Below are 115,343 nucleotides of genomic sequence, written 5' to 3'. Positions count from 1 at the left end.
TGAAAATGCCGGTGTTAGTTTTGACGAATTTATCCTGGAAGCGGGCAAGCAGTCCGCAGCGATGTTACTTGCATTATTTGCGGCACAAAATTAGTCAGATGTATCGCAGCGATGCTAATAACTAAGAATTATTTAGAAGGAAGTATGATGTAATGAAGCAAGTGTACCTAGACAATGCGGCAACGACCCCAATGGCAGCGTCCGTTATTCAGACGATGACTGATCAAATGACGAATACGTTTGGCAATGCCTCAAGCACCCACGCATTCGGTCGGGCCGCCCGTGAAGTTTTAGACGATAGTCGGCACGTGATTGCCCAAAGCATTAACGCAGCTGACGATGACATTATCTTTACCAGTGGTGGTACGGAAAGTGATAATACGGCGGTGATGCAGACCGCGTGGACGCGCCAACAGTTAGGCAAGCATATTATTACGACGGCAATCGAACACCAAGCGATTCTTAAATCGACTGCTTTTTTGGCAGAACACGGGTTTGAGATTACTTATTTACCCGTGAATGAACAGGGGCAAATTAGTCTGGATGATTTGAAGGCGGCACTACGTCCTGATACGATTCTCGTCTCAATCATGACCGGGAATAATGAAGTTGGTTCACAGATGCCAATCCATGAAATTGGTGAATTGTTGAAGGATCACCAGGCATGGTTCCATACCGATGCAGTGCAGGCCTACGGGTTGTTGGATATTGATGTGCAACGGGATCATATTGATATGTTGTCCACCTCAGCACATAAAATCAATGGGCCTAAATTCTTGGGCTTCTTGTACAAACGCAATGGCATTAACTTTCCCAGCTTCGTTAAGGGTGGCGAGCAGGAAGATAAGCGCCGTGCCGGTACTGAAAATATTCCGGCAATCGCGGGCTTCGCCACGGCTGTGCAAGAACTGACTACCGCTGAGAAGGCCCACCGGCAGGCTAAGTATCGTGAGTTCAAGCAATACATCGTTGACCAGTTAACGGCTAACGGCGTTGATTTTGAAGTCAACGGCTCCCTCGGTGAGCATAACTTGCAACACGTTTTGAACTTATGGATCAAAGGGGTATCGACCTATACAATGCAAACTAACCTGGACTTAGGTGGTGTCGCAGTTTCTGGGGGCTCCGCATGTACGGCGGGGAGCCTGGAACCATCACACGTTTTAATTGCAATGTATGGTGAAGACTCACCCCGGATCAGCGAGTCGATTCGGTTGAGCTTTGGTCGCTATACCACTAAGACTGATCTGGATCAGTTTGTAACGGTGCTGACGAAGACGACGCAGCGCTTATTAAAAAAGCAGGGGGGCGTGACGATGGCATACACAACAACGGTTAAACTAGATGGGGATACTAAGACGTATACGCTGAGTCCAACGGTCAAGAAATACACGTTGATGGATTTGGGTTTTGTGAAGGGTCGCTCGGGCGCGTTTAGTTTTGAACGTTCCTTGGATCCCACTTCACCCTATCAGGCGGCTTTCAAGCTGAAGATGACAGTCAATGCGGATTTGACTGGGTTTAAGATGACGACGGTAACGGGCAATGGTGTCCAACGGGCAAATATTTTCAAAAATGACGCCCATCCGGAAGCTGTTGAACAATTACGGTATATTTTAGCTAACTTTATTGAACGGGATGTCCTCACGACGGACTAATCAGGGAACGCCTGGCTTGCAGCCGGCGTTTTCTTTGTTATAATGGAACTTACTGGACTTGTACGACCTTCAAATCGTGGATTCTCCAGAATCTTTTGGAAATGATGGTGAAAAGTATGACTGATCACAGTAACACGCGTGTCGTTGTCGGCATGAGTGGTGGTGTTGATTCATCCGTCGTGGCTTTACTCTTGAAGCAGCAAGGTTATGACGTGGTGGGCGTGTTTATGAAGAATTGGGACGATACGGACGAAAATGGCGTCTGTACCGCGACCGAAGATTATAAAGACGTTGCCAAAGTGGCAGATAAAATTGGGATTCCTTATTACTCGATTAACTTCGAGAAGGAATATTGGGACCGGGTCTTCACGTACTTCTTAGACGAATACAAGAAGGGCCGCACACCGAACCCCGATGTTATCTGCAACAAAGAAATTAAGTTTAAGGCGTTTTTAGATTACGCGATGGATTTAGGGGCGGATTACATTGCCACTGGTCACTACGCACGGTTACAACATGATGAAGATGGCACGATGCACCTTTTACGGGGCGTTGATAGTAACAAGGACCAAACTTATTTCTTAAGTCAATTAGATTCAAAAACCTTACAAAAGGTCATGTTTCCACTTGGTGAGATGGTTAAGCCGGATGTGCGCAAGTTAGCTTTAAATGCCGGTTTAGCAACGGCCAAGAAGAAGGATTCCGTTGGGATTTGTTTCATCGGCGAAAAGAACTTCAAGGAATTCTTGGGCCATTACTTACCTGCAACACCTGGTAAGATGATGACGTTTGACGGCGAAGTTAAGGGCGAGCATGCTGGCTTGATGTATTATACGATTGGTCAGCGCCGTGGTCTTGGCATTGGTGGCGATGGTGAGGATAACGAGCCATGGTTCGTGATTGGTAAGGACCTCAAGAAAAATATTCTGTATGTCGGCAAGGGGTACCATAACCCACACTTATATGCCACGTACTTAAAGGCTTCTGATCTTCACTTTGTAACTAACGAGGATTTAGGTAATGATTTCCATGTAACAGCGAAGTTCCGTTACCGTCAGAAGGATTCCGGCGTGACTGTTCATTTTAATGATGACCACACTGAAGTCACGGTAACCTTTGATGATCCGGTTCGGGCGATTACGCCAGGACAAGCGGTGGTTTTTTACAATGGTGAGGAGTGTTTAGGCTCTGGTATGATTGATGCTGCTTATAATGATGAGCGTGTCTTGCAGTATGTTTAATAGTTAATCGATGGTCCGCTAATCAAGTTTATCTTGATTGGCGGTTTTTTAATGTTGAAATAGCAAACAAATAGCTAATCGTTGATTATTCAGCTATTTGCTTAAATGTAGTTAGACTATCGATTGTTAGCTCATTGGTCATCAGTTATATATTGAAATATGTTAATTAGTTAGATTGATGGGTGGCGGCACATACATGTCTTATTCCAACTAAGCATCATTTGGCGTAGCAAGCACAGTTTTCAGCGGCACCGAACACATTTCGGTGAACCACTTGAATTAAATAGTTGGCATGCTACCGTCCTGAGTGGAATGAAGTCCGTATAAGTGCTTAAATCTGACTTGCTTTTCTTGATAGGGTTGATTAAGCTAAATGGAGTATGATCAACGCGAATCGGAGGTTAACATTGATTGTGACGGTTAAGTTGTTGTAGGATGGAAGGATTATGAAAAAATTAGCACATTTTAAACTTTTTGATACGCTATCTAAGAAAATGGTAGCTGGTTTTATTATTTTAATTTTAATTGGTACTGGGTTGCTGAGCTTGCCATGGGCGACCCCTGCGAATGTCCAGACCTCGTTGATTGATATTTTATTTACGGCAGCGTCAGCCACCTGTATTACTGGGCTGACAGTGGTCAATACCGCTGCTCATTGGACGACATTTGGGCAACTAGTTATTTTGGGCCTTTCCGAAGTGGGGGCTTTAGGGTATATGACGTTTGCGGTGCTACTATTTAATATTATGCGGCGTCAGATTGGGCTTTCAACACAGTTAATGGTCAAAGCTTCATTGAACTTAGAACGGTTGAGTGATACTAAGAGTGTGATGAAGTACGTGGTCGGACTCTCATTGCTCTTCCAATTAGGGGGCTTAGGCTTATTGGCGCTTGATTTCGTGCCACGCTTTGGATGGCAACATGGACTGTATGTCTCTTTATATCATGCGGTCATGTCATTTTGTAATGCCGGTTTTGACGTCTTTGGCGATAGTCTCCAAGGCTTCCGTAATGATCCTTACGTGTTGATCGTAACGATGATTTTGATTATTGCCGGGGGACTCGGATTTTTGGTCTGGCGCGACTTATTGTTGTACCACACGCGCAAACGGTTGACCTTAAATTCAAAATTAACATTACTGACGACCCTTAGCCTATTTGTAATTGGCTTTATCTTGCTGCTTGTTACTGAACGAGATTTGAAGTTACTGCCAATGGGGATGTCGTGGGTTAATCGTACGATCAATACGCTGTTTTTAAGTGTTACACCGAGAACCGCGGGATTGATTACCATGCCGACACAGGGGCTACAAGCGGGGAGTTTATTTGTAATCATGATTTTGATGTTTGTCGGCGGTACGCCAGGTTCAACGGCCGGCGGGATCAAAACAACAACATTTGGCGTGCTAATGTTTCAAAGTATTGCACAATTACGCGGTCGGCAAGATGTTGAATTCAGTCATCGACGCTTTAGTCAAGAAAATATTAGTCGTGCACTGATGTTGATTTTTCTGGCTAGTATTGTGTTAACGGTGGCAACTTTGATCTTGACACAAACGGAAAAAATTCCCAAGGGTTTCGGTTTGGAATACGTCTTATTTGAGGTGCTATCGGCTTTTGGGACGGTCGGACTTAGTTTGGGATTAACGCCGCATCTGAGTTTGATTGGCAAGATTATCATCATGATGCTGATGTTTATTGGTCGGGTCGGTATCTTCACCTCGCTATACGCGTTATCTAAACGTCAGGCGAAGGTCAACTTGATTCGTTATCCGGCAGAAAATATTTTGATTGGCTAGGAGGCAACTTATGAAGAAGAGTTTTGCGGTATTTGGCCTTGGACGATTTGGCGAAAGTGTTGTTCGGACATTGGCAGCTGCACATCAAGATGTCTTGGCTGTTGATATCAAAGAGGAACCGGTCAATGAATTGATGGAAGTTGCGACGCAAACGATGATTGCAGATACCCGGGATGAAGAGGTTTTGCATGATTTAAACGTTGATACATTTGATTACGTGATTATTGGCATTGGCAATAATATGGAAGCTAGCATCCTTACAACTATGTTAAGCAAGGAGCAGGGGGCTAAAAAAGTTATTGCTAAGGCTGAAACCAGTGATCAGGGCCGGGTGCTTGAGCGAGTGGGTGCGGATCAAGTTATTTTTCCGGAACGTGATATGGGGCAAGGAATCGTACGTAAATTACTTTCAAATCATATTTTGAGTTTCATTGATCTGAGCGATGAGTATACCTTAGCAGCCATTGAAATTACTGACCCGAATTTTGTTAATCAAAATTTGATTGATTTGAATATTCGCCAGCGTTTCGGGTTGACGGTAATTGCAATCAAACATGGAAAAGACATCAATGTTTCACCCAAGCCAACCGATATGATGGCCTTGCACGATGTTGTAACGGTCGTCGGGCCGATTAAGAGCGTCAATGCGCTCGATGAGGCGTTAAAAAAATAAGTGAATTAATTCAAGTAAGCGTCAGGCTAAAATAGCCCTGACGCTTTTTATTAGCATGTAAGTCTTGTTAAGTGGTATTAAGCCACTCGCTGTCAGGATCAGCAATTAATACGGAAAGTTAATGAATCAAAATAAAACACACGGTTTCGACATATGTACATGCTAAACTAATGTTGGCGTCAGGGGAAGAGGACGGTGAAAGCGGAATCATAAAGTAATTAGTAAACTAATATGACAACTGAGGTTTGAGAAGGAGGAAGTAACATGCGAGTTTTTAAATTAATGACGGGATTGAGTGGTGGTGTTACGGTACTATCACTTATGTTAATGCCAATTGCAGCTTTAGCGGCCGGGCCTGGGACAGCGGAAGGTAACTTAACGACAGTTTCATCTGGCTATGTGGCCGATAGTACAGGCAATGCAGAAGCTTTATCTAATGCGCAATTTACAGTTATGCCCGGCGAGTTAACGTTAGATGCTGTGCCAAACATTGCACTGGGTTCAACTAATGTTAAAGATATTACTTCGGCAGGTGCATCTTTAAATGCAACGAGTGCCAACACATCTGGTGGCAATGGTTATGATGGCAATGGTAGTGGCAATCTGAGTGTGAGTGATTATCGTGGTAACCATGCTGGTTGGACATTAACGGTTGGCATGGGCCCGTTTAGTTCGGGGCCAGCGACAATCGACTCGGCGACGTTGAATTTAAATATGAGTAAGGGAACGGTTGATAACAGTAGTACAGCAGCGCCTACAGCACTATCCCTAAATCAGAGTGAGGTCACAAACGGCTGGGTTGCAAGTCCCCAAACGTTATGGAATGCAGCTGCAAATACTGGTGAAGGTTCGAATACGGCGACGACCGCGACGAGTAGTTCGTTGCAAGTTGGTAAACAGGCCAACATCTCTGCTGGAACCTATACGGCGACGCTTTACTGGACGTTACAAAATACACCAGCCGCACCTAAAGCGGCATCATAGGATTTGATTAAATATGATTTGTGAGTCGTTAATTAGATATTAAGTGGCGTGGGGGTGTTTAGAATGCGATGGAAACAAATCGGTCAGTGGTGGGTATTAGTGCTGGCATTGCTGTTAGGAGGACTTTTAGGTGCACTTCCTAGTCAAGCAGCAGCGAGTACACCGGCATCGGGTTTTATTTTGACACCCCTGCTGCCCAAGGATCAATTAGATAAGCAGGCGGGGTACTTTAATCTAAAGGTGACTCCTGGAGCGACCCAAGTGTTTAGAGTATCGGTCAGCAATCCTGGCAAATCGGCCATTACGCTTCAAGTGACGCCGGTTAACGCAACGACTTCGGACGCGGGCAATGTGGCCTATGTACCTTCTGATCGGCATGATCCGTCGGCAACGACGACATTTACTGATATGACGACGGGCGGCGTAACCGTCAAGCTAGCTGCTCATCAGGCTAAGACCGTTACGTTTAAAACAACGATTCCTAAGGCCGGTTTTAAAGGAGAAGTCTTGGGTGGGCTTTTTGCCACCAATCCAACGGCGAATACGGTGCGGCCAACGACTAGTCAAGGTTTCATGCTGAAGAATCGTTATGCGGAAGTAACAGCAGTTGCGTTGTGGTGTCAACCGCAAGTGACGATTCCAGTAAAATTAGCGCTTGATCAAGTTAGAGTGACACCAACTAATGGGCAACCAATGCTTTTTGCCAAACTCCGTAATCTGACGCCAACACTTTTTGGTCAACTTAATATTCAGGCTCGGGTTATTCAACGCGCAACCGGAAAAATCATTACAACTCAGCAGCTGAAATCAGGCTCAATGGCGCCGAACAGTTGGTTTAATTATCAGGTGGCGCTGGGGACTCAAAACTTAGCCGCGGGAAAGTATCAGCTGAAATTACAGTTGACAAGTGGTCGCCGAGTGTGGAATTTTACTCGTGACTTTACCTTAACTGCACAGCGGGCCGAACAACATAATCGCCATTTGGTTGGTCCGCGGAAAATCAATTGGTGGTTGTGGGGCACAGTTGCTTTGACGATCCTCTTGGTGCTTTTAATAGCAGCTTACTGGGTCGGGCAGCGACGTTCGCGTAAGGAGTGAGAGATGATGAAAAAGTTAATCAAGACTTGCTTCTTAGTGTTAATGAGTATGTTTATCAGTATGGACGTTGTTACGCTTGCGTTTGCTGCTAAGACACCACCGCAATCACCGAGTACACCACCAAGTTCGATCATCGGCTTAAATTTGTCAGGTGGTTTTTCACAACAACCCATCGATACGAATGTGATTGGGGGAAGTTCGGTAACGCTGTCGGTACGCGCGCAACGGAGTGCACTTGAAGCAACTACCAGTCTGCTGAGCAGCCGTAAATATGTTTGGTGGCAGTCGACGGATGGTGGTCAAACCTACCAAAATGTTGGCACGAATAGTCGAACCTATACGTACAATGCCCCACAAGTCACAGCAACAACGTCGGTGTATTTTCAGGTTCAATATGATTTCTCGGGAGTTGGCGCCTTTCCAGATTACTGGTCAAAAATTGCTAAAGTCACTGTAACGCCGGAGCGGGTCGTGACGACTGGAATTAAGGTCACCAGTGATGACGAGTGGTTGAATAACGCACAGTCAACGATGGTGCACGCGGCCTTGACACCAGAAGATGCAACGGATCCGGTGACCTGGACAAGTAGTGATCCAGCCCTAGCGGATGTGGATGAATATGGTAATGTAACCGCGGCTGATGCGGCTACTGACAATTCAGGGAAAGCTGATGATCACGGAACGGTGACGATTACTGGAACATCCAACGGTCTAAGTGATAGTGTCAAACTGTTGATTGGTGCGCTTCAGGACGTGACGGTCATGGAAGGGACACCCGCAACCTTTACTTTACCGACATTGCCAGATGGTGTTACCGTAAATAACTGGTATCGTGTCAAGGACGGTAAAGCAACCGCATTGAACGTGACCGATACTAGTTATACGGTAACCGTGCCTACTAATGCAGATGACGATGGGACCGCCTACTATGTTAGTCTAAGTTATCCGGTAAACGGCAAACCGCAGACTGTAACAACAAATGCGGCGTTATTAACGGTTAAAAGTGGCGGGCGGCTATCACTGACTGCCGTTCCTAATTTTAACTTTGGGACAGTCACACTTGGAACACTTGCACAAGGAGCCACCTTGGCAACCAGTACGATACCAGCGGCGGCCGGAACGGGATATGATGGTAACAATGATTACCGGTTGTCAGTCGCTGATGAACGAACAGTTGGGGCTGATTGGCAGTTACTTGCTAGTTTAAGCCCGTTCACGTCCGGAACAGCGACACTCAAAACAGCCCAGTTAGTGCTGAAGGATACGACTGGGATGGTGGAGCGAACGTTACCTGCAGATGGTGCGACCCAAACAGTATATACGCAGACTGGACATCAAGGACAGACGTTTGATGTAACGCCAAGCTCCTTATACTTACCAGCAATGCCATTGGCAGCTGCTGGTGAGTATCAAAGTACGATAACGTGGACTTTGGCAATTGTCCCGGTTCCTTGATGAAGGTGGTGGTAAGTAGTGTTCAAGCGCTACTGGCCACCATTTTTTTGGTTGCGCCTAAAATTGAAGGTCGCAGGACAACTGTTGGTATCGACATGGGAAGTACCGATTAAGGATGGCTAAATGGCAGTCAATATCATTAGTTTACATAACTATATTTTTGCTAAGCAATTGCAATTTTATGCGCTGAGATTAATAACCAGCAAGCGGCATTGCGGTAAAACAGTTAAGGATCATTTAGATTATTAATGTTTTCGGTTAAAACATTTTAAAATTGATTGATAAAATTCGTGAACAGATTTTGAAAATCAACCTGAAAACTGTCATAATATATAGCGTAATACGCGTTGGACTAGTCATGGCTTGACATTAATCATGATTAAAACATGTTAATCCATAAGGTCAAAAACAACGAGCTTAGCTCTGTGTGATAGTGTGCTTCTAGCCCTGTTTACCAATCGATGGAGTGCGATGGATACAGACTTGAGTCTTAAATACTGTTCTTTCAATAACCAAGCATAACCCCGTTGCTAGGATTTCATCGCTAAACATTGTCAGAAATATCTTCCAGTTGGGCTAGCTGTTGAATGGCAAATAGTGGTGTGTTCAACTGTAGGTAGGTAAGTCGTTGTTTTCAGACAGTCGTGATTTTAAGAGTCACCTGTCAGACTGACAATAATTATAATAGCTCAGTTGCCGTTCAATCACGAGGACAGTGCTACTGAGCTAGTTAAGATTATTGTTAATCAGCATCGCTATCAGTTTGACACTAAATTTAGTATTTAGAATGATAAATAAGGAAGTAAGCAATTGACAAAATTATTATTTATTCGTCATGGAAAAACGGAATGGAACCTGGAGGGGCGTTATCAAGGCTCTCAAGGGGATTCACCATTGTTACCGACAAGTTATCAAGAAATCCATGAATTAGCAGCAGCTTTACAAGACATTCATTTTAGTCACATCTACGTCAGTCCGCTAAAGCGGGCACGTGACACGGCAATGACCTTACGCCATGATTTAACGCAAACTGACTTACCACTGACCGTACTAAGTCGATTGCGGGAATTTAACTTAGGAAAAATGGAAGGAATGGCCTTTACCGATGTTCAGGCTAAATACCCAACTGAATTTGACGCCTTTCGAAATCATCCTGATCAATATGATCCCACGGCGATTCAGGGAGAAAGCTTTCAACAATTATTGAAGCGAATGACTCCGGCCATCAAACAAATTGTTCAGGCTAATCCACGGCGTGATGATAATGTCCTAATTGTTAGTCATGGTGCCGCCCTAAATGCACTGGTCAATTCGTTATTAGGGGCAACGTTAGCAACTTTGCGCCAACGTGGGGGACTATCAAATACGTCCACCACAATTTTGGAGACTCGGGATCGTGGGCAGCAGTTCAAATTATTAGATTGGAACGATACATCGTATTTGTCGCGTCGTCCTGATGCAACTGATACGATTTAATATAAAAGAAAGAAGTGGCATGAATGGCAAAAGCATCACGTCCTGACAAGGCTGAACAGCAAGCATTAGTTCACCAACTTATCGGTGAAATTGACGCACAACCGGAAGATTATCATGCTTATTATGAGTTAGTTGTTTTGTTAACGGTCGGTCAAGATTTTGAACAAGCAGAAGCATTAGCGATGAAGGCGTTAGGTAAGTTTGACCAACAGCAGCCAGCCACGGACTTATTACGCTATGCCTTAGGGAATGTGTATTATCAAGCGCAAACTTATGATAAGGCACTTCCGTATTATCAGCAAATTACGGATCATAAATTGAAGAATGATGCCTATATGATGATGGCACAGTCTTTAATGGCAAAGCACGATTACCAACATGCCTTAGTCTGGGCAATCACAGTACAAGAAGCCCGTCCAGATCAGGTTGACGCTAATTTGCTAGTTGCAGATATATTACTTGCATTAGGCAATAATCAACAAGCATCGGATTATTATCAACGTGCATATGCCTTAGATTCACACTCTGGCCGAGCCGCGTTTAACATTGGGCTGACGGCGATGGTTTTGGGTCAACCGTATGCAACTTGGTTTGAACGGGCTAAAAAATTAGATCGCACATATTTTAAAGCCCATCAGCAACAGTTAACGGATATTGAAAAAATGTTAGCTGCCCAAGCAGATGATCAACACAATTAATTGAGGAGGATTTCCGTGGCGGACGAACAAGCAAATTTATTTTCCAACGATGTTGGTCGGGGACCGGTCACACATTTTATTGTCGGTAAAGTCGCTGCCGTCTTTTTTAGTAGTGCTGATAGTTTTTATAAGGTCTTATTAGTTAAAGTGACCGAACAGAATATTGATTGGTCGGAAGATGAAATCGTTGTTACCGGAAATTTTGCTGATATCCAAGAAGAAACGACCTATCGTTTTACGGGCAAACCGGTCACACATCCTAAATATGGGATGCAGTTTCAAGCCGATAATTATCAAAATGAGACACCGACAACGCGTACCGGTTTGATTGCGTACTTATCAGGTAGTGACTTTCCTGGGTTAGGTAAGCGGACAGCTGAACGGATTGTAGATACCTTAGGTGAAGATGCCATTGATCAAATATTAGCAGATCCGAAGGTTTTGAAGCCCATTGGTCTGCGCGCCAGTGTTCAAGCGACATTGATCGATACGTTAACGGTCAATAATGGTCTAGAACAGACGATAATTGGCCTCAATGCGTATGGATTTGGGAGCCGGTTAGCTGCAGCTATTTATGCCCGTTATCAGGGGGAGACTTTAGCTAAAATTCAAGAGAATCCTTACTGTTTAGTGGAGGATATCAAGGGCGTTGGGTTCAAGAAGGCCGATCAAATTGCAGCCCAACTAAAGATTGATCCCCAAGCGGACAATCGGCTAAAAGCGGCACTCTTAACTGAAATTAACGAACTATGTGTAGAAAATGGTGACACCTATACGACGGCGCAACCTTTATTGAATCAAACAATGCAGTTGCTTGAGAATGCACGTAATGTTCAAATCGATCCGTCAAAGCTTGCTGACCAATTGGTTGTACTTGCCAAAGAAAACAAAATTGTGGGCGATGAAAATCGAATTTATTTGCGCGGATTATATGAAGCTGAGTGGCGGGTCGCTGAGCACTTACAGCGATTACTGGCAGCTGATCATGATGAACAATTAACGGCTCACTCAGTTGAACGCGCAATCGAGCATGTCGGTCGGGCTAGCAATATTACTTATGATGATTCGCAGACAGAAGCTTTAAAAGCGGCAATTACGGCACCGGTTTTTCTACTAACGGGGGGACCTGGGACTGGTAAGACAACAATTATTCGTGGACTAGTGGCACTCTACGCGGAATTACACGATGTATCATTAGATATTAATCAATATAAAGATAAGCCTTTTCCAATCTTGCTAGCCGCGCCAACTGGTCGAGCTGCCAAACGGATGGCTGAGACAACGGGATTGCCAGCTAGCACGATTCACCGATTATTAGGGCTAACTGGTCGTGAAGATGGCCCCGAAGAGCCTAGTAAAGAACTCGACGGAGGTCTGTTGATCATTGACGAAATGTCAATGGTCGATACGGTACTTTTTCAGCAGCTATTGACGGCAATTCCGAGCCACATGCAAGTTATTTTGGTTGGTGATAAAGATCAACTGCCGTCAGTTGGGGCTGGGCAAGTCTTTCACGACTTGTTACAATTTGGTGAACTACCACAAATCGAGTTAACAACAATTTATCGTCAAGGCAATGATTCCAGTATTATTCCCTTAGCCCATGCGATCAAGGATGGCCGCTTGCCCAATGATTTCGTGATTAATCAGCCAGATCGTTCGTTTATTGCTTGTAATGCTTATCAAGTCAATCACATTGTCGAACAAGTGGTGGCGCGGGCACAAGCTAAGGGGTTTAGTGCGGAAGATGTCCAGATTTTAGCACCAATGTATCGTGGTATGGCCGGTATTGATCAGCTTAACACCACGGTTCAAAAAATATTCAATCCGCTGAAATCGGCACGTCAAAAACATCTCACTTATAATGGTCAGGATTTTCGAGTTGGTGATAAGGTCTTACATCTTGTTAACTCACCAGAAGACAATGTCTTTAATGGCGATATTGGAAAAATTGTAGGAATTGATCTGGCTAATGATTCCCATAATGAGTCCAAAAAAGATCAAATCACAATTGCGTTTGACCAGAATGAAGTGATTTATCAGCGCAACGATTGGAACCGACTAACCTTAGCATATAGTATGTCGATTCATAAGTCGCAAGGGAGTCAGTTCAAGATGGTGATTCTGCCGTTAGTGCCGCAATTTTCGCGCATGTTACAGCGCAATCTATTATATACAGCTGTTACTCGGGCCGAAAAGATGCTAATCTTACTAGGTGATGTTCAATCGTTTGAGCGAAGTGTTACCAATGAATCAGTTAATCGGCAAACAACGTTGACCAAACGGTTGCAGCAAGTCTTTGGCGGTGACTCAGCGTTGGCAGCGGCTGAACCGGTAGCGATTGGTGAACAGTCAGTTGGATCGATTGACGTCGACGAGAAGGGGTCAGTTGCGAAGAGTGAAACGGGTTCAGATGAAACAACTGACACGTTGGCGACGAATGCTGAGTCGCCAGGACCAACTATTTTGACGCCCGCGTTAGTCAGTGGTGGTCAAATCGATCCAATGATTGGCATGAATGGAATTACTCCTGCAAATTTCATGCCGCAAGTAACTAATTAATCACTAATTGTTAATACCAACTAGGATTGATGCAAGCGGGTCACTGTCAGCTGAGGTCATTTGTAATAAAATTCAGTTGCAGGCGGTTTTTTGACCGCGGTAACTGCTATAATCAAGGTAGCAAATCATCAAACAACTTTTATGGAGGACGTTATGTCAACAGATCAATCTTATGCCAAACTGAAACTGTTTGCCCTGAATTCGAACCTGCCGTTAGCCGAGAAAATCGCACAGCGGGTTGGAATTCCGCTCGGTAAAAGTTCTGTAAAGCGGTTTAGTGATGGTGAAATTCAGATCAACATCGAAGAAAGTATTCGCGGGGCAGAAGTTTTTGTCATTCAATCAATCTCAGAACCTGTCAATGATACGATTTTAGAATTATTGATTATGATCGATGCATTGAGACGGGCCAGTGCTAGTCAAATTAATGTGGTCATTCCATATTATGGGTATTCAAGACAAGATCGCAAAGCCCGCTCACGCGAACCAATCACAGCTAAGCTAATTGCAACTTTATTGGAGAAGGATCGGGCTAGTCGAGTCTTAACGGTTGATTTGCACGCCGCTCAGATTCAAGGGTTCTTCGACATTCCGGTGGATCATTTGTTTGCTGCTCCACTGCTTGCTAGTTATTTTAAGGATCGCGGCATTACTGACAATCTTGTGGTGGTCTCACCGGACCATGCAGGTGTTTCGCGAGCACGTAAGATGGCGGAACTATTAGGTGCACCGATTGCAATCATTGATAATCGTCATCCAGATGATGATAATATTGTTCCTAGCAGTATTATTGGCGATGTGAAGGGCCGCGTCGCTATCGTCATTGATGATATGATTGATACTGGCACGCGATTTGACGTTTCCGCAGATGCTTTAGCGCAGGCCGGCGCAGCGACCGTCTATGGTTGTGCAACCCACGCGATTTTTTCACAGGATGCGGTTGCCAAATTACAGGCTTCTAAATTGGAAAAGGTTATTGTGACTGATACGATTCAAATTCCAGCTGATAAAGAATTTGATAAGTTAGTTCAATTATCGGTTGGCCCATTGTTGGGTGATGCAATTAAACTAGTACATGAACAGCAACCGGTTGATCGATTATTCGATTCACGCATTTAAATGCCTATTTTTTAGCACATTAACTAAGCGGTTAGTTAATGTGCTTTTTAGTTGGTTCGTTGACTGACATAACCGACTATAAATGTGCAATTGGTTATTTGAAGTAATCAAATGATAACGTTATGTTTATGTTGATAAATGTTGATATGTCGGCAAATAGCGTTGCTTTGGTATTGGCAAGCGTTTTTCAAAATAACCGCACAGTTTTGTAAAAAAACGAGCGATTCTAGTTTGTATTTTGATAAATTGTGCTACAATAAAATTATGATTTGTAAAAGCAAATTAAGAATTTCTTAATCTTACGTCAAAAGACGGATTTGTTACTATCGATTTTAATAACTAAGGAGTGAATTAAATGTCACAAGCACATACAACGGGCAAGGTCCTAGCCAGTACGGTTGGTGCCGTTGGGTTATTGCTTGCTACAGGTCAAGCTGCCAATGCTGCCTCAATCACTGTAAAAGCAAATGATACAGTTTGGGGCCTCGCTCAACAACACGGAGTTTCCGTAAAGAGTATTGAAAAACTTAACCAGATTAAAGCATCTGATAAAAATGTCGATTTGATCTATGTTGGTCAAAACTTACAAATTAGTGAGTCAACGACTAAGACGACCACGACTAAGTCAGCAACTAAGAAAGCCGCTGTTAAGGGTACATATACCGTTAAAGCGGGTGATACACTTTGGGCGCTTGCTGATCAGTACAACACTTCTGTGCATGCTCTCCAAACATTAAATGGCCTGTCTGGCGATTTGATTGTGGTGGGTCAAAACATTCAAGTGCCGGGAGCAACAACCAAAGCTACCGCTAAGACGAGTCAAGCAGCAACTACGCCAACAAACGCTGTGTCAGCAACGAGTGCTACTGCGAAGACAGCTACGGTGGCCAGTGCTAGCTCAGTTTCAAGCGCTAGTGATACTAGTCGTACCAGTGCAGCAAGTCAGGATGCTGTCAGTGCCGATACAGCCAGTACTACTAGTTCAACCACGTCAACGGCTTCAGCAGCTTCATCTACAGCGACTGCAACTGTAAAAGTCTCGGCAACAAGTGCGAGTGTCTCGATGCCAACGAGTACGACAACAAGTGCGGCCTCATCAACACGTACGACTAGTTCATCGACTGCTAATAGTCAAGCTACTAGTGCGGCAACAAGTTCTTCCGTAACGAGTAGTGTAACATCAGCTGCCAGCTCAACAGCAACTAGTCAAAGTGACACGACGACTACTAGTGCAAGTAATACAGCTACCACAAGTAGTGCAAGTCAGAGCAGCACCACTCCTACTAGCAGCGCTAGTCAGAGTAGTTCAGCGGCGACTAGTTCTTCCAGTACGACGAGTCAGAGTAATGCTTCTGCAGCCACTAGTAGTGCTAGCAGCTCCGCAAGCAATGCGGCCACGACTAACAATAGCAGTACGACGACTAGTTCGACCAGTGATTTAGCTACTGGTTCAGTAACTGGATTAGCCTTAAAGCTAGCCAGTGCTAACATCCCTTACGTTTGGGGTGGCGCTAGTCTTTCAGGAATGGATTGTTCAGGTTTAGTTTCCTATGTTTACCAACATGCTGCTGGTATTACGTTGCCACATAGCACGGTTGCGCAGGAAGCTTACGTGACGACGCATTCGGTTGCGGACGCTCAGCCTGGGGACATTCTGTTCTGGGGTAACCGTGGGGGGACTTATCACGATGCCATTTATATTGGTAATAATCAATATGTAGCAGCCCCAACTGAAGGTGAAAACGTTCAAGTACAAACAATCAGTTCATACTTTATGCCAAGTTTTGCTGGTACGATTAAGTAAGTTAATATGCTAGTGAAAATCTCAACACTGAATTATTCAGTGTTGAGGTTTTTTATTTGTTTTTTGAATTTTATGATTTAAATTTACTAATATTTGTGGTATATTATGTTTGTCGTTTTTCGATGTGAAAAATTGGACCTATCTATTGTGATAAGGAAGTGCTATCAATGAGTAATCGTTTTGAGATCCTGGAAGAGTATCAAGAGGCTAATACAGAGCTTGACCATTTAAGAGCGCTGGCCGTTCGACAACAGGATCACTCACGGGTTGTGACTATTTATCCACATTTGAAGGAGCGGGTTGGTCATCTATCCCGTAAATGTGAACAACTTGATATGCTTCTGGAAGCAATCAACGCTTCTGAAGACTAAAATTAGTGAGGACTGGTCAACCATTGGAGATGGTTGCCAGTCTTTTTATATTAGTGAATACTCCTTACGCATTGTTCTAGTTATTGTGTAGTATGAATGATGATTAAAACGGGTCAATTAGTTGGATTATGACTTATCAGTGTATGTACATCTTATTCCGACCTCTGGGGCTAGGTGACCATTGTAGGGCACTTCAATATCGATTTGAATTCACATAGTAGGCTTCTGCGTGAATTCAAATATGAGTCTTTTTTTCTAGCCTGAGAACCACCCGGACAAGTTGCCCAACCCCTCCAGTCTCGCCCGTGTGGGGTCATCAGTTGAAGCTGAGCATTGCCACACCATCGATGAATGTGGTCTTGATATTACCATGGGCGTAGCAAGCACAGGTTTGAGTGGCACCGAACGTGTTTCGGAAAGCCGCTCAAATAGTTGGTGAACACTCATGCTACTTGGTGAAAGCAGTCATTTAAAATTTGAATGATGAGTCCTGTAGCAGAAGCAATCACAACTGAATGAGACCGTTTTAACGATTCAGTATAGTATAGATTAGAGTAAAAATTATCGGCGTTTCAAAGAAAATGAGGTTTGACACTGTTAATGATAGAAATTAAATAGTCGTTGTAAGAATTTAACTGTGAATTCTTACAACGACTATTGATTTTTAGATTCATTTTATCGTTTAGGTCAACATGTAGGCTAATTCAGCAAGCAATAAAGCATTTTAATGATGGTTATGAATGCTAGTATCAATCCAAAACGGGTAGGGCCGAGTTGAAAAGTATAGGTCGTAGTTACGATTACCGATACTTTGACCATCCATTTGCCCGATTTCAACTGAATTAACCAGTAAATGCAAGTTAGCATTGCGGTAATGGTGAACGAAGCGGGAGTTAAGGTGGTGACCCCCGAGTAGTAGTAGGATGAACAACCAGACTATAATCCACCAATGAGGCTCCTCGACCACGATCAATTCAAGTTGGTCGTCATGTAGATTCGCCTGTGGCAAAATTTTAACACCACCGCCAAAATAAGGGATGTTTGAAACCGTACATAGAAACGCATGCTTATAGTAATCGCGTTTACGATCAACATGCACAGTCAGTGGAAAGCCTTCCTGTTGCGAATATGCAGCTAACATATTGCTTAGATAGGACCAACGCCCTAATCGCCCTTTTTGTTTACTGCGATTTGTGTCATCGACAATTTGAGCATCAAATCCAAGGCCAACATTGTTGATGAAGTAACGGTGCTCGTTCTTTAAAGTCTCGTGGAAATAACCAACGTTTAACGTGCGGGGACGCATGTTATTAAGTACTTGTGCTAATGCGATTGCTGGATCAGTTGCCATGCCTAATCCACGTGCGAAGTCGTTACCAGAACCACCAGGAATATAGGCAAGGGGAATGGGCTCAGTTTGAGGCACCTGCATGATGCCATTTAAAGCTTCGTTGAGGGTGCCATCACCCCCAACGACTAAAATAACCGAGGTCACATTTGGTCGATGCTGAATAGTTTTGACATACTCAGCCGCGAGCCGAATGGTGTGACCAGCGTATTCAGAAACTCGGTATTCAAAATGAATCTGACGTTGCTCCAGTATTGGCTTGATGGTTTCCCAAACAAGCTTACCGTGACCAGAACCAGCAAGTTCATTAATAATAATGTAGTATTCAGCAATCAAAATTACACCTCATATCAGTCTTACACCATAAAAAGCCGGAACGGGATCGTTCCGGCAAGTAGTTAGTTCATAATCAACATTGGCAAGATCATTGGGTGCCGCTCAGTTTTATCAAACAAGAAACTTTGCAGGTCATCAATAATTGCGTTGCGGATGGTTGCTTCGGTCGCTTTATCTGACTTCATCTTACGGCGAATCGTACGGAAGACATGGCGCCGAGCTTCGTTGATTAAATCACCAGATTCGCGCATATAAACGAAGCCACGTGATAGAATATCTGGACCAGCTTGGATCTCTTTCTTCTTTAAGTTGATTGTAGCCACGACAACTACGAGGCCTTCTTCAGAAAGGACTTGGCGGTCACGTAGTACAACGTTACCAATATCGCCGATACCAGAACCATCAACGTAAACATCACCGGCACCAAAATGTCCAGCGACCCGTGCAGAGTCCTTGGTAAAGGCCAAGACATCACCATTTTCAAGGATAAAGCTATGGTCCAGGGGAACACCACACTGTTCAGCCAGTTCCGTATGAATCTTTAGCATTCGATATTCGCCATGAATGGGCATAAAGAACTTCGGCTTCATCAGGCGGAGCATCAATTTTTGTTCTTCTTGACCACCATGCCCAGAGGTATGAATGTTATTAACTTTACCATGAATAACGTTTGCACCGGCTTCTTCCAGTTCATTAATGACATGGTTGACACTTAACGTATTACCGGGAATTGGTGAACTGGAGAAGATAACTGTATCACCAGGTTCAATTGAAATCTGACGATGGGTCCCGTTCGCAATTCGTGATAGGGCAGCCATGGGTTCACCTTGAGAACCAGTACATAAAATCATCACTTTATTCGCTGGCAATGATCGTAAATCATTGGCATCCACAATGGCTTCGTCGGGAATGTTCAAGTAGCCTAATTCGCGACCGTTTACGATTGCGGCTTCCATACTACGACCAAATACGGCAATTTTACGATGGTGCTCAAGTGCCACTTGGGCGGCTTCTTGAATTCGTGAAATATTGGATGCGAAGGTGGCAAAAATGATTCGACCTTCAACCTGTTCGAAAATATGGCGAATGGATTGTGCAACCCAGCGTTCGGACTTGGTCCAGATAGGCCGTTCGGCATTAGTACTGTCTGACATTAATGCCAAGACGCCACGTTCACCGAGGTGGGCCATTTTTTGAAGGTTCGGTGGCTGGTTAGTAATTGGTGTCAGGTCGAACTTATAGTCCCCAGTCTCCACGATCGTGCCAGGTGGTGTTTGGACCGCAATGCCCAGTGTATCAGGGATTGAGTGCGTTGTTCTAAAGAACGAGACCCGGGTTTTACGGAACTTGAGCACCGTATCTTCGTTGATTTCATGTAATTCAGTTGTTTTTAATAACCCGTGTTCCTCTAACTTACCCTTAATTAAGGCTAAGGCTAGGGGGCCGGCATAGATTGGCACGTTGATCTGTTTTAATAGGAAAGGAATCCCACCGATATGATCTTCATGACCGTGCGTAATCACTAAAGCTTTTATTTTTTGCTGATTTGCAACTAGATAAGAATAATCTGGAATAACGTAATCAATTCCGAGAAGTTCGTCTTCAGGGAACTTGATTCCGGCATCAATCAGAATAATCTCATCTTGAAATTGGATACCATAAGTATTTTTCCCAATTTCTCCTAAACCGCCGACTGCAAAAACAGCGGTTTCGTTATTTTTGACGTTTAACCGTTTCATTTATTGAACTCCGTTAGGTGATACTCTGGATTTTTTTGTTCGTAATCCAAGAAGCTACCTTCTAACGGTTCGATAAATTCGATATTGTGATCTGTATTATCTTCCACTAAGGTTCGAGCCTGTACTTCAGTATCTGCTTCGAGATACAAAGATTGGGTCGTTTCCCGTTGTGGGTTCCGTTCTTTGGTTTCTTGGTAATATACTTTGTAAATCATGCGTAAAACTCCTTAATATAAACAAGATTTATTTAGATTCGAAGTGATCTAAATAGATAGCAAAAATAAAAGTTTGATCCGTACACCAGGTTGTGTAAACACAACAATTATCTTACATTTTAGCATAATTTGAGATGGGTGTATACAATGTTAACTTTCTTCAAAAACGAAGCGGTTAAAAGATTTTTTTTTGATGAAACATGCTATGCTAAATATAAGTAAAGAACAAAAAATTCCTAAAATTGTGAACCATTATACAAAAAAAGAATTGGAGGGTTGACGATGCAAACTTGGGTAACGATTATTGGGGGTGTCTTAATTGCGCTGATCGTTTATGAACTGTTACGACGACAAGTCTTAAAACGAGCTGCGTTGAAGATTCGTCGGGCAGGTCAGCGTACTGTTGATAATGCCATGACAGCATCATTTAAAGTGCTTGCCAATGCGATGACAATCCAAGAAGTTGCGGGCGCGATCCATTCGGTACCGGTTGCTGATGTGTGGGGGCGTGGTGTGATGGCCTTTGAGTATGTACTGGATGCACCTGGCATGATTGCAGCTGATTTGCCGGAGGTTCGGCGATTGTTTAATAACCAGTTGCAAGAATATACGATGCACAATCAAATTGTGGCTTTTCATGATGCTGGTCCAGCATTGCGGGTGACGGACACGTGGTTACGTGGTGGTCAGCTACATTTAGATGTTGCCTACTTAATGAATGAAGCCACTCTAGAATATTTAAAAGATCTTCGCCGGTTGAATCCGAGTGTCTCAAAAAAGCAGCCCTGAATAATCCAGAACTGCTTTTTTTGAACGATTTAAGAAATCAGAACTAAATCATCATCAGCGGCAAATGGATTATCGCCATTGATATGATCGTAGAACAAAATTCCATGTAGGTGGTCGATTTCATGCTGACAAACGATTGCTGGATAGTTTTTTAGACGAATTTTTTTCTGCTCACCAGCCACATTATAGTAGCGCAAAGTAATGCGATCGTGACGAATCACGTAGCCGGCAATATCACGGTCGACTGATAGACAGCCTTCGCCTTCAGTCAACGCACCGGGCTGCACGGAATGACTGACGATGACGGGGTTAATGATGACGTCCTTAAAAACCGGTTCATCATCTTCATTTTCACTTGGAACAAGGACCGCGGCCATTTGTTCAGAAACGTCAACTTGCGGTGCGGCTAAACCAACACCGGCACGTAGACCATATTTTTTAGCCAATTCAGGATCTTGGCTATTTTCTAAGTATTCCATCATATCGTTAGCCAGTTTTTGATCAGCTTCGCTTAACGGAAATTTAACTTGTTTTGCCTCCGCACGTAATGTGTGATTACCTTCGCGGATGATGTCGCGCATTTTAATCAATTCCAATTACCTCCAAAATTAAGATCGCGCAATTTACACTTATTATTAGTGTAGCATAAGCCTGAATTAAAAAGTAGCGCTCGGTATGAAAAAGATGAAAACAAAAAATATTGGCAAATTAAATAGTTCACAATCAGTTTAATGAAAAATGCTGACTCTACGGTATTTGGAAGGGCTTGCAAAAGATGAAATGCAATGGTAAATTAGACTTGTAATTATGAAAACGATTATGAACGTGGTGGTAAGCCACAACGTTTGTACGTTCATGAAAGGGATGTGTCATTTATGGACAACGAAAAACCAATTGTTGATTTTGGTGCGATCCGGGATGCACTTGGGAAAGATTTTGAACCCGTGCAAGTATTGGATGGTCAAGCTAAAGTAATCAAACCAGAAATTGTCTCTAAATATTCAAACGAACAACTAGTTGAATTCTTTAAACTAATGTTATGGGAGCGAACGTTACATCAACGTTCCAACGCATTAACACGACAAGGTCGGCTAGGATTCTACGCGCCAACTGAGGGTCAGGAAGCCAGTGAAATGGGTAGTAACGCGGCGATGAAGAAAACTGACGTTTTAATGCCTGCTTATCGTGATATTCCACAGTTAATCCAACATGGATTACCGGTTTACAAAGCCTTCTTATGGTCACGTGGCCACGTGTTAGGCAATGAATATCCAGAGGACTTCCACGCAATGCCACCGCAAATTATTATCGGCGCGCAATACGTACAAGCCGCTGGCGTGGCACTTGGAATCAAGAAGAATGGAACCGAGGATAAGGTTGCTTACACTTATACTGGTGATGGCGGGACTTCGCAAGGTGACTTCTATGAGGGGATGAACTTTGCCGGGGCCTTTGAAGCGCCCGCAGTATTTATTGTTCAAAACAATGGTTATGCTATCTCGGTGCCACGGCGCAAGCAAACGGCCGCTAAGACATTAGCTCAAAAAGCCGTTGCAGCTGGAATTCCAAGTGTACAAGTAGACGGGATGGACTTCCTAGCGGTTTATGAGGTGACTAAGGCTGCTCGTGAGTACGCTGCTGCTGGTAATGGCCCAGTCATGATTGAAACGTTGACTTATCGGTTCGGACCACATACGAATGCTGGGGATGATCCTAAGCGTTACCGGACTAAGGACGAAGAACAACCATGGTTCGATAATGACCCATTAATTCGTTATCGTAAATATTTGACTGATCAAGGTGTCTGGTCAGAAGACCAAGAAAATGAATATGTTGAACAAGTTAAAGAAGACATCAAGGTCGCTGTTAAACAAGCGGATGATGCACCAAAGCAGAAAATGACCGAATTCTTGGGGAATGTCTTTGAAGAACAACCACAAAACATTCAACAACAGATTACGGAATTCCAAGCAAAGGAGTCGAAGTAACATGTCAAAGAAAACGTATATTCAAGCGATTACCGATGCACTTCGATTAGAACTCGGGTCGGATGAAAAGACCTTAGTTTTTGGTGAAGATGTTGGTAAAAACGGTGGGGTTTTCCGGGCCACCGATGGTCTGCAAGCCGAATTTGGCGAAGACCGGGTTTTCGATACTCCTTTAGCAGAATCTGGTATCGGTGGTTTGTCAATTGGTTTGGCTTTGGAAGGCTTCCGGCCAATTCCTGAAATTCAATTTTTAGGGTTCATTTTTGAAACTTTGGATTCGATTGCGGGACAGATGTCACGTGAACGCTTCCGGACAGGTGGCACACGTCACATGCCAATCACGATTCGGTCACCATATGGTGGTGGGACGCACACGCCAGAAATGCATGCGGATTCATTAGAAGGCTATCTGGCTCAGATTCCTGGACTGCGGGTTGTAACACCGTCTAATCCATATGATGCTAAGGGCTTGTTAATTTCCTCAATTCGGAATAATGATCCCGTTTTCTTCCTTGAAAACTTGAAGCTATATCGGTCAATGAAGGCAGATATTCCAGATGAAGCCTATACCGTTCCGTTAGATAAAGCAAACGTGATTCGTGAGGGAACCGACATTACTTTAATTGCTTACAGTGCTCAAGTCAATCAGTCACTTAAGGTGGCAGAAAAACTTGAAAAGGAAGGCATTTCAGTCGAAGTGGTTGACTTACGGACATTATCGCCTTTAGATGAAGAAACAATTCTTAAATCTGTTCAGAAGACTGGTCGCGCGGTTGCGATTCAAGAAGCACAACGTCAAGCTGGTATTGCAGCGAACGTGGCCTCGTTGATTGCTGAAAAAGGTGCACTCTACTTAAGTGCACCAGTTGGTCGGGTTTATGCACCGGATACGGTTTATCCATTCGGGTTAGCAGAAGATGACTGGTTACCAGCAGAAGATGAAATTGAAGCAAAGACCCGCGAAATCTTGAACTATTAAGTTGGTCGTGGCATCGAAAAACAGTCACCTGAGACTGTCATGAAAGGAAGTTATCCAATGGCTTACGAGTTTAAATTACCAGAGCTTGGTGAAGGTCTTGAAGAAGGCGAAATTGCATCATGGCTCGTAAAACCTGGTGATGAAGTCAAAGAAGACGATTCTCTAGTTGAAATTCAAAATGATAAATCGGTTGAAGAATTACCATCGCCAGTGAGTGGTAAAATTATTGATATTTTAGTTCCTGAAGGCGAAACTGCCAAAATTGGCGATGTTATCGTTACAATTGATGATGGCTCGAATGATGCGGCACCAGCTACTAAGGCTGAAATGCCGGGGACCACAGCAACCGAAGCGCCAGCTACTGAAACGAAGTCAGACCCGTCAGCAGCACCAGCACAACCAACTGGAACACCGGCAGCTGATAATCCCAACAAACGGGTCTTAGCAATGCCATCTGTTCGGCAGTATGCGCGTGATAAGGATGTTGATATTACTTTAGTCACACCAACTGGAACGCATGGTCAGATTACGAAGCAAGATATTGATAATTATACTGGTGCCCCAACTGCTACGGGTGTTAAGCCAGTGGCAGCTACAGTCGAGGCGGCTCCCGCTGCAGCAACAACGCCGGCGCCTGCTCCAGTTAAACTATATGTTTCTGACACGCCAGAATTAGAGTCACGCGAAAAGATGACGCCAATTCGAAAAGCAATCTCTAAAGCAATGGTTAATAGTAAGCATACGGCTCCACACGTTACGCTGTTTGATGAAGTTGAAGTGAGCGCTTTAATGGCGCACCGGAAGAAGTATAAGCAAGTCGCGTTAGATCGTGACATTCATTTGACCTTCCTACCATACATTGTCAAGGCATTAGTTGCGGTATTACAACAGTTCCCAGAACTAAATGCGTCTATTGACGATGCCAATAAAGAGATTGTTTACAAACACTACTTTAATATAGGCATTGCGACGGATACTGATCGTGGATTGTTAGTACCAAATATTAAACATGCCGAGGGTAAGGGTTTGTTTGCGATTGCCAAAGAAATTACTGATAATACGCAAAAAGCATACGATGGCAAACTAAAGGCTAATGAGATGAGTGGTGGCTCGATTACGATTAGTAACATTGGCTCAATTGGTGGCGGTTGGTTTACGCCAGTTATTAATCAGCCTGAAGTTGCAATTTTAGGAGTTGGCCGCATCGGTAAAGAACCATATGTCAATGACGATGACGAAATTGTGGTTGGTAAGATGCAAAAATTATCCCTAAGTTTTGACCACCGTTTGATTGATGGTGCGACGGCCCAGCGGGCAATGAATTTATTGAAACAGTTATTACATGATCCAGAATTACTTTTGATGGAAGGATGAGGTCGGAATGGTTGTAGGAGATTTTGCTGAAGAACGCGATACAATGATTATCGGCGCGGGTCCTGGGGGCTACGTCGCTGCGATTCGAGCCGCGGAACTCGGCCAAAAAGTCACCGTGGTAGAGAAGGAATATATCGGTGGTGTCTGCCTTAACGTTGGCTGTATTCCATCAAAGGCACTGATCAGTGCTGGTCATCGACTTCAAGAAGCTAAGAATAGTAAGATTTTTGGTATTAAGAATATTCAAGATCCAGTATTAGACTTCAAAGTAACTCAAGACTGGAAAGATCATCAGGTTGTTGACCGCTTAACTGGTGGGGTTGAGATGTTGCTCAAGAAGCACAAGGTGGAAGTCGTTCGTGGTGAAGCTTACATGCATGACAATCATACCTTACGCGTGATGAACGGCGACCATACTGGTCAAACTTATAAATTTAAACATTTGATCATTGCCACGGGGTCCCGGCCGGTTGAAATTCCTGGCTTCAAGTTTACGGGCCGTGTCGTTGATTCCACGGGTGGATTAAACTTACCTGAAGTGCCAAAAGAATTAGTCGTTATCGGTGGCGGTTATATCGGCTCTGAACTAGCTGGTGCCTATGCTAATCTTGGTGCTCACGTTACGATCCTTGAAGGAACACCACAGATTTTGCCTAACTTTGAGAAAGACATGGTGAAGCTTGTACTAAATGACTTCAAGAAGAAAGGGGTCAACGTCATTACAAATGCGATGGCGAAAAACTCTGAACAAAATGATAGTGGCGTTACGGTGACTTATGCTGTTGATGGCAAAGAAACCGAAATTCATGCTGATTATGTCATGGTAACTGTCGGTCGCCGGCCCAATACGGATGACATGGGCTTGGAATACACTGATGTTAAGTTGACTAAACGCGGTCTGATTGAAGTTGATGAGCAGGGACGGACGGCTGCTGAGGATATCTTTGCGATTGGTGATATTGTTGCTGGTGCGGCATTAGCCCACAAGGCGTTTGCGGAAGCTAAAGTTGCAGCTGGTGCTATTAGCGGTAAGAAGACCGCTAATGATTACGTCTCAATACCAGCGGTTTGCTTTACTGATCCGGAATTAGCAACGGTTGGTATGACTAAAGCCGATGCTGAAAAGGCTGGTCTGAAAGTTCAGGCCTCTAAGTTCCCGTTTGCGGGTAATGGCCGAGCTATTTCATTGAACTCAATGGACGGATTTTTCCGGTTAATCAGTACTAAAGATGAAGGCACAATCGTTGGGGCACAGATTGCTGGTCCCGGTGCAAGTGACCTTATTTCCGAATTAAGCGTTGCGGTTAATGGTGGCATGAATGTCGAAGACCTCGCGTTAACGATTCATCCTCATCCGACCTTAGGCGAAGTGGTTCAAGAAGCAGCGGATGAAGCGATGGGTTATCCAACACACATCTAATGTGGATAATGAATTAATAAAAGTTTGAGGTGTAGGCCTCAAACTTTTGTTTTACATAGAATTGGGCTGGGCGGTTGTGACAATTGTGTTTGTAGCTTTTTGGGAGCTTTAGTTCAGGATGAATGACCGCTAACTTGGCTCCTTAAGTTGTAAAGTCGAAGGTAGTCAGATTTAAACGCCTAAAAAAACGCCTTATTTGGCTGGGAAATGCTACAGGCTTTTTAAGCCTTTTTGATGCTCGATAAATACGAATACTTATGGAAAATGACCAATCGCGTGTGTAGCACCAAAAATGTGTTGAACTAATGAGCATGACATGAAGTGCTAACAACAGTTGATTTTATGATAAATTATGGCGAGATGTTAATTCATCTGGTCTAGGGACAGCTAATAAATTAGCCGGGCCTAAATGTTACAAAAAGGTAAGCTTTTTGTTAACATTTACTTGAATTCGTTGACAGCTCAGGTACAATTATTAGCGAAGGTTGGAGGGATTGAAATGATTAATACAGTAATTATTCGGGGATTATTCGAGTTCGTACAACAATTAATATTAGTCGCAATTGCCAAAGATTTGCCAGTGAAATTAGTGGTCGCAACGGGGACTGATGAGGCACCGCGCTACCAAGCATTGGTAACGGCGAGCTTAACGTGTCGGCAATTTACATTAGCAGCGCAAGTTAAGCCAGATTATTCGCAAGCGGATAGCTTGGTTATTGGGAATTTAGTGCCATTGGCGATAGATCGAGATGCCAACGGTGATTTAAAGGCGACCTTACCATTATTTCGTGCGTTTGTTAACGATGCGATGGGGGCTGGCTTTAATGGCAAAATCATCTTAGCTGGTAGTAACGATGCAGTTTTGAGTGTATTAGCAGCACGCTTTAGTGGGATCGACCATTCCAAAGTGGTAGGATTGGGAACTTTGCCGCAAAGTCGCTTACTAGAGCAATTATTACGTCAGCAGTTAAGTGTTGGCCCCACTGATGTTCGCGCGTTCGTGGTAGGAACTGCTGCGGCTCACTTGATTTCTTGGAGCCGGTCATATATTGGTCCTGCACCTGTCATGACGTATTTGGCCAATCAGGACATCAGCTTCGGTATGGATGAAATGAGTGCGGCCACTGAGCAAATTGATGATCCGACAATTGTTACTAATCAGACCCTGAGTGTGTTAGCATTAGTACAAGTGCTTAACGCATTTTATGCGCAATCACCGTTCATTGGTACGGTGACAAATATTCAGACGTCGGTCGATGAAAATCAGCTAGTTGGGTTATCGTCACCGGTGTTAATTAGTGCTAATGGTATTAAACGGATGGCTGATATGGTGCTGTCCGATGAAGAACAAAAAGAATATGCTGAGATTGCCGGCCAGGTTCGCGAAGAACTTGATCGGGTCGCAGCAGGGGAGCTGGACGAAGATGCCTAAGCATAATGATAGTTATCAGTACCCACTGGATGAGACTTGGACAACAGCCGAGATTATTAAGGTTACGACTTTTTACCAAGCTGTGGAAGCTGCCAATGAAAGCTCAATTATGACGGCTGAGCTATTGGGGGCTTATCGTGAGTTTAAGACGGTCGTTCCGGCTAAGTCAGAAGAAAAACGATTATCTCGTGAATATGAAGCTGTATCGGGCTATCGGATCTATCAAACGATGCAAGCAGCACGGGCGACAAACAAGCAACGATTTCAATACCGAGACTAGGTGAATAATGTGCAAACGAATGTTGTGAAACAGTTAAATCAAGCGATGCAGACGGTGATGAAGACAGCCCGAGTACAGGTGCTTGCCAAGATGGGAACGCATCTAACCGTGGCCGAAAAGACAAGTCGCCGTGATCTAGTTACGAATGTGGATCATAGTAATGAGGACTTTTTGGTGCATCAGATTCGTGAATTAGATCCGGCTGCGCATATTTTAGCCGAAGAGGGAACTGGCGATCAGGTTGATACGATGACTGGACATGTTTGGATTGTTGACCCAATCGATGGCACCATGAACTTTGTTCACCAACGGAACCATTTTGCGATGATGGTGGGGTTGTATGTCGATGGTAAACCAACGCTGGGGTATATCTATAATGTGATGGCGAATAAGCTGTATGCTGGTGGCCCTCAGATTGGGGTCACGCTTAACAATGAGCCATTAGCTGCACCGGCTAATCTTGCTTTAAGTGCGGGCCTATTCGGTGCGAGTGCACCGTTGTTGATTCAAAATCGATTTAACATGCAGACGGTCGTGGCGCAATCACTTGGACCTAGGATCATGGGAAGCGCTGGCATTCAAATTAGTCAGGTGTTGGCTGGGGAGCTGGTAGGCTACTTATCATATTTGCGGCCGTGGGATTTTGCAGCTGGTCGAGTTCTTGCTGAAAGCCTTGGCTTGGTGGTGACTAGAGTTGACGGCACCCCCGTTGATATGTTATCATCGGGTGCTGTACTGATAGCGACAAAGCGCGCACAACGCTCGATTTTGGCAATCGTCTAGTAAAGTAGTGGGACTGTGACCCATATGTCACAGTTTTTTTATGTCAATGGATGAAAACTGCTGAAAACGTCGTTATGAAGGTTTCAAGTTGAAGCTGAGACTTGATAGTAACGGCGGATTGTATTAATATATGTAAGATTTCTGCTGTCGAAGGATAGTAAGAATTTTGAAGGATGAAAGGAAGATCAATTTTGAAATTTAGAGATGATATCCGCAACATTGCCATTATTGCCCACGTTGACCACGGTAAAACGACGTTGGTTAACGAAATGCTTAAACAATCGGATACCCTTGACGAACACGTCCAGATTGACGATCGGGCGATGGACACTAATGCCATTGAAAAGGAACGCGGTATCACGATCCTTTCGAAAAACACGGCCGTTCGTTACGGCGACAAACAAATCAATATTCTGGATACTCCAGGACATGCTGACTTTGGTGGAGAAGTTGAACGGATTATGCGGATGGTTGACGGGGTGTTACTCGTTGTCGATGCCTTTGAAGGAACGATGCCGCAAACTCGTTTCGTTTTGAAGAAGGCCTTAGAACAACATTTAACACCAATCGTGGTTATCAACAAGATTGACCGTCCTGGTGCTCGTCCTGAAGAAGTGGTTGATGAAGTGTTAGACCTCTTCATTGAATTAGGTGCTGACGAATCACAATTAGATTTCCCAGTCGTTTACGTCTCAGCTTTGAATGGGACTTCTAGTTATGAATCAGACCCTGCTAAGCAAGAACATACGATGCAACCAATCTTTGATACCATTATTAAGACGATTCCATCACCAATTGATAACTCTGACGAACCATTACAATTCCAAGTCGCCTTATTAGACTACAACGACTATGTTGGCCGAGTTGGTATTGGGCGGGTCTTCCGTGGGACAATCAAGGTCGGTGACAGTGTTTCGGTCATGAAGCTTGATGGTAGTAAGAAGAACTTCCGGGTGACTAAGTTATTCGGGTTCTTCGGTTTACAACGTTTGGAAATCAACGAAGCCCACGCTGGTGACTTAGTTGCTGTTTCTGGGATGGAAGATATCAACGTTGGGGAAACAGTTGCTGATTCGTCTAACCCTGAAGCCTTACCGATTTTACGAATCGACGAACCAACTTTACAAATGACTTTTGGTACGAACTCCTCACCATTTGCTGGTAAAGAAGGGAAGTTTGTGACGGCGCGTCAACTTGAAATGCGCTTGAAGTCTGAACTTGAAACCGATGTTTCGTTGCGGGTTGAAGATACTGACGAACCAGGTTCATGGGTTGTTTCTGGTCGTGGTGAATTGCATTTGTCAATCTTAATTGAAACGTTACGGCGTGAAGGCTATGAATTACAAGCATCTCGTCCAGAAGTTATCTATCGCGAAATTGATGGCAAGCGTTGCGAACCATTCGAATCTGTTCAGATTGATACTCCTGACGAATATACTGGTTCAATTATTGATACCTTATCTAAACGTAAGGCTGAAATGAAGAACATGGAAAGCACAGGTAACAACCAAACCCGGTTAACTTTCTTGGCACCTTCACGAGGTTTGATTGGTTATTCAACGGAATTTCTTTCATTAACTCGCGGATATGGGATTATGAATCATACCTTCTCTGAATACCTACCAGTTATTCCTAACTGGAACCCAGGTCGTCGGAATGGCGCCTTAGTTTCGATTAACCAAGGTAAGACAACGACTTACGCTACGATGGGGATTGAAGACCGGGGAACGATTTTTGTTGACCCAGGTACCGAAGTCTATGAAGGTATGATTGTTGGCCAAAACAGCCGTGAAAACGACATTTCGGTTAATATTACTAAGGGTAAGAACATGACCAACGTGCGTTCTTCTAATAAGGATTTGACTGCGACAATCAAGACACCAACTCATTTGACGTTGGAAGAATCTCTTGAATTCTTGAACAGTGATGAATTTTGTGAAATTACACCAGATCACGTTCGTTTACGGAAACGTATCTTGAACACTAATTCACGTGAAAAAGAAGCTAAAAAGCGTAAAATGAACAAATAACACACGTTAATTCGTGCCGGCACGTCCTAATTGAGGGACGTGCTTTTTTTTTTACAAACCATGGACTAAAAACGGCTAAAATTAGTCAGACTGGTCCGTGGCGATAATCATTAGTGCTGTTAATGGTCATTGAGTTCATTTAAATGGAAATATTGATTGATTAATTGATGCGAGGAGTATACTATTGATTTATAGGGTAAAAAAGGTCCATTGGTCTTAATGACCCATGAAAACGATGTTGAGTTTTGGAGGTGTGTCCATCGTGAAAAAAATTAATAAGTTGACGATCTTAGGCATGCTTGCCTTTAGTATGACCGGTGCCATGGTAATGACGAATTCAGTGACTGCTGATGCCAGCACCAACGTCACAATTGATGGTAAAATGAATGATTGGAAAAGTGCGACGTTAACAGAAGGCTATAATGGTTATACGGCGCTAGCGGGTGATGGTCAGTACGTCAATGTTTACGTCAAGATGAAGAACGGCCAAGTTCCAGGCTATGGGGACTATAATTTTACTATTGATGGTAAAACTTATTATGTCTGGTCGAATAACATTTCGAGCAGTGTTAGTTCGGGAAGTGTCAAATCATTTACGCTAACTGGTGGTAAATGGAACGAAGGCACCCAGTACGGGACGGTCGGAACTGGTTATGTGACGAATGATGGTTCGCATAACTATGCTGAATTCAAAGTTGATCTGACTAAACTAGGATTGACGGCAAGTGCAAGTGGAAAGCAAATCTCAATGGCTAATCCGAACATTGGGAGTGATAGTGCAACGACCACTGCCGGTACGATTACTACAACTGCGACCAGTTCGGCTAGCTCAAGTAGTGCAACAAATTCAAGCAGTAGTACTGATTCAAGTAGTGCCACAAACTCGACGAGCAGTAGTACGAGCAGTTCGGCAGGGGTAATCACAGATAAGGATGACACGGCTTCTAAGGCGTCATCAACGACAGATAATAATGCTAGTAATGATAATGACAATCTAAATATTAAGATTGACGGTAACTTTAATGATTGGAAGAACGTGACTTTGACGGACGGTTATAACGGATATACCGCCATGGTCAGTGATGGTAAGTACGTTTATATTTATGTCAAAATGAAGTATGGCCAAGTTCCAAGTTATGGTGACTATAATTTTGATATTGGTGGTCAAAAATATTATGTCTGGTCTGGTGATATGCCAAGTTCGCAAAGTGACGGGGCCGTCAAAGCCGTGTCTTTTACTGGTGGTGATTGGAACGAAGGCCATCAGTATGGGACTGTTGGCAATGGATATGTTTCACAATCCGGTTCACACTCGATTGCAGAATTTAGAGTTGATCTGAGTAAATTTAAGATTTCAACCATGACTGGTCAAACCATTACGATGTACAATCCAAATATTGGCAATGATAAGGTGACGGTCGCTGGTGGTTCAACGGGGCCGTACTTGATTTCAGGTGTGGGTGTCGTTATTGTGGCGTGGGGCTATTTTAAATTCCGCAAGCGGCGACAATTAGAATCAGTTGTCTTACCAAAAGTTAAAAAGTAACTATTGGAATTTATGGAATTAGTTTTGACTGACAATCATTTTATAACCACCGACTTAGTCCGTATTGGGGACGGTCGGTCAGCTAATTAATAGGACTGGTGGACGATGAATGTAAAAATCCTACTAGGGATCGTAATATGGTTATACGGACTGTCAGTGCTCAAACGAGCTCGGCTATCAGCTTTCTACTTTATTGTGGGAAGTGCCGGGCTCTTTTTTATCTTAACAGCAATTAGTCGTCCGTATTGGGTGTGGTTTTTTACCCACGCTGTCATTCACGGAGTCGCGCTATTTAGTGATATAACTAATTGGTGTACCATTATGTTCAAAATGGGACTAGTTTATATTACTAATAGTGGTAATCCGGTGATTATGTCAATTGATTATGAATGTTCAGGGATTATTGAAACTTGTGCGTTTATTTCATTAGTGGCATTCTACCCGGCTTATCAGCGCCGTGAAAAAGTATTCTATGGTGTTTTTGGCTTAGTCTTTATTTATCTGATCAATGTGTTACGGTTAGTTACCGTGATTGTGATTGTTCACTTTGGCGGTGGTCAGACCTTCTTTTTGGCTCATTCAGTCATTGGACGCTTATTATTTTACGTCCTTGTTATTGTTTTATATTACAATGTTTTCACATATTCACAGTTGGCCCGAGGAATTTATCAGCAGTTTATGGATTGGAGGGAGCGAATTCTGTGATGTACTGGATAAACTTAGCGCTGACCAGAATGGGATTTTGGATTACGTGGGCTTTAGTGCCAATTGTGGTTGAAATTATTCCGGCGATTGTGTCGACCATTAAGTTAATACGACTCCATCGCAAGATGACTAAGCTTAAAGCACCTGCTAAATGGCCGTGGGTAACCATCATCGTACCGGTTTATAATTCCGAGGATACGTTATTTGACTGTATCCGTTCAATCGATAATCAAACCTATGATAAAAAGGCGATGCAGATCATTCTTGCTAATAATCAGAGTACTGATGATAGCTTTGGGGCGTACGCTCGCGCCCAAAATGCCTTTCCAAATTTATTTTTACGGTATGTTAATACTGATAAAGGTAAAGCGCGAGCACTTAATGCGGCAATTTATGAGAGTATTGGCAGTTATGTCATTAATATCGATAGTGATGGGTTATTGGAATCCAACGCGGTCAAAAATATGGTGCTACGATTCGAAAGTGATGAACACATTGCGGCTATGACTGGGGCAGTGCTACCACAACGGGATTTAGTTAAACAAGTTCATGGCTGGTGGCATCGTTTGTTAGCCAAAAATGAATACTACGAATATGCCCAAGCCTTTCTATCTGGCCGAACGATCGAATCGTTTCGTGACCAATTATTTACTATGTCAGGGGCCTTCTCAGCGTTTCGGCGGGAAGTGCTTATGGAAACCTTTTTGTACGACACTGACACCATTGGTGAGGATACGGACATGACTTTTCAGATTCGGACGCGACTTGGCAAAAAGGTTGTGATTTGTGCGGATGCGATTTTTTACGTAGCACCAATTTCGGGTTTTTCAGAGTTGTATACGCAACGGCAGCGGTGGCAGCGTGGTGAACTAGAAGTGGCGCAACATTACATGGCACAAACAGCTAGTATCAAAGGCTTTTTCAAAGATTTCTTGGTGCGCCGGATCATGATCGACCATACGTTTACATTTCCACGAATGATTTGGACTTTTGCAACGATCGTTCTAATTGCTTTTGGTTATTCAACCGTGGTGGTCGGGCTATCCTATCTCTTGATCTATGCGCTGTATGCCATGGTTGGTGTGATCAATTTTATCAGTGTCGGTATTTTATTGAAGCCGTATCCAGAAGAACGGCGTTTTTACGTCCATTTGTGGTGGCTAACATTGACTTTGCCACTTTATATGTTTTTGACGTCATGGATCCGATTAGTGGGTGTCATTAATGCGATGACTAGCCAGGCGACTTGGAAAATGCAAGGATTTACTGAAGAATGGCAACGATTATTAGTCGTCTTGCGTGATGATGTCCAGACGGTTCGTAATCACTATCGCCGGCGCCGGAAAGGAAAATAAGTTGAGATTAACATCAAAGTGGTGAAGAACTGCGTTGACGTGTTTTCAACGAAAGTAATATTAATGATGAGACATTATTTCTATCAGTTTAGTCAATCAATAATTACCGTTATTTGGTGGTTATTGTTTGGATTGATGTTTTTTTTTGCAATCACATCGCCAAATATTATTTTAGGCGATAACAAGACGTTTGGAACAAGTACAACCTTGCTATCGACCAGCATAGTCATTGTTATGACCGCTATTTTAATTATGATCTATGCGCATCCTCAATTTCGGCATGGCTTGTATCATGTTTTGATTACCAATCAACTTAGGACAGCGGGATTCCTGTTGGGCCTAGTTGTGATTGGTCAAATCGTGTTTGTGGCATTCGTTCACCCGCCCGCTGGTTTTGATGCGGGAATGTTGCACTATGCGGCAACGAATGCCCATCATGTTCAAGAAGTAGAAGTGACGGCGTATTATAGTCTGAACCAAAATAATCTGCCGGTAATGCTGTTTATGCATTGGTTAGTAAAATTAACTGGGCAGACTTCGTGGCTGTTTTTCGATTACGTGACGCTATTTTTTGTGGATCTATCCGCATGTTTTAATTTATTAAGTGTCTTTGTTGTTCGTCGCCAGTCACTTGGGATTGCGTTATATATTCATGCGGCCTGGTTAGCGGTGTTCCCCAGTATTATTATGCCCTATACTGATTCTTGGGGACTACCATTAGTTTCGTTATTTTTACTCTGTTATTTTGTGATGCGGCGTATTGATCTACCGCCATTATTGCGAATTAGTGCCGCAGTTGTTTTTGGGATTAGTGTCATGATCACATACTTTGTTAAGCCTTCGTCAATTATTCCGGTCATTGCAATCGTTATTATTGAGAGTTTAATCAGAATGAGTAGTCGACGGTCATTACATTCTAAAACAATTTTTATTACCGTTGCTATGCTGATTCTAATGGTTGGGAGTGCGGGTTTTACTTATCGTTATGTCAATAATGTAGTACAAAACCAGGACTATATTCAGATTGATAAGACGCGTTCGATTCCAGCCGTTCATTTTATGGCAATGGGTGTTTATGGCGATGGTGGTTATAACGCTAAGCAAGCATTACGGATGGCAGCGTTACCGACTAAACAACAGAAGACGGCTTATTCTATAAAAATGCTTAAACGACGATTGCATCAATTAAGGCCAGTGGGCTATTTGAAGTTCCTGGTGAAGAAGCAGCGTAATAATACAGCTGATGGGACGTTTGGTTGGTTAAAAGAGGGTGGCTTTTTCCATGATAATCAGCAGCCAAATAATCATGGCTTTAGTAACAAACTCAAAAATTTTGTTTATTTATATGGTCGGCACATTGCTGACTTTCGTTTCATCGCACAACTGTGGTGGATTACGTTACTGACGATTATTATGCTAGGATTTGGAACTAAGTCGTGGGTGATCCAAGTATTACGTTTGTCAATGGTTGGTGGCTTTATCTTTCTATTATTATTTGAAGGTGGTCGGAGCCGTTATTTAATTCAATATTTGCCATGTATACTACTATTAGGGGCGTTCTCTTTTGATGGTGCCATTGCGAATGTGCAACGAGTAGTTAAATGGTATCAGGATAAATTAAAATTGGCTACTGCAGCGGATAAAGACGGGTGATTACCGTTAGACTGGATCAATAGATACCATAGTTATGCGCTGTACCGGCTAAGTTGCTTTTGGCAACAATCACTATATCGTGTGTTGATCTATAAGATTAAAGGCGGTTAGCTTTGAATGTTTGGCAGTCGAAAAGGTCTTCGAAGCGTATTTGTTAGTAATGTGTTTAATTAAAACTGTTTTCAGCGGATTAGCTGAAAACAGTTTTTGATAACAAAGAATTAATTTATAGGTGTTAAAGCATGTGATTGGTATAAGTTGGTATTTGAGCCGCTTGCAAGGAATGTGAACATTATTGAGGGGATATAATTCTACTGGTTTACGATCGCTTAAAAGCGACTATAGATTAAAAATAAGGACCGTACCGAGTAGAACCGTTATCAAATCAGTCGTCATAACATGATTAAAAATCAACAAATAAATATGTGAAAATGCTGTGTTAAATTCGACTTATGCTATAATTGTTGCAAGCAAGTGGTTCGGGTTGTTGTGGGGAATAACACTGAACTGAGATACTAATTAGGGTGGGATTTAAGCTCATGTGGAAAAAGTTACACTATATGGACTATGTGCTGTTTATCCCGTATTTAATTCTTAGCGGGATCGGCGTTGTCATGGTCTATTCATCGAGTTCATACGTAGCCGCACAAAATGGCTTGACACCCACCGGTTATTTAATTAAACAGCTGATTTGGGTCGTTGTAGGGCTAGTCATCGCCTTGGTTTGTATGAACTTGAAAATTGACTACTTTAAGCAGACTAAGTTACTCGGTATCTTAGGGTTTGTAATGTTGTTTGTATTGGTGATTCTTCGGCTAGTTGGTAAATCAATTAATGGGGCGGCAGGCTGGATTATTTTGGGACCTGTCTCGATTCAACCGGCTGAATTTTGTAAGTTTTATTTAATCATTTACTTGGCATCGATTATTGCCCAACGTGAGTCGCACTTTGGGGTTGCTCGGATGCGTGAATTGGGTGCTCAGTTTGTGATGTTGTTTGCAATGATTTTATTGATTTTCGTCCAGCCTGATCTTGGTGGTGCGACGATTAATTTAGCGATTGCGGCAGTTATTTTATTTGCAAGTGGGATCTCATATTTTGTGGGTGTTGGGGTCTTCGCAGGGGCAGTAGGGGCATTTGAATGGATCATGGTACCGCTAGTAAGTCGCTTACCCCAAAGTGCTTTTGCAAACTCCTATCAGTTACGGCGTTTTCTTGGCTTCCTTAATCCGTTTAAAACGGCTTCAGGGGCAGGAACCCAGCTCGTCAATTCTTATTATGCGATTTCAAATGGTGGTTTAACGGGTGTTGGCATCGGAAACAGTTTGCAAAAACGGGGGTACTTACCTGAACCGAACACTGATTTCATTATGTCAATCACGGCGGAAGAACTGGGCTTGATCGGAATTATGTTAGTGATGGGCTTACTATTAGTGATGGTGGTGCGTATCATATACATTGGTGTTCGCGCGACTAATACGTTCAACGCATTGGTATGCTATGGTGTTGCAGCCTACTTGACTATTCAAGCATTTGTCAATGTTGGTGGGATTATCGGCCTGATTCCGATTACGGGGGTCACCTTTCCGTTCATGAGTTACGGCGGTTCCAGTATGATGGTACTGACGCTCTCATTAGGACTGGTCTTAAACATTAGTGCGTTGGAAAAGATGGCCCGACTCAATAGTGTTCGACAGGCAGGCTAAAACGATTTTATTTGGAAATGAGGGATTTTGGTGAAGAAAGTATTAATTGCTAACCGTGGTGAAATTGCAACGCGGGTTATCCGTGCTTGTCATGAATTAGGCTTGCAGACTGTTGCGATTTACGCCAAAGAAGATGAGTTTTCAGTTCACCGTTTCAAAGCTGATGAAGCGTATCTAGTTGGGGAAGGTAAGGCGCCAATTGCGGCTTACCTTGATATTGAGGATATTATTCGCATTGCTAAAGAAAATCAAGTTGATGCGATTCACCCTGGTTATGGCTTTTTATCTGAAAACGCGACTTTTGCACGCCGGATTGCTGAAGAAGGGATGACGTTTGTTGGCCCTAAGCCGGAACATCTCGAGATGTTTGGGGATAAAATCACGGCCAAGCGAGTGGCACGTGATGCTGGCGTTCAGACGATTCCAAGTACTTTGCATCCGGTGACTAGCCTGAATGAGGCCTTGCAGTTTACCCAAAAGTACGGTTATCCAATTATGATCAAAGCTGCTATGGGTGGTGGTGGTCGTGGGATGCGGATCGTGCATGAAGCTTCAGAATTACAAGAAGCTTTTGACCGAGCCCGTTCGGAAGCCATGCAGTCCTTCGGCGACGATGAAATCTACTTAGAAAAGTTCATTGCGAACCCCAAGCACATTGAAGTTCAAATTTTAGCGGATGCGCACGGTAACGTGATGCATCTGTTTGAGCGGGATTGTTCTGTTCAGCGTCGTAATCAAAAAGTGATTGAATTTGCGCCGGCCGTAGCACTTCCGGTTGAATTACGGACTAAGATTTGCAATGCAGCGGTTGATTTGATGAAGAGTGTCCACTATCTAAACGCGGCAACGGTTGAATTCTTGGTTGAAGGGGATCAATTTTATTTCATGGAGGTCAACCCACGAGTTCAAGTGGAGCATACGGTTACGGAAATGATTACTGAAATTGACATCGTGCACGCTCAACTGAAAATTGCGATGGGTGGCGATCTGTTCGAAGACTTGCATTTGCCACACCAAGACGCCTTGACATATAAGGGTGCGGCAATTCAGTGCCGAATCACGACTGAAGATCCGGCTAATGATTTTATGCCGGATACTGGACGGATTGAGACGTACCGGTCACCAGGTGGGAATGGTGTTCGTTTGGATGCCGGTAATACTTATTCGGGGGCCATTGTAACTCCATATTTTGACTCATTGTTAGTCAAGGCCTGTGTGGCGGCCCGTAATTTCAAGGCGGCTGTTCATAAGATGCGACGGGTCTTAGTTGAATTCGACATTCGTGGTGTCAAGACGAACATCCCATTCATGTTGAATGTGATCGACAACCCAACTTTTCGAGCTGGTGAAGCTGGGACACGCTTTATCGATCAAACGCCCACGCTCTTCAAATTCCCTGATGACACGCAACGTGAAGATAAAATGTTGAAGTATATTGGGAACGTGACTGTCAACGGCTTTGCCGATGTTGTTCAGCACGCCAAAAAATACTACCCTGACGTTGAATTCAAAGATGATTTCCAGCCGATCGCACCTGAAATTGTGACGGCCAAAGACATCTTGGACAACCAGGGTGTTCAGGGCTTGCGGCAGTGGTTACTAGCACAAAAGCAAGTGTTATTAACGGATACGACGATGCGTGATGCACATCAAAGCTTGTTTGCAACCCGAATGCGGACGAAGGATATGCTGGCCGTTGCTGCTGCGTCACAAAAGGCATTGCCACAACTGTTTTCATATGAGATGTGGGGCGGAGCAACATTTGATGTAGCCTATCGGTTCTTGAATGAAAATCCGTGGAACCGGTTAAAAGAACTTCGGCAGGCGATGCCCCGGACACTCTTCCAAATGTTATTCCGTGGGTCGAATGCGGTTGGTTATCAAAACTATCCCGATAATGTGATTCGGGAATTCATCTTAGAAGCTGCTAAGAGTGGGATTGATGTCTTCCGTATTTTTGACAGCTTGAATTGGATTCCACAGATGGAAAAGAGTATTCAAGCCGTCAAGGAGACGGGCAAGATTGCTGAAGCGACGATTTGTTATACTGGGGATATTATGGATCCTGATCGACAGAAGTATAATCTCGATTATTACCGGCAGCTGGCTTTAGATTTGCAATCAACTGGTGCTGATATTATTGCTATTAAAGATATGGCGGGGGTATTGAAACCAGAAGCCGCATACGAATTAGTGGCAACGTTGAAAGCAGCGTTGACGGTTCCAGTCCATCTGCATACGCATGATACGACTGGTAATGGTATTTTTACCTATGCGCGGGCCGTGGAAGCTGGTGTTGACGTGGTCGACGTTGCAGCCAGTTCACTGTCAGGAACAACGAGCCAGCCCTCAATGAGTTCGTTATACTACGCGTTAGCGCACAATGATCGTCAACCAGACGTTAATATTAATAATGTCGAAGCTATTAATCGTTACTGGCAAGGTGTCCGACCATATTATCAAGACTTTTCAAATGGGATGACTGGGCCGCAAACGGATATCTATCAGACGCAAATGCCTGGTGGTCAATATTCTAACTTGCAACAACAAGCCAAAGCGGTTGGTCTTGGTGACCGTTGGGAAGAGGTCAAGGCGATGTATGCGACGGTCAATGATATGTTCGGTGATATCATCAAAGTGACCCCGAGTTCGAAGGTTGTGGGTGATATGGCCTTGTTCATGATGGAAAATCAATTGACGCCAGCGGATGTTTATGATCATGGTACTAAGCTTGATTTTCCAGCTTCAGTGATCAACTTCTTTGCTGGTAATATTGGACAACCAGTTGGTGGTTTTCCAAAGAAATTGCAAAAAATTATTTTGAAGGATCATCCAGCGCTGACTGTTCGACCAGGTAGTTTAGCTAAACCGGCTGACTTTGCCGCCGTGAAAGCAGAATTGTCAGCTAAGCTTGGCCATGAAGCCAATCATCAGGAGGTTTTGAGCTACATCCTGTATCCAAAAGTCTTCATGGATTACAATGCCAGTCACAAACGGTATGGCCATGTCTCCTTATTAGACACACCAACCTTCTTCCAAGGAATGCGGCTGGGTGAAACCGTCAATATTGAATTGGCGAAGGGCAAGACCATGATTGTTAAGCTCAACCAAATTAGCGATCCCGATGTTGATGGGGTTCGGACACTTTACTTTAGTATCAATGGTCAGAACCAAGAAATTATGGTCAAGGATAATGCGATTCATCAGTCGGCAACGAGCACACGCAAAGCGGAGCCAACTAACGAGAATGAAATTGGTGCAACGATGAGCGGGTCCGTTCTGAAGTTATTGGTTAAGAAAGGCCAGACCGTTAAGAAGGGCGAACCATTACTCGTGACTGAAGCGATGAAGATGGAGACGACGATTCAAGCACCAGAAGCCGGCGTCATTGAACACATCTATGTCAATGCGGGTGATGTGATTCAGACAGACGATTTATTATTAGAAATTGCACCACAATAACCGTGCTTTAAGTGGATCACTAGTGGCTCCGGCTACTAGTGATTTTTTGATTTAGGTCGTCTAACAGGCTAGCGAAATGCTGAAATTCAACATGGAACTAAAGAACTTAGTTGACGAAATACGGAATCTAGCCTAACATTTAAACAACAACGCTAGTAGAAGGGGGGAGGTTCGATGGATTTTACAGTTAAACCGCGCCGGTCGCTCATCGTCTATATGCATTCGATGAAGCAGGTGCGCCAATTAAAGCGGTTTGGGTTAATTCAATACCAATCACGCAAGGAACATTATGTGGTCTTGTACATGGATGAAAATCAGATTCCAGCGGCAACCACTAAAATCAAAAAATTAAATTTTGTTCGTAAGGTTGAACCGTCATACCGACCGGACGTTGCTATGAACTTTGGTGAACGCGTGGATCAAGGGTTCTTTAAACCGACCACGACCGGAGCACCGGATGACGATGATGAGGATTAAGTTGGTGAAGATGAGATGCGAATTGTAGCAGGAGACTTTGGTGGCCGGCGGTTAAAAGCCGTACCAGGAATGCAAACCCGGCCAACGACAGATAAAGTAAAAGAAGCTGTTTTTAATATTATTGGGCCCTACTTTGATGGCGGACAGTCCCTAGATTTGTTTGCGGGTAGTGGCGGTTTGAGTATTGAAGCCGTTTCACGGGGAGTGGCCCGGGCAGTCTTGATTGATCGGCAGTACCAAGCTATCAAGACAATTAAGGATAATATTGCTGTCACGAAAGCACCCGACCGTTTTGAAGTCATTAAGGGGGATGCTGCACGAGTTTTAGACCGGTTAGCAACTCAACATGAACGCTTTGATTGGGTATTCTTAGATCCGCCGTATGCTAAACAGCAAATTGTTAAGGATATTCAACGTTGTAATACATTGGGATTACTGAATTCGGGTTGTCGAATTGTCTGTGAAACTGATGCCAATGCGAACTTGCCGGTGACATTGTCAGGTTTTGAATTGGTTCGGCAACAAGATTATGGTATTACAGTTATTACCATTTACCAAAAAGTAACGGAGGTTGGGTAAGTTATGGTGACAGCAGTTTTTCCAGGAAGTTTTGATCCGATTACGCGTGGACATTTAGATATGATCCAGCGTGCTAGTCGGTTTGTTGACCACCTGATTGTCGCTGTGATGGTCAATACGAGTAAGCAACCCTTGTTTACGATGGCTGAAAAGGTAGCGATGATCAGTGATGAAGTCGCGGAGCTACCCAATGTTGAAGTGCAAGCAGCGACGGGATTGACCGTTGATTTTATGGTGAGCGTCCACGCCACCGTGTTAGTGCGTGGGTTGCGTAATGAGCAAGATTTTGGTTATGAACGTGACATCGCGTGGATGAATAAGTCGCTAGATGAGACGATCGAAACGATTTGTTTGATTGCTCGACCGCCGTATGCTTACTTTTCGTCTAGTTTAATTAAGGAAGTCGCTAAGATGGGGGCGGATGTTTCGAAGTATGTCCCAACCGCGGTGGCACAAAAACTACATCAACGTTTAGGAAATGATCAAAATGACTAAAGTACGACAGCTGTTAAGCCGGTATTGGGGTTTACTAGTCGTCGTACTGGTGGTTCTGGCCCTTTTTTTGGTACCGTTACCGTACTATATTGAAGGCCCGGGAAGTGCGGATAACTTAAAATCGTTTGTCACCGTTAAACGTCATCCAGATCGTCACCGTGGCAGATTTATGTTGACTTCGGTGGCAGAAGCGCCGGCGACACCTATACTGTGGTTATATGCACAATTGAATCCTCATTATGATGTGGTTAGTGCGCAGGAGATGACGGGCGGTCAGGATGACGCGACCTATAATCGCGTTCAAAAGTTTTATATGCGTAGTGCGATCAATGAGGCGATTGCGACGGCGTATTCGGCCGCCCATAAAGCTTATCATAAGACTTATCAAGGAATTTATGTTTTAACCGTCCAGCCTAATTCGAAGTTTAAGCACCAATTAAAAGTTGGTGATACCATTACAAAAGTTGATGGACACCATTTCAATACGGCGAGTGCTTATCAACACTATATTGGTCGGCAGGGTGTGGGCCACCGGGTAACGATTACGTATCGGCGTAATGGCGATACTAAGCAGGCCACCGCGCCCTTGGTCAAGTTGAGCACCGACCGTGCTGGCATCGGGATTGGGTTGACCGATAATATCAAAGTTACAACGACTATCCCGGTTAAGGTTGATCCCGGCCAAATTGGCGGGCCTTCAGCCGGATTGATGTTTAGCTTGCAAATTTACCAACAATTAACCAATCAGAACTTACGGCATGGACGTAAGATTGCTGGTACCGGAACCATTGATCAAAATGGTCAAGTTGGTGAAATTGGCGGGATTGATAAGAAAGTGATTGCCGCAAAACGCGCGGGCGCAACGATTTTCTTTGCACCGTATGTCAAGCCAACCAAAGCGTTGTTAGCCGTTGAAGAAAAAGGGCAAACTAATTATCAGTTAGCCAAAGCGACCGCTAAAAAGTACGCACCGAACATGAAAGTCATTCCGGTGACGTCTTTTAAACAGGCGGTTCATTATTTGCAGACCCATCCGAATTAAAATTGGGTTCAAGTTAGAAAAAAGTTTGGGATAAAACCCAAACTTTTTTCATGGTCTGAGACGCCTTCTTCGTAACTATGAGTCGAAGGGGTGAAAATAAATGATGACTTGGATCAAATTACTTAAAGCACATTGGCGTATCGTTGGAATTGGTAGTGCGCTTATCATTATTTTGATAACGGGGTGGGCCCTTAGTCAGCTTAGACAACCGCAATCAGCTGTTCCCAATGAGTTCCTGGCTAGTTCAGAATCAGTAGGCGATAGGACAAGTGCGCGTTCAACAACGGCCACTAGTACGTCGGCAACGGGAACAGTACCAGTGAATCCGGCTGGCAGTCAGGCAGGCAATGATTTACCAGGGTATGTGGATGTTAAGGGGGCAGTTAATAAGCCGGGGTTGTATCAAATTACAGCAAGTATGCGGGTGGCAGATGTCATTCAGTTGGCGCAAGGCATGCAGCCACAAGCCGATGCTCAGCAAGTTAACTTGGCTGCTAAAGTCACTGACCAACAAGTTATTTACGTACCAGTTAAGGGTGAACAGCCTTTAACTGTGGTCAAACCACCGGTGACGCCATCATCTAGTTCTAATTTGGAAGTGTCTGGGGGTGCTCATTCGTCGACGGATAAGGTTAATCTTAATACTGCGGATGTGGCTGCTTTACAAAAATTAAGTGGGATTGGGCAAAAGAAAGCGGAAAAAATTATTGATTATCGCCAGCAACATGGTAATTTTAAGACGATCGATGATTTGAAAAATGTTAGTGGCTTTGGTGAAAAAACAGTGGCGAAGTATAAAGACCAACTGACCGTCTAGTTTCAAAGCAAACAATTTGGTATACTACTGTCATTGAAAGTGAGGCATAAAGTAATGAGAGATCAACGAATTCCATGGGATCAATATTTTATGATGCAGGCGGTCTTACTGGCTAGTCGGAGCACGTGTGAACGACTTTCGGTCGGCGCGACGATCGTCCGCGACAAACGAATTATTGCGGGCGGCTACAATGGCTCAGTATCTGGTGACGTGCATTGCATTGATGAAGGCTGCTATTTGGTTGATGGGCACTGTGTGCGGACGATTCATGCGGAAATGAATGCGATTTTGCAATGTGCCAAGTTTGGGGTAGCGACAGCTGGTGCTGAGATCTATGTCACTGACTTTCCTTGTTTGCAATGTACGAAGATGCTGTTACAAGCTGGAATTCAGAAAATTCATTATTTACGTAATTATCATAATGATGCTTATGCGATGTCCTTGATTGAACGGAAACACGTGGCGTTGCAACAAGTTAAGCTTGATCAATCAGACTTAGATAAGTTGAATCTTGATCAAATCTTATTAGACCGTGACTAGTTGCGAGCACTGTTTTTTGCCGCAATTGCGTGCGGTTTACTTAGTAGTTGGTTAGTTGACCAACAATGGCTTGCGGCTGGATTATTATTCATCTGGTTATGGCGAGTCGTGCGATTACGAGATCGTCATTGCTTACTGGTGACGATACTCTGTTTAGTGCCCATGGTCGGTTGGTTGAGTTGGCAAAACCAACGTTTTACAAACTTGGTTCGGCAGCCCAGTCAGATGGTAACGATTAATTTGACGGTTCAACCGGATGCAATTACGCTACGTGGTAGTCAGTATCAGATGGTTGCTACGAGTCCGGTGGGTAAATTATTAGTCAAGGGCCAATTGAAACGAGCGACTGAAAAACAACAATTGAGCCAGATTGCTCGACGAACGATGTGGCGGGTGCAAGGCAAACTTGATGCGATTGCACCACCAACGAATCCAGGTCAGTTTGACGCGCCCAAATATTATCGTAGTCAAGGGATTGCACGCCAACTCACTGTAACGGCTGTCAAGCAAGTTAGGACGGCACCGCGGCGTGGTTGGGGACGACTGCTTGACCAATTACATCGTTGGCGACAAATGTTTTTTCAGACGTGTCAGCGGCTCCCACCGACGCTCAGTCGCTATGCAACCAGCTTATTAGTGGGGATGCGGCCGGCGGATTTTCAGGCGACCATGGGTGCAGTACAACAGCTGGGGTTGTTGCATCTATTTAGTTTGTCGGGGATGCACGTTATTTTATTGGTTGCATTTTTACAATGGCTGTTGCTGCGGTTACATTTAAGTCACCAAGCCATTGACTGCTGGTTGCTAGGGCTTTTACCAGCATACCTTGTGCTGGGTGGTGGTGCCGATAGCTTACAACGAGCAGTGGTGACGGCGGCCTTGCCGATTGTTTGGCAACTGCTGACACGGCAATCGAGTGGTTCGTTGAGTGGTTGGAGTATGGCACTGATAATCGGAATCGTCCATAATCCCTTAGTATTGAGTCAGTTAGGTGGTCAGCTCAGTTATGGTCTGGCGTTATTGCTCATCTTAATGCCGGGCTTGCCCACGTGGCGACTAGCCGTCTGGGTTCAAGTTATTAGTTTACCGGTGTTATTGGTGGCAACTGCCCAGTGGCACCTGTGGTCACTAGTGGTTAACTTAATAGTGGCGCCGATTTTTAGTTGGGTATTGCTACCAGTAACCGTCATTGGAGCTAGCGTGGGCTTAGTATTCCCATTAGTCACCAGTATGTGTGAGTGGGTTTTGGTGAGCTTTCAGAATTGGCTTGATTGGGTCAGTCATTGGCCGGGATTACTGGTCATTGGTCAACCGAATGCGCTGTGGGCGTGGGGGCTCAGTTTGCTGAGTTTATGGCTATTACGAACACCAAAACGTCGGTATTGTTGGGGATTATTATTAGCATATACATGTTTTGGTATCAGTATGCGCTTCCCACTGCATGGCACTGTTCAATTTATCGATGTTGGCCAAGGCGACTCGATTTTGATTCGCCAACCGTTTAATCGTCAGGTCAGTTTGATTGATACCGGTGGACAATTGCATTTTCCACGGCCACGCTGGCAAGATGATGGCCTAACTCCTAAATCACGTGTTGAAACCATTACAGTCAATTATTTACATCGTCTAGGGATCAGACACTTAGATACAGTTTATTTGTCACACAAGGATGTTGATCATATCGGTGATTTGGGCGAGCTATTACGACTGATGCCAGTTAAGCAGGTGGTAGTTCCAGCGGGGATGGCACATTTAGCTAAGTTTCAGAAATTGTTGCTACCAGCTCAAAAGCGGCCGAAAGTGGTTGAGGCCCTCGCTGGCCAAACATTTGCGGATGGTTTAGTGGCTGTCCATCCGTTTAAACCTGGGCGTGCTGAGAATGAAGATTCGTTAGTGCTGACGGGTGTTTATGGACAGCAGCGTTTTATGTTTACCGGTGATCTTGACCGGGCAGGGGAACGGGCAATCGTCGCCCGCTATCCCCAACTGCGCGTGGACGTGCTCAAGTTAGGCCACCATGGTAGTAAAACGGCGTCTGATCCACTGGCATTGCGACAATTGGGCGTCCAACGTGGTGTGTTATCGGTGGGACGCCATAATCGTTATGGTCATCCCAATCAGGAAACCTTGACGACATTAACAGCTCAACATATAGAGACTTATTCAACGGCTTTACAAGGAATGATTACGTATCGCTTTTTTAATCATCGGCCGGGCCGTTGGCAAACATTTTTAAAGGAGGGTGATCGTCATCAACGCACAACAAGCGTTAAAATCGATTCGCAAAGGTGAATTAGCATCGATCTATGTTATTTTGGGAACGGTTGACTACCTAGCCGATCAGCTCAAACAAGCGTTGATGCAACAAATTCCAAGTGAAGAACAAACGATGAACGTCGGCAGTTATGACATGGAAACGACACCGGTAGCCGTTGCTTTGGATGATGCAATGTCAGCGCCGTTTTTTGGTGATCGGCGCTTGGTTTTTATTAATCATCCGTATTTTTTAACGGGTGAGAATAAAAAGACCAAAGTTGATCACGATTTAGAATCGCTACAGCATTATTTTGAACAACCAGAGCCCACGACTATTTTGGTGCTCATGGCACCTTATGAGAAGTTGGATGCGCGCAAAAAACTTGTTAAAACTTTGAAAAAGCAAGCGACAATGATTGAAATCAATCAAGTGTCTGAGGTTGAAACGCAACGTTATGTACAGGCAGCTCTGGACGAAAAGCAGATTCGAATTGATGCTGACGCACTACAAGAATTGGTTAATCGAACGGATGGACAGTTGGGATTGATTATGGGGCAATTGCCTAAGCTAATGATTTATGCGGCGCAGTCCCAACAAATTGATTTGGCGGCGGTTCAATCCTTAGTCACTAAGTCGTTGACACAGAATGTCTTTGATTTGGTCAACGACGTGTTACGATATCGGACACAACCAGCTGTTGAACTGTATCACGAGCTCGTGGCGGCTCAGGAAGCACCGTTAAAAATCAATGCCATTTTATTGGGACAGTTTCGCTTATTATTACAAGTTAAAATTATGGCCCGGGCCGGTTACAGTCAGGGCAGTTTAGCTAGTACACTCAAAGTGCATCCATATCGGGTCAAGTTGGCGATGCAGACGGTCCGCCACTTTGATCAGGCCGCATTACGAGCAGCTTACTTGGGATTATTACAAACAGAAGTACAGATGAAAACGACTCAGCGCGATCCCGAATTGCTTTTTGAATTGTTCATGGTTCAATTTGTTAATGAGCGGCGAGCGATGGCTGGACCCCATGCCTAGATTTGCGAGCGACGGCTGAGTCTTTACTAGTGAGCGCTAATTCTCACACTGGATTGATGAGGCAATGTACTAGGATTTCTGACAGATGCCTGGTTGAAGTTTAATCGTTAAACTTTAGCAAGGTTGTTATCAAGATGGATGTAGGCGATAGCGGTTACCTTAAAAAGATAGACTGCCAAGATTTTTTAAATCTTGGCAGTCTATCTTTTATTTGGCTGAAGGTACAAAAAAACGCCGTCGCAATGCTCGGGCGTAAAATTAGCTTATTTAGCGTAACGTGCGGCCATTCGTGACTTGTCACGGGCAGCTTTGTTGCGCTTGATAAGACCTTTAGAAGCAGCCTTGTCAACTGCGCTAGTTGCTGCTAAGTATAAATCGTCGACGTTGTCGGCACCAGCAGTTTTAGCAGCTTCAAATTTTTTAACAGCAGTCCGCATCGCACTCATTTGGGCGGTGTTACGGACGTTTGCTTTATTGTTTGTTTTCACGCGTTCAATAGCGGATTTGATAATTGGCATCAGATTCACCTCCATCATTTTTTCAACAAATGCTATTATACATAAGCCCTGGCCTGAATGCAACCGTTATGTGTAAAGTAATTTATCTTGATATGTATTCAAACTTGCTTTTTAGTCCTTAGTTTGCTAGACTATATCAAGTGTTCAGCAACCCTTTACTTAGTTTTTCGTGCACCACCAACGATTTACTCAGTTTAGGGCAATTATTTGAAAGGTGGTTGAAACACATGGCAATTTCACGCGAAAAGAAGACGGAGCTTATTAACAAGTATGCTCGTCACGAAGGCGATACTGGTTCTGTTGAAGTCCAAGTTGCAGTTTTAACGGAAGACATCAACGAATTAAACGAACATTTACGGGTTCACAAGAAGGATTTTCATTCACAACGTGGGTTGATGAAGAAAATTGGTCACCGTCGTAACTTGTTAGCTTACCTTCGTAAAGAAGACGTTAACCGTTACCGTGACTTAATCCAAAGTCTTGGTCTTCGTCGTTAATATTAAGATTATGAGAACTGCCTACGGGTGGTTCTTTTTTTGTTCGAAAAATTACAGAAACAATACATAAACTTTATCAATCCCAAACAACCGTTCGGTATACTTTTTCTTATTCAAAAGTGATTGAGGGGATTTCATGGAGGCGACGGTAATGTTGACCCGTAATTTTCGGGTTCTATGGTTTGGCAGTTTGATTACAGATTTGGGTAATGCGATGACGTTACCATTTATTGTGTTATATATTCAGACTTTGGGAGACTACACTACGAATCAGTTGAATTTTTTAGGTGCGGGTGCTTTTGCGATTACTTATGCTTGTAAAGCGCTGGTCGCACCATTGTGGGGGCAGTTAGCTGATCAAAAGGGACGTAAATTGATGTGTCTACGCGCAGCTGGCATGATGACATTGACGATCTTAGGGGTAGGCTTGGCCCCTAACGTAGCGGTGCTGTTAATTTTGCGAGCGGCTCAGGGGGCCTTTTCGGGCTATATCAATAACGCCAATGCGCTGATCTCAGTTACAGCACCGGCTGAACGGCGTGGACAGTGGTTAAGTAGGTTAGTGACGGGCAGTATTAGTGGCACATTGATGGGACCGTTATTAGGCAGTGTTCTTGCTAATACAGTAGGTTACCGGGGAGCTTTTATGGTAACCAGCGGCTTGATGGCCCTAGTATTTGTCATGACATGGTGGGGTGTGCAGGAGACAGTGACGCCCGTTAGTCGGGCGTCACTAATACCATTACGGCCAGTTTTACAACAATTAGGTGGAAACTTTGTCATTGCTTTATTAACATCGTTGTTAGTTGTGCAAGCAACGACAAACGCGGTGACGCCACTGTTAAGTTCATTAGTTGGGGACTTGGCTCCCCAAGCATCGACACAAACAATCGTTTGGATGACCGGGGTAGTAGCTGCTGCACCGGGTATCGCTACCATTCTAATGGCTAATCAGGTTGGCCGTATTTTAGATCGGTTAGGTACGAATCGTTGTCTGCTTATTTTTTTGACGTTAGCAATCGTTGACTTACTATTAACCAGTATGGTTCACCATGTGGCTCAGCTGGTCGTTCTACGGTTACTACTCGGTATTGCGGATGCGGCACTATTACCGGCGCTTCAAGTGATGACCGTTGAACACGTTCCGCACGCTGCTTTTAGTCGTGTTTTCAGTTTGAACCAGTCAGCACAAGCGTGTGGTAACGTCGTCGGCCCAGGCTTGGCCGTACTAGTTGCCAACTGGTGGGGGTATCAACCCATCTTTTTAGTCACTGCTGGCTTACAGCTTATGGCGCTAGGTTTATGGTTGATTTATTTTAGGCATCAACGCGCTCATTAAATTGTCTAAGAATGGTCTAACTATTGCTTTACTTTAAAATGTGGTAAACTGGGGAGAGTTACTTAATCGGAACAGGTACGCTGGTACTTGTAAATTTTAATAGAGGAGTTTTTAGATCATGAACTTTGCAAACGTTGATTTAATGACCGCAATGGTGACCCCTTTCGATGATCACCAACAATTGGATGAAAAGCGGTTAGCGAGTTTGATTGAACATTTATTAGCACATGGTACACAAGGAATTTTGGTGGGTGGCACCACTGGTGAAGCACCGACGTTAACAGAAGATGAAAAGTTAACTTTATTGAAGAAAGCCGCTGACATCGTTGATGGTCGGGTTCCAATCGTTGCTGGAACTGGTTCTAATAGTACTGCTGCCACGATTGCGTTTACCAAGAAGGTTAGTCAGATCAAGGGGATAGAGGCAGCCTTAGTGGTTGTTCCTTATTACAACAAGCCGGACCAAGCTGGGATGATTGCGCACTTTACGGCGGTTGCTGATCAGGGTGGCTTACCGATAATTATCTATAATATTCCAGGCCGGGTCGTTGTGAAAATGGATGTGTCAACGGTATTAACGCTAGCGCAGCATCCGAATATAATTGGCATCAAGCAGTGTGCAACGATGGAAGAATTTGGCGCCATTGTTGAGAATGCACCAGCTGACTTTTTGGTTTACACGGGTGAAGACACACAAAGCTTAGCTGCTAAGGAAATTGGTGGTGCTGGTGTTATTTCAGTGGCTAGTCATATTTATGGTGACGAAATGACGGCGATGTTCAGCGCCATTGATCAAGGCGATATTGCGATGGCGGCAAAGTATCAACGCGATTTAACGCCGAAGATGAGCGCACTATTCAGCGCACCATCACCATCGCCCGTCAAGGCGGCATTGAATCATTTAGGGCAACCTGTTGGTAATCCACGTTTGCCGATTTTGCCGCTAAGTACTGAGCAGACAACACAACTTTTTCAAACATTAAACATTTAGAAGAATCAAGGTGAAATAATTGAGTAGTAAAATTCAAATTACCCCGTTTGGCGGGGTCCGTGAAAACGGTAAAAACATGTATGCTGTCGAAGTCGATGGCGATATTTATATTTTAGATTGTGGACTAAAGTACCCGGAAAACGAATTATTAGGAATTGATATTGTGATTCCAGATTTCAGTTATTTGCGGGAAAATGCTGATCGAATCGTCGGCGTCTTCTTAACTCACGGCCATGCTGACGCTATTGGTGCGTTACCATACTTTTTAAATGAGTTTAACGTGCCCGTATTCGGCTCAGAATTGACGATTGAACTTGCTAAGATTCAATTGCAGAAGGATCCCAAGGCTAAAAAATTTAATGATTTTCACGTGATTAACGAGAAGACTGAAATTGATTTTGGTTCAGTGACGGTTTCATTTTTCCGGACGACACATTCAATTCCTGACTCAATGGGGATCGTGTTACAAACGAATGCTGGTGAAGTCGTCTATACGGGTGACTTTAAGTTTGATCCCACTGCGGCGGGTGACTACCAGACTGACTTTGCACGCTTAGCAGAAATTGGCTCGAAAGGTGTCTTGGCACTGCTTAGCGATTCAGCCAATGCTGAAAACTACGAGCAGCCTGTAAGTGAGCGTGAAATTGCGGCTTGCGTTCTAGAGACTTTTAAGTATCATCCTGGGCGGATTATTGTGGCATCAGTAGCTTCTAATATTTTGCGCATCCAGCAGGTTCTGGATGCCGCCTCGAAATCGGATCGAAAAGTTGCCTTGATGCCTGGTGATGTCGAGAGTATCGTGAAGACGGCTATTGATTTGGGCAAGCTACACATGCCTGAAAATGTTGTTGTTCCGCTTCAGTCAATTGACAAGCTTAAGCCTGAACAAGTGGTTATCTTGCAGACGGGACGAATGGGTGAACCCATCAAAGCGCTACAGCGGATGGCGAATAAGCAGGAGAGCAAGGTCAATATCGAAAAGGGTGACTTGGTCTTTATTACGACGACACCATCGCATTCGATGGAAACCGTGGTCGCGAAGACACGTGATATGATCTATCGCGCTGACGCGGATGTTAAAGCAATTGCGGATGAAATGAATTCGTCGGGCCATGCCGCCAAACGGGACTTACAATTAATGATCAACATGATGAAGCCACAGTACTTTATTCCCATTCAAGGCGAATACCGACTGTTGGATGCACATGCTGACTTTGCCCGCGAAGTTGGGATTCCAGATGACCATGTCTTGATCGCAGCTAAAGGGGACCAATTACTTTATGATGGGGATACCATGCATTTAGCCGGCTCCGTTGAAGTTGGTGATACGATGATTGACGGTATCGGTGTTGGTGATATCGGTAACATTGTCTTACGTGATCGTAAAATCTTGTCAGAAGACGGTATTTTTGTGGCGGTTGTCACGATTGATCGGAAGAAGAAGAAGATTATCGCGACACCCAAGATTACCTCGCGTGGTTTTGTGTATGTCAAGACGAGTAAAGACTTAATGCAGGAAAGCGCTGAGTTAGTTAAAACAACGGTGCAGGAAAATCTGGATAACAAAGAGTTTGATTGGGGCCACCTCAAACAAGCGGTGCGTGAAAAGTTGAACCATTATTTATGGGATCAAACAAAGCGGCATCCAGTTATCTTACCAGTTATTATGGAAGTTAATCAGCACCATCGTCGGACTAAGAAGGCTAAACCAGCCACACCAGCTGAAAGTGACGCCAAAGCTTAATCATAAAAAAGTCGGAAGTTGCTTCCGACTTTTTTAGTAGCAATGAAGAGGGGCGAAATCAAGTGACGGTATCTGAAACACAATTAGCAGCCGAGCAAGCCAGCCAAGCTCAGGAGTGGTCTCAGGCAGCCAGTTTGTGGGAGCAGGTTTATCAAACTCAACAAACGGCATCAATCAATTATCATTTGGTACAAGCATTGGTCGCGGATCAACAATACGTGGCCGCTGCTAGTTATGCTAGTGAATTTGAATCACAGTATTTAGCAACCGATGGGGCTGCGGAACTCTATATAACGGCGCTCATTGCGAATCATGATTTCATTATGGCTCGCATCGTGATCATGGCCCGTAAATCAAGTGGTTGGACAAAAACGATGCTTGCAACCCTAGATGCAGCGGAGACTAATGCTGAACAGACGGTTGCAACGACTTTAACGACAACGATGCGGCATTTCTATCATCTATCCGATCAGCCGACGCGGCAGCATGCCGATAGTTTACAAGCAGCCCATCATTTGACGTACCAACGTTACTTAACGGCCGCTAAATTTCTATTAGTGGATCCATTTTTGCACCCTTTAACGCGGGTTGAGGTTCTTTATACGCTATATAATTTACGCGTGCCAGAAATGGTTAAGATGCAATGGCTACTCAACGATGAAATGCTAACATTGTGCCCAGCGAAACTATCAGCATTTGGTCAGGATGAGGCCAGCATGGCGGTTTATCGAGTTTTGAAAGCGCGCCTCGGCAATCAAGATGTTTTTCTGTATGAAAACTTACGGGAACTTTTACAATTGCAATTAATGTATTTATATCCGCAAGCCCAAGCAGTTATTACTGATCCAGCGGCGTGGATCGATGTTTTAATCTGGCAACAGACGGGACGGGCGGTGACCGTCATGGGAGATAAAATAGAAAAAATGATGAAAATTCAACAAAAAATTCAGCAATTTAGTCTTGATTTGCAGTAGTAAGCGTGTTTAATAAGAATTTCCTAACAAAAAATCAATTTTTTGAATAATATCTGTTTACAAATCAGATTAGGCTATATATAATATTTAAGGATTCTCAGTGATGGGTGCGCGATTTGGCCTTTTCACTAGGATGTAGTATAATACTAACTAAAGAATTGTTGAGACCATTTTGGCCTCGGCACTATTCTTGCGAAAATCACAGGAGGTTTCATTAATGGCAAAAGAACATTATGAAAGAACAAAACCCCATGTAAACATTGGTACTATTGGCCACGTTGACCATGGGAAGACTACTTTGACCGCTGCAATCACTAAGGTATTAGCATCTAAAGGCTTGGCTAAAGAACAAGACTTTGCTTCTATCGATGCTGCTCCGGAAGAACGTGAACGTGGTATTACTATCAACACTGCCCACGTTGAATACGAAACTGAAAAGCGTCATTACGCTCATATCGATGCCCCAGGACATGCTGACTACGTTAAGAACATGATCACTGGTGCCGCTCAAATGGACGGTGCGATCTTAGTTGTTGCCGCAACTGATGGTCCTATGCCACAAACGCGTGAACACATCCTCTTGGCTCGCCAAGTTGGTGTTGACTATATCGTTGTCTTCTTAAACAAGACTGATCTTGTTGACGATGACGAATTAGTTGACTTGGTTGAAATGGAAGTACGTGAATTACTTTCAGAATACGATTTTCCTGGTGACGATATTCCTGTTGTCCGTGGTTCAGCGCTTAAAGCTCTTGAAGGCGACCCAGAACAAGAAAAGGTTATTATGCACTTAATGGATGTTGTTGATGAATACATCCCAACTCCAGTTCGTGATACTGAAAAGCCATTCTTGATGCCTGTTGAAGACGTCTTCTCAATCACTGGTCGTGGGACTGTTGCTTCTGGTCGTATTGACCGTGGGACTGTTAAAGTCGGCGATGAAGTTGAAATCGTTGGTTTACACGAAGATGTTCTGAAGTCAACTGTTACGGGTCTTGAAATGTTCCGTAAGACGCTTGACTTAGGTGAAGCCGGTGACAACGTTGGTGCGTTATTGCGTGGTGTTAACCGTGAACAAGTTGTTCGTGGCCAAGTTTTAGCTAAGCCAGGTTCGATCCAGACGCATAAGAAGTTCAAGGGTGAAGTTTATATCTTGAGCAAAGAAGAAGGTGGCCGTCATACGCCATTCTTCTCAAACTATCGTCCACAATTCTACTTCCACACCACTGATATCACTGGTGTTATTGAATTGCCAGACGGCGTTGAAATGGTTATGCCTGGTGACAACGTAACGTTCACTGTTGAATTGATTCAACCAGCTGCCATCGAAAAGGGTACCAAGTTCACGGTTCGTGAAGGTGGTCATACTGTCGGTGCCGGTGTTGTTTCAGAAATTGATGACTAATCTCTAACTGATTTTCATTGATTGATCTAAGCGACTTGGAAGTCTTCTTCCAAGTCGCTTTTTTTTAAGAAATTAACAATCAATGGCGTGCTTACGCGCTTTTTTAACCAATTCGGTTTACTTTACGGGGACGATAGGTTAAACTTAACAAGTATGCAATTGACTAGAATTGTAGAAATTATAATGTTTCGGAGGGAATACAATGGCTGCAAAGTGGGAAAAGAAAGAAGGCAACCAAGGCGAATTAACATTCGAAATTGGTGCTGACAAAATTAGTGAAGGTATTGATAAGGCCTTCCAACGGACTAAAAAGAACTTAAACGTTCCTGGTTTCCGTAAGGGTAAGGTTCCACGTCAAATCTTCAATCAAATGTACGGTGAAGAAGCCCTTTATCAAGATGCTTTAAACATCGTGCTCCCAGAGGCATATGAAGAAGCAATCAAGGAAACTGAAATTGAACCAGTTGATCAACCTCAAATTGATGTTGACAGCATGGAAAAAGGTAAGCCGTGGGTTTTAAAAGCCGTTGTTACGGTTAAACCAGAAGTTAAGCTTGGTCAATACAAAGAACTTAGTGTTACGCGTCAAAACACGCGGGTCTATGCTAAGGACGTTGACGCTGAATTAGAATCACGGCGTGAAAAACAGGCTGAATTAGTTTTGAAGGAAGACCAACCTGCCGCTAACGGTGACACGGTGGTTATCGACTTTAAAGGATTCGTTGATGGCGAATCCTTTGAAGGCGGCGAATCTGAAAACTATTCACTCGAATTAGGTTCTAACTCATTCATTCCTGGCTTTGAAGACCAATTAGTTGGTGTTAAAGCTGGTGACGAAACTGAAGTTAAGGTGACCTTCCCTAAGGATTACCAAGCCGAAGACTTACAAGATAAAGAAGCTACTTTCAAGGTTACAGTTCACGAAGTTAAGACTAAGGAACTCCCTGAATTGGACGATGAATTTGCCAAGGATGTTGACGAAGACGTTGATACACTTGAAGAGTTAAAAGCTAAGATCAAGGATGAGCTTAAAGAACAAAAGGAATCTGCTGCTCATGATGCCATTGAAGATGAAGCTTTAAATCAAGCTGTCGACAATGCTGAAATTCAAGCAATTCCTGATGCCATGAAGGAAGACGATATTCATCGTCAAATGGACCAATACTTGGCTAATATGCAACAACAAGGGATCGATCCTAAGACTTATTACAAGTTAACCGGGACGACTGAAGACGACTTGCACAAGCAATTTGCTGCTGATGCTGAACGTCGGGTTAAAACTAACTTAGTCTTAGAAGCGGTTGTTGAAGCTGAAAACATCAAACCATCTAAGGATGAAATTGCTGCTGAAGTTAAGGATTTGGCTAGTCAATACAACATGGAAGAAAGCGCTGTTCGTGGTGCTTTAACTGATGACATGTTGTCACATGACATTGCAATTCGCCAAGCCGTTGACTTAATTGCTGATTCCGCTAAGCAAAATGCTAAAGCAGACGACAAAAAAGATGACAGCGACAAGGATTAATTAGTAAGCAAGTTAAAGGTTATGGCAGATTAATTCTGGCATAACCTTTTTTACATAGTGGCAGCTAATCAAAGGATCAATTAACTAAGGACAGACGATTGTCGCCAGTTAGTTTGCTGATTATTCGGTTTCAGCGACACAATTGAACAAATAATTTCGGATTTGGGTTCGTCCATGTTATAGTAATGGACGTAGAAGACAGTGTCTAAGCTGGTTTTAGCTTAGTTTTTCTGTTATGATTAATCCATGTAAATACATCGATGAGGTGAGAATGAATGTTTGAGAATACCGAGACAAACGGCCCTGTGAACTGCTCGTTTTGTGGTAAATCACAAGATCAAGTTAAAAAGATCGTGGCTGGCCCCGGCGTTTATATCTGTAATGAATGTATCGATTTATGTAAAGAAATTATCGATGAAGAGTTTAGTGAAGAACAAACGCATGAATTAACAGATATTCCAACGCCTAAAGAAATTGTAGACGAGCTGGACCAATATGTGATCGGTCAGAATGAAGCGAAGCGGACCCTTTCAGTTGCGGTCTATAACCACTACAAACGGGTTAAGGCTATGGCTGACAGTGATGAAGAGACTGATGATGGTCCGGAATTACAAAAGAGTAACATTAGTTTAGTTGGGCCTACTGGTTCTGGGAAAACCTTCCTGGCACAAAGCTTAGCCCGGATCTTAGACGTCCCATTTGCGATTGCAGATGCGACGACATTAACCGAAGCTGGTTATGTGGGTGAAGACGTTGAAAACATTTTACTGAAGTTATTGCAAAATGCTGATTACGATGTTGAGCGTGCCGAAAAGGGCATTATTTATATTGATGAAATTGATAAGATCGCCAAGAAGAGTGAAAATGTCTCTATTACCCGTGATGTTTCTGGTGAAGGGGTTCAACAAGCACTCTTGAAGATTTTGGAAGGTACGATTGCAAATGTGCCGCCGCAGGGTGGGCGTAAGCATCCGCAACAAGAATTTATCCAAATTGATACCACGAATATTTTGTTTATCGTTGGTGGGGCCTTTGATGGAATTGAAGAAATTGTTAAGCGGCGGTTAGGTGATAAGACGATTGGTTTTGGCACTGATACGGACGGTAAGAATGCGGTCTTGGATGATTCCAAGAGTCTGATGCAACAAGTTGTCCCAGAAGACTTATTACAATTCGGATTAATTCCAGAATTTATTGGTCGGTTGCCAATTTTAACCGCGCTCGAGCGTTTAACTGAAGATGATTTGGTGCGAATCTTGACGGAACCAAAGAACGCGCTTGTTAAGCAATATCAGCGTCTGATTGCTTTAGATGGGGCTGAACTGGATTTTAACGATGACGCGTTACGAGCGATTGCCCAAGAAGCATTAGCCCGCAATACGGGTGCTCGGGGGTTACGTTCAATTATCGAGGACACCATGCGGGATATCATGTATGATATTCCAAGTCGTGAAGACGTTAAGAAAGTGATCATTACCCGCGCGACAGTAGCTGATCATGCCGAACCAGAACTTGTTTTAGCGGATCAAAAGGCTTCCTAAAGTTTTTAAAGAGCCCGTAATAGCATTTTTCATTCAGGACCGCGATGAGCATTCATCCGCGGTCCTGAATGCTGTTTAAATCAAATCTGAGCGTTGTGTCCTAGTGAACGCTAAAATTATGGTAAAATGAATGCAATAATGATTGCAGAAGGAGTTAATTCGATGGAAGTGCATAACGTTGAACTTGTCATGAGCGCAGTGGCACCAAGTCAGTACCCAACTACTGGTTTTCCAGAAATTGGTCTAGCAGGTCGATCAAATGTCGGCAAATCGTCATTGATCAATGTCTTGATCAACCGAAATAGCTATGCGCGGACGTCTAGTCAACCTGGTAAGACACAGACGCTGAATTTTTATAAGGTTGAAGATCAGTTATACTTTGTTGACGTTCCTGGATATGGCTATGCCAAGGTTTCTAAGAAGGAACGCGAGAAGTGGGGGCAAATGATCGAGACGTACCTGACAAGCCGGGACACGTTGCGTGGAGTCGTTATTCTAGTGGATGCACGGCATGCCCCCACTAAGGATGACGTTACTATGTATGAGTGGATGCGGTACTATCAGATGCCTTTGCTGGTTGTCGCTACTAAAAGTGATAAGATTCCGCGTGGCAAATGGAATAAACAGGAAAGCTTAATTAAGAAAACACTCAACTTCCAAGCTGAAGATGATTTTATTGCGTTTTCGGCTAAAACTAAGGAAGGCAAGGATGCCATTTGGCAATGGATTGAAGCACATACTGTGGGAGGCAACTAACTTGGAATTTAATGAATATCAATCATTAGCAAATCGGACGTTATATGGAAATGAACAGGTTTTGACGAATTTATCCTTAGGCTTAGCTTCTGAGACCGGCCAAGTCGTTGATTTGGTTAAAAAATATACATTTCATGGCGAACGATTGAATAAAGATCAGTTAACAAAACAGATGGGCGACGTGTTATGGTACTTATCACAGGTCGCTGAATGGGCTGATATTCCGTTTGAAGAAGTTGCCCAGCAGAATATTACCAAGCTAAACGATAAGTATCCGAATGGTAAACCGGTCAAGTAGCAAAAAACACCCCCGCATTTGTGGGTGTTTTTTTGTCCAAATGAGTCAATTAATTGCATTTACTGATCAAATGGCGTAAATTAATAATTGTAAAAGAGTTGTGCACAACTTAATTATTTTGATACGGAGGATGATTTCAATGAAAATTAATATCAAAGACGATGCTCAAGCCTATTTGGCGGACAAGATTCCTGCAGGCAGCCAAGTTATTTTAACAACCGATGATGGTTCTAACAAATACTCTAGTTTAGGTGGTAGCTGTGCTATTGGTAATAAATTTCAACTAGTCATTCTAAAGGAAGCTGATCCGGATTATACAACCCCGCTTGAAAATAATGCGGGCTATATCATGCACGTGGCTCCTGCCGATGAAGCTTATCTTGGTAATGGGCTAAATATTTCTCGCTGGCACAATGCCTTAGCCTTGAAGGACGATAGTGGGATGCTTGATGGTGCCTTGTCAGTTGTGGATTGGCGTGATGTTTCTCCAGAGACAGAAGCTGAACGTCGTGAAAAGATGCAGACAATTGGCACAAAGATTTGTTAATTTAGCCAGTCAACAAGCCTAAGTTATTATGTGCGTGCTGGGCTGTTTCTATAAAGTAAACTTAAGAACGAAAAAGAGCCTCCAGTTAAGTTGGAGGCTCTTTTTGTGATGCAGTCGTTACTAATTACATTGTTGGTTATTTGTGATCAACTGGTTTATCGGTTGACTTAGGTTGTCGTTGGGCATGTTCATCAATTGTCTCCTGAACGGCTTTGGTGGTTAGCTTATCTTTATCGTCAGGACCGATTGCGAATTTATCGAATAGTTTATCAAGATTATCTTGACGTTGTACTTTTAAAGCCATGTTATCATTCCTTTCGGTTACCGCTAATGATAGCAAATTTTGTGTCATTTGTCAGTTATTCGTCTTTTATACACAATTAAGGGGCAAATACGTGTATAAAAGCGCTAATTATGCATAAAATAAAGAATTTTACAAAAATACTTGCATAAATAATCATAAGCGGTTATACTTTATTCTTGTAAATGACAGACGAGGAGAAAAGCATATGAAAAAAAGATTTGGGTGGTTGTTAGCCATTATTGTGGCCCTGCTCATGACGGTTGTTCCGCTCGGGCAGTCGCATGCACAAGCGGCCGATAATTCGTTAGAACAGATTCAAAAGAAGGGGGTCCTCATTATGGGGACGTCCCCAGATTATCCGCCGTATGAATTTCAAGCGACGGTCAATGGCAAGAGTAAAGTCGTTGGGATGGATGTGCAGATCGGTAAAAAGGTGGCTAAAGATTTAGGGGTTAAGCTGAAGATCAAGTCGATGTCCTTTGATTCATTATTGGTTGCCTTACAGACTGGCAAGATCGATATGATTATTTCTGGGATGAACCCAACGCCATCACGGCGGAAAAATGTTGATTTCACCCACGTTTATTATAAAGGTGGTTATGACATTGTTATCAACAAGACTGATAAAGCCAAATATAAGAATAAGGACTCATTCAAGGGTGGTACATTAGGTGCCCAGACAGGAACTACGCAATATAATGCCATCAAGAGTCAAACTTCGAATACTAAAGCAAAGGGTATGACTTCACAGTCGGACCTGATCTTGGCGTTACAAAGCCATAAAGTTGACGGGGTTGCGATGGAAAAGCCGTCTGCTGAAGCCTATGTTTCAAACAATAAAAATCTAGTCGCAATTCCTAGCGACTTCAATATGAGTTCTGATGCAACGAGTTCAGCAATTGCGTTTCGAAAGGGATCAACTAGCTTAGTTAACAAGGTTAACAAGACGGTTGATCAAATTAAGAAAGAAAATTTAGTTAAAAAGCAATACTTGCCAGCTGCTGGTAAGTATCTGAAGACCAACACGGTTAACACCTCAATGGGACATTACTGGAAAGCTTTTGCAACAGGGATTGAATACACGTTAATCATTACCGTTTGTTCCGTTTTCTTCGGTTTTATCATTGGGATTCTACTAGCCTTAGCTCGGATGACCAAAGGCAACCCACTGAAGACCGCTATTCGTTGGTTAGCAACGGCATATGTTGAATTTATCCGGGGCACGCCAATGATGGTCCAAGTGATGTTCGTCTATTTTGGATTAGGACTCTTCGTTAATTTGCCGGCCCTGACTTCTGGGATCATTGCGATTTCTTTAAACTCTGGTGCTTATGTGGCCGAATACATTCGTGGGGGGATTAATTCTGTGGATATCGGTCAAACGGAGGCTGCTCGGAGTTTAGGAATGTCTAATGGTGAAACGATGCGGTATGTCGTCTTGCCACAAGCGCTCAAAAATATTTGGCCGTCACTAGGCAACGAATTTATTACGTTGATTAAGGATAGTTCGATCGTCTCAATTATTGGGGTAACGGAACTAATCTATCAAAGTAACATTGTTCGTTCTGACACGTATCGTGGTGTCGCACCGATTGTCGTTATTATGGTCCTCTACTTTATCTTGACCTTTACGGCTTCACGTATTTTGAACTACTTCGAAAGGAGAATGCAACATGACTAAACCAGTGATTGAAGTTAAAGACCTTGCGAAGAGCTTCGGTGATAACGTTGTTTTAAAAGATATTACTGAAAAAGTAGAACCCGGACAGGTGATTGTGGTTATTGGACCTTCTGGTGGTGGTAAGAGTACCTTTTTACGGTGCTTGAACTTGTTAGAAACGCCAACTAGTGGGCAAGTGGCGTTTGAGGGTCAAGATTTGACGACACTGGATACTAAGAGTGTTAATGCGTTGCGGGAAAAGATGGGGATGGTTTTTCAAGGCTTCAACCTGTTCCCGAACATGACGGTACTAGAAAACATCAAGTTAGCACCGATGAAAGTCAAACATACGGATGCTGCAACGGCGACTAAGACCGCCCATGAGCTATTACAACGAGTAGGGTTGGATGACCATGCGGACGCTTTTCCAAGTAGTCTATCGGGCGGGCAGGCACAACGTGTGGCCATTGCGCGGGCCTTAGCAATGAATCCTGAAGTGATGTTGTTTGATGAACCAACGTCTGCATTAGATCCCGAAATGGTTGGCGAAGTCTTGAACGTTATGCAAGAGTTGGCCAAGGATGGGATGACGATGGTCGTGGTCACGCATGAAATGGGTTTTGCCAAGTCAGTGGCGGATCGAATTTGGTTCATGGCGGATGGTTATATTCAAGAAAATAACACGCCTGATGAATTTTTCGCAAATCCGCAAACAGAACGGGCCCAAGACTTTCTCTCAAAAATTTTAATGTAAATACTTGAACGTGAACCGGTCGTCAGATTATGCTGAACGGCCGGTTTTTGTTTGGGTCAACGAAGATGATTGGGGGTTATGGCTTGGTAAATAATTGTTACCGGCAGTTGTTTGCATAATTAGCATCATATTTGCAGGCCGATTGGTTGAGCCACATGTTGTCAGGCGGTATACTATTAATGCTAATTTAAACGAAGGGAAGGTGTGACATGGCATCCGCGCATATTGAACATAAATTATCTTTGTTACCTGACTTACCGGGTTGTTATTTGATGAAGAATTTGAATAGTCAGATTATTTACGTTGGTAAGGCCAAAAACTTGAAAAACCGGGTGCGCTCGTATTTTAAAAGTAGCCATACCGGAAAGACAGCACGGTTAGTTTCGGAGATTGCGGACTTTGAATTTATTGTGACTTCAACGGATAAAGAAGCTTTCCTGTTAGAAATTACGTTGATTCAGAAGCACCAACCTTATTTTAATATTAAACTAAAAAAAGGGACAGGTTATCCGTACATCAAGATTACTAATGAACGTGATCCCCAAATTTTAATTGTGAGCGATGTTCGTAAAGATGGTGGGTATTATTTCGGTCCATATCCGAACGTTTACGCTGCTCAAGAGACGGTCAACTTTATTCAGAAAGTTTATCCGTTACGTCGGTGTCATGGATTTCAAAAGCGGCCATGTCTGTATTATCACATGGGCCAATGCCTTGGTGCGTGCTTCAAGACAGTACCAACGGCGGAGTATGACGCGCAGATCAAACGAATCAAAACCTTCTTAAATGGCCATGTTGAAACGGTCAAAAAGCAATTAACGAAACGGATGGACAAAGCCGCCGCTGAATTGGAATTTGAACGGGCCGCTGAATTGCGTGATCAATTGAATTACATTGAGATGACCGTTGAAAAACAAAAGATCATTTCAAATGACAATACGCCACGTGATTTGTTTAATTTTTACTTGGACAAGGGCTGGCTTTCAATTCAAGTCTTCTTTATTCGCCAAGCGCGGCTGATGAAACGCGAGAAAAGGTTGTTTCCAGTTGTGTCGACGGCGCCAGAAGAAATGACGAGTTTTATCCTGCAATTTTACAACCGCAAGAATAATGTGCTGCCACGCGAAGTACTGGTTCCCAATGGACTAGATAAACAGGTCCTAAGTGATATTCTAGGTATTCCCGTGCGGACACCCCAGCGCGGACAGAAGAAGGATTTGCTAGATATGGCCCAAAAGAATGCGCGTATTGTTTTGGAAGAAAAGTTCCGGTTGTTGGAGTTGGACGAGCGTAAGACGACTGGTGCGATGCAGGAAATTACTGATGCTTTAGGCATTCCGGCCGGACATAAAATTGAAGCTTTTGACCACTCCCATATTCAGGGGGCGGACTTAGTTTCCGCGATGGTCGTCTTCACAGACGGGCAACCGAATAAGAAATTATACCGAAAGTATAAGTTACGGACGGTTGATCATGCGGATGAAGCAGCTTCGACCCGTGAAGTGATTCGACGGCGTTATACCCGGTTGTTGAAGGAGCATACAGCGTTACCGGACCTAATTTTGATGGATGGTGGCGAAATTCAACTCGAAGCAGCAAAGGACGTCTTAGAGAACGAATTAGGAATTGCAACACCGGTTGCGGCGATGGTTAAGAACGATCATCATAAGACGGCGGACTTACTCGCATCGGCTGGTGACCAGCATCTGCATCTTGATCCTAAGAGTCAGGGCTTTTACTTACTACAACGGATTCAGGATGAAGTGCACCGCTTCGCTATTACTTTCCACCGTCAAGTGCATACTAAGCATTCGTTGAGTTCACGGTTAGATGAAATTCCCGGTGTGGGGCCTAAGACACGGAACAAGTTATTGCGTAAATTCGGTTCCATGAGTAAGATTGCCGGCGCCTCAGTTGAGGAGATTCAGGCATTAGGGATTGCCAAAAACGTCGCACAGACTGTGAAATTCTCATTAGCCGGTGGTGGCTTGACGCCGAAGCATTATCAAAAAGGGGCCACATAACAACTGAAAATTGAAATGATAGTGTTGTAATTAAAGCCATCTAGTTAGCAATTTAACTAGATGGCTTTTTAGCGTAGCTTATTGTTTGATATTAAGTGGCAAAAGATGCCATGACGTAGACAGATGTGTATCGATAGATGCGTATTTATAAGTGATGATTACCAGAGAATACAAGTAAATTGTAATGCAAAATATCATACTATTTATATTTTTTTGAATAGTAACTATCAATAAATATAACATTTTAGTAGATTATGTCAATTTAAAACGAGCTCTTTAATAATATTTAGTTGTATTTATATGAATTTCATGAAAATTCATGAAAGTTGTTGCGTACGTTGTGAATGTTTTTTTACAATGAATGACATTCATTTAGTGAAAATCAACTGTCAGAAAATGGAGCGTGTTATATGGAACAAGTACTAACTTTTGAATTTGTAATGAAATTGATTCGTGAGTATGGTCGTGCCATCGTGAGTTTGTCAATGATAGGAGGGCTAGTTGCGATGAGCGTGACTTTGTGGATCGCACAGCCACAGTATCAAGCGAGTGTTCAGGTTTTGGTGAATCGAAAACATACCAGTGCAGGGGATGATCTGACTGGTCAGCAGGCCGATGTCCAAATGATTACTACGTATAAAGAGCTAATTACGAATCCAGTCATTTTGAAACCGGTGAGGCAGTCCTTACTTGGAAAAGGCGAATTACAACGATCACTCAGTACATTGAAACAGGCCGTTACCGTGACTAGTACGGCGAATTCACAGGTTTTCTCAATCGTTGTCCATGATCATAATGCTCAAGCTAGTGCGGTAATTGCTAATCAAATTGCTGCAACGTTCCAAAAACAAGTTCAACATATTATTAAGGTTAATAATGTAACCATTGTTGCACCTGCTGAGGTACCACAAGCTCCAGTGTCACCCAAAAAATTGGCTAATATTTTAATAGGGATTGTTGGAGGGGGATTGGTCGGGTTAATGTTTGCTAGTGTTCGAATATTGACGAATCGGCGTGTCCAAACACTTGAATTTTTAACTGAAGAATTACAGCTAACTAGTTTGGGCTTAATTAACCATCAATTACAGCAGCAAACACAAACTGTACAACTGAAGGTAGACAAATCACTGGGTGACTCGCAGATTAGCAAGCGGGTTTGAGCGAAAGGAAATAGTAGTGATGTTAAAGAGAAAATTGAAGTACGCCCAAACGGCTGTGCAACTAAGTACTATTACCGCACCAATGTCAGTCGTTACTGAGCAGATCAAGATGATTCGAACGAACCTTAACTTTGCTACAATGGGCCGACCATTGCGGACACTAATGGTGACATCAGCAGTCCAGGGTGAAGGAAAATCAACTGTGAGTGGGAATCTAGCTGTTGAATACGCCAAAAAAGGCTTGCAAGTTTTATTGGTGGATGCAGATTTGCGCCGTCCAACTGTCCATCAAACGTTTGGTCTTAGTAATCAGCGGGGGTTAAGTTCATGGTTGAGTCAACAACTTAATGATGTGAACGAGGCTATTTATCAAGCAGGTGAGCACTTGTTTGTGATGCCGAGTGGTCCCAAACCACCGAATCCTGCCGAGCTACTCGGAAGTGAACAAATGGCCGAGTTTTTGACAGCCACAACTCACAAGTTAGATTTAGTAATAATTGATGCGCCGCCAGTACTGTCGGTGACGGATGCGCGTCTTTTGGCTCACCAGATGGACGGAACTGTACTAGTGGTTCGGCAGAATTATGTTGAAAAAATTGCGGTGCGGCAGGCGGTAGATGCGTTGAAGAAAGCACAAGCGCGACTTTTAGGCGCTATATTGAATGATGTGAATATTAAGATGCCTGGGTATAGTGATGGCTATTATGGTAATGATGCCCACTGATTATATTGATTTACATTGTCACTTGCTACCAGGATTAGATGATGGACCAAAGACGCTCACGGAAGCTGTTCTGATGGCTCGTCAAGCTGTGGCAGATGGCATTCGTTATGTATTGGCAACACCCCACCATCTGGATCGACGTTATCATAATGAAGGTCCCAACATTGAACGGGCAGTTGTTGAATTGCAAGCAGAGTTGGAACGTCAGGCGATTCCGCTTACGATTTTTGCTGGGCAAGAGGTTCATTTAGGTGATGATCTAGTGGATGGAAATCAAAAGTTGTTAGGGATTGATAAAAACAAGCATTATTTGCTACTAGAATTACCGCATGAGACTGTTCCAGATTATTTGGAACAGGTTGTGTTTGAATTATTGAATCAAGGGACAATTCCGGTGATTGCCCATCCGGAACGGAATGCTCAAATTATGGCTCAACCTACCCGGCTGTATGAGCTGGTGAGACAAGGGTGTTTAGCTCAAGCTACGGCTGGGAGTTTAACAGGAAATTTTGGTCGCCAGATTAAAAGTACAGCCTTGGAATTAATTAGATGTGGACTCATTCAAGTGATTGCGACGGATGCACATTTGATGCCGAAGCGAGAGTTTTTAATGAATGCGGGTTATCAAGTGCTAGCACGGTTGAATAGTTATTATCCTGAATTTTTTGCAACAAATGCTAAGATGCTGTTAAATGGTGAACCACTTGTAGCACCGCGTATTACAGTTCCACGAAGAAAAATCAAGTGTTCCCTATGGTAAACCTGATAATAATTAAAGGTGTTGATATAAATGGATAGTTTTAGTAATAAATTAGTTATTATTGATCAAACGAAATTACAGCGGCGTTACGGTTATCGAATAATTAAGCGTTGTTTGGATCTTGTGTTAAGTATTTGTGGTTTGATGATGCTTTTGCCATTATTTATGATCGTTGCACTGGCAATTAAATTGGATGATCCGCAAGGGCGAATTTTATATACTCAAATTCGGATTGGCCGCCATCGACAACCGTTTAAAATTTATAAATTCAGGTCAATGGTTACTGATGCTGAACAACTTTTAGCCGCTTTGCATCAGCACAACGAAATCGAAGGTGCAATGTTTAAGATGAAGACTGACCCACGGGTAACACGGACCGGGCGCTTCATTCGTAAATATAGTATTGATGAACTTCCCCAATTATGGAACGTTGTCATCGGTGATATGAGTTTAGTTGGGCCCCGACCGCCGATTGCAACTGAGGTGGTAGCATATACGGAGTATGACCAACAGCGATTGTGTGTCAAACCTGGCTGTACTGGGCTATGGCAAGCCACAGTTCGTAACAGTGTTGGTTTCCATGAAATGGTTTATCTAGATTTAATATACATTCAAAAAAGTAGCATCAGTTATGACCTTTGGATACTTATGAAGACTGTAAAAATGGTTGTGAAACCGACAGGCGCCTATTAATCATGAGTGACAAATTTCAAAGAGTGTGACTGATATGACGAAGAGTAAGTTAAAACCGATAAAAGTTGGCATTGTCGTGGGTAAGATGGTTGGTGGTGGTGTTGAAGCGATGTTATTAAATTTTTTGGAATGTTGTGACTTAGACAAGTTTGCAGTAGATTTCATTATTGATGCTGATTCAACGAGTGTACCGGTTCAAGTCATTCGACAATTGGGTGGACAAATTCATTACGTCCCACCTTATCAAGATGTTATTTGTTATCAAACTGTTTTGATCAGGCTGTTCAAGCGAGAACGTTACCAGATTGTTCATGCGAATATTAGTGCATTGAACGTTTTTCCAATGTTTGCTGCCTTTGTGAGTCGGGTTCCAGTGCGGATTGCACATAACCATAATTTAATTGCAGCTAATGATGGTTTTAAGAAAAACACTTTAAAGCGGGTACTAGCTCCCTGGAATACATTGTTTCCAACTATTTACGTTGCACCTACCGTGCAATCGGGGCGGTGGATTTTTAAGCGGCACCCGTTTGAGGTCGTTAAGAATGGTATCGACTCACAACGTTTCAAGTTCTCAGAGGTAATTAGGCGGGATATTCGAACTACTTTACAAATAAAAGATTCTCAAATCTTGATTGGGAGCTTTACTCGGTTTGTCAATTGCAAACGATTGTTTTTTGCACTGGACGTGATTGAAAAGCTAGTCTTAAAGAATCCTAATTTTCGTTTTCTGCTAATCGGTGATGGCCCATTGAAAAACAAATTAAAGACCCATGTTGCCGCCAATCCAATCTTACAGACTGCTGTAACTATCCTAAGTAGTCAACATCAGATTGAAAAGTATTATTCAGCGCTGGATTGTTATCTTTTTCCTTCGTCTGTTGAAGCTTTTGGGATGACAGCGGTGGAAGCTCAGGTTAATGGATTACAAACATTTGTTTCAGCTGGAATTCCTACTGAAGCACGGATCTCGACGACCCTTTTTAAGGTTGTCGCGGATTATCAAGTGGAACATTGGTGTGAGCAAATTATGGCGAATACTAAGGTAATGAATAATCGGGGACTTTTGAGTAATCAAATGGTGGCGCATAATCACTTGTCGTCACAACAGATGGCAGGGCAGCTTGAACATATTTATCAACAAGCAATTAAGAGACGGCTTTAACTAAGTATTTATGTGGTATGGGGGAGTACGATGGTTAAAATATCAGTAGTATTAGCAACTAAGAACGGGCAGTCACATTTAGATCAAGCCATTCTTTCAATCTTGAACCAGACTGAATCGGATTTTGAATTGATTATTTGTAATGATCATTCTACGGATGCGACTCAAAAGATCATTCAAAAATATGTCACCCAAGATTCACGGGTTAAAAGTTTTGAAAGCGAGTTTCCAACAGGATTCACTAACGCGCTCAATTACGGTTTTTCACATTGTTCTGGCATCTATATTGCACGAATGGATGACGATGATATTGCGCATGCTAATCGCCTGGAGGTACAAGCAAGCTATCTTGATCAATATCCTGGTGTTGCAATTGTGGGGAGTAATATCAACTTTTTTGATGATCGGGGAATCTATGGTCAAACCAAAATGATGGGAATCCCAACTAAAACCGATATTTGGCGAGGCAAACTTTTTGCACATCCAACGGTAATGCTTCGTAAGTGTGATATTACAAGAGTAGGAATGTATAGTACAGCTGAAAATGTTGTTCGAATCGAGGATTATGATTACTGGTGTCGATTTTATTCCTACGGGTTGGTTGGAATTAATTTGACGGATGTTTTACTGGACTATCGAGAGGATAATCAATCTTTTAAAAAACGTAACATCAAGCGGCGTGTTCGTCTGGTTATAAGAATGTACAAGTGGCGATGGCGATTAGGGGTTTCACATTGGTATCGTGTTTTTATGTTATATGAACTATGTAAGATTTTAATTCCGCAAAAAATGATTCAGCGATATCATCGACACCATTTTAGATTGGAATGATGGTGAATACTTGTTATGATATTTTATTTTACATTATTGATGATATACGTCGTGATTGGGGTGGTCGTGCAATTACAATTTAATGACCGACTTCGAAATAAGCTTCAGACAATTTTATTTATTGTGATTTTTGGTAGCGTGTCTGCGACGCGTGCCATGAATGTTGGTACAGATACAAAGCTATATCGGAATTTGTTTGAGAATCATAGACCATTCACATGGCAGAGCCTTAGCAGCAGTAAATATCCGCTATATGATTTGTATAGTGACTGTTTATATCTGTTCAGTCATGATGCTCAACTTATCATTGCAGTAACGGCGTTGCTAACCATTTTTGGTGTGGCAATAACGATCAATTATTATGTACATAATGTTTTGTTAGCAAATGTTTTGTACATCACAATGTACTTTTATTTCACAAGTATGAATATTGGACGACAATTTTTAGCTATCAGTATTTTGTTAGTTGCTACTATTCTATTGCGTCAAGGGCATCAATGGTGGTTTTGGTGTCTTGGAATTTGTGCTGTCCTAATACACGCTACGGCTTTAATTGGTGTGTTATTTTGGCCCATGTCTCAGCTGAAATGGACCAAGCTGAAATTAGTATTGTCTGGTTTAGCTAGTGTGGTTATCGTAAGCTTGTATTCCTATCTAACGAGAGGCTTCACTCAGATTTTTTCGGCTTATTCAATGTACCAAAATGATCCTGCTGTGACTGGTACGGAGACATTGCTGTCCCAGAGTCATGGAGGCACCTTATTTGTAATGTTGTTTTATGCGGGGGTTATTGTCATTGGTAGAATGGGACAGGTGCCGTTTACTGAAGATATTCGGGAAAAACAATTTGGTTTCTTGACGTTGATAATGGCGTTGGTCGTTGTCCTCGGTGTTGGCTTTTCACATAATATTTTAATGACACGGGTGCTGACTTACTTTACGATTTATGCCACCTTTTATATTCCAGAAGTAATTGATCGGTACTGCCTGAATTATCATGGAACGTTGTACGAGAAAATGGTGGTACGAATGGTAGCAATTGGGGGGACGGTAATGGTTACATTGGTCCCCCTCGGTGTTCAGTTGAGTAAAAACTTATCGATGGTTATTCCATATACGAGTGTATTATTTGAGTGATGTTAAAGCGTGGAAAGTAGTAGTTACTCGATAAAAGCTAAATAGTGAATGCCTGCAGATGAAAATACAACGTTAAAAGCTGTAAAACGTGTGATGATACACAGAAAATCGAGAATAATTAGCATGGTTATTTCTAAGACTAGTATTTGATTAACAGAAATATTTTAGCCTGAAGAATATTAAATGAAATCTAAGAAAAGGAGCAAATAATGGCAATTCCGGAAATTATTCATTATTGTTGGTTTGGTGGCAGTGATGAACCAATTGGCTTTCAGAAAAATCTGAAGAGTTGGAAAAAGTATGCACCTGAATATCGGATTCAGCGTTGGGATGAATCTAATTTTGACGTTGAGCAGTACGCCTATACGCGTATTCAGTATCAACGGGGACGTTTGGACTTGGTTAGTGACTTCGTCCGTTTATTGAAGATAGAATCCCATGGTGGTTTCTATCTTGATGTGGATGTTGAACTAGTCGCGCCATTAACATCACTAATTACTAATCAGTGTTTTTGGGGACTGGAAGATTTTGATTCGATTGCGAGTGGGTTGATCTTTGGAGCGGAACCACAACATGTGGACGTTCAGGCACTGCTAGCAATTTATCAGAAAAATACATGGAATACGAATTTTTTACACCAAAATTGTGTGACGATTACAACCAATTATTTTAGAAGTTTGGGTTTCAAATACTTTGATCGGCTTCAAATAGTTAGTGCCAGTCGGATTTACCCAACGAGATATTTTTGCCCAATAAAGTATGGCAATCAGCATGGTAAATTATCGGCGGCGACTATTAGTATTCATCACTACGCGGAACTGAGTCGCCGTACGCGACGGCATATTAGAATTGGACGCTTAATCAGAAGAATTATTGGGCGTAATCTATTTTATCGCTGTATCAAGATTAAGTAGTAGGTAGCTGATTCGAGACTAGGGCCGATAGAAAGGAAGTTGAATGTTAATTAGACGAAATCCCATATTACTGATACGAACATTACCCTTGAGGGTCAAAGTATTGATTGCTTTTTTCATTTGTTCATTTTTGCAAAAAGGAATTTCAATTTTGACAACTCCGATTTTTACGCGGCTGCTTTCAGCTCAGGAGTACGGTCGTTTTAACGTCTTTAGTGCTTGGGTTGGAATAATAACGATCATTGTAACACTCAATTTATTTTATGGTGTTTACACGCAAGGACTGGTTAAATATGAGCAGGAACGCTCAATATTTTCATCCAGTCTACAAGGATTGACCTTGTGTTTGGTGCTTGGGTGGACGATTATCTATGGTTGGCGTTGGCAATTTTGGAATCACTTGTTTAATCTGAGTACAGTTCAAATGTTACTTATGTTAGTGATGATTTGGACGACGGCTGTTTTTAGTTTCTGGTCGGCAGAGCAACGGGTTCGATTAAAATATAAGCGTCTAGTAGTTACGATTTTGGTTTCGTTTGGGAAACCAATTGTGGGAGTTCTATTTGTAACTGGTATGAATGATAAAGTAACTGCCCGAATCTTAGGCTTAGTATTAGTTGAATTGATTGGGTACACTGGCCTGTTCGTGAGACAGATGTATCAGGGACGACAGTTTTTTTCGAAACGATTCTGGTGGCGTGCCATGGTTTTCAACATACCATTATTGCCACATTTCTTGTCACAATTGGTTTTGAGTGGCGCAGACCGGATTATGATTGAGCGAATGGTGGATGCGAAGAGTGCTGGAATTTATAGTTTAGCTTACTCGATTGCACAGATCATGCTCATGGTCAATATCGCCTTTCAGCAGACAATTAATCCCTGGATCTATGAGAAAATCAAGACTCAATCAATTGAGAATATCGCAGTAGTCGGGTATATTGCGATGCTAGCAATTGCCAGCGTGAATATTGTGCTGATAGCTATCGCTCCTGAAATTGTTAGTCTATTTGCACCACCAGCATATCGCGATGCAATTTGGATTATTCCGCCCGTGGCGTTGAGTAGCTTGTTTATTTTTGCATATGATCTGTTTGCGATGTTTGAGTTGTACTATGAGCGCACAATATTTATTACGATTGCTAGTGTGTGTGCAGCCATACTAAATATCAGTCTTAATTTGTTATTGATACCATTATTTGGTTACTACGTTGCTGGCTATACGACGTTAATATGCTACATTTTGTACGCAATTGGTCATTATCTGATGATGCAACATGTTTGTCGTCAAACGCTGAAGACAACCTTGTACAACACTCGCGTATTAGTGATGATTGCCGGTGGATTTATCATAATCGGCATACTGTTGCTGAGTACTTATTCATTTCCATTAGTACGGTATCCCTTAATGGTTGGCCTAGTTGTGCTGATGATCTACAGCCGTCAAAGCCTAATCAGGTCTGCCAAATTATTACGCTTAGTAAGACTAAACCATTAAAGTTGAGGGGACCACTATACTGATTATTATTGCCGAACTTTTCCCGACCACGTTACATTGCCATGTAACTTTTGAGTTGCCAGCACGAATCCGCGCAGACTTGTATCTGATGGCATTTGTTTCCAGGCCTGAATAGTGGCACTATTTGTGACTGATGTGCCCCGGAACAGCGCGATGTTGGCAGCGGCCATGCCACGCGCTAATTGGTTAACTTTGGCGGTTGATAGCTTAGTCTCGTCGCGATCTTCATATAGTTGGCTCAGTGCTGCATTATAGCCGGCCGCATATAACACATTATGGTCATATTTTTGATAAGTCCGCGTGGCTTTAACACCTTGTCGTTGCTTGATGTAGGCACTCACGTTTAATGGGGTTGCGCGGTAGGTAGCAGTACCGTTAGCTTGATTGATCTTCAGCGTGCCATAATAGTGCGATCCTAAAATTAAGGCACCACTAGCAATATCGGTTAACGATCGTCCAACAACTTTGGTCGATTTGATACTTTGCGCATGAATGTGGCCGCTGAGTGTTAGTTTAATACCAGCGTTTGTCAGTGCTTTGCGAACATCTTCAGCGTAGCCAATTGTATAGTCTTGATGAATAACAGTATGGTCCATCGTATTGTGATGTAACACGGGAATGAGTGTTGCATGGGCCTGTTTAGCTTGTTTGCCGACTTTGGCGATCCATTGTAAGGTGCCGTCTGTTAAACCGCCACCGACCGTTGAGTTGCCTTGTTGATAATTACTTTTATAGATGGCTGAGTTTAACATCAGAAACCAAGTGTGTTTACTTGGTTTGACTAAGTACCCGAGTGAATTAGGATCATGTTCACTAGCTTGACCGTAACCAGCTTGCCGGTAAATTTTTTTAAATTGGGTCGGGCTGGTCGCCTCGGTACTATATTGATGGTTTCCTTTGAAACGGCGGGCAATTGGGTTATTCAAATCGTGGTTACCAGGGACGACATAAACTCGGATGTGATGGTCAGTCAGTCGGCGGAGCTGCTTAGCAACGTACTCGTGGCTGGCTTTTTCGCCGTTATTGGTGATGTCACCACTGACGAGAACAACATCGGGTTTAGTAGCCAGGGCCTTAGCGATAAATGCGCGAAAAATTGTGGCACTGTATTTTAAATCAGCCCCCGCATCGTTGCCAGCATATTGGCTGAAAGCCTTACCACTATCATGTAAGCTCGGCGCAATGACATGGTCATCACTGATAACCATGGCCGTTAAAGTGTTATGCGTGACGGGCGGCAGGGTGGTGGCCGTAGTTTTTTGGCAGCTAGATAAGAGGATGCCACCGAGCAGCAACATTCCGATGCCTAAGATAGATTTCCATAATTTCATCAAATTCGTCTCGATTCTAAACAACATATTAATTTTATTATACCCGTTTTTTAGCAGGATTAGACAGAGATTTCGTTAATTTGGCTAACAAAAAAGACGATCATAATGATCGTCTTTTTTAGCATAGCATTATTTAGTTGTTTTAGCTGGTTTCCAAATACCAAGGACAACCCCAGCGATAACGGCACCGATAATGGTAGCGCCGATGTAACCCCAGATGTTCGTGGCAAGTAATGAAACCCAGAGACCACCATGAGGAGCAGGGACGGCAACGCCCCAAAGTTGGGTTAAACCACCGGCGATGGCGGCACCAATCACGCTTGAACCGATCACATGCAATGGATCAGCCGTGGCGAATGGAATGGCACCTTCAGTAATAAAGGAAATACCAAGTAACCAGTTGGAGATACCAGCTTTACGTTCGTCATCCGTAAACTTCTTTGGCCAGAAGGCAGTTGCAATCGCAGTTGCCAATGGTGGAACCATCCCGCCAGCCATAACAGCAGCCATCAAGTTCCCATGTCCAGTTGCAGTAAAGGCACCCGTAGCGAAGACGTAAGCAGCCTTGTTGAAAGGACCACCCATATCGATGGACATCATACCACCAAGTACGAGTCCTAAGAGAACGGCATTACCAGTACCCATTGAGTTTAAGAAATGGGTAATCCAAGCGTTGATAACTGAGAAGATTGGGTTAACAACGAAGAACATTAGCGCAGCAATAATCAATAATCCGAGAATTGGGAAAATTAACATTGGTTTCATTCCGTCTAGGGATTGTGGCATGTTCTTGGTCCACTTCTTCATCCAAACGGTAATGTAACCGGCTAAGAAACCAGCGGCTAAACCGCCTAAGAATCCAGCGGGACTCTTAGCATTGGCAGTAATGGAAGCTGTGTAAACACCACCGTAAGCGCCAGTGTAAACCGTGGCCATGAACCCACCAACGAACCCGGGCATCAAAGCAGGGCGGTCACCAATTGATTCGGCGATGTAACCAGCTAGGACGGGTACCATGAAAGCGAAGGCCATGTTACCAGCTTGGTTGAAGAAAGTAAAGGCCAGGCTCTTACTACCGGCAAATTGTTCAATAATGAAGGAGAGGGCCATTAAGATCCCACCACCGACAACGAATGGCAACATGTGGGAGATTCCGTTCATTAAGTCTTTGTAAACTTCACCCCAAACACTACCATTAGCGCTGCCGCCTTCATCGTCATCAGCAGTGCCACCATCAGCATCGTGATAAACAGGTGCTTTACCGCTCAAGGCTTCTTGAACTAATTGATCGGCCTTGTTGATCCCGTCAGTAACGGGGCGGTTAACCAGGTGCTTACCATCGAAGCGGGCCATCTTGACCTTTTTATCAGCAGCAATCACAACACCATCGGCACGGGCAATTTCATCGGCGGTCAATAAATGCTTAACGCCTTCAGAACCATTCGTTTCGATTTTGATGTCGACCCCAGCGGCTTCCCCAGCCTTGATCAAAGCGGCTTCCGCCATGTAAGTATGGGCGATCCCATTGGGACAAGCGGTAACCCCAACTAGGTAAGGACGTTTTGTGTCCGTTGTTGAACTGGCGGCAGCGGCTTCTTTTTCAGCCTTGGCAGCAGCGTCTTTGGCTTCTTTTTCTTCCTTAGCGGCTTGCGCATCACCGAAGAGCTGTTGGACTTCTTCTGGTGATTGTGCATTTTTAAGTTTAGCGACCAACTCAGGATCGATCAATAAACTTGAAAGCGCAGCGAGAGCGGCTAAATGGGTGTTGTTGGCACCTTCAGGGGCAGCAATCATAAAGAAGAGGTGTACTGGTTGACCATCTAAGGCATTAAAGTCAACGCCAGCTTTGCTCTTAGCAAACATAACGGTTGCTCGGTTAACTGCCTTGTCTTTGGCATGTGGCATGGCAATCCCATCACCAATTCCAGTCGTTGATTCAGCTTCCCGTTTGATGATGTCCTGCTTGTAGAGCGCTTCGTCATTGATGACACCTTGTTCGGCATATTTATGAACCAATTCATCAATCGCTTCGTCTTTGGTCGTGGCTTGCATGTCCATGATCATGACATCTTTTAGTAATAAATCGCGGATATCCATGTTAAGGTAACAGTCCTTTCTTTAGTGAGCGAGTTTTTCAATTTTAATGAGTGGCAAGATTTCGTCGATCTTGGCGCGGGTCGCAATGTCTTCCGAAAAGGCGGTTGCGGATCCGCAGGCGAGACCGTAACGGAAACTTTCAACGGCGTCGTGTGTTTTGGCAAATGTGCCGACAAAACCACCAATCATTGAATCACCGGCACCGACTGAGTTGATTACTTGGCCCTTAGGTGCGGGACTAAAGTAGACCGCATCTTTGGTGATTAGGAGGCCACCATCGCCAGCCATTGAAATCAGCACGTGTTGTGCGCCTTCAGCTAGCATCCGTTGACCCGCCGTGATAATATCGGCTTGGCCATTAAACGTTGTGTGATAGTAATCAGCCAGTTCATGGTTATTCGGTTTAACCACAAGTGGGTGACTTGGCAAGGTCTTCTTCAAGGCTTCACCGGTCGTGTCGATGACAAAGTTCGCACCGGCAGCTTCAACCTTTTGAATGATATCGTAGTAGAAGCTATCAGGTAAGCTAGGTGCCAGACTACCAGACATGACGACCACGTCATCTGGTGTTAGATCGGCTAATTCGGTATAGAAGTTGTCGATTTCATTCGCCGTGATGTCGGGACCCGCACCATTTAATTCGGTTTCCTCTTCAGCGTGAATTTTCACGTTGATCCGGGTATCATCGGCAATTGGGGTGAAGTGGCAATCTAGGCCCTTGGCTTTTAAAGCATCACTAATAAACGTGCCGGTAAACCCACCGATAAAGCCGAGAGCTCTGTTGGGTTGGTGTAGGTCGTTTAAAATCTGTGAAACGTTGATACCTTTACCGCCGGGTAGTTTCGCCGTATGTGCTAACCGGTTAACACTGCCGAGGGTCATTTGGGGTAGTTGCACCACGTAGTCAATTGATGGATTGACAGTAATGGTATAAATCATGATTGAACCTCCTGAATCGTAGTTAATGGTTGATATTGTTCGGCAACGCTTGGTGTGAGTTGGTCGGTGATGATGGTCGCACTGGATAAATCACCAACGCGCGCAAAGGAAACGTGATCGAACTTAGTGTTGTCAGCTAAGATAAAGCTTTCTTCACTTTGTAAAATTGCGGTTTTTTTGACGACCGCTTCATCAGGGTCGGGTGTTGTGAGCCCGAATTTGGGATGGACACCGTTGATGCCAAGAAAAACTTTGTTGAACCGATATTCCTCTAGCGACTTAACGGCTTCGGGACCAATCACGGCTTTGGTGGTGCCTTTCAAATTGCCACCAAGCAAGTAGGTCTGGATGCCCATGTCCGCTAAGGCGGAAGCATGGACGACCCCGTTAGTGACAACACGCAAGTTATAACTGGGATTTAAATGGTGGATCATCGCCAGTGTTGAAGTACCAGCATCCAAATAAATCACGTCATCGACTTGAATATTTGCAACCGCTTGCTGTGCGATATGGTCCTTGGCATTAACATTGCGGGAAACTTTATCGTTCATCGCGGGTTCTTCTTGAAGCGAGTTCATGTATTTTGCGCCACCATGGACGCGTAACAATTCACCCTGTTCTTCCAATTGTTGGAGATCACGGCGGGCCGTGGACTCGGAACAGCGGGTTTCAGAACAGATGTCCTTGATTTTAATAATGCCCTTGAAACGGATCGTATTTAAAATGTATTGTTGACGCTCTTCTGTAAGCACTTTCAAATCCCTCCGCATAATAATATACCTGTTTAAACGTCAAAATGCAACAAAAACCTCCAAAAACTGTCAAAATAAATCAAAAGCCGTCATTAAATGGTCATCACAGATTGTTTTAAATTGATTATCTTGATTAGGCGTAGAACTTTTGACGAAGTGGCCGAAGATTTGTATACTAGGTCAGGTATCTAATTTCGCACGATCGGATTTCGTAGATAATAATATAGAAGAAACAGGAGAACAAAACATGTTTGTTGATCAAGTAAAAGTAGATGTAAAGGCCGGTAACGGTGGTAACGGCATGGTTGCTTTCCGCCGTGAAAAGTTTGTACCCAATGGTGGCCCGGCCGGTGGTGATGGTGGCCGCGGTGGGAGCGTGGTCTTACAAGCCGATGAAGGGCTACGGACGTTGATGGATTTTCGGTACACGCGGAAATTCAAGGCTGCCGCTGGTGGTAACGGGATGATCAAGCAGATGACTGGTCGTTCTGCTAAGGATACAGTCATTAAGGTGCCGCTTGGGACCACGGTGACAGATGCTGAGACTGGTGAGTTGATTGGTGATATCGTCAGTAAAGATCAACAATTAGTTGTTGCCAAAGGAGGCCGGGGTGGCCGGGGCAATATTCATTTTGCTAGTCCCAAAAATCCGGCGCCAGAAATTGCTGAAAACGGTGAACCTGGGGATGAATTGACAATTCGGATGGAATTGAAAGTTTTGGCTGATGTTGGCTTAGTCGGTTTTCCTTCAGTTGGTAAGTCGACACTGCTTTCAGTTGTCACAAGTGCTAAGCCGAAGATTGCGGCCTACCATTTTACGACCTTAGTGCCTAATCTCGGAATGGTTCGCTTGGATGACGGCCGCGATTTTGTCATGGCTGATTTGCCTGGCTTGATTGAAGGTGCGGCTAACGGAGTCGGCTTAGGGATTCAGTTCCTGCGGCATATCGAACGGACTCGCGTTATTTTACATCTCATTGATATGAGTGGTGTGGAAGAAAATGATCCGTTTGAAGACTATCATAAAATCAATCATGAGTTGACGAGTTATGATCCTGATCTCTTAAAACGGCCACAAATTGTGGTGGCGACTAAGATGGATATGCCGGATGCTGAAGCTAATCTGGAAGCCTTTAAGGCGAAGTTAGCGACGGATGACATGTTACCCAACACACCGGCTGTCTATCCAGTATCATCGATCACGCAACAGGGACTGAAAGCCTTGTTAGCCAAGACGGCTGACTTATTAGATACAACACCACAATTCCCAATCAAGGGTGTTGACGATTTGAAACACCGTGATTATACGACTGAAACGAATGCGGACTTTAACGTTGATAACCCAGAACCAGGTTTGTTTGTCCTGTCTGGTGAAAAGTTGGAACGACTATTTAAGATGACCAACTTAGACCATGAAGAAAGTCTAATGCGGTTTGCACGGCAATTGCGTGGTATGGGCGTTGATGACGCTTTACGGGCAGCTGGTGCTAAGAATGATGATACGATTCAAATCTTAGATTACTCGTTCCAATTCATGGATTAGGTGTGCTTGAATCGATGGCTAGGTGACGATGCTTGGCACGTCGGTCAGATTAGTTTCTGGCGGCCAGGCTAGCGATAAAACGACGATGGAACAAAAAGCAGCGTGGTTAGGATCTTAACTAACCACGCTGCTTTTTTGAATCTGGGTCCGCGTTCTCAGCCGAACAATAGTCGTTGCTGGCTAAGGCGATAGCCGAATAAACGGAGTGGTTGGGACGCGGTCTTAATGTAGAGTTGAGTCTGCCCGCTGATTTGGCGAGTCCGGGCGTTAAATTGGTCTAGTGTCAGCGGGATTCCGGACTGTGCGGCTACTAAGACTAATTGTTGGTCAATGAGTGTGACACTTTGAATGGGGTGAGTTTGATTGGTTACGGGTTCCCAATATAGGGGTAGCGTTTGTTGTAAATCAGCGGTTGACAAGTTAAAGTCGATAAGTCGCATTGTGGTCACCTCGTATTGAGATACTTTTGTAGCAAGTATACGATAGTGGGTTAGGTTAAGCAATATTGACGGTAATTCATAGTTAGCCGATGACGTTTTTGATGAAAACGGTCACAACTAGTCATGATGGTCAATTTGATGTGAAAATGGGTTGCTGGATGCTGGCAGCTTCAGGTGTGAACAGTTAGTGGCCACCGCGCTATCAGCAGTCGAAATCTTAAAAACCCAGTGCGATAATTTTGGCGTGACATGTTAAAATAAATTGAAGTCATTTTTAAAATGACAATCGGTGGGTGCAATTGTGTTCACCGGTCATGACTTTGCAGTGCTAACAATTGTGTATTACCGTTAGATTCGGTAAAATAGTTAGCAGACTGTATAGATAGGACGAACAAAAATATGCAATTAGAATTTTTAGGTACCGGTGCCGGTTCACCGGGTAAATTTCGAAACGTCACCAGCACAGCATTGCGGTTATTAGATGAACGGAATGAAGTCTGGTTGTTCGATGTCGGCGAAGGGACGCAACATCAGATTTTACGCACGACGTTAAAGCCCCGCAAAATTGCCAAAATATTTATTACCCATCTACACGGTGATCATATCTTTGGCTTGCCAGGATTATTGAGTTCACGGTCGTTTCAGGGTGGTGACGAGCCATTGACGGTATACGGGCCAGTTGGTGTGCGCGACTTCGTTCAAACGGCGTTGCGGGTCTCTGGTACCCATTTGTCATATCCATTGAAGTTTCATGAAATCACGAAGGCTGAGACGGTCTTTGAAGATGCCACGTTCAAAGTAAGTTGTGAGCCTCTGGATCATCGGATCGCTTGTTTCGGTTACCGGGTGGAAGAAGCTGATCACCCAGGTGAATTACAAGCAGAGCGACTCAAAGCCCTGAACATTCCGAGTGGTCCCGTCTATGGTCAATTAAAAGCCGGCAAAACGGTGACGTTGCCTGATGGTCGGACAATCAATGGACAAGATTACATTGCTGCGCCACAAAAAGGGCGGACAGTAACGATTCTTGGTGATACCCGTCGTACACCGCATGCAGTCAGTTTAGCGCAGAATGCGGATGCCTTAGTTCATGAGAGCACGTTCGGAAAAGATGAAGGTAAGTTGGCACATAACTATTACCATTCAACGAGTACCCAAGCAGCTCAGGTGGCCCAGCAAGCCGGTGTTAAGCAGTTGTTATTAACACATATTTCAGCCCGGTATACTGGTAAGTTAAGCAAGGAACTGCAAAAACAAGCGCAGAAAGTCTTCAGTCACTCAAAAGTCGTTCGCGACTTTGATGTAATTGATATTCCATTACCTGAGAAAGGTTAGGTCAAGTAAATGACAAACTTAGTGGGTAAAACTGTTTTGGTCACTGGCGCGTCTAGTGGACTGGGCGAACAATTAGCCCTAGCCGTGGCGAGTCAGGGAGCCAATGTCGTCTTAGCAGCCCGCCGACGTGAACGGCTAACACAAGTGGCTGATCAATGTCGTCTGTTATCACAAGGGCAGGCCGTGGCGATTACTTGTGACGTTGGCCACGTGGCGGACGTTGATCACGTCTTTACAACCATCGATGAGCTATTTGGTCAATTGGATGTGGTCATTAATGCCGCTGGTTTTGGTGATATGACGACGGTGACCGCGATGGATGCAGCGGTGATGGCGAAAATGTTGCGTGTCAATACGTTGGGAACCATGTATGTTAGCCAACTGGCTGCGCAGCGAATGGTCAAACAGCGGACTGGTGAAATTGTTAATATCGCCTCGATGGCTGGTAAAATTGCAACACCGAAGTCGGCCGTTTATGCAGCTAGTAAGGCGGCTGTTATTGCTTATGACAATGCACTACGTCTGGAGTTAAAGGATGCCCATGTTAACGTGTTGACGGTTAATCCGGGCCCCATTAAAACGGACTTTTTTAAGATTGCGGATCCAACCGGCCATTACTTAGAGCGTGTTGAGCAGCTGGCATTGAATCCCGTTAAGTTTGCCGAGTTGATTGTGAGCAAGCTGGGACATCAACGGCGTGAATTGAATCGGCCCTGGGTGATGTCGGCGGCTAATTTAGGTTATCAGCTGGCACCCAAGCTCGGGGATTGGCTGACGGGGACGGTTTTTAATTTTAAATAGGGGATGAGCTTAATGAAGAATCAATGGCGGTTAGTGAGTGCACTAGTCATTGCGTTAGTCGTGATTATTTTTGCAATTTTAAACGTGGAACCAGTGCGAATTAATTTTGGTGTTACAGCGGTTCATTGGCCACTGATTTTGGTTATTGTGGTGACGTTGATCCTAGGCGTTATTACCGCAGTACTGATGGCAACGGTCAATGAATCTAAGGAACGGACCGCCCATAGTGAAGCATTGGCAGCGGCCCAGGCCAAGATTGACAAGTTGACTGCCGAAAATAAGCAATTAACGTTGCGTTTGAATAATCAAGGTAAACAAAAACGGGCAGTGGCAGCACAACCAACCACGCCAACCGATAAGTAGTTGAAAGGAAGGATGCCATGTTAGCGGCAAAGAAAAAGTGGGTCCCACGCTTGGCGGCAACCATCGATGAAGCGGCCGTCACCGCGTTAGCTGAGGCGGCTAACGTGACCCCCTTAGTTGCCCGTCTGTTAATGATGCGGGAAATTAATACGGCCAAAGAAGCCGCATTATTCCTGCACGCGGATCAACAACCATTGTTAGATCCAATGACGATGCACGATATGGAAAAAGCTGTTGAGCGCATCCAGGAGGCGGTTATTGCTGGGGATCAAATCACCATTTATGGAGATTATGATGCGGATGGTTTAACGAGTACGTCAATTATGTATGAAACGCTGGACCAAATTGGTGCTAACGTCAATTACTATATTCCAGATCGTTTCGAAGATGGTTATGGTCCCAATCAGGCTGCTTTTGATCGCCTAATTGATGCTGGTACCCAATTGTTTGTGACGGTGGACAACGGTGTCGCGGGAAATGCAGTCATCAATCAAGTGCAGGAACAGGGCATTGATGTCGTGGTGACCGATCATCATGAATTACCAACTGAATTGCCGCACGCTTACGCCATTGTTCATCCACGACATCCGGAGGGCAGTTATCCATTTGGTGGTCTTTCCGGTGCCGGTGTGGCGTTTAAAGTGGCGACGGCGCTACTTGAAGAGGTTCCGGAAGAACTATTAGACCTTGCCGCCATTGGAACAGTAGCCGATCTGGTAAGTTTAACAGCTGAGAACCGGACTTTGGTGACACTCGGTTTGAAAGTCTTACAACAGACGACGCGACCGGGTTTAGCAGCGTTGATTCAAGAAGCTGGGTTAGTTCCTGATAAATTGAATGAGACTAGCATTGGTTTTGGAATTGCGCCGCGATTAAACGCGCTGGGTCGGTTGCAGTCGGCTCAAAGTGGTGTTGAATTATTAACGACTTTGGATGATGAACGGGCCACGGCATTGGCTAAACAGGTCAATCAATTGAATGAAAAACGGCAAGGCCTGGTTAAAACAATTAGTGCTAGTGCCATTGAACAGGCACAAACGGCTGATAATCAGGCCCGTCAAACCTTAGTGATTACCGGCCATGGTTGGCATGAAGGGGTTTTAGGTATTGTCGCAAGCCACGTGGTTGAAACGACTGGTAAGCCAACATTAGTGCTAAATGAAGATGACGAAGGTCGTCTCAAGGGTAGTGGCCGGAGTGTTGACGCATATAATTTGTTCGCTGCGATTGATCCTGTCCGGGAGGCGTTAGTTGCATTTGGTGGTCATCACATGGCGGTTGGCTTGACCGTGATGGCCGATCAACTGGCGACCCTTAAAGCGGCGATGGAAGAAGCAGCGGTCAATCAGCAACTGGCAGCTAACGCGCAGATCAGTTTGCCAATTGATGGCACGTTACCATTAGCTGAGGCGACCTTGGCAACGTTAGCGGATATTCAAACGTTAGCGCCATTTGGGACGGATAATCCGGCGCCAGTGTTTGAATTAACCCCAAACACGATTCCACAGGCGCGAGCGATTGGTAGTGATCAACAGCATTTAAAATTACAACTTGGCGATGGGACGGTTAATGTTGACGCGATTGGTTTTTCAATGGGGGCAGCGTTACCTGCCGTTCAAGCGAGTCCCACGGATGTCACGCTAGTTGGTGAGCTGAGTGAAAATACTTGGAATGGGCAGACAAAGCCGCAAATTATGATTAAAGATATCGCAGTGACTGGTACCCAAGTGATTGATGCGCGGACGCAACATTTGTCAGCCCATTTATTTCAAGCACCGGGTGTCTATCTTTTCTTCCATCAGCGATTATTGAAAAAAGTTCAACAATACTTAGGATCACAATCCCAAGCTGTGTGGGTCGGTGATACGACGGTAGAGCTGGCAACGATCACGGCCAGTCATGCCGTCTTTATTGTGGATTGTCCTGATACGCTTGCTGACATGACGCAACTCTTAACCACAATTGCGCTTGATCAGGTGACCCTCTATTTGTACCGCCAAGAATCGGTTTATATGACTGGAATGCCAAATCGTGAACAGTTTGCGAAGCTGTTCCAGTTTACCGCCACCCATCATGATGTTGACATTCATCATCAGTTGACCTTAGTTGCTAAACATCTGCATATTGAACGAAATTTGCTTATTTTTATGATTCAGGTGTTTTTTGAGGTCGGATTTGTTAAAATAAATGATGGTGTCATGAATGGCGTTTCGAATCCAGCGAAAGCGGATTTACATCACGCCCCTAGTTATCAGCTACGCGAGCAACAAATCGTTGCTGAAGAAACGCTTTTATATAGTAAATCTGCAGCGCTCCAAGTATGGGTGAAGAACCAGGCTGCGGTTAAGAATTGAAGGAGCTGTTAAGAACAAATGGCATTAGATTTAAAAAAGTATGTGGCTAGTATTCCGGATTATCCCGAACCCGGAATCATTTTTCGTGATATCTCACCTTTGATGGCTGACGGGGAAGCATACCGTGAAGCGACTGATCAAATCGTACAATTTGCACGTGATAAACATGTTGATATGATTGTTGGCCCTGAAGCGCGCGGTTTTATCGTGGGTTGCCCAGTAGCTTATGAGTTAGGGGTTGGGTTTGCACCGGCTCGTAAGAAGGGTAAGTTGCCACGGGAGACCGTGAAAGCAACTTATGATTTGGAATACGGGCAGTCAGCGCTTTACTTGCATAAAGATGCAATTAAGCCTGGTCAAAATGTGCTTGTCACTGACGATTTGTTAGCGACTGGTGGCACCATCTCAGCAACGATTCAAATGGTTGAAGAATTAGGCGGAAACGTGGTTGGAACGGCTTTCTTAGTCGAACTCAAGGATTTACATGGCCGCGATAAGATTAAAGATTATGATATGTTGAGCTTGATGCAGTTTTAAGATCAATATCAAAAGCTCCGAATGACGATTTATCAGTCATTCGGAGCTTTTTTTATTTGGCTGAGGTCTGCTCTCGGCAGATCAACCAATGAACAAGAGTGATTTAAATTCGCCAAATGGTTGTGAGACTCACGTTATTCCCACTTCTCAATCAGGAGTTTAACCTGGTGTTTGTCCTTCGACTGAGGATCGGGATCATTCTTCTCAGCGTTGCTTAACAAGTTAATCAAATCTAAACGTAATTGATGTTCACCGGCGGCTGAAAGGTTTAAAATCGCGTTGCTAAAAAAAACGTTTGCTTCGTCGGGATGCTTGTGGGTCATTTGTTCTTGATAGGCCTCAGTAAAGTCATGGTTCAGTAACATGATCCACTGTAAAAGTTGCTGGACATGTGCCTGACTCCAAGTGCCAGAAATATCAGTCAAGTCAGCATTGAGACTGTCAAGAGCTGCTTGATGTTGAGGCGTCTCATGAGAAAGGTGGGCGCTGGAATAATAGTTTTCAGTTAAGTTTTTAACCTGAACTTGATTAACAATGGTTAATAAGTCAGCATCTTGCATTTTGTTGATTGTATAGTACAACTGATTGTTAGGAATTTTAGTCTGGGCTGAAATTTGTTTTGTTGTTAGACCAGTTTCTGATTTGGTGGCCTTTAAAATAGCGGCCACTTTTGGATCGGCCATTAGTTTCGCGAACTGTGCCAATGTGTTTTTGGGCATCTTTTTTCACCTCAATACTAGCTTAAACATTTGACAAATAGAAATCAAACGGTTAAATTTAATTTACCAATTAAATTTATTTTAATGATAAATAATATTAAATTGGAAGTGACGTAATGAAAAATCTAGGTCGTAATCGTGCATTTGTCACGTTAACAGTAGCTGATCTTTTTGAGACAATTGGTACCAGTTTATTTAACATTATTTTATTAACGTATGCGCGAACGTTTGCACAAGCAAGCTTGATGGTTTCGGTAGTCTCGGTGGCTACCGTATTGCCCGGAATTTTCGGTATTATTACCGGGCGATTCGCAGACTCGCAAACCAATAAGCGGGGGTGGTTAGCAGGTTTGAAATTTGTTCAAGCGGCATTATATCTCGTGTTAGCGCAACTTATTACTGAAAAACAGGTCGGGTTGCTGTTGATTATTATTGCCATCAATTTGTGTTCAGATGTGTTGGGGATGTTGAGCGGCAGTCTCCGAATGCCATTATTACAAGCTAAAGTCGCGTCTGAGTTACAAGAAGAGGCCTTAGGGATCAACCAAGGTATTGGAGTGTTAATGCAGACGATGGGCCAAGCGCTGGGTGTCAGTCTATTGGCCGCAACGGGCGATTATCGTCTCGCGGGATATTTGAATGCAATCACGTTCTTGATTGCCGGTCTTGTGCTACTGTCTGGGTATGAAACGCTAAAATTACCTTCTGCAACTGTCACCGTGACGTCGACATTCCGTCAACTGCTACGACAAGTGCGACAAGCAATGGAAGCGGGGGTGCACATGAACGTCTTGGCGCTATTGGGGAGCGTCTTGTTCTTGAATGCGGTGGGTGCAAGCGTCGATGCACTATTGAATTTATACCTGATTCACCGGGCGACGCAGTTACCACTTTCATTCGGAGTCGCAATTCTTGTGATGAATACTGCTGACGTATTTGGATCGGTTGCAGGGAATTTGTTACATACAGGCTACTTTCAGAGGTGGACGTTTCGTGGCGTCATGTTAACTACCGTCGTGGCGTTTGAGGGTTTATTTATTAATCTGTTGATTTGGCAAAACTATTGGGTAGTGGTTACGATTATGATGATTGGGGGATTTTGTATGGGACAAGCAAATCCTAAATTGATGGCGAGTTTATTGAAAGTGGCCGATCATAGTATCGTTGGGAGCTTAGGCGGCATCATAAATTCATTGGCGACGATTTCGATTCCAATCGGCAGTGTTGGATTGGTCTTGTTGGATAATATCGTGAGCCCAGAAGCGGCTTATTTGACGGCCATGGGGTTACTGTTAGTTTGTGGTGGCTGTCTGTTCATTCGCCGGTGACAAAAATTATAATTGTGTTATACAAACAATTGTCACCATACTAAAAACCGCTTGCCCAGATTACCGGCAGGCGGTTTCGTTAGTCTCAAATCAGGTTAAGCATTGTCAGTGGCCAAGTCTTCGGTGATAAAACGAACTGCGGTACCATATGCGGCAACCGATTGCATATCCTGACTAATGGAGCCGGTGTCGAACCGCATCATCACAACGGCATCCGCACCCATGGCACTGGCATTATCGCGCAACCGATTGACCGCGACATCGCGCGACTCTTCGAGCATCTTGGTGTAATCCTTGATTTCGCCGCCAACTAGGCCCTTTAAGCCCGCCCCAATGTTACGGACTAGATTTTTAGATTGAGTGGTTAGCCCAAAGACTTCACCGATAACTGCATATGGGTGCCCCGGAATATTTTCAGTGGTCGTGACCAGTAATTGTGTCATTGACTGAACCTCCTTTTAAAGATATTGTAATCATAGCATAATTCGTATTGAAATAGGCCAGCGGAGACTTTGATGAGTGGTTTGGTTTACAGGAAATGAAGGAGGCAAAATATGACAGCTTTAGAAAGCAGTTGGTTTGAAGAAGCACAGCAATCCATGCACGGCTGGGACTTTAGTCATCTGGCAGGTCGGTGGCAAACTGCGGACTTGCCGTGGGATTACGCTGCCCTAGTTCGTGAGCGTCTAAGTACCGATGATCGGTGGTTGGATATTGATACGGGCGGTGGTGAATTGATGGGGCGTTTTAATCATCAGCCAGCACTGACTGCGGTGACCGAGGGGTGGCAACCAAATGTTGAGTTGTTGAAGCAAACGGTGGCTAAAAAGGGAATTACATTATATCCAGATGCCGCCGAACAGTTGACGGCCGTGCCAAATTCAACATTTGATATTGTGACGAATAGTCATGGTGCGATGCCGGTGAAGCGAATTGCGGAAGTTTTAAAGCCGGGAGGCCGATTTGTGACTCAGCAAGTTGGTGCGACCAATAATTATGCGTTGTCACGATTCTTTGACGAGCACTATGAACCAGCATATCCTGACAATCAGTTGTTGACAGTGGTGGCTCAAATGCAGGCTGCGGGATTTGAAATTTTACGGGCTGAGCAAGCCTACGTGGCGCTGAGTTTTACGGATGTTGGTGCAATTGTCTATTATGCTACGGTGATTCCATGGGAGTTTCCACATTTTGACGTGGTACGAATGCTCCCCAAATTGCATCAGTTACAATCCTTGCTGGCCATTAATGGTCGCATCACGACATTTGAAGATCGATTTATGATTATCGCTCGTAAACTGGCTCGTTGTGATTGAGGTTGCGAGGGGGCTCATTAATTGGATTGTCACTTAACAAACGTAAGCGCTTACGAATTGTAGCTTAAACGTCGGATTTGAGTATTCAGAGCTTGTACTTAACTACGCACTGCCTATAATAGGCGTTATTCCAATCGGTTATTTCATTGGAATAACGAGTTAGGGGGGAGCGTCATGCGGATACGTCGACCGGTTCGGTTTTATCGCTCATTTTGGTTTTGGTTAAGCGTGATTTTTCTATGGGTCTCAACTGCCGGTTTTCCGAAGACTTTAGTGACAGTGGGGGATGTACTGTGCTATGGCATTTTATTTTTACTATCATGCGTGGGTATTCTTGGTTCGTTCTTTGTTTTTGGTCAAGCCGTGCGTGAGCAGAAGTAATTGGGTATCCGTTGGCAAGGGCTGACGAATATTTTTTGTGGATTAGTGGGGAATAGTATTACTTGATTGGTGTTGTTGATCATTATGATTATTTCAAGTGCGATGTTTAATACAGGCATTGATGTGAATAAATTTGAATTGGCATTCAACAATTAAAGAAGCAGCTTTAGAATATGTTACTAAACCAATAGTATAGAAACCCTCTGGGTGGTTCAAGAAAGCGTTGATATTGAGTGCTAAAATTTTGGAGCAGGTAGGAGTAGCTCAATTCTAAAACCTATTTTGTAATAGTAGTATCAATACCATTTCCAAACAGTATAGTAGGTAGCAAAACATGTTGATAATGACTTGTTTGATTTGAATTATATAAAAAACAAGAATCCCGACAAATCAATGTTTGTCGAGATTCTTGTTTTTACTGGCTGGTCTCTACTGCTTTAAATAAGGAGAGTACAGATTTTCGGTGGTCGACGTAAATTGATAATGATGGATAAATATTATGATGGAGATGCTGGTTACCTATATACGACCGTTTGCCTTACATCTCGGAGCCTAGTTCTTGATTATGATGGCGCAGACAGCAATACGCATACTGTTTATTCTAAAATTAATTATTGTCCGATATGCGGGCGGAAACTAGGTGATTAATTGATGGATCAAAAATTAGTTAGAGAGATTACCAAGCTAGTGACTGATTTGGTACGTGATGAACGTAAGCGGCAGTTTAAGAACGAACAGACGTGGCGCGTTAAGAACACTCGATTATTACTCAAGAACTACGACATTTTGAAAGAGCATTCGCGGGATATTGACACGGACATCGACCGTTATCTAAAGGATGTCTTCAATGCGGATGACTTAAAGCTGCGCAGTGTCATGGGCTATAAAGCACGTACAAATAAGATGATGGAGTATACAGATTTAATGTTACAAGCCTACAAAAACTACGCTAAGAAGCGCGACTTGCCAGTTCAACGACGGTACTTTGTGATTCAGAATATGTACATCAATCCTCAAAAATGGACGTTTATGAAAATTGCTGACTATTTTGATGTTTCGGAGAAGACTGTTAGGCGCGATCAGAAAGAGGCTATTCAAGAATTTTCGATATTCTTGTTTGGGATTGTGAGCCTGGAAGAAATGGTTAGCTAATTGTCCCATTCGTGTTCAGACAGTGTCCTTTTTTAGATGGTATATTGGTAGCGTAAATGAGTGGGTGTTTAAGAGCCATCCGCACGTTTACCTCCAAACGTTATTACAGACAGGTGTCGCCGTGGGCTAATTGGTAAGCCACAATGTGATGTAGGTTCGAGACCTACCGGCGATATTTGGAACGTCTGTAAGAGATTAATCAATTGATTTCGAACATACGTTCTGGTATGATGAACTTGTATCAAAATAATTATTAGTTAGGGATGATAGTTTGTTGAACTGTGATCCTTTTATTGTTACTTTAATATTAACTAATAATTATTTTGGAGATGTACTTAATGGATACAGTTGGTGAAAAAGAAAAAAGAGTAGCATTCTATGAATTGATTGAAGGAAAGAAAAAATTTGATCTTAAAGGATCGTTAGACGCAATCTTTAATTCTTTTAGATTGGAAAAGTATTCTCAAATTAACGAACTAACCGTCAACGATACTCGTTACTACCTTTCCGCGATTCAAAGGTTTAGTCTTGATGGTATGGTAAATTATGGAGAAGATACTGAAGAATGTTATTGCTATGCAATTAATATTGCAAATGTTGATTCATCACAACAAGTGAAGTATGGAGATTTATCAAAGATTGTTGATGAACGCTCAGAAGTCGTGAATTTAGACAATGCTGATATGACTAAAATTGGCCCACTATTTGATACACAAATTTTAATTGATCCGTTCTATTCGGTGGTTGCGGTTAGTCGGACAAACGGAGGAACAAATATGTGGGCATTAAAAAAATTTTTCCAATGTTTATTTGATGTAAAAGGTTTGCGCTTTGCATTTATACCAGATGAAAAAAGTATTAACGATATTAATGCTATGTCTGCAGTTACTTCGATTAGTTATAAAGTGTCAAAAAATACGAATGTAGTAGATCGCCGAAGAGATTCTAGACCAGAAATGGGGGATGTCAGATTAGCACATCATTTGTCGGCTAGTGAGTACTTTATTAAATTGAAATCGGCCGGAATGGATAAACCCAACTTGATCGCTAAAATTAAAAGTATTTTTCATAACGATGAGTTTGACGATGTAGAATCAATAAACATTGAAGGTATTGAAGAGGGGCAAGAAGTCTTTTATAATCTACTAAAAAACAAATTGGATTATAAAGGTAGAATTCAATTTGATCGCAGTAACGGTATAACTATTAAGGATAGTTTCAATTATCTTGACATGGCATATGATACTAAATTTGATTTTATTCAGAAAAATTTATTTGTAAGAGAGTATGGTGAAAATAATGGGGGCACGAGTTTGGAGAAATAAATTCTCTATACTTATCTTCGTGGCAACTTTTATAATATGCTGGCTTTTTAAAATTTCCCCTAGTAGTATGCCAAATTATCAAGATGCGATTTCAAATATAGTTTCTTTTTCAAGTTTGACAACTGCAATTTTTATGGCAGCACTGGTATTTGTTCCAAAACTGTCGATTGGTCTTCTTAGCACTCTAAAAACTGATAAAAAGTTTTTAGAACGAATTTTAATAGTAACTTTTCTGTATTTTATTAGCTCTATCTTGGCTTTAGTAGCAATATTGGCATTAAGTGGTAAAGATAATTCAACATTTGGAATTATCAATATCTCATTACTGTTAGCGTTCTTATCAGCTGCTATTAGTGAAAGTATCTATGTTTTCATTGTTATATTTTCGACCAAATAAATTTCCAAACTGACTCTCGCTTATTGGCGGGAGTTTTTGTATAGTTATATAGTTTGGAGGGGATGTTATTGAAAATAGAATTAGTGCACTTTACGATTGAAACTTTAAAAATTACTGCTCCATCTTTTATTGCCTGGTGGTTAGCGACTCGCACAAGCCAAAAAAATTTTGACAGTAATCGTAAAGAAATGCGTGAACAGCTAAAAATAAATCGTGACAACAATCTTGAAGTTCAAAATAAGGCCTATAAAATTCAGTACGGAATTGATCAGCTACAAAAACACGAAGTACTTGTTGAAACTATGCTTGGAAATTGGAATTTGGCTAAGGTGTATTTTGGAAGTTATCATTTTGATAAGGCTGACATGGCGGAGGTGCTTGCAGCGAAAGAAGTAATTAGCGATTTCTTTAGTACTTCACATGATTTTCTACACCATATTGGCGTTATCGCAACCATAGTGAATGCAGTAAATCCAAATGCAAACGATAAATTTAGGGAGTGTTGTACAGATTTAGAAAAAAAACTCAGAGATATGACGCCGGCGTTTAGTGCAGTTGTTCATGATACTAATCAGTTTTTTATTCAATCTGCACATCCTACTCCACAAATGACTTCTCGTTTTTTGCGTTCCATGACGGACAATGTTAGAGAATATGATCAGCAGGCAGAAGAGTTATATCGATCAATTTGGTCAATGAGAAACTTCATATTAGAAATTATTGATATTTCATTTAAAAAATTAATTTAAAAATGGACTGTGGTGGTATGTAACGGATAAACGAAAAGCAGCTGGTCAGGCTTACACGGCTGGAATGACATACAAGGATATTTCATCAGAGTATTGATGTTCAAGCCGTGAGTAATTTGACGTATATAGTTCATGAAGGTCTAGTTTTTTACTAGGCTTTTTCTTATACATGAAATTAAATACTTCCAAATCAACTCTCGCTTATTGGTGGGAGTTTTTGTATAGTTATATTAGTTTGGAGGAATTTAAATGGCACATATAAATTGGAAATCAATTGTTTGGGGATTTATGGTACTGGGAGTAGTACCTATAATCTTACTTGTTTGTATGCACTTTTTGAACTTTGGCTTTTTTGGTGATTCTAGTAATGATGGATGGCTTGGGTTTTGGGGTGGCTATTTAGGAGCCTTGCTTGGGCTATACGGCGTTCAAATGCAATTGAAGTCTGAACAAAAAACACGTTTGGATGATAACCATCCTGAGTTGTACCTATTCTTTCGAATGACGTTTGAACCTTTAGAGAAAGTGTATGTTAATTCACGTCAGCCTCCGGAGTTGTTAGGAATTATAGATCATCCAAAAGCGATGAAATTCGAATCAAAGTATTATTATCCAGATTCAAATTTCATTTCGATAATTAATTCTAATAAGAAAAATGTTTACGATGTCAGTATTTTAGTGACTAGTTTAGTTGAGGATTACAATGTTTGTAATAAATATAAGCAATCCATTGGGAATATTAATGGCAAAGAGGGTAAAGGTGATAATCCAGAATGGGATTCATTTAAAAGAGACACTAAAAATTGGACTCCTGTGTACGAAAGTATCAAGGTTTCAAATCTGAAAAGTACTGAAAATGGGCTATTATTAGTTACTTATGCCCAGTTATTTAATTATCCTAACGAGATTCAAAGTGTTGACATCATTTTTCATACAAATAGCAATGAAATTGGATTGGCAATGTTTAAATCGATAAAAGATAAAAACGGAATTCCACAATTATCCAATGTTCCAAATGTGGAATATGTCCAAGAAGGTGTAGTAACACACAACCTTAGTGAGAAAGAGAAATTGTTTAATGACAATTATAAAAATACAACCATTATGATTGTAGATGAGAACAACAAGGAAAAGTTTATTTGGGAAAAAAGCGGCAAAACAAAAAAAGATGATGATAAACAAGCAAAACATCCGATTAATCAATAGATATCAGACGAGCATTCAGTATTGGAAAGTAAGGTGTGGTGGTATGTAATGGATAAGCGGAAAGCAGCCGGTAAAGACTATGCGGCTGGTATGAAGTATAAGGACATTTCAGCTAAGTACGATGTGCCGGTTGGAACGTTGAAATCATGGCGTACGCGTGATGGTTGGAAAAAAGATGCATCCGCAAGAAAAAAGGTGCAACCAAAACGAAAAAAAGATGCACCCAAGGTTGCGCCTAAAATAGTAAATGAATTAGAGGCAAACAACGAGCTGACTGAGAAGCAGAAGTTGTTTTGCCTTTTTTATTTGCAACGTTTTAATGCAACCTGGGCGTATAAAAAAGCTTATGGTTGCAGTTACGAGGTTGCATTACGTAATGGTCCAAGAATGTTGGGAAATGCTGGAGTAAAACGCCAGCTCGCCAAGCTAAAAAAACAGCAACGTGCCGACCTGTACGTGACTGCTGATGACATTGCCCAAGAGTACGCAAAACAGGCGTTTGCAAGCCTAGGCGATGTACTAGATTATAAGGTTCACGAAGAGATGGTGCAGGACACCAACGGCAACGTGTTCCTGGATATGGACGATAACCCGGTCAAGAAGCACGTTGCCGACATCTATTTAAAACCAAGTGACCAAATTGACTGGTCGTTAGTGCAGGATATTCATCGTGGTAAAGATGGTCTGGTCGTAAAACTGTATGATAAGCAGAAAGCATTAGAGAGCTTGAGCAAAATTATGAAGGATTCAGACTTGTCTGGTACTAAGTCACACGGTGTTTCAATCAACGATAATATCGAAGGAGATGATGAAGCTGAAACGAGTGAGCCTAAAGACTAAAGTAGCAATATCTTTCTACAATCTCCACGTTGATATTAAGCATCGGCGGCATTCAAACTATTGGTTGATGGGTGGCCGTGGATCTACCAAGTCGAGTTTTGTATCGATTGAAATTGTACTTGGTATTATGAAAGACCCAGACGCTAATGCTGTTGTGTTACGGAAAGTTGCAAACACTTTGAGACGGTCAGTATTTGACCAGTATCTGTGGGCCATCGATGAGCTATGTGTGACCGATTACTGGAAAGAGTCAGTGTCGCCTTTAACGCTAACGTATCTGCCAACAGGGCAACAAATTCGCTTCCTAGGAGCCGATAAGCCACGAAAGATTAAGTCACAGAAATTTAGACGTGGTTACACAAAGTTTAAACATTTTGAAGAAACTGATGAGTTTGATAATTGGCGTGATGTTCGAAATATTAATCAATCATTGAATCGCGGTGGGAGCGATATTATTACGTTCTATAGCTACAATCCGCCTGCAAGTCAGAACAGTTGGGTTAACTTGACTACAAGTCAAGAAGGCTTACGCGACGATACACTGGTGCATAAATCCGATTATCTGAGTGTTCCAAAAGAATGGCTAGGTAAGGAATTTATTGCAGATGCCGAACAGTTGAAGAAGGATAACCCGAAAGCGTACGCCCATGAGTATTTAGGTGAGATTACCGGGACTGGCGCAGAAGTATTCAACAACATCATCAAGCGGCGCATTACGGAACGGGAATTACAAACATTTGATAATCCAAGACGAGGACTTGATTTCGGCTTTGCCAGTGATCCGTTGGCATACGAACAGGTCTTTTTTGATGTCGCACGGCACCGGCTATATATCTATGCTGAAGTCTATAAGGTGGGATTAAAGAATCGCAATGCTGTTGATTTAATCCGGCCTTATGATCCTGAGAACAAGCAAATTGTTGGCGATTCGGCTTCACCAGGTACGATTGCTGAGCTTCGAGATATGGGGCTGCCGGTAGTGGGAGCCATTAAAGGACCGGGAAGTCGTGACCAGGGATTCAAGTGGCTACAGGACTTACGTGAAATAATCATTGACCCGGAGCGCTGTCCTAATGCTGCCCGTGAGTTCACAGCCTATGAGTTAGAACGCGATAAGTATGGTGAATTAAAAGCAGAATACCCCGATGGTAACGACCACAGTATTGATGCTGTTCGGTATGCCATTGAGTCAATCATGCGGAAAGGAGGTTTCAAGCCTTGGAAACAAAAGCGATGATCCAATTGTTAAAGAATACCGACGGGCGACGAACTCGGTTTAACCGTCACTACAGTACAGCCTTGCGCTACTACCACAATGAAAACGATATTACATTGCGGAATGATGGTGAGTCCAAGACTAAAGAAGAAGGCAAGGAAGCCGAAGATGGTCCACTGCGTCATGCTGATAACCGGGTTAGTAGTAATTATGCTCAGCTATTGATTGACCAAGAAGCGGGGTATCTTGCAACGGTGCCACCAGCTATCGATGTGGAAGATGATAGGCTTAACGATAAGATCAAAAACACGTTGAGTGACAACTTTAACCTGCGTCTGAATCAGTTAGTAGTTGATGCTAGTAATGCTGGTGTTGGTTGGCTTCATTATTGGATTGATGATGACAAGCAGTTCCGTTATGGTATTGTGCCGCCTGATCAGGTCACTCCCATTTATAGCAGTGACCTCGACCGTAAATTACTGGCTGTGCGTCGTAGCTACAAAGAGCTGGACCCAGATACCGGTAAGCAATTCAATGTTCACGAATATTGGACGGCTAAAGATGTAACAGTGTTTAAGTCCAAGCTGCCAGACTATAGTGATCTGGAAACAATTGACGACCGATTCCCAACTTATGATATATCAACTGGTGATGAAGTGAGTGCTGGTGCCGTATTTGACCATGGGTTCGGCCGGGTACCCTTTATTGCCTTCTCTAAAAACAAGGACGAACGTCCAGAGCTGTTGAAAGTCAAGGGATTCATTGATGTGTTCGATAACGTGTACAACGGTTTTGTCAATGATATCAACGATGTGCAACAGGTTATCTTAGTGCTTACCAATTATGGTGACACCGACTTGTCAGAGTTCATGAAAACCTTAAAGCAGGACAAAGCGATTAAGATGGATAACCTTGGGCCCAGTGATAAGTCTGGCGTTGATAAGTTGACGATTGATATTCCAGTTGAGGCGCGGGATAACGTGTTAAATCGTACTGACAGCAAGATATTCGTAGATGGGCAGGGTATTAATCCAACGGATTTCAAAGCGATTGGGAATGCTTCTGGAACGGCTATTCGTGCATTATATGGGCATCTTGAACTTAAAGCGTCTAACACTGAAGCTTATTTCCGGGATGCGCTTAACGAGCTTGTGCGGGCTATTATGGGCTGGTTAGGTGTTAGTGATGCTGACAGTCGCCCAATTAGTCAGACGTGGACTCGCACAGCTATTCAGAATAGCTTGGAGCAAGCCCAGGTTGTGGCGCAGGTCGCCCAGTATTCTAGTGATGAGGCCGTTGCTAAGGCCAACCCAATTGTTGATGACTGGCAAGAAGAGTTGAAGAACCGGCAAGATGATATTGTGGCGCAAGACGGCTACGGTAATCCAGATGCTGACGACCAGCTAGGCGGTGAGGACGATGACCAAGCTTAGTTATTGGGAGAAGCGTCATTTGCGCGCTAAGCAGCGAGCAATCAAGAATGCACAAGCTTATGAGAAGGCACTGCAACCCGGATTGAATGGTGCCTACCGTGAGATCGCCAAGGAAGCCAGCTCATGGGTTGATAAATATGCCGCCAATGAGGGGTTAAGTTCTGATCAAGCCATTAAGGCATTGGACGGCATCAAGACCAAACATTGGCAGAATACGCTAGCGCAGTTCGAAACTAAAGCCAAGGCTGGAGGGTATGAACAGGAGTTAAACAGTGAATATTATAAGAGCCGTTTAGCGCGTCTGTCAGCGCTTGAAGACCAAATGCGTAAACTTACCCGTGAGCTAGCCAAGAAACATGCCAGCAGTATGGAAACAGCGTTGACGAAGCAATATGAAGACACCTATATGCGGACTACGTTTAATGTTCAGCAACAGCGTGGCGCGTTTACTTCGGATTTCGCTCATTTCAATGAGGACCAGCTTCAAACGGTGGTATCTCGACCATGGGCTAAAGATGGCAAGGACTTCTCACAACGGATTTGGAGGAACTATCAGCAAGAACTGCCTAGTTATTTAATGGATTCGTTGTTTCGTGCAACTGTTATGGGATGGGGCGTTGATAAAGTTGCCCAACGAATGCACGCCCAGTTCCAAGATGTGAAGCGAAATCAGATTCATAACCTTGTACAGTCTGAATTAGGCCACGTTCAAGAAGAGGCTACGGCTAAGAGCTACGAAGAAAGCGGTATTGATGCTTACGAATACATGGCAACGCTTGAAAGTCATACTTGTGACGTATGCGCTAAGTTAGACGGTCAACATTTTGCGATGAAAGACCGGCGAGTGGGCATTAATTATCCCTTGATTCACGCTCGCTGTCGATGTACTACGGTGCCGTGGCTTGCAGATCTACCCGATGTTGGTGAACGCTGGATGCGTGACCCGGAGACTGGAAAGGGTAAATTAATCAAGAATGTTACCTATGCTGATTGGAAAGATTACACTAATAATGATTATCTTAAATCAAGACCATATATTAATAACGCTGGAGTTGTAACTGATGTACAGGTTCCAAATAACATAATGCGTCGTACCATGCAAAAAGCTGAAGAAGTAATTGAAAACAACAAGTTTTTGAGATTGAGATTTAATGATCAGAAATTAAACATTCAGTTTGATGACTCATTATTTATTCAACATCCTGATGCGGCCGGCGTGACTCCTTCTAATCTAGATAAAACAATTAAATTAAATCCGGCAATTCATAAATCTAAAGAGTCCATTCGTAATTATGTCAAACGAAATGATGGGCAATTTGTTAGCGTTAAAGCCAGTCAGATGGATTCGTATCCGGTTGTTCATGAATTGGGTCATGTTTTGCACAATGAGCTGTGGGACGAGTATAAAATGAACAATCCGGATTCAAATTTAAAAAAGAAGGAATTTATTGCTGATCAGATAAGAAGCATTTATAATATATATGAAAAGGAATACGGTACTAAAGTAACCCCATCTAAGTTGCCATCCAAATATTCGATAGTGAATAATAATGAACTTTTTGCTGAACTGTTTACTGAATCTCAGATTGGTTATGGATCAAATAGATGGAATCAAGTAATGAAAAAGTATTTAAGGAAGGTGAATAGATAATGATTGTTCCAGATTTTGTAAATCATCCAGAATGGTACGTTTGGTCAAAGGATACTGACAAATTATCTCTGATTGATAATGCTCCTGAAGAAGCTAAAAAATCCTATCAAGATTATCTGGATTTCCTTAAGTATGAAGAAGACAATAATTTAGACTTTTAGCACCCAGCGGATAGGCGTTGAGTGCTATTTTTATGTTTAAATTGTCCCGAACAAGACGTAAAAAGGTTCTTTTATTTTGCCTTGAATTGCGGTCGCACCGCGTAATAAAAGCGTGAAAGGATTGATATTGATGAAACGTGAAGCATTAACAAAAATGGGACTTACCGAAGAACAGATTAACTCAATTATGGAAACGAACGGCCATGATATCGAGAATGCCAAGAAGTCGGTCGGTGATGTTGAAGCCATTAAGACTGAAAATGAAACCTTGAAGGGCAACGTTGCTGCTCGTGATAAGGATTTGAAGGCCTTAAAAAAGCAACTTGGTGATAACGAGGAGTTAACTAAGCAAGTCACTGACTTACAAGCCAAATATGATGAGGACACTAAGTCATTGACAGCTCAACTTAACCAAACCAAGCTGAACGGCGCACTGAATACGGCGCTGACTGGTGCTAAGGTACGCAACCCTAAAGCTATCAAGGGATTGCTTGATATGGATAAGGTCAAGTTAACCGATGATGGCCAGCTTGAAGGTGTCGACGATCAGTTAGCAGCGCTTAAAAAGTCCGATGGCTATTTGTTCGACGAAGGTAAGCAGGGACATTACGAACCAAACGGCGGGAGTGGGCCACAAGACCCAGATCCCGCCCAAGCAATGATTGACGCATTTAAATCTTAGGAGGAATTAAATCATGGCAACAATTAATTATGCAGAAGCCTACCAACAGGCGATTCAACAATCTTTTTACGACGGACATTTATTCTCAGCAGACTTATGGAACTCACCGTCAAATTCATTAATTAGCTTTGATGGTGCTAAGCATATCAAAGTCCCACGGTTAACGATTGATGAAGGCCGGCGGGACCGTGCGCGGCGAACCATTACAACACCTTCTGCAAACTATTCAAATGACTGGGATCCATATGAACTTAAAAATGAGCGGTATTGGAGTACCTTGGTTGACCCATCAGATGTGGACGAATCTAACTATTGGGGCTAATCATATGATTGTGTTAAATACGGTTATTTCAGTTAACAGTTAGGCCGTCCATAATTGGGCGGCTTTTTGTCAAAGAAAGGAAGTTCAATTATGGCAGTAAAATTAAGTACTATCACACACGGCCAAGGTGGTTGGGATGATGTCGAAAAGTTGAATCAAGACACCGGACTAGTTCCGTTGACAATGATTGGAGCAATTGAAGGACTTTATCAGGCTGAAGTTGCGCCATACGCACGTCGAGTTAACGGCATTGTGCATTTAACATCAGGTATTGTTGCGAAAGCCGATATTCCAGCTTCTACCAAAATTGTGGATTTGCCAGATAAGTTTTTGGGGGCAGATGGTGGTATTACTGCTCTATGCCGCAATGTATCTGATCAAAGTGAGTTTCCAGTTACAGCTAAAGATGATGGCTTATATGTAGCCAAATCACTCCCAAGCGGAACTAAATTAGATTTTGCTGGATTGACGTATTTAGGAAAGGATGTATAAGATGGCAAAAATATTGTATTACTGGGATCGAGAAACCCATGGGCTTAATCACAGTGAATTCTTCATGACGGATGATGAGTTACCTAATCCACTACCAGACAACGCGACATTGGTAGCACCGACAAACGGGCTATATGAGCCTATCACATGGGACGGAACTGCCTGGAATGGTACTGATAAGGATGAATGGCTTGCAGCACATCCAGTGCCAGTACCAGATCCAACGGCAGAACAGGCCATGATCATGCAACAGGCAACAGATATTACACAAATGAAGCAAATGATTATGTCACAAGCTAGCCAAATTGCTACTTTAAGTAAAGGGAGTGCGGAATAATGACGATTTATGAACAATGCAAGTTATTTAAATCTTGGGGCCAAACTAGTCCAGACTATTACAAAGTGTTTGTAGGGGTTGGCCTGACGACTGAACAGTTTCAAGAGTTAACTGGTCAAGAGTATACAGAAACGGAGGCAAAATAATGTAAATTAAAAATGCATTAGAAAATGACGGGGGGGGGGGTAGAATGCCTATATACTGGCATTTCTAACCCTTTTATTATTTATAAAGGTGGTGTTAGTTATGATTAACATCACTACTATTAATCATGGTCAAGCAAATTGGGATGAACCGTTGAACCGAATGTTAGAAGGCCTTGGTTCAGCGGTTGAGGATACTGGATGGATTGACTTAACGTTAATCAATGGTTTCGAAAACAGAGCTAATATTGGAAAAACAAGTATAAGAAAAATCGGCGAAATTGTAGTTTTGAGACTGTCAATTACTAACTTAGTTCGTGATGCTGTCATTGCAAAATTACCAACGAATTTCTATCCACAACAGTCTATCCCGTTCTCGTTAAGAGGAACAATTGGACGTTCATTTTCATTAACACTGGGTAATGATGGAAATTTGAATTTTGAGAGCCCAATGGATGGACAATTTGATGTGACTGACTATGTAGGCGGTACGTTTGTTTGGGTGACTGGTTAGGAGATGAAAGTATGTGTTAACACATTTAAAGCAGAATCGTTTTTGGTTGTGGAAGTCACTTGAGACATATGGCTTAGGCGTCTATTTTTTGATCCGCTCAAATGTAACCTTTGCCTTCGTACCACCACGGCCAACGGTTTTAGATATCATGGATGATCCACCTTCGATTTCAATACTCATGATTGTAGCGACGTTAGCAGTTGTCTATTCGTTCTGGAATATTGATGTCCCATATTATAAACCGGTAATGACAGGAGCCCTCACATTTGTGTGGGTCTTTTTTATGGTCGCCTTTATCTTCCACGATGCCGGTAATGGGCAACTAATAAGTTTTGAATCGATGTACGCATTTTTTGTGCTTTCATCGATGATCCATGAAATAGTAATCGGGGGCTGATATAGTGAGCGACGTCGTACTCGTGGCCCTCATCAGTGCTGGTGCTTCGATAATCGTTGCGTTGATAACTCAAGCACCGGCAATATTGAATCGTACTAAGGCCACTGACAACACGCTTGCCAAGCTAAAAAAGGATAATGAGGCGCTACAGAAGGAGAACACAGAGAAACAAGAAATTATCGAATATTATAGAAAGCGAGATGAGAAATAGTGGAAGAATTTATTCAATTATTGAATGGTGGCACTATTGCCATGATTGCGATTGCTACTTTCGTAATCGTGTGGGGAGTTAAGCAAACTCCGTTGAAGAATGTGTACTTACCGATGATTGCATTGGGAATTGGGTCAGTGATTGGTGTTGTATTTGGTTGGCTGAACGGCGATATTAAGCCCGTCGTTGGGCTAGTTGATGGTTTAGTTGCTGGAGCCGTCAGTGTTGGTGGTAATGAGGTATTCAAGTCAATTACACATGCATTAGATGGAGGTGCAAAATAATGAGTTTAAATTGTATTGATGTGGCATCATACCAGGCTGGTATGGACGTAGGTACAACCCCTGGGGACTTTGTAATTATTAAGGCAACTGAGGGAACCAATTATGTGAACCCGACATTCTCTGGTCACGTGAAGCAAGTCTTATCAGCCGGTAAAAAAATAGGCGTTTACCACTTCATTCGAAATGACAGCGATGTGGTCAAGCAAGCAGATTATTTTTTAGCGAAAGTAGGGGCATATCTTGGTAAGGCAATGTTAGTGCTGGACTTTGAGAACACAACTAGTTCTAGTATTCAGAACCAAGCGGGGGTTGATAAAGCAAAGCAATGGCTTGATTACGTTTATCAAAAAACCGGTGTTCGTGCAGTGCTATATACTGGACTTAGTTGTGAAAATGCTTTAGATTGGTCATCCGTTGTGAATGCCAACTATGGCCTTTGGATTGCTCAGTATAACAATTATGACGCGGTGATTGGATATCAACCACGCGATTTATATGGTAGCTTAAAGCACTGGAAGGCGGCCGTGATGTTCCAATACATGAGCACTGGACGATTACCGGGTTGGAGTGGCAATCTTGACTTTGATGTGTTCTACGGTGACAAAGCTGCTTGGGATAAGTATGCAAAGGCGATCAAATCAAGTAAGCCAACTTCAAAGCCTAAGCCAGCGGGGCCGAAGTGGGTCAAGGAGGCTAAGACTTATACGCTTAAGACAGCCGTGAAGCTTCGAACAGGTGCGTCTACGGGCGCTAGCGTGATTGCAGTGTTACCAGCTGGTTCAACGGTGAGAACCGATCAAGCCATCATTCAAGGTGGTTATCGTTGGGTACGGCAACCACGTCCGGCCGGTTATGGTTATTTGGCGACTGGACCAGTAGGCAATACATTGGAATACGTGAAGTAATAAAAAATCCCCACACTGGCATAAATGGCTGGTGTGGGGATTTTTTTGTACGTATTACTAATTATAAAAGAGTAAAAGTTTTTGATTGTTGAATGGAACGTGATAAAATGACGCTATGAAAAAAAGAAAAGTAATATATGATGGAATAAGGTATAATTTGGTAGTGTATCTAATGTATGAGGGTATGGATCAATTTAATGAATTGGGACAACTGGTGATGCAAGACTATTATAAAAAACATTCATCCTTAATTATTGATAAAAATAGACTGGCATCAAAAATTAGACGTCTTGATGATCTTCATGCGTCTATGCTAATTGTTTTGGACGATAAAGTAGTGAAAAAGGTGCTGGTTGTTGCTACTGAACTCGCAGTTTTTCCAACCGTGGAGTTAGTGATGCAAGCAAATAGTGACGCACAGAAAATTTTTGAGGAATATGGAGTTTATGGTTCTTATGGGATTCGAGATGAGAAACTTTTAGACAATATAGTGAAAGCTACAAAGAACTCAGTGTATTACGGTCAGGATACTATACCTACTCTATTAAGAAAAGCGACAGTCTATTGGTGGAAATTGGCACATTATCAAATATTTTCCAATGGGAATAAAAGAACAGGTTTAATAGTAGCTGCTTTGTTCATGAAGCTTAATTATATGAATCTTGATTTCAAACAAGATGAAATGTATGAGATTTCAAAGAAAATTGCAAATGATGAGCTAGACACAGATGGACTGTATGATTATCTGTTGAAAAATACAAGTCTAGACTATTCTAGAATGTTACAACAGTATGATAAATAAAAATAAATTTAGAGTTAAATAAGAAAAGAGGTTCCCAAATATGTTTAATGTAGATATACAGTTGACTAAGCCTTTAAAGGTAACGACTGAAACAAAAAAACCAGATAAAACGAATGTTAAGAAGGCAACTAGTGAAATTCTGAAAAATCCAGAAATATTTGGAGCTTTAAAGAAGCTTTCAACTGAATAGAGTTAGTTCATCTGACTTTTAAATCACAAAAATTCCCACACCGACTTTTATAGTTGAGTGTGGGAATTTTTGTGATTATGTATTACCCGCCTAGGTACTTGTGTGCTTTTGGCGTCGCTGAAATTCCTTGGGGCACAAGGAGCTTCGGCGATACAGATTTTTTTGGTGCACTTTTAAGTGCACTAAATCGTCGAAATTTGATGTTTTTTCGTAAAAGTGCACCACAAAGTGCACCATTATATCAATTAAAGCCGTTTTGAAGCAATTGAATTAAAACAAAAGCGCCGTCAAATCAACGATTGACGACGCTCAAGGCTGGTACAGATAATCAATTTAAGGAGAGTACAGGATTTGAACCTGCGCGCCGGTATTAGCCGGTTCGCCGGATTTCGAGTCCGGTGCATTACCACTCTGCCAACTCTCCATTTAGTACTTAATAAGTATAGCATAATTTTTTGCTGGAATAAATATTTATTCAAAAGATTTAAGATTAGTATCAATATTATACTTACTAAGCTTTTAAGATGACTAGTCAGCAACGCGCAAAATATTAACTGAAATGTCATGTCGATCAAATTATTGTGGCTGCTAAGATGCTGGACGAGATTATTAAGATTTTAATGCAATATTTAGAATCCGGTTAAATCAATTAATTAAGCTTAAAAAACCCACTCAAAATAAAAAATATTTGGATTTACCGCTATACTAAGCCCGGTATAAATTTTATTTATGGGGGGTAACAAATGAATAATAGAGAACTTGGTCGGTGGCAACAACATAAGCATATTGGCGACTATGGTTGGGGGATTATATTATGTGTTATCATCCTCTGTTGTATTGGTATGTGTGCTGTTTATTATGCTTGTCTGTATGATTTAAAAGTGATTGATCCTGTTCGGACGACAATGATGCAGTGTCTCTGGTACCTTGTGGGTGCATTGATAGCGACAACGATGCTTCACCTAAGTGAAAACCAATTGATGCGGTGGGCCCCGATTGGCTATTCAATTGGCATGTTGTTATTGATACTTTTATTGGTCTTCTATAGTCGAGAATATTATATTCAAACGGGGGCTAAAAGCTGGTTTGCAATCGGTACACTGACCTTTCAACCAGTTGAAGTTATGAAACCGCTCTATATTTTAATGATGGGCCGGTTAATTGTTCAAGATCAACAGTGGGGACCCCACAATAATTTTAGTGCAGATTGGCGGTTGACACGGCGCCTAGTTATTTATACCTTACCAATTATTGTTGCGTTGAAAATCATTAATGATTTTGGAACGACGTTAGTTTTTCTGGCAATTTTTATTGGAATGCTCATTGTTTCGCCATGTCGGTTTAGCTTTTTATGGCGGGTGCTAGTGGTGACTGGATGCATTGGGGCTATTTTAATTTGGTTAGCGACATCGAGCACTGGTCAAGCCCTGTTATCTCATATCGGATTTAAGTTGTACCAGTTCGATCGCATCAATACGTGGCTTAACCCAAGCAATGGCGTCTCGGATCAAAGCTATCAATTGTGGCAAAGTATGCGAGCGGTTGGTGTGGGTGGATTAACTGGGAATGGTGTAACTCATAACGCTGTCTATGTGCCAGTTAGGGAATCGGATATGATTTTTTCAGTTGTCGGTGAAACAACTGGATTTATTGGCTGCATTGCCTTACTCATCGTTTACCTGTATTTATTCTATTTGATTTTCCGTTCAGCATTTGCTAGTCGACGCCGATTTTATGTCTATGTTTCCACAGGCGTAGCCGTAATGTTAGCTTTCCATATGTTTGAAAACATTGGTATGACGATTGGCCTGTTACCTTTAACGGGAATTCCGTTACCCTTTGTCAGTCAGGGAGGTTCAGCAATAATTGGCGATTTTATGGGGGTAGGTTTGGTTCTTGCGACACAGTATCCTAACGTGCGCTCTATTTTTTCGGTGCCAAGAATTTTTCACTAAGTAACAAAATGTTTTTGCGTCTATCAAAATTAAGGTTTCTAGCTAGCCAATATGAGTTATTTATTTAGAAATAAATAGTTAAGTAAAAGTTACGATTATAAAGGAAACCTAAAAAGTGTAAATAATAGTTTGTTAATGATTATGATTAGCTGATTTTTATTGACGATTAAACATTTCGAAACTATGATAGCACTGTTGATTATGTCAGCAATAAATATCAGTTGCAATTAGGTGAGGTTACTTTAAGAATATAGGTTATCGCCCAGAAATGTCGAGAGACAGGAATGAGTAAAGCAGAATTTGCCGAATTAAGGCTCTTTCAAGATAACTAGACTAGTTCTTACGTCTTAAAGTGCTAAAACTCAATGAATGCGTCGATGCAAAAATCGTTATCCATTTTAGTTTTTTACCCCATTAGCTGCAATTTGCTAATGGGGTTTTATTTGCCTAAAAACAACTTGAACATGGAAAGGAGTCACCATGACAAGTTTAAAAAGAGGGATTAAAGTACGTTCTGTGGTGGGAACGATGATGTGGCTTGGACTAAGTATTGGAATTTTGCTTATGATTGGCTTGTGCATTGCCAAGATGAACCTGCCGCTCAGTCGATTACCCACTCAAGGTTATTTAGATACTACGGGAGGTAAAGACTACTTAACAATGTCACATTTAGTAGCGGCTGCGTTACGAACAACAACGAGACTATTCATTGGAATGGGCTACTCAATATTGTTTTCTTTGATTTTTGGCGTATTAGCAGCGCGCTATCGAAGTGCACGCTATGTTATTTTGCCGATTGTTAATTTATTGGAGTCGGTGCCGTTATTGGGATTTTTAACGTTTACAACTGCATGGTTCATGGGATTGTTTCCCAATAATGTACTAGGTGTTGAGGCCGTTGCTATTTTCGGTGTTTTCACTGCACAGGCCTGGAATATTATGTTGGCTCTCTATCAGTCTATTCGGGTTACGCCCGAAGACTTGATGATAGTGGCCAAGCAGTTTGGCTGTAATAGTTGGCAACGATTTTGGCGCTTAGAATTTCTTTATGCGACACCGAGTATTTTATGGAATATTGTCATTTCTCAATCAGCCGCTTGGTTTGCACTAGTCGCTTGTGAACAAACGACGATTATGGTTCCTAAAAATGAAACAGTGGTGCTACCAGGAATTGGATCATACATCCAGATTGCGCTTGATACAGCTAATTTTGGTGCTGTTATTAATGCAGTGATTGCGCTAGTTATCTGTGTGTTATTGGTCAATGTGTTTATTTTTCAACCACTGATTAAAGGAACGGCACATTATAAATATGGTACGAGTACCGATAGCCAACTACCACAGCAATCGCAAGTCTATGATTTGATGGTTATGGCTAAAGTGCCGCTGTTAGTTAAGCGATTCTATCGTCATATCCGGTATTGGTGGTTATATGGTGCTCCAAAGCAATGGCAAAAACTGGGCTTTTCACGGATTATACGAATATTAAAAAAATATACAGACTATTGGTGCATTGCATGGTGGCTAGTAATAGCTGTTGGTCTATATCGCTTGGGTGTATTACTAATAAAATATCTTGATTGGATTAATTTGAGTGTTTTGTTTAAATGGACCTTACTAACAACTAGCCGTGTTTTGATAGCTGTTTTACTTTCGGCACTTATTTTTATTCCACTTGCCGTATGGGTTGCCAGTGATGCGCGGCGATTAAAACTGATTCAACCGGTTGGACAGGTTTTAGGATCGATCCCCGCGGATATTTATGTCCCAATTGTTGCATTAATGATTACGTTGACGGGAACGACACAGCAGTGGTGGGTCATTCCATTAATAATGACTGGAACTCAATGGTACTTTTTTTTCAACATTATCGCGGGGTATCTGGCAATTCCCAGTGATATCAAAGACGTTGTTAACGTTTTTCATCTGTCAGGTTGGCGCTGGTGGACACACTTTTTAATTCCATCACTGTTTCCATCGCTCATTACCGCAATTATCAATGCTGCTGGGGCTGCTTGGAATGCTGATATTGCGGCTGAATTGATTAGCTGGGGCACTCACCAGTATGCGGTTACTGGACTTGGTGCTTACATTGCCAAAAATATCAATAATAAACCTGCAGAAGCAACTGGCGTACTGATTATTTGTGTCATTGTTGGATTATGTGTTGTGCTGATTTGGCAACCATTATATCGGTTTGCTGAACGTCGCTTTCATTATTAATAAGAGGAGGAGTTTAAGTTGAAAAAAGCAGTTTTATTAGATGTTGATCATGTTTCAAAGTCCTTTATACTTTCAAAACAGCGGCAGTCTGAATTGATTTTACAAGCGGTTAGTTTACAAGTTCAAACACACCAGTTTATTAGTATCATTGGTTCGTCTGGTGTCGGAAAATCAACACTATTACGAATGATTGCGGGGATTATTCAGCCCAGCTATGGCGTCATTACTTTTGATGGTAACTTAGTCACGGCTCCTGATCGCCGGATGAGTATGGTATTTCAGAATTTTGCGCTATTTCCATGGTTGACAGTACGTCAAAATATTATGTTTGGCCTAGAAAGTCAGCTTAATTCTGACTGTCAATATGTTGACACACAAATTGACAATTTAATTAATTTGATTGGTTTAAAAGGGTTGGAAAATGCATACCCCTATGAACTATCTGGAGGAATGAAACAACGCGTTGGGTTTGCTCGTGCGCTTGCTGTTGAGCCAGAATTGCTCCTTTTAGATGAACCGTTTTCAGCGCTAGATGTCTTAACGGGTCAGCGGTTAGGGCAAGATTTGATTACATTATGGGAACGCAGGAAATTTAAAATGCAAGCGATTGTTTTGATAACGCATAATATTTCTGAAGCGGTGCGTCTTTCAGATGCTATTTATGTTTTAGGAGGGCATCCTGCGCAAATTATGAACACTTATCAGATTAAGACGCCTAGAGATCAGCGTACAGAACAACAAATTTGGGCCAAAACAATGGCCATTACTGATCGATTTAAGCGCGATATTAATGAAATGCGGGGGGACTGAGTCTATGAGAAGGCGGCAACTGCCAAAATGGCAAAAAAAACGGCTAATTGTACTAGTAACAAGTTGTATTACCTTCATGTTGGTGGTTTTTACAGTTCAAGGTATTCGATTATTTAATATGTTGCACTCGTTCCATGAGTCCCGAGTTATTAAGCCACATCACAATTTGGCCCAACAACCAGTCAGTACTTTTTTATTGATGGGGTTAGATAATAGTGGTAAGCGTAAATTATCGACAACGCGCACGGATGGAATGATGGTAGTTATTGTGAATCACAAAACTAAAACAATGACCTTATGTAGTTTGTTACGGGACACTTTTGTTAAGATTCATTCGCAGCAATATCATGGTTATCAACGCATTGAATCGGCGTATACCTATGGTGGTGATGCGGCGGCGGTGGCAACCGTTGAACATTATTTGAATTTACCAATTGATTATTACCTCACTGTTAATTGGGATGGTTTTATTAAAGCGATTGATGATGTTGGCCCTGTTGAAGTTAATGTTGATCGTGATTTTATCGGACAAAATTATTGGGGAAAACCGGAAAAATTTAAAGCAGGTTTGCAAAAGATGACTGGTGCGCGTGCATTAGCCTATGCACGAGAAAGACATATCGACAACGATCAACATCGTGGTTTTCGGCAACAAGCCGTCTTTTATGCAATGGTTAAGCGTTTAAATCAGGAAGGACTTTCGTCTAAAGGAGTAAAAGTTGTCAGTGATTTGAAAGATCAAATGAGGACTAATTTAACGAATCACGATCTATTAACGCTGTTTAAAAGCCGCGAAATTTTTAAGCGATATCGAATTAAACGGTTGACATTTCAGTGGCGAACGTTTGACGTTGCTGGTCGTAGTATGGTCGAGGTTTACCCAGACAGTCGTGAACAGGTGAGTCAGCAATTACAAGCTGCCGCTGGGCTACGGTCAAACTTACCTTCACAGACTTTCACAACCAATGGGCATTACCAGTATGCCAGTGATGAGAGCGTTGAAAGTAAAGCGGATGAAGCTAAGGCAGATACGCATTATGGTCAATCCCATGTGTATGTGGGGCATGCTGGTAATACTACTATTGGTAAATTACCGACGGCGGTGCCGTTGAAAAATGGTTTTCGAGTTTCAGATAAAACTGAAACGATGTATACGGTACATTAGATTTCGATAGTCGCTGGTAAGTGGGCGCTACTCAATAACAAAAATGACCCAGACAGTTTGATCCATTGGATACTGCTGGGTCATTTTACATACGATGATGCTAGCGAGGTCTATTTACAGCAACGTTAAGTGAGTTGAATGTAAACCAAACTCAGTTTGTGCCAGATTACTGTTAATTCAGCGTGGTTAGGCGAATGCCGAAAATCAATCTTTCAGTGAATTGGGTCTCGAATATAACGTTATCAACTAACAAAGAGCAAAAAAACTGCCATCAATAATTAAATTGACAGCAGGTAGAAGCAGGTTGGATTTTGTAGTAGTATCTAACAATTAAAGCGGTATTGGACAATTATGAATGAGTTATTTTTTCTCTTGCACAATATAGTGAGGCCGGTGCTTTGATTCAATGTAAATCTTACCAATGTAATTGCCAATAATGCCAAGGCAGAACAGTTGAATGCCCCCAATTAAGAGCAAAATGGTGACGGTTGAGGCCCAACCACTGACACTATTATTAAATAGTAATTTGCGAATAATTACGACAAAAATACTAATAATGGAAGCTAAGGAAAGTAAGCCGCCCGTAAACGTAGCAATTTTCAGGGGAACATCAGAGAAGTCAACGATGGCGTCCATTGAGTAGTTGAAGAGTTGCCAGATTGACCAATGAGTTTCGCCGGCAGACCGGGGTTGGTTTTCAAATTTTAAATAAGTTGTCCGAAAACCGACCCAGTTAAAGATTCCCTTAGAAAAGCGATTATATTCGGGTAATTCTAAGATGGCATCAACCATTTGGCGCGTCATTAAGCGATAATCGCGGGCATTAGGAATAATTTGGACTTTTGAAATTTTATTAACAACTGAGTAAAACGAACGTGATAAAAACGAACGAATAAAGGGTTCACCAGCACGATTTTCCCGCATTGTACCAATACAGTCATATTCGCCACTTTGAAGCATGGCTAACATTTTGGGCAACAAAGTCGGCGGATCTTGTAGGTCAACGTCCATGACGGCCACATAATCCCCAATGGTATGTTCTAAGCCTGCTAACAAACCGGCCTCTTTACCGAAATTCCGAGAAAATGAAACATAATGCACAGTGTCAGGATGAGCAGCGTTTAATGTACGTAGCACGTTCAGCGTGTCGTCGGAAGAGCCGTCATTGACAAAGACATATTCAGTTGTGATATCGTTGAACGCCTCCGGATTATCCGCTAGAACTTTTTCAACGGTATGATAAAATATTTCAATCGTAGGTTCCTCGTTATAACACGGAACAACTAGACTCATGGTTTTCATAATTATTAGTATCCGACCTTCTTATAGTTTTTAGACGAATCAATTGCGTTTTGGCTTGGTGATCGATACCAAATGGCACCGCTTGAGCAGTCGTCGCTTACTAATCAATAAAGAAAAGTAGTTTAAACCAGTATGAATATCATAGCCCGAATTAAGGTATAAAGCAATCAATTATCGAATCACAAAAATTGTAATGGATTCGCGATAACTAGTCAATTAAGACACTAGTAAACACTGCTGTGGCTCAATTTCATATTGCGTGACTTTACTATAATGAGATGACACTTAAGAATTTCAAGTTGACAGCAGTACGCAAAAAAGCATTTGTATGGAACTTTGTAAAAAGAAGACCATAGGGAAGTTGTAAATTGATGGAACGAGCGCTGCTTTGTCATGAAAGTACTTGACCAGCTAGCGGGTTACTTTTCGAATATGACAGTTCAGCTAGCCGAATGGAACTGCCGAATCTTAAGCATTAATCTAGTCGTTGGCAGCCGTCACTAAGTTGGCCGCATGTATTGAATCAATCCGGTAGATCGTGATGGTGATACTTGCCAAGTTACCATTGAGTGTGCCTAAAATTGTCAGTGGTGAGACAGAGTCGCCAATCCGGACTTGCCAATCACAGCTGATTTGATAGTCGAGTGTGTCGATACGAAGTTCAAAGCGCTGTCCATTGAGTGCTCTAAGGAAGATACTGGATGATGACAAGCTAATGACATCTCCATCGAGTGGGGCGTTAATCACAGTGTCTGTTGGTTGCATGGTAAGTAGGCCTATTTGTTGTGGGTGAGCGGCTGCGGGGAGGTCCTGATAAATGCCTGCGACTGGAGCTTGAAGTTTAGTCTGATCATGATGACGTAAAAACCACATATTAACGCACTCCTTACTTAAATAATTGATTTAACTACTGTTATTTAAACTCAGCATAGATTATGGAACCCGTCCCAGGTCAAGCAATTGTTTGCAATGTTTTTATGTCAAAATGATATAATAGTTGAGAAATCTTAAGATGATTCACGAATGAGGTGATCCAAGTGGATTTTGTCGATTTGACACCGATCGCATTAACACATACGCCACTGGGAACACGCGGACAGACTCCGCGCAGTCATAATTGGCAATTGGATTGGCAAA

110 protein-coding genes, 1 tRNA gene, 2 pseudogenes and 1 riboswitch (2 of these 114 only partly in view) are annotated in these 115,343 nt (G+C 42.8%); of the genes and pseudogenes, 97 read left to right on the top strand and 16 right to left on the bottom strand.

What is annotated here, in order from left to right:
• From RXV91_RS04800 to RXV91_RS04730, 15 genes and pseudogenes are all read left to right on the top strand, one after another.
• Positions 1-94, top strand: partial view of a 5'-methylthioadenosine/adenosylhomocysteine nucleosidase gene (locus tag RXV91_RS04800; protein WP_316438899.1) — the 3' portion only. 599 nt of this gene lie to the left of the window's left edge; only the last 94 of its 693 coding nucleotides appear in the window; the start codon falls outside the window, past its left edge; the stop codon is at positions 92-94.
• A 58-nt stretch (positions 95-152) separates the two neighbouring features.
• Positions 153-1,307 (top strand): annotated as a pseudogene (locus tag RXV91_RS04795) (cysteine desulfurase family protein); the annotation flags it as partial.
• Positions 1,308-1,316: 9 nt separating this feature from the next.
• Positions 1,317-1,658 (top strand): DUF1831 domain-containing protein, encoded by a 342-nt coding sequence (locus tag RXV91_RS04790; RefSeq protein ID WP_003640843.1) that lies wholly within the window; start codon positions 1,317-1,319, stop codon positions 1,656-1,658.
• 95 nt (positions 1,659-1,753) lie between these two features.
• Positions 1,754-2,899, top strand: a complete 1,146-nt coding sequence (mnmA, locus tag RXV91_RS04785; protein ID WP_316438898.1) for a tRNA 2-thiouridine(34) synthase MnmA — start codon at positions 1,754-1,756, stop codon at positions 2,897-2,899.
• A 446-nt stretch (positions 2,900-3,345) separates the two neighbouring features.
• Complete coding sequence (locus RXV91_RS04780; RefSeq protein WP_316438896.1) at positions 3,346-4,698, top strand: potassium transporter TrkG; 1,353 nt, start codon at positions 3,346-3,348, stop codon at positions 4,696-4,698.
• A 10-nt stretch (positions 4,699-4,708) separates the two neighbouring features.
• Positions 4,709-5,371 carry a TrkA family potassium uptake protein gene (locus RXV91_RS04775; protein WP_021732103.1) on the top strand — a complete coding sequence of 221 codons (663 nt, stop codon included), beginning with the start codon at positions 4,709-4,711 and terminating at the stop codon, positions 5,369-5,371.
• 264 nt (positions 5,372-5,635) lie between these two features.
• Positions 5,636-6,355, top strand: coding sequence for a WxL domain-containing protein (locus tag RXV91_RS04770; protein ID WP_316438893.1), 720 nt, complete (start codon positions 5,636-5,638; stop codon positions 6,353-6,355).
• A 63-nt stretch (positions 6,356-6,418) separates the two neighbouring features.
• A complete protein-coding gene (locus RXV91_RS04765) occupies positions 6,419-7,453 on the top strand; it encodes a DUF916 and DUF3324 domain-containing protein (RefSeq protein ID WP_316438891.1) in 1,035 nt (344 codons plus the stop codon).
• Between the two features lie 3 nt (positions 7,454-7,456).
• A complete protein-coding gene (locus RXV91_RS04760) occupies positions 7,457-8,908 on the top strand; it encodes a WxL domain-containing protein (protein WP_316438889.1) in 1,452 nt (483 codons plus the stop codon).
• 810 nt (positions 8,909-9,718) lie between these two features.
• Entirely contained in the window at positions 9,719-10,384 is a 666-nt protein-coding gene (locus tag RXV91_RS04755; RefSeq protein WP_316438888.1) for a histidine phosphatase family protein, read from the top strand.
• Positions 10,385-10,407: 23 nt separating this feature from the next.
• The gene (locus RXV91_RS04750) at positions 10,408-11,082 is read left to right on the top strand and encodes a tetratricopeptide repeat protein (RefSeq protein ID WP_316438887.1); all 675 of its coding nucleotides are present in this window, start codon (positions 10,408-10,410) and stop codon (positions 11,080-11,082) included.
• Between the two features lie 15 nt (positions 11,083-11,097).
• Complete coding sequence (locus RXV91_RS04745; RefSeq protein WP_316438886.1) at positions 11,098-13,644, top strand: ATP-dependent RecD-like DNA helicase; 2,547 nt, start codon at positions 11,098-11,100, stop codon at positions 13,642-13,644.
• Positions 13,645-13,797: 153 nt separating this feature from the next.
• Positions 13,798-14,763: a ribose-phosphate diphosphokinase gene (locus RXV91_RS04740; RefSeq protein WP_316438884.1), complete on the top strand. Its 966-nt coding sequence runs from the start codon at positions 13,798-13,800 to the stop codon at positions 14,761-14,763.
• A gap of 355 nt (positions 14,764-15,118) precedes the next feature.
• Positions 15,119-16,567, top strand: a complete 1,449-nt coding sequence (locus tag RXV91_RS04735) for a LysM peptidoglycan-binding domain-containing protein (RefSeq protein ID WP_316438883.1) — start codon at positions 15,119-15,121, stop codon at positions 16,565-16,567.
• Positions 16,568-16,734: 167 nt separating this feature from the next.
• A complete protein-coding gene (locus RXV91_RS04730; protein WP_021732094.1) occupies positions 16,735-16,938 on the top strand; it encodes a hypothetical protein in 204 nt (67 codons plus the stop codon).
• A gap of 724 nt (positions 16,939-17,662) precedes the next feature.
• Here the strand turns inward: RXV91_RS04730 and RXV91_RS04725 are convergent.
• From RXV91_RS04725 to RXV91_RS04715, 3 genes are all read right to left on the bottom strand, one after another.
• Positions 17,663-18,622, bottom strand: coding sequence for a diacylglycerol kinase family lipid kinase (locus tag RXV91_RS04725; protein ID WP_316438882.1), 960 nt, complete (start codon positions 18,620-18,622; stop codon positions 17,663-17,665).
• A gap of 62 nt (positions 18,623-18,684) precedes the next feature.
• Entirely contained in the window at positions 18,685-20,361 is a 1,677-nt protein-coding gene (gene rnjA / locus RXV91_RS04720; protein ID WP_021732092.1) for a ribonuclease J1, read from the bottom strand.
• Positions 20,358-20,576 (bottom strand): DNA-directed RNA polymerase subunit epsilon, encoded by a 219-nt coding sequence (locus tag RXV91_RS04715; protein WP_316438881.1) that lies wholly within the window; start codon positions 20,574-20,576, stop codon positions 20,358-20,360. Before RXV91_RS04715 ends, rnjA begins: the two co-directional genes overlap by 4 nt.
• Positions 20,577-20,858: 282 nt before the next feature.
• Between RXV91_RS04715 and RXV91_RS04710 the strand changes: the two genes are divergently transcribed.
• Complete coding sequence (locus tag RXV91_RS04710) at positions 20,859-21,365, top strand: hypothetical protein (RefSeq protein ID WP_316438880.1); 507 nt, start codon at positions 20,859-20,861, stop codon at positions 21,363-21,365.
• Positions 21,366-21,394: 29 nt separating this feature from the next.
• On the opposite strand, the gene def is transcribed toward RXV91_RS04710, so the two are convergent.
• Complete coding sequence (gene def, locus RXV91_RS04705) at positions 21,395-21,955, bottom strand: peptide deformylase (protein WP_316438878.1); 561 nt, start codon at positions 21,953-21,955, stop codon at positions 21,395-21,397.
• A gap of 285 nt (positions 21,956-22,240) precedes the next feature.
• On the opposite strand from def, the gene pdhA reads away from it, so the two are divergent.
• The 22 genes from pdhA (at position 22,241) to holA (ending at position 49,326) form a co-directional block, all read left to right on the top strand.
• Positions 22,241-23,353: a pyruvate dehydrogenase (acetyl-transferring) E1 component subunit alpha gene (gene pdhA / locus RXV91_RS04700; protein ID WP_316438876.1), complete on the top strand. Its 1,113-nt coding sequence runs from the start codon at positions 22,241-22,243 to the stop codon at positions 23,351-23,353.
• 1 nt (position 23,354) lies between these two features.
• Complete coding sequence (locus tag RXV91_RS04695) at positions 23,355-24,332, top strand: alpha-ketoacid dehydrogenase subunit beta (protein WP_316438874.1); 978 nt, start codon at positions 23,355-23,357, stop codon at positions 24,330-24,332.
• A 57-nt stretch (positions 24,333-24,389) separates the two neighbouring features.
• Complete coding sequence (locus RXV91_RS04690) at positions 24,390-25,706, top strand: 2-oxo acid dehydrogenase subunit E2 (RefSeq protein WP_316438872.1); 1,317 nt, start codon at positions 24,390-24,392, stop codon at positions 25,704-25,706.
• Between the two features lie 7 nt (positions 25,707-25,713).
• Complete coding sequence (lpdA, locus tag RXV91_RS04685) at positions 25,714-27,126, top strand: dihydrolipoyl dehydrogenase (protein ID WP_316438870.1); 1,413 nt, start codon at positions 25,714-25,716, stop codon at positions 27,124-27,126.
• Positions 27,127-27,625: 499 nt separating this feature from the next.
• On the top strand, positions 27,626-28,558 hold the full coding sequence (locus RXV91_RS04680; protein ID WP_316438869.1) for a lactate dehydrogenase: 933 nt from the start codon (positions 27,626-27,628) through the stop codon (positions 28,556-28,558).
• Positions 28,551-28,838 carry a UPF0223 family protein gene (locus tag RXV91_RS04675; RefSeq protein ID WP_316438868.1) on the top strand — a complete coding sequence of 96 codons (288 nt, stop codon included), beginning with the start codon at positions 28,551-28,553 and terminating at the stop codon, positions 28,836-28,838. The genes RXV91_RS04680 and RXV91_RS04675 overlap by 8 nt, the downstream gene beginning before the upstream one ends.
• A 9-nt stretch (positions 28,839-28,847) precedes the next feature.
• Entirely contained in the window at positions 28,848-29,621 is a 774-nt protein-coding gene (locus tag RXV91_RS04670; RefSeq protein WP_316438866.1) for an inositol monophosphatase family protein, read from the top strand.
• Between the two features lie 191 nt (positions 29,622-29,812).
• Positions 29,813-31,651, top strand: coding sequence for a translational GTPase TypA (gene typA / locus RXV91_RS04665; RefSeq protein WP_316438864.1), 1,839 nt, complete (start codon positions 29,813-29,815; stop codon positions 31,649-31,651).
• Positions 31,652-31,913: 262 nt separating this feature from the next.
• Positions 31,914-33,197 carry a Firmicu-CTERM sorting domain-containing protein gene (locus tag RXV91_RS04660; RefSeq protein ID WP_316438862.1) on the top strand — a complete coding sequence of 428 codons (1,284 nt, stop codon included), beginning with the start codon at positions 31,914-31,916 and terminating at the stop codon, positions 33,195-33,197.
• A 105-nt stretch (positions 33,198-33,302) separates the two neighbouring features.
• The gene (xrtG, locus tag RXV91_RS04655) at positions 33,303-33,902 is read left to right on the top strand and encodes an exosortase family protein XrtG (protein ID WP_316438860.1); all 600 of its coding nucleotides are present in this window, start codon (positions 33,303-33,305) and stop codon (positions 33,900-33,902) included.
• Entirely contained in the window at positions 33,902-35,257 is a 1,356-nt protein-coding gene (locus RXV91_RS04650) for a TIGR03111 family XrtG-associated glycosyltransferase (RefSeq protein ID WP_316438858.1), read from the top strand. The genes xrtG and RXV91_RS04650 overlap by 1 nt, the downstream gene beginning before the upstream one ends.
• A gap of 63 nt (positions 35,258-35,320) precedes the next feature.
• Positions 35,321-36,910: a TIGR03766 family XrtG-associated glycosyltransferase gene (locus tag RXV91_RS04645; RefSeq protein ID WP_316438857.1), complete on the top strand. Its 1,590-nt coding sequence runs from the start codon at positions 35,321-35,323 to the stop codon at positions 36,908-36,910.
• Between the two features lie 539 nt (positions 36,911-37,449).
• Positions 37,450-38,616, top strand: a complete 1,167-nt coding sequence (locus RXV91_RS04640) for an FtsW/RodA/SpoVE family cell cycle protein (protein WP_316438856.1) — start codon at positions 37,450-37,452, stop codon at positions 38,614-38,616.
• Between the two features lie 30 nt (positions 38,617-38,646).
• Positions 38,647-42,078 carry a pyruvate carboxylase gene (locus RXV91_RS04635; RefSeq protein ID WP_316438855.1) on the top strand — a complete coding sequence of 1,144 codons (3,432 nt, stop codon included), beginning with the start codon at positions 38,647-38,649 and terminating at the stop codon, positions 42,076-42,078.
• Positions 42,079-42,252: 174 nt separating this feature from the next.
• Positions 42,253-42,555, top strand: a complete 303-nt coding sequence (locus RXV91_RS04630) for a YlbG family protein (protein WP_021732075.1) — start codon at positions 42,253-42,255, stop codon at positions 42,553-42,555.
• Positions 42,556-42,570: 15 nt separating this feature from the next.
• Entirely contained in the window at positions 42,571-43,134 is a 564-nt protein-coding gene (rsmD, locus tag RXV91_RS04625) for a 16S rRNA (guanine(966)-N(2))-methyltransferase RsmD (RefSeq protein ID WP_316438854.1), read from the top strand.
• Between the two features lie 3 nt (positions 43,135-43,137).
• Positions 43,138-43,629 (top strand): pantetheine-phosphate adenylyltransferase, encoded by a 492-nt coding sequence (gene coaD / locus RXV91_RS04620; protein WP_316438853.1) that lies wholly within the window; start codon positions 43,138-43,140, stop codon positions 43,627-43,629.
• Complete coding sequence (locus RXV91_RS04615) at positions 43,622-44,671, top strand: SepM family pheromone-processing serine protease (protein ID WP_316438852.1); 1,050 nt, start codon at positions 43,622-43,624, stop codon at positions 44,669-44,671. Before coaD ends, RXV91_RS04615 begins: the two co-directional genes overlap by 8 nt.
• Positions 44,672-44,771: 100 nt before the next feature.
• A complete protein-coding gene (locus RXV91_RS04610) occupies positions 44,772-45,488 on the top strand; it encodes a helix-hairpin-helix domain-containing protein (RefSeq protein WP_316438851.1) in 717 nt (238 codons plus the stop codon).
• Positions 45,489-45,542: 54 nt separating this feature from the next.
• The gene (locus RXV91_RS04605; protein WP_316438849.1) at positions 45,543-46,028 is read left to right on the top strand and encodes a ComE operon protein 2; all 486 of its coding nucleotides are present in this window, start codon (positions 45,543-45,545) and stop codon (positions 46,026-46,028) included.
• Positions 46,029-48,320, top strand: coding sequence for a DNA internalization-related competence protein ComEC/Rec2 (locus tag RXV91_RS04600; protein WP_316438847.1), 2,292 nt, complete (start codon positions 46,029-46,031; stop codon positions 48,318-48,320).
• Positions 48,271-49,326, top strand: a complete 1,056-nt coding sequence (holA, locus tag RXV91_RS04595; protein ID WP_316438846.1) for a DNA polymerase III subunit delta — start codon at positions 48,271-48,273, stop codon at positions 49,324-49,326. The genes RXV91_RS04600 and holA overlap by 50 nt, the downstream gene beginning before the upstream one ends.
• A gap of 263 nt (positions 49,327-49,589) precedes the next feature.
• Here the strand turns inward: holA and rpsT are convergent, their stop codons facing one another.
• Positions 49,590-49,844 carry a 30S ribosomal protein S20 gene (rpsT, locus tag RXV91_RS04590; protein ID WP_003645660.1) on the bottom strand — a complete coding sequence of 85 codons (255 nt, stop codon included), beginning with the start codon at positions 49,842-49,844 and terminating at the stop codon, positions 49,590-49,592.
• Positions 49,845-50,071: 227 nt separating this feature from the next.
• Here rpsT and rpsO point away from each other — a divergent pair, with 227 nt between their 5' ends.
• The 11 genes from rpsO to RXV91_RS04535 all read left to right on the top strand — a co-directional run bounded on the left by rpsO (position 50,072) and on the right by RXV91_RS04535 (position 61,461).
• On the top strand, positions 50,072-50,341 hold the full coding sequence (rpsO, locus tag RXV91_RS04585) for a 30S ribosomal protein S15 (RefSeq protein WP_003639022.1): 270 nt from the start codon (positions 50,072-50,074) through the stop codon (positions 50,339-50,341).
• A gap of 136 nt (positions 50,342-50,477) precedes the next feature.
• Entirely contained in the window at positions 50,478-51,680 is a 1,203-nt protein-coding gene (locus RXV91_RS04580; protein WP_316438845.1) for an MFS transporter, read from the top strand.
• A gap of 118 nt (positions 51,681-51,798) precedes the next feature.
• Entirely contained in the window at positions 51,799-52,671 is an 873-nt protein-coding gene (dapA, locus tag RXV91_RS04575; protein ID WP_316438844.1) for a 4-hydroxy-tetrahydrodipicolinate synthase, read from the top strand.
• Positions 52,672-52,690: 19 nt separating this feature from the next.
• Positions 52,691-54,415: a ribonuclease J gene (locus RXV91_RS04570; protein ID WP_316438843.1), complete on the top strand. Its 1,725-nt coding sequence runs from the start codon at positions 52,691-52,693 to the stop codon at positions 54,413-54,415.
• A gap of 62 nt (positions 54,416-54,477) precedes the next feature.
• Positions 54,478-55,389 carry a hypothetical protein gene (locus RXV91_RS04565; RefSeq protein WP_316438842.1) on the top strand — a complete coding sequence of 304 codons (912 nt, stop codon included), beginning with the start codon at positions 54,478-54,480 and terminating at the stop codon, positions 55,387-55,389.
• Positions 55,390-55,606: 217 nt separating this feature from the next.
• A complete protein-coding gene (tuf, locus tag RXV91_RS04560) occupies positions 55,607-56,794 on the top strand; it encodes an elongation factor Tu (RefSeq protein ID WP_316438841.1) in 1,188 nt (395 codons plus the stop codon).
• A 202-nt stretch (positions 56,795-56,996) separates the two neighbouring features.
• Positions 56,997-58,319, top strand: a complete 1,323-nt coding sequence (gene tig, locus RXV91_RS04555) for a trigger factor (RefSeq protein WP_316438840.1) — start codon at positions 56,997-56,999, stop codon at positions 58,317-58,319.
• A gap of 275 nt (positions 58,320-58,594) precedes the next feature.
• A complete protein-coding gene (clpX, locus tag RXV91_RS04550; protein ID WP_316438839.1) occupies positions 58,595-59,860 on the top strand; it encodes an ATP-dependent Clp protease ATP-binding subunit ClpX in 1,266 nt (421 codons plus the stop codon).
• A 162-nt stretch (positions 59,861-60,022) separates the two neighbouring features.
• Entirely contained in the window at positions 60,023-60,616 is a 594-nt protein-coding gene (gene yihA, locus RXV91_RS04545) for a ribosome biogenesis GTP-binding protein YihA/YsxC (protein ID WP_033610947.1), read from the top strand.
• Between the two features lies 1 nt (position 60,617).
• On the top strand, positions 60,618-60,914 hold the full coding sequence (locus RXV91_RS04540; protein ID WP_021732059.1) for a nucleoside triphosphate pyrophosphohydrolase family protein: 297 nt from the start codon (positions 60,618-60,620) through the stop codon (positions 60,912-60,914).
• Positions 60,915-61,053: 139 nt separating this feature from the next.
• A complete protein-coding gene (locus RXV91_RS04535) occupies positions 61,054-61,461 on the top strand; it encodes an iron-sulfur cluster biosynthesis family protein (protein ID WP_316438838.1) in 408 nt (135 codons plus the stop codon).
• Positions 61,462-61,597: 136 nt separating this feature from the next.
• Here the strand turns inward: RXV91_RS04535 and RXV91_RS04530 are convergent, their stop codons facing one another.
• The gene (locus RXV91_RS04530) at positions 61,598-61,765 is read right to left on the bottom strand and encodes an SPJ_0845 family protein (protein WP_021732057.1); all 168 of its coding nucleotides are present in this window, start codon (positions 61,763-61,765) and stop codon (positions 61,598-61,600) included.
• A 205-nt stretch (positions 61,766-61,970) separates the two neighbouring features.
• On the opposite strand from RXV91_RS04530, the gene RXV91_RS04525 reads away from it, so the two are divergent.
• From RXV91_RS04525 to RXV91_RS04470, 12 genes are all read left to right on the top strand, one after another.
• Positions 61,971-63,446 carry an ABC transporter substrate-binding protein/permease gene (locus RXV91_RS04525; protein ID WP_316438837.1) on the top strand — a complete coding sequence of 492 codons (1,476 nt, stop codon included), beginning with the start codon at positions 61,971-61,973 and terminating at the stop codon, positions 63,444-63,446.
• Positions 63,439-64,179 (top strand): amino acid ABC transporter ATP-binding protein, encoded by a 741-nt coding sequence (locus tag RXV91_RS04520; RefSeq protein WP_316438836.1) that lies wholly within the window; start codon positions 63,439-63,441, stop codon positions 64,177-64,179. Before RXV91_RS04525 ends, RXV91_RS04520 begins: the two co-directional genes overlap by 8 nt.
• A 209-nt stretch (positions 64,180-64,388) precedes the next feature.
• Positions 64,389-66,203 (top strand): excinuclease ABC subunit UvrC, encoded by a 1,815-nt coding sequence (gene uvrC, locus RXV91_RS04515; RefSeq protein WP_316438835.1) that lies wholly within the window; start codon positions 64,389-64,391, stop codon positions 66,201-66,203.
• 410 nt (positions 66,204-66,613) lie between these two features.
• The gene (locus RXV91_RS04510) at positions 66,614-67,363 is read left to right on the top strand and encodes a GNVR domain-containing protein (RefSeq protein ID WP_316438834.1); all 750 of its coding nucleotides are present in this window, start codon (positions 66,614-66,616) and stop codon (positions 67,361-67,363) included.
• Positions 67,364-67,382: 19 nt separating this feature from the next.
• Complete coding sequence (locus RXV91_RS04505) at positions 67,383-68,087, top strand: CpsD/CapB family tyrosine-protein kinase (RefSeq protein WP_316438833.1); 705 nt, start codon at positions 67,383-67,385, stop codon at positions 68,085-68,087.
• Positions 68,059-68,847, top strand: a complete 789-nt coding sequence (locus tag RXV91_RS04500; RefSeq protein ID WP_316438832.1) for a CpsB/CapC family capsule biosynthesis tyrosine phosphatase — start codon at positions 68,059-68,061, stop codon at positions 68,845-68,847. The genes RXV91_RS04505 and RXV91_RS04500 overlap by 29 nt, the downstream gene beginning before the upstream one ends.
• A 30-nt stretch (positions 68,848-68,877) precedes the next feature.
• Complete coding sequence (locus RXV91_RS04495; RefSeq protein ID WP_316438830.1) at positions 68,878-69,540, top strand: sugar transferase; 663 nt, start codon at positions 68,878-68,880, stop codon at positions 69,538-69,540.
• Positions 69,541-69,574: 34 nt separating this feature from the next.
• The gene (locus tag RXV91_RS04490; RefSeq protein WP_316438828.1) at positions 69,575-70,705 is read left to right on the top strand and encodes a glycosyltransferase; all 1,131 of its coding nucleotides are present in this window, start codon (positions 69,575-69,577) and stop codon (positions 70,703-70,705) included.
• 30 nt (positions 70,706-70,735) lie between these two features.
• A complete protein-coding gene (locus RXV91_RS04485) occupies positions 70,736-71,536 on the top strand; it encodes a glycosyltransferase (protein ID WP_316438827.1) in 801 nt (266 codons plus the stop codon).
• Between the two features lie 15 nt (positions 71,537-71,551).
• The gene (locus RXV91_RS04480; RefSeq protein ID WP_316438826.1) at positions 71,552-72,673 is read left to right on the top strand and encodes an EpsG family protein; all 1,122 of its coding nucleotides are present in this window, start codon (positions 71,552-71,554) and stop codon (positions 72,671-72,673) included.
• 209 nt (positions 72,674-72,882) lie between these two features.
• Positions 72,883-73,587: a glycosyltransferase gene (locus tag RXV91_RS04475; RefSeq protein ID WP_316438825.1), complete on the top strand. Its 705-nt coding sequence runs from the start codon at positions 72,883-72,885 to the stop codon at positions 73,585-73,587.
• Between the two features lie 130 nt (positions 73,588-73,717).
• A complete protein-coding gene (locus RXV91_RS04470; RefSeq protein ID WP_396426727.1) occupies positions 73,718-75,085 on the top strand; it encodes a lipopolysaccharide biosynthesis protein in 1,368 nt (455 codons plus the stop codon).
• Positions 75,086-75,111: 26 nt separating this feature from the next.
• On the opposite strand, the gene RXV91_RS04465 is transcribed toward RXV91_RS04470, so the two are convergent.
• From RXV91_RS04465 to RXV91_RS04450, 4 genes are all read right to left on the bottom strand, one after another.
• Complete coding sequence (locus tag RXV91_RS04465; RefSeq protein ID WP_316438822.1) at positions 75,112-76,437, bottom strand: metallophosphoesterase; 1,326 nt, start codon at positions 76,435-76,437, stop codon at positions 75,112-75,114.
• Positions 76,438-76,566: 129 nt separating this feature from the next.
• On the bottom strand, positions 76,567-78,534 hold the full coding sequence (locus RXV91_RS04460; protein WP_316438821.1) for a fructose-specific PTS transporter subunit EIIC: 1,968 nt from the start codon (positions 78,532-78,534) through the stop codon (positions 76,567-76,569).
• A gap of 21 nt (positions 78,535-78,555) precedes the next feature.
• Positions 78,556-79,473 (bottom strand): 1-phosphofructokinase, encoded by a 918-nt coding sequence (gene pfkB, locus RXV91_RS04455; RefSeq protein WP_316438820.1) that lies wholly within the window; start codon positions 79,471-79,473, stop codon positions 78,556-78,558.
• Entirely contained in the window at positions 79,470-80,225 is a 756-nt protein-coding gene (locus tag RXV91_RS04450; RefSeq protein WP_003644567.1) for a DeoR/GlpR family DNA-binding transcription regulator, read from the bottom strand. The genes pfkB and RXV91_RS04450 overlap by 4 nt, the downstream gene beginning before the upstream one ends.
• 247 nt (positions 80,226-80,472) lie before the next feature.
• Here RXV91_RS04450 and obgE point away from each other — a divergent pair, with 247 nt between their 5' ends.
• The gene (gene obgE, locus RXV91_RS04445) at positions 80,473-81,768 is read left to right on the top strand and encodes a GTPase ObgE (protein WP_316438819.1); all 1,296 of its coding nucleotides are present in this window, start codon (positions 80,473-80,475) and stop codon (positions 81,766-81,768) included.
• A 155-nt stretch (positions 81,769-81,923) separates the two neighbouring features.
• Here obgE and RXV91_RS04440 read toward each other — a convergent pair whose 3' ends face one another.
• Positions 81,924-82,208: a hypothetical protein gene (locus RXV91_RS04440; RefSeq protein WP_316438818.1), complete on the bottom strand. Its 285-nt coding sequence runs from the start codon at positions 82,206-82,208 to the stop codon at positions 81,924-81,926.
• 399 nt (positions 82,209-82,607) lie between these two features.
• Here RXV91_RS04440 and rnz point away from each other — a divergent pair, with 399 nt between their 5' ends.
• Genes rnz through RXV91_RS04415 form a run of 5 tightly spaced genes read left to right on the top strand, consistent with a single transcriptional unit; the run spans position 82,608 to position 87,598 of the window.
• Positions 82,608-83,543: a ribonuclease Z gene (rnz, locus tag RXV91_RS04435; protein ID WP_316438817.1), complete on the top strand. Its 936-nt coding sequence runs from the start codon at positions 82,608-82,610 to the stop codon at positions 83,541-83,543.
• A 9-nt stretch (positions 83,544-83,552) separates the two neighbouring features.
• Complete coding sequence (locus RXV91_RS04430) at positions 83,553-84,344, top strand: SDR family oxidoreductase (protein WP_316438816.1); 792 nt, start codon at positions 83,553-83,555, stop codon at positions 84,342-84,344.
• A 12-nt stretch (positions 84,345-84,356) separates the two neighbouring features.
• On the top strand, positions 84,357-84,707 hold the full coding sequence (locus RXV91_RS04425; RefSeq protein WP_316438815.1) for a LapA family protein: 351 nt from the start codon (positions 84,357-84,359) through the stop codon (positions 84,705-84,707).
• A 17-nt stretch (positions 84,708-84,724) separates the two neighbouring features.
• Entirely contained in the window at positions 84,725-87,061 is a 2,337-nt protein-coding gene (recJ, locus tag RXV91_RS04420; RefSeq protein WP_316438814.1) for a single-stranded-DNA-specific exonuclease RecJ, read from the top strand.
• Positions 87,062-87,079: 18 nt separating this feature from the next.
• Positions 87,080-87,598, top strand: coding sequence for an adenine phosphoribosyltransferase (locus tag RXV91_RS04415; protein WP_021732043.1), 519 nt, complete (start codon positions 87,080-87,082; stop codon positions 87,596-87,598).
• A gap of 134 nt (positions 87,599-87,732) precedes the next feature.
• Here RXV91_RS04415 and RXV91_RS04410 read toward each other — a convergent pair whose 3' ends face one another.
• Positions 87,733-88,317, bottom strand: a complete 585-nt coding sequence (locus tag RXV91_RS04410; RefSeq protein WP_316438813.1) for a helix-turn-helix domain-containing protein — start codon at positions 88,315-88,317, stop codon at positions 87,733-87,735.
• A 116-nt stretch (positions 88,318-88,433) separates the two neighbouring features.
• Here RXV91_RS04410 and RXV91_RS04405 point away from each other — a divergent pair, with 116 nt between their 5' ends.
• A complete protein-coding gene (locus tag RXV91_RS04405; RefSeq protein ID WP_316438812.1) occupies positions 88,434-89,645 on the top strand; it encodes an MFS transporter in 1,212 nt (403 codons plus the stop codon).
• Positions 89,646-89,740: 95 nt separating this feature from the next.
• On the opposite strand, the gene RXV91_RS04400 is transcribed toward RXV91_RS04405, so the two are convergent.
• Positions 89,741-90,088, bottom strand: a complete 348-nt coding sequence (locus RXV91_RS04400; protein ID WP_316438811.1) for a heavy metal-binding domain-containing protein — start codon at positions 90,086-90,088, stop codon at positions 89,741-89,743.
• Between the two features lie 111 nt (positions 90,089-90,199).
• Here RXV91_RS04400 and RXV91_RS04395 point away from each other — a divergent pair, with 111 nt between their 5' ends.
• The 24 genes and pseudogenes from RXV91_RS04395 (at position 90,200) to RXV91_RS04280 (ending at position 106,751) form a co-directional block, all read left to right on the top strand.
• Positions 90,200-90,961, top strand: coding sequence for an SAM-dependent methyltransferase (locus RXV91_RS04395; protein WP_316438810.1), 762 nt, complete (start codon positions 90,200-90,202; stop codon positions 90,959-90,961).
• Positions 90,962-91,135: 174 nt separating this feature from the next.
• Positions 91,136-91,342 (top strand): hypothetical protein, encoded by a 207-nt coding sequence (locus tag RXV91_RS04390; protein ID WP_316438809.1) that lies wholly within the window; start codon positions 91,136-91,138, stop codon positions 91,340-91,342.
• A 651-nt stretch (positions 91,343-91,993) separates the two neighbouring features.
• Positions 91,994-92,494 carry a hypothetical protein gene (locus RXV91_RS04385; RefSeq protein ID WP_316438808.1) on the top strand — a complete coding sequence of 167 codons (501 nt, stop codon included), beginning with the start codon at positions 91,994-91,996 and terminating at the stop codon, positions 92,492-92,494.
• Between the two features lie 338 nt (positions 92,495-92,832).
• Positions 92,833-93,819 carry a hypothetical protein gene (locus RXV91_RS04380; protein WP_301700102.1) on the top strand — a complete coding sequence of 329 codons (987 nt, stop codon included), beginning with the start codon at positions 92,833-92,835 and terminating at the stop codon, positions 93,817-93,819.
• Between the two features lie 67 nt (positions 93,820-93,886).
• Positions 93,887-94,216 (top strand): hypothetical protein, encoded by a 330-nt coding sequence (locus RXV91_RS04375; protein ID WP_128484719.1) that lies wholly within the window; start codon positions 93,887-93,889, stop codon positions 94,214-94,216.
• Positions 94,217-94,284: 68 nt separating this feature from the next.
• The gene (locus RXV91_RS04370; RefSeq protein ID WP_301700101.1) at positions 94,285-94,965 is read left to right on the top strand and encodes a hypothetical protein; all 681 of its coding nucleotides are present in this window, start codon (positions 94,285-94,287) and stop codon (positions 94,963-94,965) included.
• A 249-nt stretch (positions 94,966-95,214) separates the two neighbouring features.
• Entirely contained in the window at positions 95,215-96,171 is a 957-nt protein-coding gene (locus RXV91_RS04365; protein ID WP_316438807.1) for a hypothetical protein, read from the top strand.
• Between the two features lie 48 nt (positions 96,172-96,219).
• On the top strand, positions 96,220-97,011 hold the full coding sequence (locus RXV91_RS04360; protein WP_301700099.1) for a terminase small subunit: 792 nt from the start codon (positions 96,220-96,222) through the stop codon (positions 97,009-97,011).
• A complete protein-coding gene (locus RXV91_RS04355; RefSeq protein WP_301700098.1) occupies positions 96,977-98,248 on the top strand; it encodes a PBSX family phage terminase large subunit in 1,272 nt (423 codons plus the stop codon). Before RXV91_RS04360 ends, RXV91_RS04355 begins: the two co-directional genes overlap by 35 nt.
• Positions 98,230-99,660: a phage portal protein gene (locus RXV91_RS04350; RefSeq protein ID WP_316438806.1), complete on the top strand. Its 1,431-nt coding sequence runs from the start codon at positions 98,230-98,232 to the stop codon at positions 99,658-99,660. Before RXV91_RS04355 ends, RXV91_RS04350 begins: the two co-directional genes overlap by 19 nt.
• Positions 99,647-101,311, top strand: a complete 1,665-nt coding sequence (locus tag RXV91_RS04345) for a minor capsid protein (protein ID WP_316438805.1) — start codon at positions 99,647-99,649, stop codon at positions 101,309-101,311. The genes RXV91_RS04350 and RXV91_RS04345 overlap by 14 nt, the downstream gene beginning before the upstream one ends.
• Positions 101,311-101,472 carry a hypothetical protein gene (locus tag RXV91_RS04340; RefSeq protein ID WP_214417737.1) on the top strand — a complete coding sequence of 54 codons (162 nt, stop codon included), beginning with the start codon at positions 101,311-101,313 and terminating at the stop codon, positions 101,470-101,472. The genes RXV91_RS04345 and RXV91_RS04340 overlap by 1 nt, the downstream gene beginning before the upstream one ends.
• Positions 101,473-101,602: 130 nt before the next feature.
• Complete coding sequence (locus RXV91_RS04335; RefSeq protein WP_301700095.1) at positions 101,603-102,154, top strand: phage scaffolding protein; 552 nt, start codon at positions 101,603-101,605, stop codon at positions 102,152-102,154.
• A 13-nt stretch (positions 102,155-102,167) separates the two neighbouring features.
• Positions 102,168-102,464, top strand: a pseudogene (locus RXV91_RS04330) (capsid protein); the annotation flags it as partial.
• A 102-nt stretch (positions 102,465-102,566) separates the two neighbouring features.
• Positions 102,567-102,968: a hypothetical protein gene (locus RXV91_RS04325; RefSeq protein WP_316438804.1), complete on the top strand. Its 402-nt coding sequence runs from the start codon at positions 102,567-102,569 to the stop codon at positions 102,966-102,968.
• Between the two features lies 1 nt (position 102,969).
• The gene (locus tag RXV91_RS04320) at positions 102,970-103,305 is read left to right on the top strand and encodes a hypothetical protein (RefSeq protein ID WP_316438803.1); all 336 of its coding nucleotides are present in this window, start codon (positions 102,970-102,972) and stop codon (positions 103,303-103,305) included.
• Positions 103,305-103,451 (top strand): XkdX family protein, encoded by a 147-nt coding sequence (locus tag RXV91_RS04315; RefSeq protein WP_316438802.1) that lies wholly within the window; start codon positions 103,305-103,307, stop codon positions 103,449-103,451. The genes RXV91_RS04320 and RXV91_RS04315 overlap by 1 nt, the downstream gene beginning before the upstream one ends.
• Positions 103,452-103,551: 100 nt before the next feature.
• Entirely contained in the window at positions 103,552-103,962 is a 411-nt protein-coding gene (locus RXV91_RS04310; protein ID WP_056988276.1) for a hypothetical protein, read from the top strand.
• 13 nt (positions 103,963-103,975) lie between these two features.
• Positions 103,976-104,359: a hypothetical protein gene (locus RXV91_RS04305; protein WP_316438801.1), complete on the top strand. Its 384-nt coding sequence runs from the start codon at positions 103,976-103,978 to the stop codon at positions 104,357-104,359.
• Between the two features lie 4 nt (positions 104,360-104,363).
• On the top strand, positions 104,364-104,570 hold the full coding sequence (locus tag RXV91_RS04300; RefSeq protein ID WP_316438800.1) for a hypothetical protein: 207 nt from the start codon (positions 104,364-104,366) through the stop codon (positions 104,568-104,570).
• Positions 104,570-104,854, top strand: a complete 285-nt coding sequence (locus RXV91_RS04295; RefSeq protein ID WP_316438799.1) for a lysis protein — start codon at positions 104,570-104,572, stop codon at positions 104,852-104,854. Before RXV91_RS04300 ends, RXV91_RS04295 begins: the two co-directional genes overlap by 1 nt.
• Positions 104,854-105,759 carry a GH25 family lysozyme gene (locus RXV91_RS04290; protein WP_316438798.1) on the top strand — a complete coding sequence of 302 codons (906 nt, stop codon included), beginning with the start codon at positions 104,854-104,856 and terminating at the stop codon, positions 105,757-105,759. Before RXV91_RS04295 ends, RXV91_RS04290 begins: the two co-directional genes overlap by 1 nt.
• Positions 105,760-105,943: 184 nt before the next feature.
• Entirely contained in the window at positions 105,944-106,561 is a 618-nt protein-coding gene (locus RXV91_RS04285; RefSeq protein ID WP_316438797.1) for a type II toxin-antitoxin system death-on-curing family toxin, read from the top strand.
• Between the two features lie 40 nt (positions 106,562-106,601).
• Positions 106,602-106,751, top strand: coding sequence for a hypothetical protein (locus tag RXV91_RS04280; protein WP_154815465.1), 150 nt, complete (start codon positions 106,602-106,604; stop codon positions 106,749-106,751).
• A 336-nt stretch (positions 106,752-107,087) separates the two neighbouring features.
• Here RXV91_RS04280 and RXV91_RS04275 read toward each other — a convergent pair.
• Positions 107,088-107,175, bottom strand: a tRNA-Ser gene (locus RXV91_RS04275).
• A gap of 319 nt (positions 107,176-107,494) precedes the next feature.
• On the opposite strand from RXV91_RS04275, the gene RXV91_RS04270 reads away from it, so the two are divergent.
• The 4 genes from RXV91_RS04270 (at position 107,495) to RXV91_RS04255 (ending at position 112,904) form a co-directional block, all read left to right on the top strand.
• Positions 107,495-108,706 carry an FtsW/RodA/SpoVE family cell cycle protein gene (locus RXV91_RS04270; RefSeq protein ID WP_316438796.1) on the top strand — a complete coding sequence of 404 codons (1,212 nt, stop codon included), beginning with the start codon at positions 107,495-107,497 and terminating at the stop codon, positions 108,704-108,706.
• Positions 108,707-108,922: 216 nt separating this feature from the next.
• Positions 108,923-109,086: riboswitch (M-box (ykoK) riboswitch) on the top strand.
• A 100-nt stretch (positions 109,087-109,186) separates the two neighbouring features.
• Positions 109,187-110,929, top strand: a complete 1,743-nt coding sequence (locus tag RXV91_RS04265) for an ABC transporter permease subunit (protein ID WP_316438795.1) — start codon at positions 109,187-109,189, stop codon at positions 110,927-110,929.
• A gap of 18 nt (positions 110,930-110,947) precedes the next feature.
• A complete protein-coding gene (locus RXV91_RS04260; RefSeq protein ID WP_316438794.1) occupies positions 110,948-111,739 on the top strand; it encodes an ABC transporter ATP-binding protein in 792 nt (263 codons plus the stop codon).
• On the top strand, positions 111,720-112,904 hold the full coding sequence (locus RXV91_RS04255; protein WP_316438792.1) for an LCP family protein: 1,185 nt from the start codon (positions 111,720-111,722) through the stop codon (positions 112,902-112,904). The genes RXV91_RS04260 and RXV91_RS04255 overlap by 20 nt, the downstream gene beginning before the upstream one ends.
• A gap of 360 nt (positions 112,905-113,264) precedes the next feature.
• On the opposite strand, the gene RXV91_RS04250 is transcribed toward RXV91_RS04255, so the two are convergent.
• Both RXV91_RS04250 and RXV91_RS04245 read right to left on the bottom strand, forming a co-directional pair.
• Positions 113,265-114,206, bottom strand: coding sequence for a glycosyltransferase family 2 protein (locus RXV91_RS04250; protein WP_316438791.1), 942 nt, complete (start codon positions 114,204-114,206; stop codon positions 113,265-113,267).
• 480 nt (positions 114,207-114,686) lie between these two features.
• Positions 114,687-115,079 (bottom strand): hypothetical protein, encoded by a 393-nt coding sequence (locus tag RXV91_RS04245; protein WP_316438790.1) that lies wholly within the window; start codon positions 115,077-115,079, stop codon positions 114,687-114,689.
• A gap of 164 nt (positions 115,080-115,243) precedes the next feature.
• Between RXV91_RS04245 and RXV91_RS04240 the strand changes: the two genes are divergently transcribed.
• Positions 115,244-115,343 carry the start of a hypothetical protein gene (locus RXV91_RS04240; RefSeq protein WP_316438789.1) on the top strand. The gene runs 293 nt beyond the window's last position, so 100 of the gene's 393 nt are visible here — the first part of the coding sequence; the start codon lies at positions 115,244-115,246; its stop codon lies beyond the right edge, outside the window.

Source organism: Lactiplantibacillus sp. DA1, from assembly GCF_032681335.1.
In the GTDB taxonomy this organism is placed as follows: Bacteria; Bacillota; Bacilli; order Lactobacillales; family Lactobacillaceae; genus Lactiplantibacillus.
This window is presented reverse-complemented; position numbering and strand designations above follow the sequence as displayed.

Coding starts and splice junctions, on each gene's coding strand:
- RXV91_RS04320 (WP_316438803.1), top strand. CDS start 102,970: ATGGCAAAAATATTGTATTACTGGGATCGAGAAACCCATGGGCTTAAT.
- RXV91_RS04395 (WP_316438810.1), top strand. CDS start 90,200: ATGACAGCTTTAGAAAGCAGTTGGTTTGAAGAAGCACAGCAATCCATG.
- RXV91_RS04405 (WP_316438812.1), top strand. CDS start 88,434: ATGAAAAATCTAGGTCGTAATCGTGCATTTGTCACGTTAACAGTAGCT.
- pdhA (WP_316438876.1), top strand. CDS start 22,241: ATGGACAACGAAAAACCAATTGTTGATTTTGGTGCGATCCGGGATGCA.
- RXV91_RS04510 (WP_316438834.1), top strand. CDS start 66,614: ATGGAACAAGTACTAACTTTTGAATTTGTAATGAAATTGATTCGTGAG.
- RXV91_RS04495 (WP_316438830.1), top strand. CDS start 68,878: ATGGATAGTTTTAGTAATAAATTAGTTATTATTGATCAAACGAAATTA.
- RXV91_RS04690 (WP_316438872.1), top strand. CDS start 24,390: ATGGCTTACGAGTTTAAATTACCAGAGCTTGGTGAAGGTCTTGAAGAA.
- tuf (WP_316438841.1), top strand. CDS start 55,607: ATGGCAAAAGAACATTATGAAAGAACAAAACCCCATGTAAACATTGGT.
- RXV91_RS04335 (WP_301700095.1), top strand. CDS start 101,603: ATGAAACGTGAAGCATTAACAAAAATGGGACTTACCGAAGAACAGATT.
- RXV91_RS04345 (WP_316438805.1), top strand. CDS start 99,647: ATGACCAAGCTTAGTTATTGGGAGAAGCGTCATTTGCGCGCTAAGCAG.
- RXV91_RS04730 (WP_021732094.1), top strand. CDS start 16,735: ATGAGTAATCGTTTTGAGATCCTGGAAGAGTATCAAGAGGCTAATACA.
- rnz (WP_316438817.1), top strand. CDS start 82,608: ATGCAATTAGAATTTTTAGGTACCGGTGCCGGTTCACCGGGTAAATTT.
- RXV91_RS04465 (WP_316438822.1), bottom strand. CDS start 76,437: ATGAAATTATGGAAATCTATCTTAGGCATCGGAATGTTGCTGCTCGGT.
- RXV91_RS04650 (WP_316438858.1), top strand. CDS start 33,902: ATGTACTGGATAAACTTAGCGCTGACCAGAATGGGATTTTGGATTACG.
- RXV91_RS04485 (WP_316438827.1), top strand. CDS start 70,736: ATGGTTAAAATATCAGTAGTATTAGCAACTAAGAACGGGCAGTCACAT.
- RXV91_RS04430 (WP_316438816.1), top strand. CDS start 83,553: ATGACAAACTTAGTGGGTAAAACTGTTTTGGTCACTGGCGCGTCTAGT.
- RXV91_RS04750 (WP_316438887.1), top strand. CDS start 10,408: ATGGCAAAAGCATCACGTCCTGACAAGGCTGAACAGCAAGCATTAGTT.
- RXV91_RS04695 (WP_316438874.1), top strand. CDS start 23,355: ATGTCAAAGAAAACGTATATTCAAGCGATTACCGATGCACTTCGATTA.
- clpX (WP_316438839.1), top strand. CDS start 58,595: ATGTTTGAGAATACCGAGACAAACGGCCCTGTGAACTGCTCGTTTTGT.
- RXV91_RS04380 (WP_301700102.1), top strand. CDS start 92,833: ATGGATACAGTTGGTGAAAAAGAAAAAAGAGTAGCATTCTATGAATTG.
- lpdA (WP_316438870.1), top strand. CDS start 25,714: ATGGTTGTAGGAGATTTTGCTGAAGAACGCGATACAATGATTATCGGC.
- RXV91_RS04765 (WP_316438891.1), top strand. CDS start 6,419: ATGCGATGGAAACAAATCGGTCAGTGGTGGGTATTAGTGCTGGCATTG.
- RXV91_RS04425 (WP_316438815.1), top strand. CDS start 84,357: ATGAAGAATCAATGGCGGTTAGTGAGTGCACTAGTCATTGCGTTAGTC.
- RXV91_RS04535 (WP_316438838.1), top strand. CDS start 61,054: ATGAAAATTAATATCAAAGACGATGCTCAAGCCTATTTGGCGGACAAG.
- rpsO (WP_003639022.1), top strand. CDS start 50,072: ATGGCAATTTCACGCGAAAAGAAGACGGAGCTTATTAACAAGTATGCT.
- RXV91_RS04740 (WP_316438884.1), top strand. CDS start 13,798: ATGTCAACAGATCAATCTTATGCCAAACTGAAACTGTTTGCCCTGAAT.
- rnjA (WP_021732092.1), bottom strand. CDS start 20,361: ATGAAACGGTTAAACGTCAAAAATAACGAAACCGCTGTTTTTGCAGTC.
- RXV91_RS04460 (WP_316438821.1), bottom strand. CDS start 78,534: ATGGATATCCGCGATTTATTACTAAAAGATGTCATGATCATGGACATG.
- RXV91_RS04385 (WP_316438808.1), top strand. CDS start 91,994: ATGGATCAAAAATTAGTTAGAGAGATTACCAAGCTAGTGACTGATTTG.
- RXV91_RS04270 (WP_316438796.1), top strand. CDS start 107,495: ATGAATAATAGAGAACTTGGTCGGTGGCAACAACATAAGCATATTGGC.
- dapA (WP_316438844.1), top strand. CDS start 51,799: ATGAACTTTGCAAACGTTGATTTAATGACCGCAATGGTGACCCCTTTC.
- RXV91_RS04390 (WP_316438809.1), top strand. CDS start 91,136: ATGCGGATACGTCGACCGGTTCGGTTTTATCGCTCATTTTGGTTTTGG.
- RXV91_RS04615 (WP_316438852.1), top strand. CDS start 43,622: ATGACTAAAGTACGACAGCTGTTAAGCCGGTATTGGGGTTTACTAGTC.
- RXV91_RS04675 (WP_316438868.1), top strand. CDS start 28,551: ATGCCTAAGCATAATGATAGTTATCAGTACCCACTGGATGAGACTTGG.
- RXV91_RS04285 (WP_316438797.1), top strand. CDS start 105,944: ATGGATCAATTTAATGAATTGGGACAACTGGTGATGCAAGACTATTAT.
- RXV91_RS04265 (WP_316438795.1), top strand. CDS start 109,187: ATGACAAGTTTAAAAAGAGGGATTAAAGTACGTTCTGTGGTGGGAACG.
- RXV91_RS04315 (WP_316438802.1), top strand. CDS start 103,305: ATGACGATTTATGAACAATGCAAGTTATTTAAATCTTGGGGCCAAACT.
- obgE (WP_316438819.1), top strand. CDS start 80,473: ATGTTTGTTGATCAAGTAAAAGTAGATGTAAAGGCCGGTAACGGTGGT.
- RXV91_RS04645 (WP_316438857.1), top strand. CDS start 35,321: ATGATGAGACATTATTTCTATCAGTTTAGTCAATCAATAATTACCGTT.
- RXV91_RS04360 (WP_301700099.1), top strand. CDS start 96,220: ATGGATAAGCGGAAAGCAGCCGGTAAAGACTATGCGGCTGGTATGAAG.
- RXV91_RS04475 (WP_316438825.1), top strand. CDS start 72,883: ATGGCAATTCCGGAAATTATTCATTATTGTTGGTTTGGTGGCAGTGAT.
- RXV91_RS04415 (WP_021732043.1), top strand. CDS start 87,080: ATGGCATTAGATTTAAAAAAGTATGTGGCTAGTATTCCGGATTATCCC.
- RXV91_RS04250 (WP_316438791.1), bottom strand. CDS start 114,206: ATGAAAACCATGAGTCTAGTTGTTCCGTGTTATAACGAGGAACCTACG.
- yihA (WP_033610947.1), top strand. CDS start 60,023: ATGGAAGTGCATAACGTTGAACTTGTCATGAGCGCAGTGGCACCAAGT.
- RXV91_RS04530 (WP_021732057.1), bottom strand. CDS start 61,765: ATGGCTTTAAAAGTACAACGTCAAGATAATCTTGATAAACTATTCGAT.
- RXV91_RS04505 (WP_316438833.1), top strand. CDS start 67,383: ATGTTAAAGAGAAAATTGAAGTACGCCCAAACGGCTGTGCAACTAAGT.
- RXV91_RS04325 (WP_316438804.1), top strand. CDS start 102,567: ATGGCAGTAAAATTAAGTACTATCACACACGGCCAAGGTGGTTGGGAT.
- RXV91_RS04760 (WP_316438889.1), top strand. CDS start 7,457: ATGATGAAAAAGTTAATCAAGACTTGCTTCTTAGTGTTAATGAGTATG.
- xrtG (WP_316438860.1), top strand. CDS start 33,303: ATGAATGTAAAAATCCTACTAGGGATCGTAATATGGTTATACGGACTG.
- RXV91_RS04780 (WP_316438896.1), top strand. CDS start 3,346: ATGAAAAAATTAGCACATTTTAAACTTTTTGATACGCTATCTAAGAAA.
- RXV91_RS04715 (WP_316438881.1), bottom strand. CDS start 20,576: ATGATTTACAAAGTATATTACCAAGAAACCAAAGAACGGAACCCACAA.
- RXV91_RS04440 (WP_316438818.1), bottom strand. CDS start 82,208: ATGCGACTTATCGACTTTAACTTGTCAACCGCTGATTTACAACAAACG.
- RXV91_RS04375 (WP_128484719.1), top strand. CDS start 93,887: ATGCCAAATTATCAAGATGCGATTTCAAATATAGTTTCTTTTTCAAGT.
- RXV91_RS04340 (WP_214417737.1), top strand. CDS start 101,311: ATGATTGTTCCAGATTTTGTAAATCATCCAGAATGGTACGTTTGGTCA.
- RXV91_RS04245 (WP_316438790.1), bottom strand. CDS start 115,079: ATGTGGTTTTTACGTCATCATGATCAGACTAAACTTCAAGCTCCAGTC.
- RXV91_RS04480 (WP_316438826.1), top strand. CDS start 71,552: ATGATATTTTATTTTACATTATTGATGATATACGTCGTGATTGGGGTG.
- RXV91_RS04500 (WP_316438832.1), top strand. CDS start 68,059: ATGGCTATTATGGTAATGATGCCCACTGATTATATTGATTTACATTGT.
- RXV91_RS04710 (WP_316438880.1), top strand. CDS start 20,859: ATGCAAACTTGGGTAACGATTATTGGGGGTGTCTTAATTGCGCTGATC.
- RXV91_RS04520 (WP_316438836.1), top strand. CDS start 63,439: ATGACTAAACCAGTGATTGAAGTTAAAGACCTTGCGAAGAGCTTCGGT.
- RXV91_RS04490 (WP_316438828.1), top strand. CDS start 69,575: ATGACGAAGAGTAAGTTAAAACCGATAAAAGTTGGCATTGTCGTGGGT.
- tig (WP_316438840.1), top strand. CDS start 56,997: ATGGCTGCAAAGTGGGAAAAGAAAGAAGGCAACCAAGGCGAATTAACA.
- RXV91_RS04580 (WP_316438845.1), top strand. CDS start 50,478: ATGGAGGCGACGGTAATGTTGACCCGTAATTTTCGGGTTCTATGGTTT.
- RXV91_RS04605 (WP_316438849.1), top strand. CDS start 45,543: ATGAGAGATCAACGAATTCCATGGGATCAATATTTTATGATGCAGGCG.
- coaD (WP_316438853.1), top strand. CDS start 43,138: ATGGTGACAGCAGTTTTTCCAGGAAGTTTTGATCCGATTACGCGTGGA.
- RXV91_RS04310 (WP_056988276.1), top strand. CDS start 103,552: ATGATTAACATCACTACTATTAATCATGGTCAAGCAAATTGGGATGAA.
- recJ (WP_316438814.1), top strand. CDS start 84,725: ATGTTAGCGGCAAAGAAAAAGTGGGTCCCACGCTTGGCGGCAACCATC.
- RXV91_RS04280 (WP_154815465.1), top strand. CDS start 106,602: ATGTTTAATGTAGATATACAGTTGACTAAGCCTTTAAAGGTAACGACT.
- rsmD (WP_316438854.1), top strand. CDS start 42,571: ATGCGAATTGTAGCAGGAGACTTTGGTGGCCGGCGGTTAAAAGCCGTA.
- pfkB (WP_316438820.1), bottom strand. CDS start 79,473: ATGATTTATACCATTACTGTCAATCCATCAATTGACTACGTGGTGCAA.
- RXV91_RS04790 (WP_003640843.1), top strand. CDS start 1,317: ATGGCATACACAACAACGGTTAAACTAGATGGGGATACTAAGACGTAT.
- RXV91_RS04410 (WP_316438813.1), bottom strand. CDS start 88,317: ATGCCCAAAAACACATTGGCACAGTTCGCGAAACTAATGGCCGATCCA.
- RXV91_RS04525 (WP_316438837.1), top strand. CDS start 61,971: ATGAAAAAAAGATTTGGGTGGTTGTTAGCCATTATTGTGGCCCTGCTC.
- RXV91_RS04610 (WP_316438851.1), top strand. CDS start 44,772: ATGATGACTTGGATCAAATTACTTAAAGCACATTGGCGTATCGTTGGA.
- uvrC (WP_316438835.1), top strand. CDS start 64,389: ATGGCATCCGCGCATATTGAACATAAATTATCTTTGTTACCTGACTTA.
- rpsT (WP_003645660.1), bottom strand. CDS start 49,844: ATGCCAATTATCAAATCCGCTATTGAACGCGTGAAAACAAACAATAAA.
- RXV91_RS04640 (WP_316438856.1), top strand. CDS start 37,450: ATGTGGAAAAAGTTACACTATATGGACTATGTGCTGTTTATCCCGTAT.
- RXV91_RS04775 (WP_021732103.1), top strand. CDS start 4,709: ATGAAGAAGAGTTTTGCGGTATTTGGCCTTGGACGATTTGGCGAAAGT.
- RXV91_RS04630 (WP_021732075.1), top strand. CDS start 42,253: ATGGATTTTACAGTTAAACCGCGCCGGTCGCTCATCGTCTATATGCAT.
- RXV91_RS04290 (WP_316438798.1), top strand. CDS start 104,854: ATGAGTTTAAATTGTATTGATGTGGCATCATACCAGGCTGGTATGGAC.
- RXV91_RS04400 (WP_316438811.1), bottom strand. CDS start 90,088: ATGACACAATTACTGGTCACGACCACTGAAAATATTCCGGGGCACCCA.
- RXV91_RS04735 (WP_316438883.1), top strand. CDS start 15,119: ATGTCACAAGCACATACAACGGGCAAGGTCCTAGCCAGTACGGTTGGT.
- RXV91_RS04365 (WP_316438807.1), top strand. CDS start 95,215: ATGGCACATATAAATTGGAAATCAATTGTTTGGGGATTTATGGTACTG.
- RXV91_RS04355 (WP_301700098.1), top strand. CDS start 96,977: ATGATGAAGCTGAAACGAGTGAGCCTAAAGACTAAAGTAGCAATATCT.
- RXV91_RS04255 (WP_316438792.1), top strand. CDS start 111,720: ATGAAATGCGGGGGGACTGAGTCTATGAGAAGGCGGCAACTGCCAAAA.
- RXV91_RS04680 (WP_316438869.1), top strand. CDS start 27,626: ATGATTAATACAGTAATTATTCGGGGATTATTCGAGTTCGTACAACAA.
- RXV91_RS04770 (WP_316438893.1), top strand. CDS start 5,636: ATGCGAGTTTTTAAATTAATGACGGGATTGAGTGGTGGTGTTACGGTA.